Genomic DNA, 113,938 nt, shown 5'->3' with positions numbered 1-113,938 from the left:
CCTGCTCCTGGTCCATACAGGGCGTTGTATATCTCCTCGATCTGCACTATAACTGCTGCTTTTGCGGGTAGTTTGTCGTTGATGCCATGCACAAAATTTCTCATATCCTCATAAACCTGGCCTTCTTTGTGGACTTTTGCGCTTCCCTTGATCTGGAAGGATTTACTGGTTTGGGGATCGTAGCAGAGTATCGAAATCTTTGGATTCTCTTCCAGGTTAGCCGCTGTCTTATTAAAGAAGTTGTCCGCCAACATCAATGTCTCATCATCGAGTATCTTCAAAAGCCCAACAAAGACAACATTCGGCACGCCTGCTTTATTTGCTGTGGCTATTGGAATGGGCTTTTGCTTTTCAAGTGTCTCCCTGACATCTTTCGGCATATTCACCATATTATTTCCTCCGTTCAATGATTAAAAAGAAAACAAATTATAGCCCTGCTCTTTGGACTATAACATCTGCAACCTGTTTAGCACTTTTAAATGGAAAGTCAGTGGCCTCCAAGACTTTTCCAGCATCCCCTGCTGTAAGCTCGACATCTCCTGCCTTGCACTTTGTAGCTGCTCCCTGAGGCATCGCTGCTAAAAGCTCTTCGGGCGTGTTGATTGGAAACTTTGCATTCTTAAGCGCGCCTTCTATCTGGGCATGTATCTCGTCTTTTACATTCATAGTATTTCACCTTCAATACTTTCTGCATGTATATGAATATATACTTTAGCTTCACAAAAATGCACCTGGTGCATTCTAGTGCATCAAAATGACTAAGAATTATAAAATAGAAACCTTTTTATCTATCCGTATCCCAGATCATCTCATGAAAGATGATATGCAAAGCGAGCTTGTTGCGATCCGATCAAAGCTTTCAGAAATGCATGAAGATTTAAAGAGATTTATTGAACGGTCAAATCAGCAACATCTCGAATCCATCCTCAAAGGTTGCAGAAGCGATTTCTCTAATGCTATCATAGGTTATGCGACAAATGAGATTGAGCAAGGACTGGAAAGAAATATGGAGAAAAACTGCCATATGAGGGAGGCCTGTAGATCGTTATTCAGTGACTTATTAAAAAGAAACATAGAACAGATAAGAGATGGCAAAGTATCTGAGGAATCTATTAGCAAGGCCAGATCGAAATTAAAAGGACTAAGAGAGAATGCTCGCTATGACCAATGCGTCAGATGTTTCTCAGAAACCTCAAGAATTCTCGATAAACAGGTAGATCTTATGCATTCTCTTAACATATATAGGGACAAAGGTGAATCGAACGAAATTATTCTCGCACTATCCGAGGAACGAATAGTTGATGAGATGATTGAGCCTTTAAGCAATAAGCAGCGAATACAGATTATGAAAGTTCTTTCATCCGAGACAAAGACTTTTTCAGCACTTTCAAGCCTCACGGGGCTTCGGGGCGGTAACTTGCTCTTCCATTTGCAGAAATTGTTGGATTGTGGTATGATCTTGCAGCGTAATGAAAGAGGGGATTACATGATCACAGAAAAAGGATACAAGGCTTTGAGAGGATTAGCTGAGACGTATATGGGCTTGAATCCCAAAAAACCTTCTGCAGAAATAAATGAGAGTCCAAAAGTAGCGAACGCCTAGAAATCAAACTGCGCGCGGCCACCCCACCCTAAAGGGATGGGGTATGCTTCGGGCCGCGCGCTTCGGTTAGATGGGATCCAGAAACAGTCACATCATAGGTTCATTTGATTTAGCGACCAGAATAATTGTGAATCTGCATCAGATTGCCAGAAAACCCTGTTAATCAACCTTGGGAAAACATGGAAAATGGGCGAGGGTTCACTTCATCCCCAACCTAAAGGATGGGGAATTCGTGACCCTCCGCGCTCCCTATGTATTAAACTTTTTGCATGGTCGTAGAAAAATTTCGCCTAAAAGGGAAGCAGTCAGGATTCCACTCCATGCCGCCCTTTTATGCCTGGTTTATCAAGCGTGACTCCCGCGGCAAGAGAACTCATCATGTCTACCAGGCCGGATTCGTCATGGATAGTAAATGTCGCAGGTCCGGACAAAGCATATTCTTATGAAATGAACCTGTATGAGACAAAGAGAAGAGAAGGACCAGATCAGATCGCGGCCGCCAACCACTTCCTCGATCCTACATGGCATATTGAGATATCCGATGAGGATTCTTTGCGGCGATATACCAACCTATTGAACCTATCCGAAGAGAACAAGGGAAGCATTGATGCGAGCAAGATGATGGAGATTCGGGATGTTCTCATTGAGGACGGCGGAGCCACTTTCCTACATTACACTATGGGTGGCATGAATTTCTCCACCAATCATCAGGTTGTCTTTGTTCCCCAGACCAGAATTCTCTGGATGAAGACTGCAGAACAGCCATGGCAAGAGGTGAACCTGAGCTCTTTGTTCAGCTGAAGTTTCTCTTTGCCGAATTTTTTATTTCGAAATCCTCTTAAATCGTCCGCGCAAAGCATCTCCAAATGAACGAGAGCCAGAGCCCCACTTATCTAATTTACGGCGCAGGAGCCATTGGAAGCGTCCTGGGAGGCTTCCTGCACAAGATCAATAGATCTGTGACCTTTGCCGGTAGAGGATCTCACCTTTTGGCCATCAAAGAGCAGGGCCTGAGGATAACAGGCATCTGGGGCGAGCACCTCGTCCCTCCAGAGGAGATTGATATTCTTTCCGATCCCCTGAATCGAGAAAAGAGATATTCGACCATCCTCCTATCGGTAAAATCCAAGGACACGGAAACGGCCGCACGGGAGGCAGCAGAATTGCTGGCGGAGGATGGTATCATGGTCTCCATCCAGAATGGTCTGGGCAACTGGGAGACCATCGCCAGGCTCGTGGGCGAGAAAAGGACGGTGGGAGCGCGGGTGATCTTCGGAGCAGAGATTCCAGTTCCCGGACTGGCAAAGGTGACTGTGAACGCAGACGACGTCCTCTTAGGCGAGCCCTTCTGCCCGGTGAACCGGGCCCTATTGCAGACCCTGAAGGACGACCTCCGGCTCTCCGGCATCCCGGCAAGGGCGGTCTCAAAAGAGGAGATCTGGTCCGCCCTCTGGGGAAAGGTGCTCTACAACTGCTCTCTCAATCCCCTGGGAGCCATCTTAGAGGTTCCCTATGGCCGGCTGGGAGAGAACGAGGAGACGAGGATGATCATCAGGGGGATCATAGAGGAGATCTTCCTGGTCTGCCAGGCCCTGAAGGTCCCCCTTCCTTACAAAGGAGCAGATGATTACTACCGCTTTCTATTGGAGACCCAGCTCCCGCCCACCCGGGATCATCGTGCCAGCATGCTGCAGGACATCCTGGCCAAGAGAAAGACGGAGATCGAGGCCCTGAACGGGGCAATCTCCCGCTTAGCCCGTGAGAATGAGATCCCAACACCCTACAACGACCTTCTCACCCTGCTCATAAAGTTCAAGGAGAAGAGGGAGAGCCAGGGTCCGGGTCCCCAGGGCTGAAGCTGCAATCAAGCCCCCAGGCAATGCCCAAGAGAGAGACCATGATCCCCAGATACATCCCCCACAGGCCGATGTATTGCCCCAGGGTGTGTCCCCAAAGGATCCCCTCCGGCAGCCAGATGCCGAACAGCCAGCCCAGAAAGCTTTTTCATCTATCCGCGACAATATTTGAGATGAGTTGAGGATATGGAAGGACTGACCGATATTCTGAAGACCATAACCACGGAGATGCAAAAGTCCCTCTCCCCCCGGACGGCGGTTGGCGATCCCATCACGGTAGAGGGAAAGACCATAGTTCCCCTGATGAGCGTGGGGATGGGCTTTGGCGCTGGGTCTGGGACTGGAAAGGAGACAGATCCCGCTGGAGGGGCAGGCGGGGGTGGCCTGGGGATGAAACCCATAGCAGTGGTGATCATCGACCAGCATGGAGTGAGAATAGAGAGGATGAAGGAGAGCCGTGACACTCTGGTGGATCACCTGGCAGAGGCCATTCCCAGGTTTGTGGAGAACATATCCCGCAAAAAGGAGAGCCGGGTGGAGATAGAGGGCTCAAGCCAGGAGAGCTGATCGAAAGCTTTTTTATACTCCAATTCATTCCTTCTGGAGAATGAGCGAGGGAAATATCGAAGCGGAGAAGAAGAGCTCTGCCAGGCAAAAGCCCGATCACAAGAGTAGGCTGGACCTGAGGAGCAAGCTGGACCTGGACGATGTGGATTTAGGCGTCACCTTGCCCTCCACAAACATAAACGAATACATTCGCGTCCTGAAGCTGGCTAGAAAGCCCACCAGAGAAGAGTTCAACATGATCGCCAAGGTATCTATGGCCGGCATAGGGATCATCGGATCCATTGGCTTTGTCATATACGCATTGCTCACAGAACTTCCCAAGATGTTTTGAGAAAGGCTGCTCAGCCGAGGGCAGCCATAAACTAGCTTTGCTTTGTCTCTGTTATCTCTTTATCCATCCTGTTTAGCCCGGGCCTTATTCATGGCCCGGAGGGTGGCTCCAAACTCCGATTCTACTATGCTTGTCACCCCCATGGTCTTGGGATGCAGATCGATCTCCACCATGACATGCTGATGGCCCAGATCGCGCAGGGGCTTGACCTGACGAGGCCCATTGGTTATGGAGAAGATCTCCAGGCCCTGGAGAGCGGATGCGGTCAGGGCATGGGGCACACCGGACACGACGGCAAAGTCGTAGCCACCCTCCTGGGCCCGCTGGGCGATGACGTCCCCTGTAACTGGATACTCATCCAGGCCGCCGATGATGCTGAACTGGACGCCCCTGCCCCGAAGGTCGCCAGCGACATTGACAGCGTCCCTCCTCACCTTGGGCAGGCCCAGCTGATCGTTTAGGTTGGCCAAGGTATCCACCTGCCCTCCAGCAACCTCGGCCACTGCTGCGGTGATGTCCGCAAACATATAGGCGGTCTCCTTCTTGGCATTGAGGATGTTCAGGCCGCGCTTCCCCTGCTGAATCAGCTCCAAAAGCCTTTCTGCTGCCTGATACTTCAGGTCGCCCCTCTCCGGAGCGAGGTACTCTGCGCTGGCCGCTCCCCGGAGCCTCTCCACCTCAGTCGCCTTCTCCAGCAGGGTCTTCTGGCGAACGAACTCCGCCTCATCAATTATCCCCTTATCCCTTGCCGCCTCCAGGGTGATGATCACCCCTTTGGTGTTATCCCTGTAGCCGGCATGAACCTCCACCTCCAGCACCGGTATATCGAGGTCTGCCTCTAAGACTGCCTGATGCAGGTCATCGCCGATGATCATGCTGCTGCAGGTTCCGGATATGGCCATCAGCCGGGGATTAAACAGCTCCACCGCCTTTTTGAGAAGAGCGGTCAGCGGCTTGTGGCCCCCGAAGACGAATCCCGCTTCATCTAAAGCTGTGGTCAGAACTCTCACCCCGTCCTCCTCTAAAAGCCGGGCGTGCTTGAAGCAGCATCCGCTCGGGCCGTGCAATATGACCACATCAGCCCCCAGGTCGCGCAGTGTGTATAAAGCGGCCACAATTGAGCTTGGCCTGGGATGAAGTACATTCAAATTTTGCATTTCGCTTGCCATTATTAATCACCTGAAACACTTAACCGCACTAAGCAGCCTCTTGGGGCGAGTGGATTCTGCCTTCTCGAGCCCCTCCACAAGGTCTTGGGCCGTCTCTGCCCCAAGCTCTCTAGCCAGGGGGCGGAGCCTCTCTCCCACTAAGACCAGATCCTCGATCTCCGAGCGCCTCCTCCTGAGAAGCTCCGCGAGACGTGGTATGTCCAGGCCCTCGCAGACCGTCTGGGCATCCTCTCCCACCACTGCCACCAGATTGGGGCCCCTAGCCTTGTCCATGGCTCTTTCGATATCACTGACCTTGAGCCCGGAGTTGGAGCTATCGAATACCGTCCGCCCGCCCAGTCGCTCGATTTTCATCCGGCCGGAAAAGCCACCGAATCCCTCAAGCGCCCTAATAGTATCCTCCCTCTCCAGCTCCAGGAGCTCGGCAGCCGCTGCCGCCCCGGATATTGCCGTCTGATAGCTGGCGAAATCCAAATCCTCGCCTAAATATAGCCCCAGCCTCTCCTCTCCATAGATCAGCCCATCCGGCAGGGCCCGGACCAGGCCCCCTTTGGCAAAGGAGATATCGGGCGAGATTCTGCAATCCGCATTAGCCGCCAGCCTCGACCCTCGTCGGGCTAAAGAGAGCATCTGCAGCTTGGCGGTGCTTGCCCATTTGGTGCCGCCGGCAATGCGGTAGTCATTGGTGAAGCTGGTTAAAATCCCCAATTGCGCAAGACCCGTGCCGCCCAAAGAGATCTCGCATATCAGGGCCTCTGCTCCTTGGGCCAGCGCCTCCTGGGCCGCCAGGATCACATTGGCAGGGGTGATGCTCAGCCCCTCTTTCAGGAGTTGAGGTCTGCCGCCGGACCAGATCTCCAGGCCGCGAGTGGTATGGGATAAGACCCTCTTTTGGCGGGAGAGGATCATGGCCAATAAAAGCGCTGTGGTGGTCTTGCTGTGCGTTCCTGTGACCTCGATTTTCACCACATCATCATCGATCGAGCCCATGAGCTCGCCCGCTGCCTGATGATGGCTGATGATCCTCTTTCCCAGACCTTTCGCCTGGATCAAATGAGGATTATCTGGCGGAAGGTGTACCGGGGCCACCACCTCATCGAAGGCGTCGAGGCTGGCGGTATGATGGTACACCTCCAGGGGCTCAGCCTGGATGCCGCACTCAACCATCCTTCGGGCGATGACGTTTGCCCCGTGGATGGTATCCAGGACAGCTACTCTAGAGACTCTTCTGCCCGCTTTATCGCCAGTGCTGCTATGCATTCGTCCACGCCCAGGGGCTCGGCGCAGATTACCTCCACCTCATCCCCCCAGATGTTCAAGACGCCTCTGCGCTTCTCCGGGTCCACGCCCAGCTCATGCGGTATATCCTGGCGGGTGTGAACGCCATGGGCTAAGAAGAGAGGCAGAGCGACGATCTTCTTCACACCGGTGCCCTGGAAGCTCTTCAGGCCGGCGGGGATGTCTGGCTGGTTCATATTCAGATAAGCGGTTCTGACCGGTCCGGAGCTATTGTTCTTGCCGATCATCTGCGCGAGGGACTCCACCAGCTCCTTGTTGAAAGGCAGGCTGGATCCATGTCCGAGTACAAGTATGCCTACGTCCTTCATGAGATCACCAGTATTACTTTTGACTGTTCCCGTGTTAAGATTGGGATTGTAGCCGTGAGTACTAAACCCTTTCGAGACAATCGGCCATTAAGAGATGAAAGAGTGGAACTATTCGCCCAGAGTAGTAGCAAAAAAAAGAGCGGCCGATTTTTAAAAAAGAAGGCCAGAGAGGCCAGGAAATCATATCCCTGGCCAGAATATCATGGCTAGCGCGCGTCGACAAGATCGGATCAATGGCGTGAGAAGTATTGTTCAAAGACCCCGGCGATCTCCTCAGGTGTCTCCAGCACATAGACATCCTCGGTGCGGCGAAGCTTATCCACGTTTTCTGCATCCTCTTTTCTGATGCGCAGCTTCATCTCGCTCCCGTCGGGGAGGATTGTAGTTAAGATCCCAGGGGCATAGTCGCAGGGCATGATATAGGTGGGCACAAATGCCTTCTGGGACATGATGGCGGCATTGGAGAGCAGAGAGTCCGCCAATCCCAGGGCGATCTTGGTTACGGTGTTGGAGGTAGTGGGGGCCAGGAGAAGGAACTCATAGCGCCTCACCTGCAGCTGGCCGGCGAGGAAGGGGGAGTTGGAGTTGATCTCCACCCAGACCTTATCGAAGTGCTTCTCCAGGGTATTGAAGAGCTTGTAGTACTTTATCACCTGCTCTCCTGCTTTGGAGACGAAGACCCTTACATCCACCACATCATCATACTGCTTTTGCAGCTCGATCATCTTCTCGACCGTCTCTGTGATGCGGTCGCCGCTGCCCGTAATTCCCCAGGCGATCTTTCTCTTTGCCCCTTTATTTGCCATAGCCATCACCTAAGACTGCTGAACTCTTACCAGAGAGTACACTATCATTTCTCGATCTTTTATTTCTCGATCTTTTTCAACCACTCCATGGTCTCGGCGAACCGGCGGGTGGTCTTCCGCAGGGACCTGAATCCCTCTTCATCCTTTTCTGCCTCCTCCAGGGTGTCATGAGACCAGAAGGTTGCACCGAGGTTAGCGCCGAAGAAGCCCCCGCTCACCGGGATCATGCCATTGAGAATGTAGAAGGTATGGATCTGCTGCACCGCCAGCTCCTGGCCGCCCATGCGGTCGCCCCCTATGGCTATCGCCATGCCCGGCTTGCGCCTCAATGATCGGGGCTCTGCGGCCAGAGTGGCTCGGGTCCTGTCTATCGCGATCTTCATCTGGGCGCTCATGCTGCCGTTGTAGACCGGGGTGGCCAGCACGAAGCCCTCTGCCTCCCGGATCAAGGGGTAGAGCTGGTACATGTCATCCTTGACAATGCACTCCTTATTCTTCAGGCAGTAGTCGCAGTGCCTGCAGGGGCTGATGTTCTTGCCTCGCATGGCAAAAAGCTCAGTCTCATAGCCCTTCTCCTCCAGCATTTTAAGGGCCATGCCCAGGATATGCTCCGTGGCCATATTGCGGGGGCTGCCTGATATGCCGAGAATCATGATATTCTATAAGGAGCTGATGATATTTCAGATTTGCCAGCAGGACTGCACTGGCAGAAGGGACGAGGCAGAAGATCACAGCAGGCCGCGATCCTCCAGGCGCAGCCTGATCATCTCATCCACCTCAGCCAGGCTGGTGGCGAAGACCTCCTGCAGGATCTCCTTTGCCGTCTCTAGCTCCCGTGCTTTCCTATCTAAATCGATTTCAAAGAGGGCCTTGGGCTCCATTCTCGGCCTCCTGTGTCGGGGCCAGATCAATTGTTCGAGAATGCTTGCCATTATCCTCAACCTAGTACGTGTAAGAATAAATATGTTACCGTTGAAAATGATATCTATAAATCTTTTCATTGATTTCTGAAAGTGTGTATAAGATACAAAAGACATCCAATATAATCCCCCCATAAATGGCCTTCGATAATTGCCGGCGATATCCTAAGAGAGACATGCGATACTGGGGAGGGCATGAGGATGAGATGCATGAGACTATGACCAGGGCAGGGGTGAAAAAGGATGGGCGTGCAGGGTGAAAGTGAATGCGACCGCTGCCGTCGGCTGCCGGATGGGGAAAGAGTATTATCAAGGCATGAGGTCAATGTATGATGTCATCTTCGAACAGGGAGATACTCTACAGGATGTGGGCAGCATTATGATCAAGGGCAAGGCATGGATCTTTGGCGACGACGTGGACACGGATGTGATCATCCCGGGAAAGTACCTGCGGACGCGAGACCGCCATCTCTGGGCGGAGCATGTCATGGAGGGCATAGACCCTCAATTTGCATCGCGCGTCGGGAAGGGAGACATAATCGTGGCCGGGGAGAACTTCGGCAGCGGATCGTCCCGCGAGCAGGCGCCCCTGGCACTCAAAGAGGCGGGCGTGGCCGCGGTGGTAGCTCGGTCCTTCGCCCGCATATTCTACCGGAACGCAATCAACGTCGGCCTTCCTCTCATCGAGGCCCAGCCCGTCTGCCAGGAGGGGGACCTGGTGGAGGTGGACCTTCAGGCAGGTACGGTGCGGGTGGAGGACAGAGTCTATCAGGGAACCCGCCTGCCCGACTTTCTGATGGCCATACTGAAGGACGGTGGGCTGGTGGCCCACCGGCGACGAGAGAGAGGCCTGGACTGACTGGCATGATCTTTCCGGACAACTACAAATTCGTGGGCATAAAGGACAGGGAGGAGCGGGGCGGACCCATCTACTTTTCCACCCGGTATCTGATCAGCCGGGACGGCCCCAGCCTCTATGCAGTGAAGAGCATTGGGGAGGGCTTCATGAGAGAGGTCCAGGATCTGGAGCTGATCGCTTCTGGCCAGGAGATCGCCTTCTATCCGGAGAGGGTGGATACCAGGAATAGAACCCTCCTGATCGATCTGGCATATGAGATCTGTCGAGAAGGCAGGGCGAACACAGTGGTCTTCCAGGGCCCGGACGAGCACATCACCTTCGTCAAAGATCCCGACCCCGGCCAGGTCCTGAAGATCGAGGTCATGGACGTCTCCCCACCAGATCCGCCCTGGCTGATCTGCACCCTGCAGGGGCTGGAGGATTGCGGAGTGCTGGGGGACCTGATGGTGAGGTTCGTGCCCAGGATCCTGAACCTGGAGAGGTTCTACTGCCCGTCCGTCTATTATCCCTGCCGGGCAGGAGGGCTGGGAAGGTCTCTGGATTGCGACCCCGTGGTCCACGAGCGGCCGAGGATAGTGGGCTGCGAGGTATCGCGAGAGATCTTTCTGGCCAACAATCCAGGAAAGGAGCACGAATTCATCAACGTCTGTCCCATCCATTGCCGGGAAAGAGAATTTCAGCCCCAGGGGCCATTCATCACTCGCTGCTGCCGGTCGGAGCGAAGGGGGAGGACGGAGAAGTGCGGCCAGCCGGGAATTGTTGTCCACTGGGGTGATGGTGCCTGGGAGATAGCGGAGGCGGTAAGGTGTCTGGTCAAGGATCTAAGAGGGTAGCAGTGATTGCCGGGGACGGCATAGGCCCGGAAGTGGTTGAAAGCGCCCTGGAGGTGCTGCGGGCAGCGGGAGCGTCACTCGATCTAGTCCATTTTGAGATCGGCCTGGGCCGCTGGAAGAGGACGGGGGAAGCGATGGACGAAGATGATCTGGAAGAGATTTCTGGCTGCGACTGCATTCTTTTGGGTGCAATCACCACCCCACCCGATCCCAATTACAGAAGCGTTCTCTTAAGGCTGCGCCGGGCCCTGGACCTTTATGCCAACATCCGGCCCTTCCAGTCCCATGACCTTGATTTCATCATTGTGCGGGAGAATACTGAGGGGCTCTACTCCGGAGTGGAGGAGGTGGGGGTGGAGGAATCGCGTACCCTGAGGGTGATAACCCGTCGCGGTTCGGAGAGGATCGCAGAGGCTGCATGCGACCTGGCGGCGAGACGCCGCCGTCTTACTATCATCCATAAGTCCAATGTGCTGCGAAGCGACCGGCTCTTTTTGCAGACCTGCCGGGAGGTGGCGGAGCGGCGGGGCATTCTTTATGAGGATATGCTGGTGGACGCGGCCGCCTACAACCTGGTGACTAACCCTCAGAGGTTCGATGTCCTGGTCACCACCAACCTCTTCGGAGACATCCTGAGCGACGAGGCGGCAGGGGTGATAGGAAGCCTGGGGCTGTGCGCCAGCGCCAATCTTGGGAAGTCTCGCGCTCTGTTCGAGCCCATTCACGGCAGCGCTCCTGATATCGCCGGAAAGGGGATTGCCAATCCGGTGGGAGCCATTCGCAGCGCTGCCATGATGATGAGGTGGCTGGGCGAGCTGGAGGCGGCAGGCAGGATGGAGGAGGCGGTGAAAAAGGCGCTGTCGGCGGGGGTGAGGACGCCGGATCTGGGCGGCAGATGTTCTACCTCAGAGGTAACTGGAGCAGTGACAGGATATCTGATGGCAGAAGAGAGCTGAAAAGGCGGCCGGCGCAAAATTCAATCTAATCAAAAAAAAGTTCATTCGATCTACTTTCTGCGCCCCGTGCGGCGGGCAAACCAGCGGGACAAGCACCAGGGGAGGCTGTTTTCCAGCCTTTTCCTGATCACTTCCGGGCTGTCTCTTCTCTTCTTTGACTGCCTGCTCATGAAATTCACTCTATGCAATTAGCGATGCCCGATGGTTAATACCTGGTGGTTCAGGGACGAGGCTGAAAAGGAAAGAAGCCCTTGCGCTCCTTTACCGCCATCAGAAGGCAATCCGATCGGAGGCATTCAACAGACATCCTTCTCCAGCGTCCTCACCATCTCCTCCGCCCTCCGTCCCACCTGGACTGGATCGACGGGCACCCGGGCAACGCCGCTCTCTATGGCCGCCCGGGCCACTGCCTCCGCCACCGCGGGAACCACCCTTCTGTCCAGGGGAGAGGGGATGATGCACTCCCGGGTAACGTTCTCCACCAGACTGGCTATAGCCCGAGAGGCAGCCATCTTCATATGTTCGTTGATATCGCTGGCCCGCACATCCAGAGCACCCCGGAATATGCCAGGAAAGCCGAGGACATTGTTCACCTGATTGGGATAGTCGGAGCGGCCGGTGGCCACCACAACCGCTCCCGCCTCCAGTGCCAGCTCGGGCATGATCTCCGGCTCGGGATTGGCCATGGCAAATACCACGGCATCCCCGGCCATGCTGCTCACCATGTCTGGGGTCACTATTCCTGCCACAGAGAGGCCCAAAAAGACGTCCGCCCCACGAATGGCATCGGCCAGAGTGCCGGTGACATTGCGTGGATTGGTGAGAGCTGCGATCTTTTGCTTGGAGGGGTTCAGGTCCGGCCGAGACTTATGAATCACCCCTCTGCTATCGCAGAGTATGACGTCCTTTGCTCCGAAGCTTAAAAGGAACTTGGTGACGGCAACCCCTGCAGCCCCTGCCCCGCTCACTGCCACCTTTAGATCCCGAAAGTCCTTTCCTACCAGGCGGAGGGCGTTGATCAGAGCGGCCAGGGCGACTACTGCCGTTCCATGCTGATCATCATGAAATACCGGGATCTTCAGGGCCTTCTTCAGCCTCTCCTCCACCTCAAAGCAGCGGGGAGCACTGATATCCTCCAGGTTTATCCCTCCGAAGACCGGCTCGATCATGGCCACTGTCCTCACTATATCCTCAGGATCCTTGGAGGCGACAGCTATTGGAAAGGCATCTATCCCGGCGAAGTTCTTGAACAGTATCGCTTTGCCCTCCATCACCGGAATGGAGGCCAGAGCTCCTATATCGCCCAATCCCAGCACGGCAGTCCCGTCCGTTACCACTGCCACCAGATTTCCCTTGGCAGTGTAGCGATAGACGTCATCCGGATTCCTCTCGATCTCGCGACAGGGTGCGGCCACCCCCGGGGTATAAGCCAGGCTCAAATCCCGGCTGGTGGCGCAGGGCACCTTGCTGTGCACGGCAATCTTTCCCCTGACGGCTTCATGAAAGGCTAGAGCTTCTTCTCGAAGGGACATAACATACTCCTGTGGGAGGCATTCAGGGGAGCAACAGATATAAAGCATGGGCCAGAGGGTGTCTAACCTGTGCCGGGGTGGCAGAGCGGACAAATTCCGGGCGGCCGAAGGCCGGCGGAAGTTCAAACGCGGCAGGCTCGAGACCTGTTGTCCCTTCCAGGGACACTTGGGTTCAAAATGACGGGGCGCAAGAGACCCGCCAGGAAAATCCCAACCCCGGCGCTAAAAATATGCAAAGTTTCATATCAGAGTAAGTTGCGACGAAGAGCTGATTATTATGGCTAGATTTCCAGAAGCAGAAAACAGAATCTTGAACCTCAAGATATGCATGCGCTGCAATGCGCGAAACCCAGTAAAAGCTACACGCTGCCGCAAATGCGGCTATGAAGGCCTGCGGATGAAGTCCAAGGAGAACAAGACCGCTTAGATTGAAAATGACTTTTGAGATGGGCAGGGTCGAGCTGCACCTGAGGGATGCTGTAAAAAAGCACGGAGCGGGCCACTTAACCCTTATTGATCCTGATTCCCAAACCCCCCAGGAAGCGGGGAGGATGGCCCAGGCAGCGAGCCAGGGGGGGACGGACGCCATCATGGTAGGTGGCTCGGTGGGGGCCACGGGTGCCCTCCTGCACAATACCGTGGCCGAGATCAAGAAGGTGACCGATCTTCCGGTCATCCTCTTTCCGGCAAGCGTAGCTGGGCTGTGCGAGAACGCCGATGCCGTCTTCTTCATGAGCCTGCTAAACAGCCGCTCTCCCAACTACCTCATTGAGAACCAGGCCATGGGAGCGCCTCTGGTGCTGCGCTACCGCCTGGAGGCCTTGCCGATGGCCTATATCATCATCGAGCCTGGTGGGACGGTGGGCTATGTGGGCGATGCCCGCCTGATACCCAGAAAGAAGCCGGAGCTGGCTTGTGCATACGCTTTGGCGGGAAAATACCTGGGAATGAGGCTGGTCTATCTGGAGGCCGGTTCAGGGGCGGACTCGCCGGTGCCCGCGGGCATGGTGGCACTGACGAAGAAGCTGCTGGGCGATGTGCTGATCATTGTGGGCGGTGGCATAAGAAGCGGCAGAGCAGCCGCAGAGCTGGTGGCCGCCGGAGCCGATCTGATAGTCACGGGCACCGCTGTTGAGAAGAGCCAGGATGTGGCCTCTTTTATCTCTGAGCTGACCTCATCCATTCGCAGGTAGCACTTCGTGTCATCGGATATTCTGAGATTTCTCGATTCATCAAACATCGATGGCTTTCTCTTTGTGGGAGATAGCATAAGCAACTCGGATATGTATTACCTCTCCCATTTTCTTGCTGGGGACAGGTTCGCCATCCTCTTCCAGGAAAAGACTTCGATCCTCGTCTCCTCCATGGAAAAGAGCAGAGCGAAGAAGGAATCCTGTGCAGATGAGGTTCTAAGCACCCGGGACTACCATATCATGGAGAAGCTGAAGAGCTGCGGAAAGCCGGAGCTGGCCTACATAGAGGCCTTGAAGGATTTTTTGAGGGATCACGACGTATTGCGCTTAGGAGTTGCATACAGCTTCCCGATAGGTATATTCCAGCCATTATCCAGGCATTTCGACATCCAGATCCTGGAGAGCCCGGCCAGGCGGGCAAGGTCGAAGAAGAGCCCCCAGGAGATCGATTGCATAACCACTGCCCAGAGGGCCTGCGAGAGGGCGATGCAACGAGCTGTGGAGCTTATCGCCTGCTCTGAGCCTCGAGGAGATACCCTATACCTTCAGGGCCAGCCCCTTACCGCTGAGCAGATTCGATCGGCCATCGATATCTCCCTCCTTCAGGATGGTTGCGAAGCCGCAGACACCATCGTTGCCGGCGGCACCCAGGCAGCCGAACCCCATGCGCGAGGGACGGGTCCCCTGCCCGCCAATTCCCCCATTGTAATCGACATCTATCCCCGGTCCAAGACGCACCGCTACTACGCAGATATGACTCGCACCGTCCTTCGAGGAGAGGCCCCTGGGGAGGTAAAAGAGCTCTACCATGCCGTTCTTGCCGCCCAGGAGGCAGGGATCGGTGCCATTCGAAGCGGCATATCAGGAGAGGAGGTCCATGCCGCTGTCTCCGCTGTCTTCCAGGAGATGGGCTATTCCGAGAGGGATGGCTGTGGCTTCACCCATTCCACCGGGCACGGCGTGGGGCTGGATGTGCATGAGCTGCCCTCCCTGAGCGAAGGAGGGGAGATATTGAAAAGCTCGCAGGTAGTGACCGTAGAGCCGGGCCTATACTATCCGGATATCGGTGGAGTGAGACTGGAGGATCTTCTGGTAGTGAGAGATAAAGGATGCGAGAACCTCACCCGCTGCAGAAAGGATCTCGTCCTCTGAAAAAGAGCTCGACAGAGCATTTATAGCTAGCTTGCCATTTGGTGATAATGATGGACGCAGAAATTCTAGATAATTACCGGAAGGCCGGACGAATTCTGGCCGAAGTGCTGCAGGAGGCAAGGCCGAAGGTGGATGTAGGCGTGCCCCTGCTGGAGGTGGCCGAGTTCGTGGAGGAAGCCATAAGGTCAAAAGGCGGCCTGCCTGCATTTCCCTGCAACATATCTTTGGACCGGAGCGCGGCTCATTATACACCCTCGCCAAAGGACGAGAGCGTATTTGCCGAGAATATGGTGAAGCTGGATGTGGGAGTGCATGTGGACGGCTACATCGCCGATGCTGCCATCACCATAGACCTTGGCGGCCACGAGGATCTGGTCCTCGCCTCCCGGGCAGGTCTGGATGCCGCCCTGGAGCTGGTCGGGCCGGGGGTGAGCACTGCTGATATTGGAGGGGCGATAGAGGAAGCCATTACCGGCTACGGCTACAAACCGGTCTACAACCTGACCGGGCACGGACTCTCTCGCTATATCGCTCATGACCAGCCAGCGGTGCCGAACAAGAGAATGGATAAGGGAGTGATCCTAAAAGAGGGGGATGTCATCGCCATTGAGCCCTTCGCCACCAATGGCTCGGGGAGGATCAGCGAGGCGCCCATCACTGAGATCTATGGATTCGGCGGGTCCCGGCCCCAGAGGCTTCCCGCGGCCAGAGCCCTGATGAAGGAGATCGTGGAGAGCTATAAGACACTACCTTTCGCCAGACGGTGGTTGAAGGCCGAGAGGGCGGAATATGCATTGATGCATCTCGTGCGGAGCGGCGCTGTGCACGGATACCCGGTACTATGGGAGGTTGAGGGGGCGCTGGTCTCCCAGGCAGAGCATACGGTCCTGATTCTGGAAAATGGATGTGAAGTGACAACCAGGATAGGCTAGAGGCTTCTTTTTATCATTTATTCTCCTGTCGAAGGAAAAACAGGGCAGAATTAAGCGAGACTAATCACCCTCACCTGTATCCTCCGATCCGTCCTCATCCTTATAGCTGTCATCGCCTATCATGGCCGCGGAGATGGCATCAATGCCGTCCATCAGCTCAGCAGTCATACAATAAGGCAGCTCGCCGATCTCGGGAAGATTCTCCCCACCGATCACCCTGGCCCCCACCTGGCTGAGCAGATCGAAGGCCTCATCCAGATTCTCCTTCTCCTCTGCCGCTACTGCCCTTGCCACCAGCTCATCGAGGGGGCTCTCCCGATCGAAGCTTCCGGTGATATAGCGCTGGCTGGAGACGAATACAGCAGCAAGCGAGGTCTTGAGTGATTCTATCATCAGATCGGCATCCTCTCCAAGGGATTCGTGCTCCTGGAAGACAATTGAACGGATGGCCTCGATATCGTCCAAAGCCTCTTCAGCGCTTATGATCTCTCTTTCAAAGCGGGCAATGACCTTGAGACAGGCCAAAACCACATCGTCCATGATATAGATGAAGACCGCTCCCGAGTTCTTATCATCGGATTCTGTGAGCTTGAAGTTGCTGTCCTTCACCTTGTTCATCCAGTTAAGCCAACGCTTCTGGGTATAGAATTCTTCCTTCATTGTAGAACTCATCCTTTCTCTATACAATTCAGCGGTATGTATCCGCCAGGGCAACTCTCTCGATAACCAGATCCTCTATCCTGTCCTCTCCCACCGAATCAAGCTCTGCAGAAGAGATATTAAAAACCTCTTTTACCGCATTGTATCGGCAGGAGCAGCCCAGTCCATCCGGCTTTAGAAGTCTAGACAGCTCTATTTCATCTGGCCAGTTGCATTGGCCCTCCAGGCTGGCGAGGACGAGGGCTATGCGCTCGGTCTTATCTGATACACCCATATTTAGGGCCCTCTCAATCTGCCTCTCTCCGGAAGCATATCTCATTATCTCCATGCCAACATCCTTGGCGATGTTTCTTCTCTGAGAGAAGGCGGATAAGGCCTTTTCCGTGGCGAAGAGGATATGCCTATTGCTTACCACTTTATCTGCATCCAAAGCCTGCACAATACAACCGTATCGATGTTGCAGATCCTTTATTGCCGATATGAGATCCTTTCTATCAGGGATGGCCGGCCTTCCGAAGAGGAGGCGGATTTCGTTCATCACTCCGAGATCGGATCTGCTGCTCTAAAAGCTTGCGGTCCTGTAAATCGATTCCCAGCAGAATGGGCTAAACGCTGCCACTTGACTGGATCGAAAACATCAGGCAAGCCCAAGAATAAATCAAGAAATGCTAAAATCTGAGAAAGGGCAGTTTATCTGCCCAATTAGGTGGAAATTTTCGAGCCTTTCAGACCAGGCCGGCACGCTGCAACCTTAGCAAATCTGCCGTATTCAGCTTTTCGCCCTGTCGGAAGTGGGTAAGGATCTCTTCTGCCTCGCGCTTGGCAACCTCTTTGGCGCGATCCTCTTTGATATCCTTATTCTTCTTCTTCAAGCCCATGATCACTTTTTCGAAGTCGCGAACCTCTCGCTGGGTGCGGATGAACTCCTTATGCTGCTCATCTGCAGCCTCCTGGGCCTTTACAAACTCCTTGTGAGCGGCATCTGCTTCCGCACGGGTCTGATCGGCTTCCTTGAAGGTCGCAATCATCTGATCATGGTATTCCTGGGCCAGCTCTGCGTACTTTGTGACGTCATCGTGGTGCTTTGATGCCTCATCCCTCAATGCTTGAGCCTCATCCAGAAGCTTCCTCAGCTCCTCGTTCTTCTCAAGCTGCTCCTTGCGACTCTTAAACTCCGCATGCAGGGAGGCAATCTTATCCACCAGTTGCTTCTCTTTATCTGGGCTCAAGACCTCAGTCTGCTGCCTAAACTCAAGATGATCAATCTCCCGGCGCAAGTCTCTTATCGAACGATCACCAGTGAGGTTGTACTTCTTGCGGATATCGTCTATCCTGGCATAGAGCTGATTGGTCTTCTCGTTGAACTCGTCCCTGTGCTTTTTGGATTCAGCCACATTCTTGTTATTCTCATCCCGCAGCTTCTTGAGCTCTTGGGCCTTGTCGATCAACTCTTTGGTGGCCTTGTTAAGCTCATTTCTTTTGGCGGCCCACTTGCTCGCCTCTGCGTTCAGTTGGCTGCGTCTGTCCTTAAAGGCAAGGGACTCCTGCCTGAGTTTGCCTCTTTTCTCTTCTAGTTCTGCCAGCATCCCCCGTTTGTCCTCCTGTTCCAGCCCACGGCTGGGGTTTGGTCCCGCTCCGGAACCAAAAAACCCGGGAATCCTTCGCCAGGGTGGCGAAGCGCTTTTCTATGGCGCGATACATATGGGTTTTTTATACGCCCAACTCGTTTTTCAAATGGAATTGCCGGGCTAGTGCACAAAGGTGCACTATTCTCATTCCAGATTATCCACTGCTCAGTTGTTTGATGCAAGCGGTATGATCAAAAATGGCCTTTCCATAAGATCAACAGGAGCGAGCATATTAATACCTATCGAGAAACCCTTTACGTATTAACCTTTTGGTTATCTCCGGACAATGGCCAAAAGGATCAATCCCTCAATTGACCACTCCATAGCAGAGAAGGGGTCTACCATGACGCAGTGAAGGGCAAAATCCCGCCTTTGCATGCAAAAGGCAATCAACAGATTGAAATAGGTGATTTGACCAAAAGAAAAGAAGGAATATTAATGGAAATGGCAATATTCGCTTAGATGGAGGGATTGATCTGAAGGCCAGACTAGCAGCGCTGACAGCAATGATTTTGATTGCTTTCACGGGGAATTCATTAGCAGCAACCGATAATGACATTAATGAAGGGTATAAATACACCAACGCTATCCTGCAAAAGAATACCACATTCGACTTCGAGCAGAGCGTGCAGGGTAACGGCTACTTCATGACTTATATTTATGCCAAAGCGGGCAATACCGCAGTCAAAAACTACGCCCACGGCAGTGGCTCATTGAACAGCGAGTCCCTCTTGACATTACAGGATATGGACCGCCTTACCCACGATGCCAACGCAGACTACAATGATTATTATCAGAACTGCATTGAGTTCAAAGAGGATGTCTCCATGGTCTATGCGCCCATGAGGATTGCAGTTGGAACAGGATATTATGCAGCAAATCCCCTGGACTACAGCTCCCTGCTCAAGGAGAAGACCTGGGTAAAGAACTACCGCGCCGGCACCAGCATGCATCATGAGGTCGAGTATGCCCATGCACTGGATAAGGAGTTGAACATAGTCGTCAAAGAGGTCTTCAATAAGACCTACGATCCTGAGATCTTCGGCATTGGCTATACCCAGATGACCATAAATGAGGATATGACCGACGGAAAGGCTCACATTGGTGTCCTGCAGGCCGCCGACAACTATGCCAGCCTGGATGACGGAGACTTTACCGCCGAGAACCTCGCGATCAGGAAAACTGCCTGGAGAAATCCAGCAATTGAGATAGACGAAGACTACTGGGGAACCTATCATATCGAAAAGAACATGACGCTGGAGACTCCCTACCGTCTGGTTCAGAAGAATGAGGACTGGCTGCCCTGCTGCTTCGGCGGCTTTGACAGCATGACTTCTGCCGAAAAGAAGTACATCAAGTCTGCAACCGGTATCTTCGATTGCACCTGCTTTAAGGCACCAACCCAGGCCCAGTTTCAAAGAACCTACTAAGTGAGGGAGAAACACTCCCGCTTTTTTTAATATGCAGTTCGCTACGTGGGAGCCATTCTACAATCAGATATTGCAGGACTTCGGCTTCTCTTCTGCCAGGGATGAAGAGGGAGCGCATCTACTGGCAGAGCTTTTGCAGTATTCCGGAGATTGTCGCCCATCGGCAGAGGAACGGATTCGCGGGAGAAAGGCAGTGATATTTGGCAATGCTCCATCCCTTGACCGCGAGCTTGATGCGCTGCCCCCTATGGATGCTGCCCGCATCGCTGCGGACGGGGCGGCAGCAGTTCTCTTAAGAAGGGGAATTGTGCCGGATGTTGTGGTTTCCGACCTGGACGGCCCCTTTCCTGCAATTCTGGAGGCCTGCCAGAAGAAAGCGATCATCGTCGTTCATGCTCACGGAGACAATCTGGATGCCTTAGCCAGATATGTGCCCCAGCTGGAGAATGTCATCGGCACCTGCCAGTGCCGGCCATCGGGTGGACTGTACAACTTTGGGGGATTCACAGACGGAGATCGGTCCGTATTCCTGGCGGTCGAGCTCGGGGCGTCCTCAATTGAGCTGGTGGGCTTTGACTTTGAGGACCAGAGCGTGACCCCCCGAAAAAGAAAGAAGCTGGCCTGGGCGAAGAGGCTAATAGAGATCGCCCTATCCGAAAAGTGAGCTTGTGTATCAGGAGCGAGCTGATCTTGCCGCTGCTCGGGTTGCCCTTCCAGTCCCCAACAAGGTCTGGCTAGGTCAGCATTTCAAGTATGGAAGATACAGCGCTCTCTGCCACCGCATCCTCATCGAGGCTCGCATCTATGATCACAAAGCGCTCTGGCTCCAGGGATGCCAGCCTGCGAAAGTTCCCGTCCACCTGGCGCAAAAACTCCTGCCGTTCGAACTTCTCTCTCCCCGAACGAGAGCTGATTCTCTGCACTGATAATTGGGGATCCAAAAGGAAGAGGAGAGTCCTGTCCGGGCGCAGGTTCCATGGTCGATAGATCTCTCTGATCCAGACCAGGGGATCGGGAACAATCCCTTTCAGAGTCACCCCCTGATAGGCAGCGGTGGAGTCGGCATACCGATCGCATAAGACAATTGCCCCCGCCTCCAAAGATGGGATTATGGTATCGGCCAGGTGGCGGGCATGGTCTGCCATGAAGAGGAAGAGCTCTTCCATGTGCTCGGCAAATGATAGCTCGCCGGTCGATTCCCTCAATATCTCTGAACGCAGTATCCTCCCAGCAGCGCTGTTGGAGGGCTCAGCGGTGATGAGCAGCGTTCTTTCCGGAACCAGCTCCTTCAGCTTTGCCGCAATATGGCGGATCGCTGTGCTCTTTCCCGAGCCGTCGATCCCCTCCAGTGTGATAAGCAGGCCTTTCACAACTTCAGAAAGGCCATAATGAAGATTAATTTGTCGCCCGATACTAACTCTGGCACGTCATCCGATGGGTATCCGCAGTCAGGCCAGCAACCCTCGCAACGGGCGTCTGTACCGCATTTGGGTTGTCTCATGGTCATAGGTAGACGATAGTCAGTATCCTACCATAAGGACCTATCAACGCGGCCTGTAGTCCCTATCCTGCACCGGCACTCACGGCAGAACATACTCTAAGCTCGTGTCAGCCCTCGAAAGGGACATTACAAGAATTCATCCATGATTAATAAAGTTATCTACATACGATATAATAATCGACTCATATCGGAGCGCTGCCGCCAGTAAGCTTTAAGTTAGTGTTCTACATTAACAATGCTGAGGTGCTTCGTTTGACCGACAAGATCTATGTAATCGGGCACAAGAGTCCTGATACCGATTCTGTAACATCTGCCATAACCTATGCCAATCTGAAGAACGCCCTGGGAATGAAAGAGGCCGTACCTGCCGCCGCAGGAGACATAAATGCCGAGACCAAGTTCCTGCTGGACCACTTCAAGGTTCCTTACCCGGAGAAGCTCACCGATGCTACAGACAAGAAAGTGATACTGGTAGACCACAATGAGATGGCCCAGGCGGTGGACAATCTCAATATGGAGAACATCGTGGAGATCGTGGACCACCACAAGATAGGGGGCCTGGCTACAGGAAAGCCCATATTCTTCCTCAATGAGCCGGTGGGCGCGACTGGCGGCATCATCGCGAACCTCTATGAGATGAACAATGTGCCGATCAGCAAGGAGATGGCTGGCCTGATGATGTCCGCCATCCTCTCAGATACCGTCCTATTCAAGTCGCCCACCTGCACTCCTCGCGACAAGACCGCAGTGGAGAAGCTGGCCAAAATCGCTGGCGTCGATCCGATGAGTTTCGGTATGGAGCTGCTGAAGGCCAAGAGCGATGTCTCATCCAAGTCGGCCAAGGATATTCTCCTGGGAGACTTCAAGAAGTTCGACTTCTCCGGCACAAAGTCCGGCGTTGGTCAGATCGAGGTCATGGATCTGAAGGACCTGGAGCCCAAGAGAGCGGCAATCCTGGAAGAGATGAACAAGATGAAGGACGCTGAAGGTCTGGATATGATCGTTCTGATGCTCACCGATGTCATGAAAGAGGCAAGCGACATTCTCTTCGTAGGAAATGCCCAGGCAGCGGCAGGATTTGAGAAGGCATTCGGCGGCAAGATCCAGAATAACTCCATCTACAAGGAAAAGGTACTCTCCAGGAAAAAGCAGGTTGTCCCGCCCCTGGAAGGCGCCTTCAAGAAATAAATCATCTGGATTTGTGGCCGATGGGCCACCTTTAGTTTTTCTCTTTTTTGCATTCTTTTCCCTTTGCCAGCACACCATCCCGCCTAAATCGCCACCGTCCTGCAACTGATTGCCCACAGTTGAAGTGGTCTAGCGGCTGGGGTGAATGCATAGATCCTTCTGTTTCAAGCGCACCAAAGGCATTGAGAGATGGCGGCGAGCGCAGGGAGGCACCTCATAAAACCCGGTCTCAAGATCACGGGCCCGATTCTCTATTTCGCGAGAGGATGATCTGGTCTTGCAGCGACGGCAGCGGTAGCCCTGGCCCTTGCCCGCGGACTCCATCCTTCTATGGCATTGAGGGCATAAGGGCGCTGCCTGTACCTTTTCGGGAGCAAGATGGAGGATGTTGATCTTCTCCAGGTTCAGCGTTCCATCCCGCACCGAACCGAAGACCTCCAGCTCATCCCCCGGCCGCAGCTCTTTTATGATATTGCGGAAGTTCTTGGTGGGCTCGAAGGCTGCGCACTCAATCCTGCCCCCCCCATTCAGCCCCACTCCCTCATTATGAAGGGTCAAGAATACGTGTCCACCAGCGATCACCCTGGCCGGCCCGGCGACAAAACCGTGCAGCCGGTAGCTCTGGCTGTCCTTTGCCCGGGCTATCTGGCCTTCGAGGATATGGGCATCTGTGCCCTGGTTGGTCTGATAGAGCACATACCTCTCCACCGGCTCAGATCTTATGGTCTCAAATGCTCTTTTAATGGCCACTGGATCCGAGCCTCTTATGCCGAAGAGGACTGGATCAGCAGAATGGGGCGCGAATACCACTCTATGGTTATGATGGTCCACAGTATCCCAGGTCTGGGGATAAGTGAGCCTGTCCGCTTCCCATACGGTGGCGGGATCTATGAACCTGGGCGTGCCCCACTGGCTGCGCTGCCGATAGGCTATCAGCTCATAGGTCCAGTCCGGCAGGTCTGCCCCCACCGCAGCCAGAGCGCCGATCAGACCCCTTCCCTTCTTGAAGCCCCGATACCATATCCCCTCCTCGTCCAGAAGTCGTCTCGCGGAGTCTATGCTGAGAATCTCCGTGACCGCAGAGCGATAGAAGGCCCTCATCCTCTCCGTCACCTCCTCTGCAATCACCAGTCCGGGATTGGTGTTGGAACCAGAGAAGTCGGAAAGCTCGAGAAGCGTCTGGAGAGCGATTCTCTTCACCATATCCGGGCGGCTGCTCTTAAGGCTGAAGGCGAGGGCAGCATTACCCCGGGTCTTATAGCGGGCGCAGGGATTGAGGCGGATGAGCCTGGGCAGGCCCTCGATCTCCCCCCAAGAAACGAGCCTCTCCATGAGCACCGCGGCCAGATAAGTGGTGCACAGGCCTCGTTCAGAATCGGTATCATCTATTCCAATAAACATGGTCAAGCTTAAATAGCGGTCAAACGGACATATATAATGATGGATAAGGAGCTTCTTGCCGCGCATGTGGAGGAGGTTTTGAGAGAGGCAGGATTCTCTACCTCTGACCGCTGCTATCTCCGTCCCAGGAGCTTCGACCTGGCAGCCAGAAGAGATGATCAGTTCCTTTTTTTGAAGATCCTCTCCAATATCGACGGCCTGAATGAGAGGACTGCCCTGGAGATCAGGCGTCTGGCCAAGCACCTATTAGCCAGCCCCATACTGGTCGGAGAGAAGACCCGCGACCAGTACCTGGAGAGGGGAGCGGTCTACTTCCGCTATGGCATTCCCACCCTCAGCCTGTTCACCCTGGCAGACTGCCTGCTGGAAGGGGCCTTGCCCCTGGTCTATGCGGCGCACGGCGGGCTTTATGTGCGCATCGATGGAGACCGGATGAGACAGATCCGGCTGGCACGAGGCATATCTTTGGGGGCCCTGGCCACAGAGCTAGGCGTCTCCCGCAGGACCATTAGCAAGTACGAGGTCGAGGACATGGACACCTCGGTTGATGTGGCTTTGAAGCTGGAGGAGATCTTCAATGAGGAGCTGATCGAGCCGGTAGATCCCTTCCAGACCGAGGCGGTGGCAGAGGTGAAGGGGCCGGTGACGGACAACATCCTGCGACTGCTGTTGGAGATCGGTTTTGAGGTGGTTCCCACCGCCCAGGCGCCATTTAATGCTATAACCAGGGAAGGAAAACTGGTGGTCCTCACGGGCGTGGGCAAGTTCTCCCAGAGCATAATCAAGAAGGCCCGGCTGATGAGCAGCCTCTCCTCCGTCGCCCGCACCAAGTCGGTGGTGATAGTGGACGGTGAGACGAAGCTGGAGTGCATAGAGGAGACCGCCCTCATTGAGAAAAGGGAGCTGGAGGACATCGACGAAACCCGGGATTTTGAGGATCTGGTGGCGGAAAAAAAGAGCAAATAGGCCTTAAATCATCCAAGGCATACATTCATCTATTTCTTAGCCAGAATTGCATTCTGGAGGCATTGTGCTCTCATGAGATCGCTCAAGGACAGAATCAGGGAATCGGGACGGGTATTCGTATTTGGCATTGCTGGGGATAGTGGATCGGGTAAGACCACCATCTCACGGGGCATTAGAAGGATCCTGGGGGAGGATATGGTGGCCACCTTCTCCATGGACGACTACCACTCTTTGGACAGAAGGCAGAGAAAGGAGAGAAACATCACCCCCTTGCACCCCGATGCCAATCAGTTCGACCTTTTGGCTGAGCATCTGGAAGCCCTGCGGAGAAATGAGAGAATAGACAAACCGGTCTACGACCACCGCACCGGAGAGATCTCAGGGACGGTGCCCTTCGGCCCGGCGCCGGTGATAATCGTAGAGGGCCTTCACCCCCTTTACACCGAGCGGCTGAGAAGCCAGATCGACTTCAAGATATTCGTCGATCCCTCCCGGTCGGTGAAAAGGCTGTGGAAGATCAGGAGAGATGTGGGCGAGCGGGGCTATGAGACAGGACAGGTGATGGCAGAGATTCTGCAGCGCGAGCCGGACTACAAGCTCTATGTGGACATCCAGAAGATCTATGCCCAGATTGTGATCAAGATTCAAGACTCCCGTTTTCATCCCTCTCTACTCGATTCCCAGTCCACCCTGGACTGGTACTCGGTGCGGCTGATCATGGAGATAATGGAGCATCCCGTGTCCGAGGTGAGCATGAACATCGATCTCTCCAAGATTCTGCGCCGATCGGAGCATGAGTTTTCCATTGAGTTTCAGAGGGATGACTACTACGGGAAAAGGGTGGGGATCATGACCATGGACGGGGAGATTCATCAATCCATGATCTCTGACCTGGAGAAGAAGCTGGGAGAATCCCTGGGAACGGACGGCATGATCAGCGATCGAAGGGAAGAATACGTCAATGCCATCGGCCTGGCCCAGCTCATCTTAACCTGGAACTGCGTGGAGAAGCTGGACTATCTCCTCCAGGAAGAGGGCTATTAGAGGCTTACTCAGCCTCTTTTCTTAAGCTCCTTTTCTATCTCTTCTCCAGCCCCGGTAAGTCCCCAGATGCCATTCTCCTCTCGGACCAGATCCCGCTCTGCCATCTCCGCCAGTATCTTCTTGACTGACGGGGCAGGGATATGAGTGACCTTGGCCACTTTATCTGACTCCATCTTCCCCTTGGAGCCCAGGATCTGGACAATCCTTTCCCGCTGCTTGTTTCCCATGATGAAACCCATAATTGCATCCATGTCATCTGCCATATTTTGCACCTCTTTTTTGCGTTAGCTTTATTAGCTGTACACCTCAATGTTAAAAGTGGCGGGCAGTCCGGGTGGTTCGGCGTCACCTATAACCCGAAATCGTCGATACGCGGGGGGCGAAGCTGACGGAAGACCTCGGGCGCTGTGCGTTCAGTCCAGCTGCCGACTATGATTCTCCGTCCTGTAGGGATAGCACCGGTCCATGGGTCCTTCTGAGGAATGACCCGTGTACCATAATTGCAGGAACCGGTTCAGGCCCGGAAGGGAGCAGACCCACTGCGGGTAACTGTCGCTTATAGGTGTAAGGGGAGGAGAAAGCATCGGGAAAAACTGGCGCATAAGCCTGGGGGCGACTGCCGGCGTGCTCGCCATTTAACGCTGCCCTGAAAACATTCATATATAGCTCTGCATAATGATTCTATCCGGTTGATATCATTACTGGCAATTCCATGCGCCCTGCGATCTTCTTCGACCTCACCCATACCCTGCTTGAAAAGGTGAACGGTCAGTACTATCTCTACAGCGATGCATTGGAGACCTTGAAGGCGCTGCGTGAGCGCGGCTACCGGCTGGGAGTGATCTCCAACCTGTCTGAAGAGGTAACAGTCGACGAGGTGCACTCCTTTCTGGAGGAATGCAGAATCGCCTCGTTCATTGACCCCCATCTTATAGTCCTCTCCTCTGAGCACCCTGAAAATATCAAAAAGCCGGATAAGCGAATCTTCGACCGGGCACTGGAAAAGAGCGGACTGGTGAAAGCAGAGAATAAGGCCATATTTGTCACCGAGGAGCACGAGCACATCCTTGCCGCTCGAAGCTATGGCTGGAGGGCGATACTGAAGCGGAACTGGGGCGAATGCCAGCCGGAAGATGGTGAATGCGTCTTAAGCCTGACTGGACTGCTCATCCTGTTATGATAAGATAGATTTGGCTCTCCAAAAGCTCGATTGGAACTCAGAGGCCAGAGCTCAGGTCAATTATGTCCAGAAAACGTTATTGATCGATGCTTCAGATCCACCTGAGCACCTTCGCCTCCCTTGGCATTGCCTCCGGGACCTCCTTTGGATAGCCGAAGATCAGCGGGGCCATGAGCTCGTGGTCCTCGGGAATTCCGATCTGGGCCAGAGATTCCGGAACATGGTTCAAGTGATCGGCAAATCCGATGAAGCAGCTTCCCAGCCCCTCCTGGAAGGCGAAGAGAAACATATTCTGCGCAGCGAGGCCGCAGTCTAAGAAATTCACCACCCTCCACAGGGGATTGGGACTCTTTTTAACGCTGATGAAAATAAGAAGAGGAGCGCCATAGAAGATCATATCCCGCTCCGACTTTGATGCTGCCTCGGACTCCTCCAAGAAAGGCATGCTTTTCATCACCAGCTCCCTCGTCTTGCGAGAGAGGCTCTCTATGACCTCCCGGTCCTGGATGACTGTGTGAACCTCCAGGGCTGCTCATTCATCCCAGAGGGGGCCCAGACCGCGGCATCAAGCAATCCGTCTATGACCTCTTTGGGCACGGGCCGGTCCAGATAGCTCCTCACACTTCTTCTGCCTTTAATGCAAAGATCCAGCTCCATGGATGAATAGTTGCCTCTGATCGATATTAAAGGTATCACATAAACACAGGCTGGAAGCCCCGCTCTTCAGGGCGGGGAGGAAAGCCGTAAGTAGCCCACCAAAACATATATATCACTTAGTGACTATAATGCCTACTGATGACTGAGCAGGTGTTAACCGTCCGATGCAAGTTAAGTCCAACAGACTCCCGGGCCGAAGAGATGGAGGATACTCTGAAAGCCTTTGCGGATGCCTGCAATTGGATAAACCAGAATACGCCTGCTAAGCTCAGAAATAAAGTCCGTATTCAGGGCATTGTATACCAAGATGTTCGAGCTAAGTTTGGTCTTTCTGCCAATCTGGCAATCAGGGCTATCAATCGCGTTGCATCTAACCGTAAGACTGCCATGAAGGATCATTCATCAGTTAAGAACTTTGAACCAACCAGTATAGATTATGATACTAGGATCTTTGCTTTCAGAGAGAAAGACGAAGAAATCAGCGTGACTCTTCTTAGATCGAGACAACGAATCAAGTTGGTTCTAGGCGACTATCAGCGAACCAGACTCAAGGATTCTAAACCGACAAGCGCAACGCTTTGTAAGAAAGGATCTGAATACTATATCAACATCCAGGTTAAAAGCGAAGCACCGGAGCAGATACATGTTGATACAGTTCTAGGTGTCGATCTTGGTATAAATGATAGCTGTGACCTCCGAAGGCCAGAAGTTTGGCGGAAAGACTATCAAGCTAATCAAGAATCATTATGCGTCTATGCGTGCTGTTCTTCAACAGAAAGCCGTGAAAGGTACAAGGAGTTCAAGGCGAAGATGCCGAGAGCTTCAGCAACGACTATCAGGCAAAGAAGCACGCTACCAACGGCAGATCAACCACGAAATCAGCAAAGCCATTGTGACCAGAGCCCAGGAGATTCCTGCAAAAATTGCTCTGGAAGACTTAACTGGAATTAGAGAAGGCGTCAACCAGAAAGCAGGAAAAAACCATAGACGAAAAGTCAGTGGTTGGGCCTTCTACCAGCTTAAGGAGTTCCTTAGCTATAAGGCTCTCGCGGCTGGCGTTCCTCTGGTTCTGGTGGACCCCGCATACACCAGCCAGACGTGCCATCAGTGCGGTGAGCATGGAATCAGGAATGGCAAGAGCTTCAAGTGTCATGTGTGTGGTTGGTCTGGCGATGCTGATTTCAATGGTGCTAAGAATATAGCTTTCTTGGGCCGCTATGTAGACCGGCCTGGAGGCTCGGAAGGACTTCCAAGCATCAAGGCAGTCCTTTCAGGGCTACTGAAAGCTCCGGTCTTTAGGCCGGAGTAGTTTACCTGTCGGGAAAAATAGAGCGTGTGGGCAGAAGACCTGAGCTAAATTCGCGTTTTCCTGGGCTGCTCATTCTTGATTCCGCTCTTCGTCTCGCCATAGACCGGAGAATATGCCTTATTCTTCCGGGGCTTGGATGGATCATGTTTGCCCGGGCCTTCGATTGGCATCCCCTTGGCACCCTTCTTCTTGCTCATAGAACGCTTCACCTCCTGCAATCCCATCTCTTCATTGAGCCGCTGCCTCAAATATGAATAAATGCTGTCCTGCAATGCAGTCTCACTCTGAACTCGATGCGGCCATCATTGCCCAATGAAAGGGATTCTGTCAGATAGCATTGACTTCACTCTCATCACATAAATACCAATACGAATCCAGCCGCAGTTCTGCCGCAGGAAAAGCGATGAAGCAATCAGGCAAAATCTTTTTCGATGATGCCCTTCATATCAATAGATCATTGCATACAACGGAGGATCAAAATGAGATCTATATTGGCAATATCTATGGCAATTCTCTTCGCTTCTGCCCTTATAGGCCCCTCTATGGCCCTGAGCGACTACCAGAAAGGGGTCTTAGACGGCCTGAGCGTAGGATGGAAGATGGCCCAGAAATATGACCAGGCACTCCAGGGCAGCCCTGCAGACTTCAATCAGGCCGTCCCTCAGTATAACGCCTGGATAGAAGAGATATTCGGAAAGAACGAATCCCTGATGCTCATGCCCATATCCACCGTCCCTACCAGGCAGACGGACTCCTACTTCAAGAGCCAGATCATCACCCCGGTGCATTCCATAGACGCCAGCTGGAACCAGACAGGAATCTCCCTTCTGCCGGAGCCGGACGCCTATGGGCTGATAAAGGGAGTTCCTGCTGATGCCTACTACTCCTTCGGCCCTGCCCTGGCGGATTTCTGAACGACAGCGGGATCACATTTATATTTACCCACTCCATTCGATACCTGGAAGTTGATGAGGCGCGAAGATGAAGTCGATGCTTTTAGTCCTATCCATGGCCTGTATCGCTGCCCTGGTCGCTGCCGGGCAGGCGGCCTGTTCTGCTGATTCATTCGCCCAGAACACGACTGAGCACTCCTGGGTATTCGTCAACGGCTATATGGAGGAGTCCCGCATCCTTCAGACCCAGCCTGGCTTTGCTGGACAGAAGGTGGTTCTCGGCTCGAGCGGCAGCGGAGTGGTCACCAGAACCCTCGACTCCGTCACTTATAGGGATTCGGAAATGGACGAGACCTCCCTGGTCACCTCAGTGGAATTCGACTACAAGCCCTACCATCCTCCCCTCAATCAAAGCGACCTGAGAAATGCTCTCTGCGCCAAGAACTATGAGGTGGGCTCGGTATTCTCTGAGACCTACCGGATAGAGAAAGACCTGATTAAGGACACCAAGACCTATCAGGATGACAAGATCTCCGTTTATCAGATCAGCTCTGAGATTCAGGGCTCGGCCAGGATCGGCCAGCGGGTGCAGAAGAACGCCCGCACTGTGCCCACCATGATAATGGGAGGAACCTACATGGGCTATGCCCAGATCAGATCGGAAACCGTAGTGGGAAATATGTCCGTCCTCACTCTGCCCTGCCCCTGAATGAGCTGGAGGGTGGGACCCAGCCTGCGCTGCCCCCCGTTTCGCATGAAAAACCCGAAAAATTGATTTAACCGAACCCTCCTATGCTATCGCTCTTCGTAACAACATAACCTGCCCGCACGATGCAGTCAATCATCTCTTGGATCGACATCTCAATAGGAGACGGCGGTATTAAGGGCTTCTGACGCATATTCTTCTTATCTCTGTCTTCAATATACATTTCTTGATTTATGAGAAGATGGTGAAGAATGCACAGGACCTTTCTTGCCAGAGCAACCGCTGCTACTTTAGATCCCTTCTTGGCTTGAATCCTCAGGAAGAATTTCTTCAGCTTGGAATCCTTGGTTCTCGATATGGCATAGGCGACCTGGATCAGCATTCTTCGGATATGCTTGGAGCCTTGTTTGGTTATCCCTCCAAGGATTGTCTTTTCTGCTGACTGATATAAAGAAGGAACAAGGCCACACCATGCGGCAAGCTGCTCTGGCTTTTCGAAATCAGTATAGTTGCCAATTTCCGCCAGAATGGCAGTTGCAGAAACAAAACCTGTCCCAGGTATAGACATTGCAATGGCTAAATCATTCTTACGATATTGAATTCTGGCGCTAATCTCCCCATCCAGCTCATCTATCCTCTCCTGGATGGATTTCATCAAGCTCAGAGAACCCCTAATCAAAATGACCTGAGAGACATCCAGACGACTCTTGATAGACTCTTTAATTTGATCCGCCTTTTTCTTAAGTCGTCCAGATGGAATGCCGTCAATTATATCATCAATCTCTCTTCCTTCTAGAACGCAATTCAAGAGGTACATCCCGGACTTGCCAAATATATCAGAGATAACTGAGGCCAACTTGATGCATGCAGAATCGAGAGATTGGTGTATCTTGTTCTTTTCCTGAGTCATCTGCTTGACGTAACCCTCTCTGGCTCTGGTTAGCCTTCTTAACTCTCGATCATCTTTAGGAAAAATCCTGGAAGGCTCAATCATGCCGTTGAGACAAAGTTCAGCAATCCATTCGGAATCGCTGACATCAGTCTTTCTTCCTGGCGTGTGCTTAATTTTGTAGGAATTCGCCACAATCAAGTCGATCTTTCCCTCAAGAACAGAGTGAACAGGATGCCAATAGATTCCAGTTGATTCTATGGCAACCTGTTCACATCCATTTTCGATAACCCAATCTCTAAATTTTAAGAGATCTTCCAGGGTAACGCTAAAGCGTTGAGTATCCTTCTTCCCGTCTCGGCAAAGGATTGTTGCTATCAGAAATCGTTTGTGCACGTCAATGCCACAAACTTTATTCCTCTGCAGTTCCATGATTGTTCCCGTCCTGATATGGGCGGATAACTTAATCCTCAAAGGGTGCTCATTCGCATTCGCGTTCTACTGACGCATTCTTGCATCCGCGGGATTTGGCTAGTTTCACTAACGAGGTCTACGCCCCTAAACGGCGGACTGCCTTCACCGCCCATATCAAAGCAATTAATGGCTTTGCAATGATATCAGGTTTTCATCCTTCTTGCATGAGCAATGTGCTCATGTGGGTTTCACTTCCTTATCTTCGTCTCTTCCCGGATCTGATCAGATCTTCTGCATGTCAAATGCCCAACGGCTGACATTTGGCGCTACATTTCCGCACCTTCTGCACAGCAACACCTCCAGGCCCAGATCTTCGTAGCTCTTTTTCAGCCCCTCGATCTGCTGGGCCTTCTTGAAGGTATAAAAATGGATGATCCCACCCCGTCTCAGCATCCCTGGCAGGGCATCCACTATCCGGTCCATTCCATAGGGGGCGGGCACAATCGCCCGGTCAAACCTTCTTTTCAGGAGGGCTGCCATAGAGAATGCATCCGCATTTATGACCGCGATCCTCTCCGCCACCCCATTCTCCCGGGCGTTCTCCGCCAGCCAGCTGCAGGCCTCCGGGCTCTTCTCCAGGGCCACCACCCTAGCTCCCCGGGCGGCGGGGGGAATGGCGAAGGGGCCCACCCCGGCAAACAAGACCAGCGCCTCTTCCCCTGCCTTTACCTGGACCGCCACCCTCATCCTCTCGTAACCCAGACGGCTGTTGAAAAAGACCCTTGCCACATCCAGATGATATCGAAAGCCGAACTCCCGATGAACGGTGAAGGAATTTCCCTCGCCTGCCAGAAGCTCCAGGCGGGAGGTTCTCCTCTCCCCCTCCAGGGGGGTGATCTTATTGAAGACCGTACGAACATTCCTGCACTGATCCAAGAGGGCTGAAGCAATCTCATCCTTGTAGCCGTCCAGCTCAGGGTCAAGATAGAGGATAGCGATATCTCCGATCACATGGAAACGGCTGGAAAGACGCGCGAGCCTCTCCTCGGGCACAACTCCCACCAGCCCCTCCTTCAAACGCATCTCATATCACCTCTTAAAAGCAACCCAGGGTGAACTGATCCTGCTGCCGGATCTTTTTGGGCTCGTGGGGGATCTCTAAGAGGTCCATTAGCTGAAAGGCATTTGCTGCCGCCTTGGACCGGGCATGGTTATTGAAGTAGATCCGGACCATTTGCTCACCTATCTCCGCCTCTTTAACTCGTAGGATTGCGAAGGACGGAGCGGGAAGTCCCCATCCTTCAGGGTGGTCTCCCGGACTGCGAGTACGGGGGAGTTGCGACGCAGTCGCAACAGGATGAAAGCGGAGTCCTTTGCCATAATTACTTTCACGCCGCCCTCAACTGATATAAATATTAGGTAAGCATATCTGTATTTGTATGATTATCAGCTACAAATATCCCATCTTCCCGAACAAGATCACTCAATGGAAGTTAGCTGAGAATTTGGATGCTTGTAGATGGCTATATAACCGGATTCTCCAAGACCTGAATGATGCTAAAGAGAAAGGCATCAAGCTCAAGACCTATGATACTCAGAACAAGATCCCATCTCTGAAGCTTGAGAATCCGAAACTGAATCGGGTCTATTCCAAAGTCCTCCAGATGGTGAATTACACTCTTTGGTCTAACATCAAGGGACTAGCAGCATCCAAGAAGAACAGTCGGAAGATTGGTCATATCAGATTCAAGGGATATGGTTGGTATAATACCCTAAATTACAACCAATCAGGCTTCAAAATCGATCAAGATCATGGCGTACTGCATCTATCCAAGATCGGGGACATGCGGATCAAGATCTATCGAAAGATCGAAGGTTGCATCAAAGCAGTCATAGTCAAGAGAGAAGGCGAGAGATGGTTCGCCATAGTCCAGGCTAATCAGGAACCACAGCCGTTATCAGAAACCGAGGAAGCAGTAGGTCTGGATGTCGGTTTGACTTCCTTCGTGGTTGACTCTGTTGGCAATGAGATAGAGAATCCAAGATGTGCCAAGCAATCTGCTGATAAACTGGCAAGACTGCAACGAAGGCTAGCCAGAGCGGTGAGGGGATCGAATAATTATAAGTCCCTCAAGTATAAAATCGCGAAGCTGCATAAGAGAATCAACTGCCAACGAGACGATTTCCTGCATAAGCTATCTCGGGCCTATGTCAATAACTTTGATATCATCTGTGTTGAGGATCTTGATATCAAAGGTCTGAAAGAGAAAGGCCATAATAATGGTATGCATCGCAGCATCCATGATGCATCCTGGTCTAAGTTCGTATTCATGCTTTCGTATAAGGCTCAAAGTGCTGGTCGGAAGTTGATAAAAGTAGATCCCAGGAACACAACTCAAAGGTGTTCTGCTTGTGGAAGCATCGCAGAAAAAGATCTGTCGGTACGAGTACATGAGTGCCCCTATTGCGGATTCTCATGTGATCGAGACTACAATGCTTCCAGGAACATACTAATCACAGGGATGGAACAGCCCGTAGCGCCCATAGAACCAAAACCGCTACATCACATATCCGTGATGCAAGTTTTGGCGATGACGTGGGAAGCCGCGCCCTTCAGGACGCGGTAGTTCACTCCTTGGAATCCAGGATTCGAGCTGCTCGATGGGATAAAGATAGTCATAGCGGTTCAGGCGGAAGTCATCCTCCCTTTTCTCCCTCTCACCCAATCTTCATAAGACCAACCGCTGCAACCGATGAGAATGGTCATAAACCATAGCTTATCTTTCCACCAGCTATATAAGCGCAGTTTTCCAGGATTTGCATGGTCGATAAAGATGAGGTATCTAGCAAATATCCAGGCTTTGGGCAGGGATGCCAATCCATTCTTCCGGTTGATGGGAATAGAGCTGGGCTCTTATGGAGAGGGAGAGGCAGTGCTGTTCATGCCAGTCCGGCCGGATATGCTGAATGGAGTGGGATGGCTGCAGGGAGGCCTTTACTCTGCCTTATGCGATGAGGCCATGGCCCTGGCTCTATTTACCGTCTTGGAAGAGGAGGAGGATATAGCCACCATATCCGAGAGCACCAGCTTCCTGCAGGGGATTAAAAAAGGCTGCATCTCCGCCCAGGCGAAGGTGGTTAAGAAGGGAAGAAGGGTGGCCTTCGTTGAGGGCGGGGTGACGAGCAGAGATGACGGCACACCGCTCTCTTTAACCCAGGCCTCATTTGCCATCATCCCCCGGAGAAGTTCAAGAGGGCGATAAATGAAATTCTAAAGCTTTGCCTGACTGAAACCGGTCAGGCCGGAATCGCCCAGCTGCAGCCTTCTCACAATCTCGCCCGCAGCGCGGGCATCGGGGGCTGTGGCCAGAATCCTCACCCTGCTCAAGGCCGTCCTCTTTCCGCAGGGGCAGGTTCTGGTCTTGGCATCATCCGGAGAGTACAGATGCCGTCCACAGCTGCAGCGAAACACAATGAACATCAAAACAAAAATGAATTCTACTCAGATGGGAGCAGTACGGCATTGATGATGCCATCCTGGCCGGGCCGGTTGGTTATCCTGGCATCCCCGATCTCCGTCTTGATGACAGCGCCTTTGGTGAGAATGTTCCTTCTCATGTAGTGCAGATTTGCCCGATTCTCTTTTGCCGTCTCGATCTTGACCATCTTGCTCATACCGGTTACGGGATCGGCGACTGCAACCATATTGCCCCGCAGCATCCTAACCTTCTCCCTTCCGCCCCGGACCTGGACCTTCTTGATCCTCACCTCGCCGATAGTGGTATCGCTCTGCTCTCTTCCAATCTCGAACTTCCTCTTGCCCCGGGCCAAAATCAACTTTCCGCCCGTGAGCTTCCTTCCTATCTTGCCTTGCCAACGCATAATTTAATTCCTCAGATCGCAAATGATCTTCAGGGCACTGAATTTAAAGGTTGTGGTGAATCCGGCTCGGCAGCGCATGAGGGCCAATCCAGCCTCTGCTGCATTCTATCTGAGCCTCTTTACCATATAAGGCGGGCATAGATCGTACCCCCGCCGGCGATAGTAGCCCCTCGCCCCTATGCCGCTGGTGACCTCTATCAGGGGATACCCCGCCTCCTGGGCCAGCCTCTCCGCCGCCTCCATCAGCCGGGCTCCATAGCCCCGATGCTGCCATCCGTCCTTCCTCTTGCCGATGGGAACCATGGGGCCGTAGACATGCAGCTCTCGCACCCGGGCGGAGGTGCTCAGGCGCAGGCGCAAAAATCCCACCAGGACATCATCCTCGCTCTCAAAGGAGAGGAAGTGCTCTCTCGCTCCGGAGGCGATATAGGATTCGTGCACCAGCCTGGGTTCGGCCTGGACCACCCGTCTCAATCCCGCCTCCCGACAGCGGATGCAGCGGCAGCTGCTGCCCCGATCCTCCAGCCTCTTTTTGGCCAGCTGACGAAGATTGGACTTCTTCACCCCAGCCACGATCAGAGGGGATGGTATATCCCTCTGCACCCGCTGCAGGCGAACATATCGGGGTAGGGTCTCCTTGATTCGTGAGACTAGCTCTGCCGCATCATCATCCCCCAGGGGAGTATACTCACCCCGCAGGTACTGACGGTATAGCTCCGTACCCTCGATGACCAGCGTGGGATAGATCTTCAGGTAGTCAGGACGAAAGCGGCTATCGGAGAAGAGCTCCCTGAATACCGCTAAATCCAGATCCGGGCTGGAGCCGGGAAGGCCGGGCATCATGTGGAATCCCACCTTCAGCCCTGCCTCTCGCAGGTTGGCGCTGGCCTGGGCAGCATCCTCGACCTTATGCCCCCGTTTCATCCTCACCAGCAGGTCCTCATCCAGGCTCTGCACCCCCAGCTCCACCTTGGTCGCCCCCAGCCGCAGCATCTCTTCTATATCCCGGGGGCGGCACCAGTCCGGCCTGGTCTCAAAGGTGGTACCGATGTTTCTGACCAGAGCGGACTCATTCGCCCTGGCCACCGACTCGAAGGGCTGCCAGCCAGAGCTCTCCCGTCCGTCGGGAAAGTCGTTCATGGCCTGAAGACAGCGCTTGACAAACCAGTTCTGATATCCCAGGGGACGGGAGGTGATCGTCCCCCCCATGATGATCAGCTCCGACTTGTCCAGAGGGTGGCCGATCTCATCCAGCTGGGCTAGCCTTGCCGTTACCTGGTCATAAGGATCAAAACCGTGCTGCTCGGCTCGAAGTGCCGCCGGCTCCTTACCAGTGTAGCTTTGAGGCGAGAGGTTTAAGATTCCCCCCGGGCAGGGGACGCAGGTCCCATGAGGGCAGCGAGCAGGAGAGGTCATGGCAGCGATGACCGCCACCCCAGAGAGGGTTCGAGTCGGCTTTCTGATCAGCATCTTCAAAGCCTCTCGTTCCCCAGCCCTTGCCTGGCCCAGGATATCGGCATTGCTGGGCAAGGAGGCCAGGCCCAGTTGAGCAGAGAGCCTCTTCTTGGCCGCTTCAAGAGCTGCCTCATCCCCTATCTCTCCCATGAGGATCGCCTCTGCAATGCTGCGCAGCCCGGCAGCTAGTCTATCCAACTGACCTCCCCAACACGCCTCGTGCGCTCCGGTCGGGCCGGGCTCTCCTCGGGCCAGCCCAGGGAGACTATGGCCACAGGCAGGACATCATCCTCCAGATGGAGGGCTTCGCGGACCATGTCGTCGTCAAATGCCCCATTCCAGCAGGCCCCCAGGCCGGCATCATGAGCGGCCAGGAGAAGGCACATCGTTGCTGCATCTGCATCCTGGATGGCATATAGGCCGCCCCGGCTGCCATAGCGAACGCTGGATGCCTTCACATCAGCGCAGACCGCGATGAGAAGAGGAGCCTCTTCGATATGCTCCTGGCCGTAGGCGGCAGCGGCCAGCAGCCGCCTCATATCCTCATTGCTCACCAGGACATATCTTCTGGCCGAGAGGTTACCCGCAGAAGGTGCAGTCTGGGCGGCATCGATCAGGGATTTGGCCAGATCTTTGGGGATGGGACGGGACTGATACCTTCGGATCGACCTCCTGCTTTTCAGGGCATCAATGAGATTCATCGATTATGAAAGGCAGACCACGATTATAATAATCTTCTCCAATCTTGGCATGGAGTGGATATGATCCAAAATTCAGAGAAGCTCGCATAGAAATAGGGGCTCGGCCTTTCCCAGCTGCCTCAAAGCCAGGCCATCGTCATCGAGAATGATGTAAGTGTCTGGAGTCTTGATGCGAGAGCCTTTTCCTGGAACCCGGGTGAAGCTTCCAGCATTCACCGCCAATGGACCCCCCATCCTCTGGAAGATCCCTGCCCGGTGGGTATCCCCATAGATGAAGCAGTCGATCTCACCCAGATTCCTGTCGCGAATAAATCTCTCTATGGCCTCATACTGCGCCTCCACCGAGGCGATATGGTGATCATGAAAAACCCCGGTGGTGATCCTCTGCAAAAGGCTGGATGCCTTCCAGACCCTCTCCTCAAAGGAGACCATCTCGCCGATGTATGAGGAGCGGTAGATGCTCTCATAAGCATAGGCCATCATCATCTCCAGGTCCGCGGGGAGGAGCTCCTCTCCGTAAAGCCGGCGAATCCTCTCCACCATCTGCATGGTGAAGATATGAATGCCGGCAAGGTGGTGGCCGTGAGTGAAAAGCACCGTCCGGTGGCAGCAGCGGATGCGGTAGGTGGGGTAGAGCATATCGATGTTCAGGCCGTTTATGGTCTGGCGCCAGCGCAAAGAGGGTGAGTATACGGGAAAAAGGTCGCCACGCGCAGTCCTCTCCATGAAGTCCGATTCCTGCTTTTGCACCACCAAATGATGATCGTGATTTCCCACCACATAGTGGATCTTAAGATCCTCCTCGCCCAACCTCTTTAAAAGGGGAACCGACTCTCGCAGGGCATTCTCAGGCCGCACCCTCCAGAAATCGAATATATCTCCCAATAAGATGACCTGGTCGCATCCTCCCCCATAAACCGATATCTCCTTCATCAACCGATCGACCTTAGAAGGATCGCTGAGTGTGGATGAATCAAGGCCAAAGTGCGTATCCGAGATGATCACTGCTGACATAATCTCCCCTTCCCCCTTTCACAAAAATGGTATCACAGTAGTTATTTATAAATATTGTGAGCCAGGAGGGACTGTTTTTGACGATTGACAAGCCAATGGAATTGGTTATAAATTGAAAGGGGCTATCAGATCGGGCGAAAGATGAAATATGTTGCTGGAGAGGAGACCAAGAAATGATTGACATCGCTATTCCCAAGGGCAGCCTGCAAAACCAGACCCTGCAGCTCTTCGAGCAGGCGGGGCTGGAGGTTAAGAGAACTGAGCGGGAGTACAACGCCCGTATAGATGATCCGCGCATAGGCAAGGTGAAGATCCTCCGCCCGCAGGAGATACCAGGATATGTGGCCAAGGGCTACTTCGACCTGGGGATCTCGGGCACAGACTGGATCATGGAGTCCGGGGCCATTGTGACCAAGGTAGCCGATCTGAACTATGGCAAGCAGGGGCCAGGAGCGGTGAAGCTGGTGGTGGCGGTGCTGGAGAGCCTCCAGATAAGCTCAGCCCGAATGATAAAGCCGGGTAGCAGGGTGGCCACAGAATATCCCAATCTGACCAGGGCCTACTTCTCAAACCTCGGAATTCCAGTGGACATCCAGTTCTCCTTTGGCGCCACCGAGGCCAAGGTTCCCGAGCTGACCGACGTGGTGGTGGACCTCACCGAGACCGGCTCTACCCTTAAGAAGAACGGCCTGAAGATCATCGATGTCATGCTGGAGTCGACTTCAGAGCTGGTAGCCAATAAGAAGAGCTTTGCCGATAAGGAGAAACACGATGACATCTCCGCAGTCCAGACACTCCTCCTGGCTGTTATGAGGGCGCGAGGAAAGACCCTCTTGAAGATGAACGTGCCAGAAGCCGCCTTGGATGCCGTCATATCCATGCTTCCCAGCATGAAAAGGCCCACCCTCTCCAAGCTGTACAGCACCGATTACTATGCCATAGAGACGGTGGTGGACCGATCCCAGGTCAACCTGCTCATTCCCCTGCTGAAAAAGTCGGGTGCGGAGGATATTCTGGAGCTGGCCATATCCAAGATCGTTCCCTGAGTCCAACCAGATAAATAAAAAGCAAGCGGGCGCAGAGGGATTCGAACCCCCGATCTACAGCTTAGGAGGCTGCCGCCTTATCCTGACTAGGCCACGCGCCCTTCTTTTGGACTCTCCTGGTTTAACCAACAGATATATCAACCTTTCCGGATCGGCGGCTCGGATTTTGCTCAACAATTCCATTTTAGCGGATGAGAACGCCGCTCAATACTACTACGAACAGACCGAGGAAGAACCATCCAAGGATTCCCTCTGCCATGGCCAGGTGGCGGTAGAAGCCCACGGGATAAGTGTTGACCGGTGCCTGGGAGGTGGTGAACATGGCGATGGAAAAGTAAAGGGCATCGGTGAAAGATACCCTCGCTGTGGGCCTCAGGCGATGGTCTCCAGGAAGCTCCATCCCCTCGATCTCGAACTTGTTCATCCCCTTTCCTGCCCAGAAGATCACCCCGAAGAACAGAATGGTAAAGAGGCACCAAAAGGCGGTATAGCTCACCCGGACCCCATAGCCGCAGGAGAGCCAGGAGATCAGATCCGAGATCTTTCCCCAGCCCCAGGGTGCCTGGTCCTGCCCTATTCTGCGGTACTGATAGTAGCAGTCGTCGGCATCGTCAAACCACTCCAGGCTCTTATAGTTCTTGACCAGGGCCAGATAAGCGGCGCCATTGTAAACCAGCCGATCCTTTATCACCGCCCAGCGAACCTCCAGCTTGGTGAAATCTGAGTTGTTGAGGTTGATCTTCGAGTCTTCCTGAAGGCTCACGTTGTCCAGACGCATGTTATAGAGCCTGGAATCCTCCATGTTCAGGTCATCATCAAACCGGGCATTGACGAAATAAGCCAGGTCGGTGAACTTGACCCCCCCGAAGTAGGCTGTTTTGTTGAAATAGACATTGGTAAAATCTGCCAGCCCCCCGAAGCTGGAGAGGCCAAAGGTGCTCCCCAAGAGGAATCCGGCCTCGCGGAAGACCACACTGCCGACAAATCTGGTGGCGGCGAAGGCCGCATTGCCATGAAACTCAGCATTCAAAAATGATGTGTGGCCGCCGAATTGGGTCTCCAGAAAGCTCACATTGACAAACCTGGCATCTGCAAAAGAGGCCAGCCGCTGGAACTGAGCGAAATCGAAGTCCACATCCCGGGCAAAGCTGCTGTTGAGGAAGATGCCATCTCCAGCAAACTGGCTGTTCCTAAAGCTGGCGTCTTCAGAGAATTGAGCGCTCAGAAATGAGGCCTGCCCGCCGAAATAGGTGTTGCGAAGATCTGCCTGACCCTCGAAGGTGACCCCTGCAAATCCGGCCCCCCCTGCAAATCGGCAACCAAAGAAGTCCACGTTATCCCGAAAGATGCACCCCTGCAGGTCAATTGGCTCATCAAAGCTCGCCGCAGCAAACCTTACCGGCCCCAAGAAGATGCTGTTGGTAATCCTCACGGGCTGCGACAATGATCCCTGCAGCTCTGCCAGCTCTAGTGAGCCGGATATAGTGACATTATCATACCTCACAGGCTCTCCAGATATCAATTGAGAGATGATATCCCCTGATGCTACGACCTCCTTTGTTAGCTTTATATGGTGATCTTCATCTGGCTCTGCGGCGGTTGCAGAGCAAATGAACAGCATCAAAAGGACCAAAGCCCATCGGGATATTTCGACCACTGCGCAATAGTTGAGCCGTCAGGGATTTATGACTTTGTATTGGAGGAATATCATGCAAGACACAATGGCAGAGAAGGCCCTTGCCCGCCAGGGCTATCACCTTGTGGGTTCTGGCGCGGTCAAGCCCTGCCTCTGGTTGAATCGCTCCATGCGGGGTGGCGATCAGTGCTATAAAAACCACTTTTACGGCATAGCCAGTCACCGCTGTGTGCAGATGACGCCAACGCTTGAGTGCAATCACCTCTGCCTGCACTGCTGGAGGCCGATAGATGATCCAATACCGGGAAAGGAACCCATGGAGCCGGCTGAGCTTCTGGAAGGGATACTGCGGGGCCAGCAGAGGTTTATATCCGGCTACGGGGGATCTTCAACCACCGATCCAGTGCGCCTGGAGGAGGCTCGCGAGCCTAAGCATATGGCCATATCCTTGATGGGAGAGCCCACCCTCTACCCCTACCTGAAAGAGTTCATCGATCTGGTCTCAAGGCGGGGCATGACATCATTTCTGGTCAGCAATGCCACCCGTCCCGAGGTTTTGGCGGAGCTGAGACCAACCCAGCTCTACCTCAGCCTCAATGCCCCAGATGAAGAGAGGTATCGCCAGATATGCAATCCCTCAAAGGACCTCTGGCCGAGGATCCTGGAGTCCCTCGAGCTCTTGAAGGAGCACCGATGCCGCAGCGTTATCCGCATGACCCTGGTTCGAGGCCAAAACATGGAAGGGCTCGATGATTATGCCCGGCTGATCGGAGATGCTGAGCCGGATTTCGTCGAGCTGAAGGCCTATATGCACCTTGGCCGCTCCCGGACCCGGCTGGAGAGGACGGCCATGCCCCAGCACTCAGAGATCCTGGCCCTGGCGGATTCCTTGGCCGGGCTCTTGGGCTACCATCCCGAGGCGGATGTGCCCCTGAGCAGAGTGGCTCTTCTCTCCCGCGGAAGGATCTCCAGGTTCATAGAGATGAGGGACCATAAGTAGGCAGGTGATTTTCCCGCGCTGGTGATCGATAGTGGTTCGTCAGATTTTTCACTGTGGACTTGCCAATAACCTGCCTGGCAGCTCTGGCTCTTCCCTTCAGTGGGATAACTATTTTTGCAAGTAGTTTCAATTATGGACCCGAGGTTTAAATCGAATATAGGGTGCATGATCATGGGTCGGCATGGGTGAGTTAATGGATCGCGAAATTAAGATCATACTGGTAGAGGATAATGCCGAGGACATCGCATTTACCAGGCGGGTCTTGAAGCACAATGAGCTAAATGGAAACCTTATCGTCGCCACCAATGGCAAGGAGGCACTAGAAGCCCTGCAGAGCATGAACGGAAGCGATCTGCCCGAGCTCATCCTGCTGGACATAAACCTGCCCGACATCAGCGGCATCGACCTTCTCACCCTTATCAAGAAGGAGCAGAGGCTCAAAGATATACCTGTAGTCATTCTCACCGGCTCGAACGAGGATCAGGATATACAGAAATGCTATGACCTGGGGGCGAGCAGCTATCTGGTCAAGCCCATATCCAATGGTGCCCTGATGCTCGTTGTAGAGAAGCTATTCGATCAGTGACGCAAGAGCTCTGACCACTAGAAGGTTTGCTTTATCGTCCCGTCGCGAGTCCACCGGCGTTTCCATTATCATCGGCAGCTCTCGCAGAGAGGGGTGGCAGACGATTGACCGGAAGCCTTCCAGGCCGATCTGTCCCAGGCCTATGTGCTCATGTCGGTCCAGGTGCGAACCAAGGGTGCCCTGGCAGTCGTTCAGATGTACCAGCTTGAGCCGATTTGAGCTTATGCAGCAATCGAACTCCTCTAAAGTCCTCTCCAGGGCGCGGGGGGTGCGAAGATCGTATCCAGCAGCAAAAAGGTGGCAAGTGTCCAGGCACACCCCAAGGCTGCGGGACTGGCCGGGAAGGGACTCGATGATGGAGGCAATATCCTTAAAGGTGCTTCCCATGCTATTTTTTGTCCCGGCGCCGTTCTCCAGGAGCACCATCACATCGCCCCCGGAATCAGCGATGGCCTTCTTCAAGGCCTCAGCTATCCTCTCCCTTCCATCTTTCTTTTCTGCGCCCAGATTGCTTCCCAGGTGGGTCACCAGATATGGTATGCCCAGAAGTCGGCAGCGCACCAGCTCATCGGTCAGAGCCTGCACCGACCTCGAGTAGACCTCATCTCGAGGGGAGGCGAGGTTAGGAAGGTAGGGCATATGAGATACGACGGGGTGCAGATCATACTCTTTGAGCCAGGAGGAGAAGAGATCTATGGATTGTTGAGCAATGGGCTTGGACCTCCAGCTACGAGGATTGGTGGTGAAGATCTGAAAGGCATCGCAGCCCTTCTCCCGTGCTCTGTCCGACGCCTTTTCCAGGCCGCCGGCAATGGAGACATGCATACCCAGTCGAAGCATAAACCTAGCAGGGATAGAGCAACTGATCAACCTTGCCCAAGGGAAAAATTCATTATAGAAATGGGTAAAAGATAAAAATTGGAACGCAACGCCGATGATGATCGAGCTGTTCTGAGTGGTGATGAGCCCTATGAGTCCTGAGGCGTGCGATTATCTGATCGAGGAACTTCCGCTTTCTAGATCCAGTTCATGCGAGCTTGCGCGCCTCGGCCCAACGGCTGATGTTGTCAATAAGGTTGAACTCCAGGATCTTCTTCGTATCATAAAGCATATCCGACACTTCGTTGATGGAGAATGACTTCTTCTGGCCGTTCCTGTCGATCACCTCGATCTTATCATCCGGGAGGGCCCGTCCCAACTCTCGCATCATGAGTGCCAGGTCAGAGCATCCTTTTTTAAGATACCTTATGGAGTAATCCGATGTGGCTTGCCTGTCGCTGAGGTTTCTATTGACCTCTTTTATGGACCAGCAAATGGTGAGAATATCACTGTACATCTCGGCACCTCCCAGTCAGTTCATATCATAGATATTTAAACGCTGTGGAAAGGACCAGGGAAAAATGTGGGGCTGGTGAGATTCGAACTCACGATCGACGGGTATCTCCGATACTGAAGTTCTTACAGCGATTTCACCGCCGTAACAACCCATTTCAGTGCTCCAACGGATCATCAACGACCTCCCCGTCGAGAGATCTCAGCAGACCCGTTGCTCATCATCAAATATACCGCTGGAGCCCATCGCCCTACCTGGCTAGGCCACAGCCCCGGTTTTAAAGCGGGCCGAGAGGGATTTGAACCCCCGACCTAAAGGTTAAGAGCCTTTCGCTCTGCCTGACTAAGCTACCGGCCCGGACCCCATAATGATGATGCTAGATATATACGTTTCGGATGAAGCAGCGACATGAGGGGCTCTGTGCCAGATCTGCATAATGCTTTTTTCAAGAAAAATCTGCTAAAAGCTTCTGGCAGGGCCATATAAAACGCCAGAAAAATGAGCGGGCAAAAAATCAATGCCCAAAATTCACTCAATAGGTATTGATGTATCTGTCGATCTCCCAGGGATGGACGAATTTATTATACTCCTCCCATTCCAGCATGCCCAATCGCATGACGTTCTCATAGACATGCTCGCCCAGGGCCTCGCGTATCACTTTATCTCCCTCCAGGTGGTCAAGAGCCTCCTTCAGGTTGGAGGGCAGTGTCTGGATTCCCAGGGATTTTCGTTCTGCTGCTGTGAGATGGTACACATTCAAATCCACGGGATCGCCGGGATCAATGCCTCTTTTTATTCCGTCAAGGCCTGCTGCCAGGATGACGGCGAATGTCAGATAGGGATTGCAGCTGGTATCAGGGGATCGGAACTCCAGGCGGGTGGATAGGCCCCGGCCTGAGGGGATGCGAATAAGCGAGGAGCGGTTCGGCCCGGACCAGGTTATATAGACGGGAGCCTCGAACCCGGATACCAGCCGCTTATAGGAGTTGATCAGGGGATTGGCGATGGCGGTAATAGCGCTGGCATGCTCTATCAGGCCGCCCACGAAGAACCTGGCCAGATCGCTGATGTTCAATGGAGTCTCGGGATCATAAAAAGCATTCTCCAGGCCCCGGAATAGGGAGATGTTGACATGCATTCCGCTGCCTGCTGCGCCGTAAACCGGCTTGGGCATGAATGTCGCCCTCAAGCCCTGGCGCATGGCAATGGTCTTGGTGACGTACTTGAATGTGACCACCTTATCGGCATTCTTGATCGCATCGTCATAGACGAAGTCTATCTCATGCTGGCCCCGGGCAACCTCGTGATGAGAGGCCTCGATGGTGAAGCCCATCTTGATCAGAGCCCTGGTTATCTCCCGGCGCACATCCTCTGCCAGGTCCACCGGGCCGAGGTCGAAGTAGCCCCCAAAGTCGTGTGGAGTGGTAGCAGAGCCGCCATTTCCCTTTTCAAATAGGAAAAACTCCAGCTCCGGGCCGACGTTCATCTTGAATCCCATCTCCTTCGCCCGCTCCAGCTGACGGTACAGCACCCGGCGAGGAGCACCCTCGAAAGGCAGTCCATTGGGAAGATGGACATCGCAGATCAATCGAGCCTCATTGACATCGTCCTTGGTGCTCCAGGGCAAGAGGCTGAACGTGGAGAGATCGGGCCGGAGAACCATATCCGACTCCTGAATTCTGGCGAAGCCCTCGATGGATGACCCATCAAAGGAGATGCCGCTCTTCAAAGCCTTTCCCATCTGGGTGGCGGGAATGGCGACATTCTTCACTATTCCCGATATGTCTGTGAACTGCAACCGGAGGAACTCAACGTTCTTCTCCTGAATGATCTTAAGCATCTGCTCTTGGGAATACATTCGGTTATCATCTCCTGCGCGAGGCGCAAGTCATCCTGCAACCTGCAGGAACTTGCGGAGGTAGGGCCAGAGCCGTACCTGGGCATCAATGAAGATACGGGACTATTGCCTCTGCCTCAACCTGGTGTTTTAAATAGCTAACTATAGAGGCAAATATGCTTATTTAGGGTTAAAATCCTCAAATGAATCTGATGTCCGGCAATAGAGTTCTGGTAGTGGATGCGGGAGGCAGAGGAAATGCCATAGCCCATGCCTTTGCCCGGAGTGGGTCGGTGGAGAGGGTCTATGTGGCCCCAGGCAATGCGGGCAGCGAGATGATGGATAAGTGTCGCCTGGCGGCGATCGAGGGTAAAGTGCCCAGGAGCATCAGCGAGCTGCTCGCTTTTGTGAAAAAAGAGAGAATCGATCTCACCTTCGTGGGTCCAGAAGGCTATCTATCCGAGGGAATCGTCGATATATTTCAGGAGGACGGCCAGAGGATCCTGGGGCCGAAGAGAGAGGCAGCAGTGCTCGAGAACAGCAAATGCCAGACCAAGGATCTCCTCAAAAAGCTCCGTGTTCCGGTCCCACCCTGCCAGAACTTCAGCGATCCCCAGGAGGCAAAAGAGTACGTTCAGCAGCGCTGCTCCGAGGAGCCGGGAAGAGGATTGGTGGTCAAGGCGGACGGCCTGGCGGCGGGAAAGGGATCCATCGTCTGCGCTACCCCGGAGGAAGCCGCATCCGCTATCGAGCGCATCATGGTAAGCCCCAGGCTCTTTGGCGAGGCAGGAGATCGGATAGAGATCGAAGATCGGCTGGAGGGCAGAGAGCTGATGTTCTTCGCCCTGAGCGACGGCCACACCGTCCAGGCGATGCAATCAGCACTGGACTACAAGCAGGCCTTCTCTCCGGATGAGAGTGTGGCCATCCGCCTCTTCAACAAGCTGGCAGGTAATCCCAACCAGGACAACAACCCAAACACCGGTGGCATGGGAGGCTTCTCCCCTCACCCCTGGCTGGACGAGGAGCTGACGGAGAGGATAATGAAAAAGATCGCTCTCCCCACGGTGCGCGGCTTCAAAGAGAGCTCCGGCCAGGAGTACAGGGGAGTGATCTACTTCGGCCTGATGATCTCTGAGGATCGGGAGCCAGCAGTCCTCGAGATCAATGTCAGGCTGGGAGACCCAGAGGCAGAGGTGATACTTCCCAGGCTCCAGACGGACTTCTACCAGCTTTCCATGGCAGTGATGGATGGAAGGCTGGATGAGCTTCCTTTGCAATGGTCAGACGACTTCTGCCTGGGCATATGCGCCATATCCGGCCGGGCGATCAAGCCCCTCTCATCAACCGGCCCGGAGAGGCCCGGTTATCCGGGCGAGCACTACACCAATATGCCCATCAATGGCCTGGAGAGGGTGGACCCGGAGGTCATAGTCTATCACAATGGAACCGCCTGGGGCACCGACTCGGCGGGCAACAGGAGGCTGTACACCACCGGCGGCCGGGTCTTCACCCTGGTAGCCCGGGGCAAGAGCCTGGCCGAGGCCAGGGCAAAAGCATATGAGAACATCAAACGGGTCCGGTTCAACGGAATGCGCTACCGAAAGGACATCGGCCTGAGATATATCTGAATGGATCGAGGAGCAAGATCGAGAATGATCATATTTGGCCTGGAAGGAACTGCCTGGAACCTCAGCGCCGCACTGGTGGATGAGTCGGGGGCGATTTATGAGAAGAGCGCTACTTACACCCCGGCCAGGGGAGGAATCCATCCTCGAGAGGCCTCACAGCACCATGCCGAGCACATGAGGGCAGTGGTGGGAGATGTCCTCGCCCAGGCTCGGCAGAGGGGACTGAAGCTGGAGGGGGTGGCCTTCTCCCAGGGACCGGGCCTGGGGCCTTGCCTGCGCACAGTAGCCACTGCCGCCCGGGCCCTCTCATTGCGTTTTGATATTCCTCTGGTGGGGGTTAACCACTGCGTCGCCCATATCGAGGTAGGCAAATGGCAGTCGGGTGCCCGCGATCCCGCGGTGATCTACGTGAGCGGCGCCAACTCCCAGGTCCTGGCCCTGCGCCAGGGAAGATACAGGATATTCGGCGAAACCCTGGATATCAGCGTGGGAAATGCCATCGACAAGTTCGCCCGCTCTGTGGGCCTTGCCCATCCCGGCGGCCCGAAGGTGGAGGAGCTGGCTCGGAAAGCGAAAAATTACATTCCCCTCCCCTATACTGTGAAGGGCATGGACCTCTCCTTCTCCGGCCTGTCCACCGCCGCAACCGAGGCAGCAGGAAAGCATGATCTGGAAGACGTCTGCTATAGCCTGCAGGAGACTGCCTTCGCCATGCTGGTGGAGGTGACGGAGAGGGCCATGGCCCATGCCGAGAAGAGGGAGGCCATGCTGGTGGGAGGAGTGGGAGCGAACGCCCGCCTGGGGGAGATGATGAGAATCATGTGCCACGAGAGGGGAGCGGAGTTCTTCTTACCGCCCCGCTCGTTCATGGGGGACAACGGCAGCATGATCGCCTACACCGGCCTCTTGATGCTCAAGAGCGGCATCTCTACCCCTCTGGACCAATCCCATGTTCGGCCCGGGTACAGGACGGACGAGGTTCTTGTCTCCTGGGCCTGATCATCGGTCCTCTTTCCCCGGTTCCGGCCCCTCTGCCTGCGATCTTGAGCGCCAGTTCTCTTCTTTTGGAGGCTCCATGTCAAGCAGGACGAAGTATCTGCCCTCATGCGGAGGGCGGTCGATCTCCAGATCACCCCGGCCAGTTGTGCCCTCGATGCAGGACGATATGGTGAGATTGATCCTGCCCAGAATGGCGGAATCATTGCCTGCAGAGAGGGAGTTCATGTCAGCCAGGTCGGCCTCAAGGAGGGTGGAGTTGTTCGAGCCGGGAAGGGAACTGAAATTGATGGCCGCATAAAGTCTCCGGTCGAAGATCAGGCTCCCCCGGTGGACCTCGTCTCCCACATTCTCCCGGATGTCGTCTTTGATCTCCTTCAGGCTCTTGTTGGAGGCCACAAGCTTGCGGATCTGCTCAGGCTGCACGGGCAGCAGAACCTCCACCTTCAATCGGAGGGGATGGGACTCATTTCCCCGAATGGCAAACCCGTGGCCGCTGAATAGCAGATCAACCGGGAGACCCATAGGGATATCCGGATTCCGATAAAGCTCCTCGCCGCCTCTTCTCTCCGGGCTCATCTGATCATTGCCGCCGTCAAATCCTTCCATCTGATCGGCCTGAACCGCATTCGCAAGGCCAACAGATATCAGGCCTGCCAGCAGCACCGCCAGTCCCAGATAGAGAATTCCTCTGCCAACTTCATTCATCGAGATTCGCCTGCCAAATAGCTACTGCAACTCAATCAATTTAAAACATCTCCAAGGGGGAGAAAAAAGGGTGAACGGCAGATTGCGACTCTGCCGTGCACCATTTCGGGGCGAATGTTATGTACGCTCAGGCCACAAGACGGCGGTACTGGATCGAGACCCAGTTGATGATTCCTTCTTTGGCCTGCATATCTTTGGCCTCATCTACCAGCTCATTTATGGTCATATTGTTCTGAGCCTCCACCTTTGTCTTCCACTGATCCCGGATCTCATTGAGGGTCATGCTCTCAAGCTCATCGGTCTTCTGATCATACAGATCCAGGATCTGATTGAGGCTCATCTCGCCCAGCTCCTCACTAGTGATGTCATCCATAAGCGATACAGGGGTAAAGCCGCATCCCAAGATGCCAAACCCGCAAAATCCGGCAGGCGAAGCACCCCGGAAGTCCATCCACTCCCCGCCCATGGCATTCATCCTTCCGCAAAAGGGCATTTCCTCTTCTAAAGAGCTGTTAAGAGCGCTCTTTTCCAGCTCCTTTATCTCCCCCAGGGTCATGTTGCCCAGCTCCTCTGAGGTGACATTGAGTGGAGCGGAGATCATCATCCCACGTGCATGCATTCCCATTCCTCGATCCATGGGCATGGACAATGCCCCAGATATGAGCAGACAGGATGCCGCCAGGGCAATCAGAGCCATCCTCCAATTAAGTTCGTTCAACTTCATCTACCACACTACCTCTTTAATTCTTATTGCACTGGATTTCCACTCTCAGCGATCTCCAGGAATGCTGTTTGATTCAGTTCTCCCTGGATCTCCGTTATTGGGAAGAAAGTCATATTCTTCTTCCGCCAAACATCATCTCATGCCGAACGATAGAAATAATAAGAGCAGAACGAACCATCGGAAAAGGAGACAAAATTATGCCTGTGGACCTTAGACAGAAGTGATAAAGAATTAGGAACGTTCCCTTTGGGATAAAAACCACTCAGATAGTTCTATTATGTTTGTCCTGCCCCATTCTTTCTTAGTTACCAGCTTTCTCCTCTCTAGAGAGATTAAAATGCCAGTTAGAGACGATTTAGGGGTTTTTGTCTCATACCTGATCTCAGCCTGGGTCATTCTGCCCCCATGCTCGACCAGGGTTGATATGACCGCCTGCTCTCTATGGGTAAGGGTCTGAATGACCGCCTCCATCTCCCGGCTCAGCTGGATTCTCTGCTTGCCCTCCCATCCCGATCCCGGCTCGTTCGCCGCCGTTTCGGAGGGCTGGTCTAGGTCAACATCAGGCTGCGTGCCGGACCGGCGAGACTCCTCAATATCAGCAACATGCTCATATGTAGCGCCCTCATCGCCAGAAGGTGGACTGGATATGGTGCTGCTACCATTCGCGAAAGCACTGGAAAGAGAGGTGGACGGGCCAGAGATGGGAGGCGGGCTTTCATCCGCAGCATTGGCGGGAGCGTCCACAGGCGCATAGACGACGGATGGACTGACCTCATTTGGGCCTTCTTCAATGGATTGGCCTGGACTGGTTGAGCATTCATCCCCGCTCACAGCACATGTTGAAGAAAGGGCGGGGGACATGGTTGGGTCTGCATTCGCCTGCGTGCCATTTCCCAGAGGAGAGGGGCTAGGGAGCGATTGGAGCCTGCGCCTCCAGAGGATCACCCCCAGAACGGATCCTATGGCAAGAATGAATGCCCCAGCCAGGAGCAAGATGAGACTGATACCGGCGCCGGGATAGCCGGGAGGAAGGCCTGGAGGGATGGCCGGAAGAGAGAAGGGTGCTGATCCCGCAGCCAAGGGTTGCTGATACTGAATGGATATCGAGGGATCCTGCACCTCATAGCCCTGCACATCCGCCACAAGGGAATCATTGAAGGCGGAGAGATGATACTGGAGGCCTAAAGAAGCATTGATCTGGCCCAGGCGCATATCACCGGGCAGATAAAAGGTGATCCTGTAGTCCTCGAATAATCCTTTTGCATCCAAGTTTAAAGTCCAGACCTGGCTTGTCTTTGCGGTCAGGCCGTCGGTGAGGGCATAAAGCCGATGAGTATCGTTCTCATACTGGTACTCTGAAGCGGCGAGAAAATTCAGGCCGGAGATATTATCCGCATAGCCGGTAACCAGGGCCTTTCCCGCTGGGTCCAGATAGACATTGAGTGTGAGGCTATCCTGCGTGGATGCCTCCTCCATTCCAAGAGAGAGGGAGAGGAGAAGAAATAATGAGGATATGCCGAGCAGGAAAATGCTGGCCAGGACAGCGGATTGCCAGCGGCGAGTACGTCTCCTGTCGATCCAATTCATCATAGCGTATACCGTCTTTAGCCTGGATCTATTTAAAATCACTTGGATATCAATGCCCTTTTGGCCGGCAAAGCTCCAGCGCTCTGTTCCGCTTATTGTCTATCTTCACCTGCCGAGGGTCTTTGTCCCATCCTCGCTGTCCTGTGGAGCCCTGCCTTACCCATGTCCTGCTTTTTCCTGACCGATCCGGCAGGCAACAGGCATCCTCCAGCCCTCTCCAAAGCTTTTATCGATCACCTTGAGTCCGAGAGCGGCCTGAACCCTCTTGAATTCAGCGTTCTTGACCAGGGATATGACCCTGTCCACCGTCACTTCGTCCAATCCGGCTCGAAGCAGATCCGCCCGGGATTGGTGCTCATCGATATATCGCTTGAGGATTTCATCCAGCAGGGGATAAGGCGGCAGGCTATCCTGATCGGTCTGGCCGGGCCTGAGCTCTGCCGAGGGAGGCTTCTTAATGATGCTTGGGGGAATGACCGGTTTGCTGGCGGTGGAGTTGAGCCATTCCGCAATCCTGTAGACCATTGTCTTGGGCAGGTCGGAGATGACTGCCAGGCCCCCGGCCATATCGCCATAGATGGTGCAGTAGCCCACGGAGAGCTCTGACCGGTTCCCGGTAGCCAGAAGAATGGAGCCGTACTTATTGGACAGGGCCATGAGGAGTGTGGCGCGGATTCTGGCCTGGATGTTCTCTTCAGTGATGTCCTTCGGCCTTCCAGCGAAATGCTCTGCCAGCTCCAACTCAAAAGAGCCCATGATATCGGTAAGAAGGATGGAGATAGTCTTGATGCCCAGGTTGGCGGCTAAGGCCAGGGCATCGTCGATGCTGCTCTGGCGGGTGTAAGGCGAGGGCAGAAGAACGCCCAGGACGTTATTCGGCCCCAGGGCCTGAACGGCTATGGCTGCCACCAGGGAGGAGTCGATCCCTCCAGAAAGCCCCAGGAGGACGCTGGAAAAGCCGCATTTATGCACATAATCCCTCGTCCCCAGGACCAGGGCCCTCCAGATCTCCGCCTCGAAAGTGAAGTCGTCAGCAGCTATGATCTCTTTTGGCTCATCCAGGTCTGCTACTATGATATCCTCCTCAAATCCCCGTCCTCTGGCAATAAGGCGGCCTGCGGCATCAAAAAAGCAGCTTCTACCGTCGAATATCAGATCATCGTTCCCGCCCACCTGATTGACAGAAAGGATGGGCAAGCAGTGCTTTTTGGCGAGATCTGATAGCCTTGCCTCCCGAAGGAGCTGCTTTCCCGCGGTGAAGGGGGAGGCGGATAGGTTGACTATAGCGTCAGCGCCTTTGGCCCGAAGCTCTGCAATGGGATCGGGCCGATCCTGCCTTTCGTTATCGCTGCTGCCCAAAAGAAGCTCGCCTATCAGTATGCCCAGTGATTGGCCCTCGATCTGCAGAAGCCGAGCCTCCTTGCCCGGCTGGAAGTAGCGGTCCTCGTGGAATAGATCGCAACCAGAGAGCATGCTCTTCTGAAAGGTCTCTGTCACCTTCCCATCCCGGATCAGGGCAGCAGAGTTGAAAAGAGGGCGCTCCCCGGCGGAGGTGTTCGGCTCTGCCTGGCCCACCAGAACCGGAGGGAGGTCTGCCAGCTCTTCGGCCAGCTCGTCCAGAGCCTGCCAGCTCCGCTCTACAAATTCCTCATTGAGAAGTAGATCGCATGGCGGATAGCCCAGAAGGGCAAGCTCGGATGTGACGGCTAAATCGAAATCCGGCGCGCGACGAATGGCCCTGGCGATGAGACCCTTATTTCCGGCCAGGTCTCCTATGGTGGGATTTAGCTGCAGTAAGGCGATTTTCATTCCCCGGAATCTGCCTCCATCTGCGATATCACCCGACCGGACCTTTCGGAGAAGGCCTCCGCTGCGGCATGAAGGGCGGAAACTGCGCCTGCTGGCCCCTCCTCCATATCAGTGCTCACCAGGAGCATGGCATTGACATCCGAGGAGGTCATCCAGGCGATATCCGAGCAGCCTATGCCCTCGCTCATATTGTCCTTGACTGCAGCCAGTAGAGCTTCTATTGCTGCCACAATCCTCTCCGGCTCGATCTGGGCGGGGATGATGATCTGCACCCCGGTCTCCAGATGGATCAGGCCCATGCCCGGGCCGATGCTGGACTTTGCCTCTGTATCGCTCATGAAGGGAGGTATGCGCAACAGGGGTTTATAACGTTGGGGTCAAGGGGTAGAGAAGACCCACCTCCTTCGGGGGGGTGAGATGAATCGTACCCCTTGCATGATTACTTTTTCACGTCTTCATCTAAATCTAGAAGTCTGGCTATGAGCAATTGTCTAGGAAACAGTCTTTCGCCTCTATGAGGTAGGGCACTCCTGGATCTACCAGGAGAAAGACGGTGAACGAAAGACAATCGCTTTGCGTAGCATGATTCCCGCAAGGGAATGGTCTGAGTCAAGTGGAAAGACTTGGCAACAACGGCGTCAAGATCTCCACGCAAGGCAGGCCGCCAGGTAGAGAGAAATCTGTGAAACCTCAGAGCTTCGCTATTGGGGGCTTAGCTCGGCCCGGTCAAGGTGCGATCTGGCCCGTGGCGCGAATTTGAAGGACAGGGATGCGTGCGCGACGGACATCAGAAAGAGCAGGAAATGAATGGCTCCTCGCCATTTTGTATGGGTGAACTTGAATCGGAATTTCTCTGTGTCTCCGTTCCTCTGTAGTTAACCGCTATGTTCTGACCCAACGGCAGAGACACAGAGGAACAGAGGCCATATTCTCTGTCTGAACTCACCCACATAATTCAGCGAAGAACCAAATAGCTCGCAAGATTCGTCCGCAGAAACCCGTGATCCAGCAGTGGAACTGCGGCGGCGCACCCTCGCAGGAAGCTGCGGGGCATCCAAGGCGCTGCCGAATGAAGTTAGAACAGGTTAAGTTGATTCAAACTTATGTTGAATACGTATGCCCATTATCCCCGATGCAAGCTATAATAGCGATCTTCAACGTCTAGCCCTTGCGCTCCTTCTCAGATAGGTAATGGTTTAGCTGGTCGTTCACAACCTCTTTTTGGCTGCACTTCGCATTGAATCCTAGCTTCTCGATCTTCGTAGTGTCCGATAGGAGAATCGGAACCTCTGCTGGCCTGAATCTATTAGGATCAAAGGCTGCTTTTATTCTCTTTGAATCCGCATAAGCCACGATACCACCGTCCTCCAGCGTGAACTCAAGATTTCCGCGAAGCATCATGTCATCGACCTTAGTCTTCTCGAAGCGTATGCCGATCCGGGCGGCTGACAGAAAACGCGCTCCCTAGGCGGGATATATTTTCAAGATCCCCCACCAGGAGGTGAACCCCGCGGGCTATGCCAAGCCTTTTCAGGTTGTTCGGCACAGCGCCCATCTGCCCTTCGTCTTAAAACCCCATAGACTTTTGCCCCTTGATCAATGAGTGTTTTGGCTATATAGGACCCGACGAATCCGCTGATACCAGTTATCAAAATATTTTTATTATTTAAACACATATCCAATCCTCAATAATAATCCACCAGCTTGCTTATCCCTTCTTCCAACGTAAATTGTGCCTCAAACTTCAGGATCTCTCTGCACTTGGACGTATCAGCCAGCGTATGACGCACGTAATTTTTAATCGGGTTTTCCGTATACTTGGGCTTTATGGCAGACTCAAGCTTCTGGTTTAGCATTCTTATTACTTCGTTGAAGCTATATGCCTTCCCAGTTCCTGCGTTGAGAACTCCGTGATAATTTGAGTCCATGGCCAGTTGAAGGGCTCTTACAATGTCTTTGACGTAGGTGAAGTCTCGGGTCTGGGACCCATCTCCGAATATCACTGGGGACCGGCCCTCCTGCATCTCCCACAGGAACTGAGTGACCATGTTGGCGTACTGCTTTTTGGTCCTCTCCTTTGGTCCATATACAGAGAAGAACCTCATGCCCACAGAGTTAACATCGAAGAGTCGCTTGTAGAGCTCTGCTATCCTCTCTATTGCCAGCCGGGCCTCAGTGTAGTAGTCGGTCACCCCAATGACCATATCCTCACGGTGGGGAGGAAGAAGGCCGTTGTAGAGGGATGAGGACGATGCGTAGATAACTCTAGCACCCGTCCTGCGGGCCAACTCAAAGATAGCAGTAGTTCCATTGATCGCTTCACCAACCAAGAAGGGATCTTTCTTATACATGGGGGATGAAGATGGTATTCCCAGATGGTAGATCTCTTCCGGATTCAGGTCCAGGCGGGGAATTTGGTTGCAGCTTGCTTGAACTACCTTCAGGCGACCATCCAAATCATCCAGATTGGTTTTGCTGCCTGTGTGCATGTTGTCTAAGACAACCACCTCTTCTCCCGACGCCAAGAGATCTTCTGTCAGATTAGAACCTATGAAGCCTGCGCCTCCTGTGACTAATATGCTCATCGTAGATTTGCCCCCGGAAACATTACTTTATATTGAAGCAATATTTTATGATTTCATATTTATGCAATTATCTTTGAAGCGCAAGTGAATTACTCCAGGGGGTATTTAAAATTGGTGTTTATACCCACGCAGAAATGTTATGCAGTATTATTAAGTTTTTAGCAGGCTGGTGCTGGATGCTACCGGGGCCCGAAGGAGCTTTTGTATCTTGATGACAGATGGCAAGCTTAACGATTGACTTCCATGGGCTCTCCGCCCCTCAATCTATTCTCGATGTCTGAGAAGAACTCTAAAGCTTTCTTCTCAAATTCCTCCTTGGTGAATTTTTTACTTCTATTATACGCATTTTTTGCCATCTTCTCGCGGAGATAATCGTCGTTGATCAGCTTCAATGTATAAGACTTAAGCTCCTCTTTTGATGTAAACCTAAACCCGCTGATTCCATGCTCGACAATTTCCCTCTGCCCTCCGCCATCGATTACAACCGGCACACAATAATTTTGCATCGCTTCCACTGTAGTCATGCCAAAGTGCTCTATCAGGCGAGGGTCAATTTCATCAAGACCACACGCGTGCCAGAAGATGGATGCGTTGCTATACAATTGTTTAATTTCATAATTATTTAAATTTGTAGCAATTTCGATATTACTAATTCTTTTCGCCTTTTTCCTGACTTTATCATAGTACGGATTTATTTTGGGCGTACCGCCAGCCAGGATCAGTTTCCATTCCTTTTTTATACGTTTATCTTTTTTGCATAGGTCTACGAATGTTTCAATCATTTCCAACTGCTTTTTGCTTCCGCCTGTCTCAAATCTGGCCACAGACAGAATCATTTTATCTTTCTCACCAAGGTCACTTGTATCATTGAACATGTTGACTGGTGGATACAGGCGCAATGTGCAGTCAAGTCCCCATTTTTGCTTTAGCCAATGAGTGGTATAGTTGCTATTTGTAATCACATAGTCATATCTATCTACGTTGAAAAATCTACCCATATCTTTATCTGGAAAGTGACATATAAATGCAGATAGGCTGGATAAAGGTCTCACTTTTGTAAGCATATTTGCGTTTATGAATATATCATAATTAATACTTTCATTTTTTATAACATCGAAAGGATTTTCGTTTTGATGAACTATCATGCATTCATCTATGATGTAGATACCTCTTTCCTCGAAAAAGGGTATTTTTATTATCTTTAGCTTGCATTTGGATAGGTCAATGTCGAACCATTCGCGGTAGTTTTCCAGGCTGATATCTTTATTGACGATGTATGTAATATCATATCTATCTTGAAGTATCTGTGCGAGCTCTGCTACGTATCTCTGGCCCCCCCCTGCAAAATGAAACGCATGGTCATAAATTCCCACCCTAATTTTCCTCAAATCCAATGCAACTTCGAGCTGGGAAAAAAAGTTTATGGCTTTTCGCGCTCCAAAAATCTCGGGTATAACATCAGCTAACTCTTTTAGGGTTCGATTGACAGTTTTTGTGTCGTTATTTTCTGCTACCTTTTTTACCGCCTGAATCAAGGAGTGATATAGACTCTCATGCTCTCTTTTAATATAAAAATGAGACGTCTCGATACTTTCTGCTAATTTTTGTGGAAAATGTTTACCCATAAGGAGCAATCTGTTTCTCGATCGGAGATAGTTCCCCATGGTAGATGACGCAATGCTATGGCATTTGCTATAAACCACGCTATTCGGAGAATAAATTATTTTCCATCCTAAATCTTTGCATCTAATACTATAATCTACGTTCTCCATATACATCAAAAAATCCTCATCAAACCTCCCCACTTCATCCGCGCATTTTCTCTTCAATAAGAAGGACGCGCCAGCAAAATAGTCAAGCTCTCGTATTTCATTATATTTGGCAAAATTCCTGTCTCCAAATCCTATATCGCTAAAATAAAAATCCTCTGCATCCTCCACACCTGCACTCTCAATCATCTCTTCATCTGAAAAAAGCATTTTGCTCTGTACAACCCCAATCTTTTCATCTTGGTCTATTATATCCACGAGCCCTTTCAGCCAGTTATTTTCAACGACGATATCACTATTCAGGATAGCAATGTACTGTCCCTTTGCATTCTTGATGCCAAGGTTTATTGCCTTCGCATAATTTTTTATATTATTCTTTATAACTTTTATCTTTGGATAGTTTGCTTCCAAAAAATTCACAGAATCATCTTTAGATAAATTATCTACGATAATAATCTCACAAGTAAAATCATCTATGTTTGTATTTAATATAGAATTACAAAAATCTTCTATATAATCTTTCCCATTATAATTGACGGCAATTATCGATACAAGCTTTTCCATATCAGATCTCGCCATTTAATTTTTTAAGTATATTCTCTAATTCGGTCTTCACTGCATCCTTATCAGCTCTGATTTCAGCATTTTTCAAGAGAATAAACTTTTTTCCACCATAATTTTTATAATTATATTTGGCTTGCCAGTTTCTCTCATTAAGCGAAGAGGCTTCTTTCCTTGAATTTTCCGAATCAAAACAGCTCCGCGTACCGCGAGGATTAATGAGACTCCTGCAAAAGTCTCTCCATCCCTTATTGAACAGAATCCTTCCACCTTTCTGGGCTAAATCGTACTTTTCTCTCCTCCCTGTGCCAAGTGGTAACACCCTCTCCACAAAGCCAGACTGATATCTAATCAGTAGCTGCCATAAAAGGCTTTGTTGCATGTCAACTATCATGCGTTCCAGTTCATCTGCCCTCTCGTTTGAACTTCTGAGCAGATCCTCTAGCTCACTGATGCGTTTGTCTCTTTCTTTAATGCATCGCCTAAACGTGTCTGCACGAACCGTAAGCGAAGATAATTGCTTGCCATAGCGCGTTCCAGCACCAATCATATCGATTCATTTCCTGAATTAGTGTACCATATTTTTCTTCATACTCGCCTTGCACCATATAATTACTTGTTCTACATTTCTTCCATTGATAAATACCTTTTATATAAACCAGCCGGAGAGGAATGGATAGCTTGCCATAATTGCTGTATATCCTGATTCTGCTCACTCATTCAAAGATAAATGCCTATTGCTTTTAGGCGAGCACGACTTTCGAAACTTCTCCTCTGCCAAGGTGGATACGGTGAAGAGCTGGTTCTCAGACCTTCTGCGGCCTGAGCGGAACCACGGCGCGCCCACGGCGCCTGCGGTGGGCCTCATTCTCATGAATGTGGGATACGAGGGGCTGGTCTAGCAGGTGGATGAGTACTCCCGGGCGCGTGCGACGGCACTTTCAGCTATGGTGCAAGAGAGGATGGCGGGGCGAATGTGGCAAGGACGATGCAGAGGGCGATGGAGAAGTAGCAGCGGAGCGGTCCGGGATGAGGCGTGCCATCTATGCGAATCGATCAATTCAATGAAAGTATATAAGGCCGCCCATCTTGCTGCGCAGCTGCCCCGTCCCCGCTTCACTTCACTCATTTGGTCAACATAAGCAGCAGCGCCCAAGGAGCGTATAGTCTTATGGATGACAGCAATTAAGCCAGCTATCTGTTTCGTTTATGCGCTTAAATATCTCTTGAATCCGTTGATGAGAACTCAAATTCATTATGCCAACATATTCCTGAGTAACTTCAGCATGGTTTGATCCACCGGACCTGCTGCTTAAGCTTAATACTCCAACGTAATTTGCTGCCAGGCTATAATCCATAGTCTTGTTAAATAGACCTCTAACAATAGTTCGATTTTTGGTAATATCCCCTCTGAAAAAGGCATTATCCAGGCCATTTATGAGGCGGGATTCCTTAGCTATTTGCCCAGAAGTTATTTTGCTCTCTATTAGGTCTCCATTATTCGAATACGACTCACGCTCTCGGAATAATACTCCAGAAAATTGTGTGTTATCAAAAGATATAATGTATGTCGGCTTCACCTCATCTATTGTTATATATGTATGGTTACTAATGTTAGCATAATCTATTGTATTATTTATTACATCGCTTGTAAGTGTTATCCAACTTGAAAGGCTTGCAACTCCATAATTTGCGCTGGATACTTGCTTTGCTGCCACCCCTGTTTTTTCCTCCATTGCACGATAGGTTGAGAAACGACCAGTTCCACTAACGCTCGACCGGCTATCAAAAATAATTGGATAAGAATTTCTATTAGCACTCCAATTCAGTCCCAGTCCGGTACTATTGTTATTTACTGGATTAGGTGGTGTAAAATTAGACGCAGGACTTCTATACTGGCTGGGATCTCTGGGCGTTAGAGACGAGTAGCTAATATCATAGGTAGGGGGATTTCCTGTTCCTGTTGAGTTAGTGCCCTGACCATGTACTTCGACGACATCTCCACCTGTTATCACATAACCTATTCCAATAGATGAGAAGATAAAAAGCACGGTGAGGATAACCAGCAAAGATTTCATTGTGGGTTTCATTTGCTGATTTAGGATTTAAACCTTATGGCAGTCGAGGCTCGCATCTAAAGGTCGAGGAGGTATATCCTAATGAATACGGAACATTTGAAGATGCCTATGAAAACGTCTGGCATTTCATTGAGAAGGTTTACAATATGAAGAGACTGCATTCGGCACTGGATTACATGTCTTCAGATTGAAGATGAAAAAATGAATATAAAATAAAAAAATTAGACGCTGATTATATATGCCCCATCAGTCCTACCCCACGCTCTAACCGGATCAGCTACGGATTCCGCCTTGGCTGACTGAGTTATCGTCTCATAAGCTAGTGGATTTGTATTAATGAAGGCTCTTCCGACCTTATTCGAAGCTTTAATAGTACTTGACGAGTCCAATATTGCGTAATGAGTCATGTTCTTTGCCAACATGAACCCGCCTTCACCCGAGAAGCTTGGATCGCCTGAGGTCATGTTTCCTGTGCCTAAGATACCCATAGTGGTGCTGGAAAGGTAGCTCTTATTCTTGCTAGCTTCAGCATAGACATCGAGACTGAAGTTGCCTGTGGCAGCCTTAATGGTGCTCCATGTTTGATAATCCGCATAAAGCAGGATCTTTCCAAAGGTGATAGCATTGGAGTCGTTCTGGTTTACCCTGGCAACTGAAGTCAAGTCGTCTAAAGTTCCGTTCTCCAGGGCCTTTTGGCTGGCTGCTCCTCGAGCAGAAGAACTCCATGTTGAATTCTTTGCAGATACTTCTGCATAGGTGCGAGACGATGAGGAATTCTGTGTGACTGCTGCATAAGCGGCCGGTCCTCCGGAGACATAAAGTCTCGGGTCTCTGCTGCTGCTCGACTGTATCACTGAGGATATATCGGCAGCGTCTCCTTCGCCGTTTGCTTCCACGTATCCTGATATCTCCCCTGCGGCATAGGATGCAGCATTCTCATTCTGTCCCTTGATCTTAGAATCACTAATATCCGAATTCCAGGAACCGCTTTCTGCGACGCCAGTAGAAATGGCCTTGGCATGGCCGCTGTTAACAACAGACAGATATGAGGATATGCGACTTATGCTACTGGATTTTTTCTCATCCAGGATGGTCTGAGTGGACCTAGACTCGGTATGTATGCCGTTTGACATGCCTCCAGTGCTGGCATAGGAGCTGCTGGACAGTCCAACTAATTCAAGGCTGCTTCGTCCCTTTGTCTGACCCCAGATCTCTGCCGTTGTGCCTGATTTTGTGACGCCATAGCTTGAGGATCCATTGGCAATGGCGTTTGCAGTTCCCTTGCCGACAAGATAACCTTCGGTCTTTATATCTGCAGAGCCAAAGAGATCGTAGCTGTCGTTTCCGGCAAGGGTATGGCCTGTAGACATTCCTGTGGCCGTAGCTCCCAAATAGGATGTTACTGAGCCAACGCCCCCACTGTCCAGGGATATGCTGGAGTTGACGGAGCCATCAAATCCCGTGCGGAGGACATATCCACCCAATGGCAAGGAGACACTCATACTGCCATTTCTTTGATCTGAGAAGCTGCCCAGACCGAATACTGAGGAAGTCGAGGTTATGCCTAGGGTGATAGAGGGATCAGAGCCACAGGTGGATACATAGCTATCACCCTGGCTTGAGCCTGCGCCACCACCCACCGCATTCCAGCCACCTGTTATCTCTGTTGCGCCAGAAGCGAATCCTGAAATAATCATCAAACATATAGAAACGTAAAACAAACACTTCATTTCTTTAACCCCCTTAATGCAAAAAAACTCAAAAAGGTAGGTTTTAAAGCCTACCTTATTGCACTGTTTAAGATGGGCCGGTCAGATCGCCAGACCATTGGTAGCTATCCGGATTCCTGCCAGCAACTGGAATCTCCTGGAGATTGGGGACAGCGTTAACTGTCTGAGGCTTCTGCCAGTCTAATGGAGCCGGCCTCTGGAGTATCCAATTGTTGTTAAGCAGAGAAGCGCCAGTGACCCATTCACGAACATCCGTGGGCTGGGCAGTGAGGCTGTAGGTTCCGGAAGAACCAGTGGTGGTAGCGTCCTGGCTTCCAGCGATTATATAGGAGCCAGCATCGTCCCATCCTTCTCCTGTGAAGCCAGGTCCATTAGTTGTGAAGCCATTCAGGAAGCCTGTAGGGGAGAAGGATCCAGCAGGATAGGCGAGTACGTTACCTATGGCCACCTGCTGGGGTTGTGTTCCCACGCCTGTAAAGTGCGCCTTAGCGGCGAGCTTGGCAGTTGATCCCTGGAAGATCGGACCTGTAAAGGTAGTTGTTGCGCTCTTTGCGTGAGCACCCGAACTCATGCCTATGTTGCTTAGAGTTGCCACAGTATTAAACCCACTCTGGGTTTCTGCACTCTTGGCATTGAGTGAGGCACCATTGGTTAGGGGTAGATTGGCGTCAGTGGTTGCTGCACTTCCTAGCCAGGTAGCGCTAATTGCCCTATTAGCGTCCGCGGTGCTACCAGTGGTCCTTATAACCCTTGCGCTGGTATCTGCGAAAGTAAATGCATCTCTCTCATAGGGATTTGTAAGGATTTGGTTTACAGATTGGCCCTTAGAGGCCACTGCAAGCATTTGTGACCATGTTTGTAGACCATCCGGACTCCTTGCAGCAAGGACTGGTCCTAGTACTAAGGGGTCACCAAAGACACGATCTCCGGCCCTCATTGCAGTAGCTTGTGCAACTGTCTTGCCCGTTACCGAGGTAATAGAATTGCCTGTTCCTGGAGCGGTAGGTGAAGCCCAATTGCGAGATGAGTCCCAAGCCTCTGAGGATGCAGTTCCATCGGATCTGGCAAGGACTGCTGTTTCACCATTAGTGGTTGGTCTAGTTGCCCTCGCACTGGATCGAATATCGCTCAGGGAGTAGCTGCGTGTATTTGGAAGGTCAGATGCGGCAGCCATTGCATAAGTGTTTGCTGTAGCATATCCAGCGGCCAAGCCAGGGGCCCGTGCAGCGACCGGTCCTCCCAGCGCATTCGCTATCTCAACGCTCGTTGTCCCTGTTACCGTTCCGCTGATTGCACCAGGAACTCTTGTGGAGCCTGATGACATGGTAATCCTCTAGGCACTGAAGCCTGCAACTGCATAGGGTTGAGGCTCTTCATTACCTGTATATCCTGCAGCTGTAGCCCCTGTTGAAACACTGCCTGCTGCATTGGTCTGTGCTGTTGAGGTTATCTGAGCGTTGCCATAGAGATCCCTATCCCAAGCGTTAACAGCAAACAACGCATTACGGCTGCCAGCCCAGGCGTCGATTAGAGTCTGCGCAGTCGTTGGAATCGTGCCTGCAGTTGTGGCGTGTATTTCAGAATGAGACTGTCCATTCGCGGAAGCGGACATTATGATAGTGTCTCCTGTATTCAGAACTTCGCTGGCCGAGGCAGGTGCTAAATTGCCTGTCCATTCGGCTGCGGCATCACCTGTAAATCCTGCAGGTAAAGAGGCACCCGTGAAGACCCAGGAACGACAATACTTGGTGTAAGGAGCTGGACCACTTGGATCAACTACGATATTGTTATTCGCAATAGTCATCAATCTGGGCCAGCCAACACCAGCAGTCATTTTTGGTGTATTATATATCAGAGCACCAGCCCAGTTATTTAGGGTACCAGTATCGCCTGCGGCGACCGCTGGATTAGAAGTCGGAACTTCAACGTTGGCACCACCATATGTTATCGTACCAAACGCGGAAGGCGCTGTTGCTATCAGCATCATAGCACATAACAATAGCGCCACTTTATATCGAGTATTCATATATGCTTCCTCCTATTACGTCTTTTGAACACTATGCTGTACCCATTTCAGTCGATACGATATAAACATTTCGGCATTGATGCTATCGTGTAGAGTCCCGAAATTATTTCGCCTATCATCTAAGCTTGGACGCATAGTCCAAGATATGAAATTGAACAAGACGAAGGTTCGCTATATTCTTCGTCAAAACCGCAAAAGGGTGCCCACAAAAGAGATTGCGCGGGATGTCAAGGTCTCACAAAGGAGAGTCCAGCAGATCATTAAAGAATACAAGGAGACCGGGCAAGAACCTGTATTAGGCGAAAAAGTTGGTCGCCCCCGCAAACCCTTCACTGAGAAAGAGACAGAGGTCATCAGAGCAGCCCATGCTCGCTACCGCTTTGGAGCGCGCATGCTGGAGACTGTGATCCGGAAACAATTTAAGATTTGCATATCACATAATCGCATACACATGTACCTGAAGGCAGCAGGTCTGGCCCAGGAAGATCTGAAGAAACAGAAGCGCCGGAAGTGGGTTCGTTATGAACGAAAGCACAGCATGTCAGCGGGGCATATTGACTGGCATGAATGGGATGGGACTGGTGTCAAGGTTTGTGTAATTCTGGATGATGCATCCAGGATGGTGCTGGCCGGAGGGGAGTTTACCGAGATCAATACAGAGAACAGCATTCTGATAATCGATCAACTGGTAGACAAATTCTGGTGGCTCTGTCCCTTGAGGGAGCTGATACTCGATCATGGCAGCGAGTTTGGAGCCCACAGAATCCACGACGACGGAAGCTGGAACAGCGAATTCAAAGATCACCTCAAAAAATATGGTATCAAGCCTATATTAGCCAGAGTGAAGCATCCTCAGACAAACGGGAAGCTAGAACGGTTTTTCGGAGAATACGTCAAGCACAGGCCTGCGTTTCATTCATTCGACGAGTTTATCACTTGGTATAACGATAGACCTCATGGAAGCTTGAATTTCCAAAGCTTGGAGACTCCAGAAAGGGCTTTCAGGCGAAAAATGCCATTGGAAGCTTATTTCGCAATTGGCCATAGACTGTTTGGGTTGTGAAATTATATGAATAATTCAAATACTATAAAACTAGGTCGGGCGCGAAATAATTTCAGGACTACACAGCATTGATGCTATCGTATAGAGTCCCAAAGCTTGGCATTTATATACCCCGCGAATCCTTTTTAATCTAGCTTGTTGCATTAAAATCGCTCTCCATTCTAAATGTTCTTTGAAATCAATGACAGATATCCCATTAAGCATGTAACAGCCAAACGCATTAGCCTTTATCTTATCTGTATTTTGGTAGATAGTAGGTTTGCCAAAAGACCAAAGACGTTGAGTATTCGCCGTTGTTTGTGGCGACGATTCAACTATAAAACAGATGATCACTTCTTCATCCACTAATTTCTTTGACCTTCGATAGTCGTGAGGAAACGGTTTAGCGCATCTCATTCCCATATTTTTTAAAAATTATTCTAATTTGTTTGCTTGTATAAAATTTCATCAAAACAATTCATGCACTTGCTCTGATACTTTTCTTATTATATCCTCATCGTTATCTCTGATACCTAATTCAATGAGTTTTTCTGATACATCTTCAATGATAATTTCATTCCCATTCAAGATATTTCTGATAAACATATAGTATTCTCTAGCGATCTTCTCAGGATCGTGCTCTTTGATAACGTAACTTTTCGCATTCGCTCCCAAAGCTCCACGCAGATGGATGTCGTAAGAGAGTAGCTTCATGCATTCCAATAGTATCTCTTCCTCATAGGAATCGACATCCACTTTAAGGCAGCAGCTATCGGGTATCTCTGAGAACCACCCGACATTAGAGACAATGACAGGCTTTCCAGCTGCCATGATTCGCAGGACGCTGCCACTCGTCTCGCCAGCAGTAGGGTATCTTAGATTAACGCAGAAATCGGATACTGCTAAATAGTCCATAATTCTATTAAACGGAGCATACCCAGTCATCTTAACTGATTTTCCTATCCCCAAGTCAGTTATCAGCCCATCGATACCCATTAGATCCTCCCCCACCAAGAGAAGAATTGAATTGGGATAGTCTCTCAAGAATCTCTTGAACGCACTCAATAAGATTGGATATCGCTTATGCGCGTTTATGAAGCCAAAGCTTGTTATAACTTGTTCCTTCTTATCTATACCCAGTTTTACCTTAAGATCCTCTGTATCAACTCTATCGATAATTTTTATCTCTTCCGCTATTCGGAGGGGATGGTTGATCTTTGAAGTGAATACTCCAGAATTACACTCCAATGTTTTTTTTAATCCAAAATTGCTATGACAAACTATCCCTAAACTATTATTTACAATTCTTTTTATTAAAGGGTACTCGAATTCAGGATATACTCCCGTCTCCACAGCTTTCTTCGCAACCTCTAGACCTTCTGGGCCGTGACAATATTCAAACTCTTTTAGATAATTCTGTCGATCGCCTTTTGAAAGAGAATTGCACCACAAAAATCCATGCAAATAGATGTCGTGAAGAACTGTTATTCCTGGATATTTTAACAAAGACTCGTATATAAACTTATGATATTCGCTATTTCCCATATGATAAAGCGCGATATCATATTTGCCCTTCATCTCATCATATTCAGTATATGGGTGAATATTGAAATTGCTTATGAGATCTTGGTTTGTTGGCTTAATTCTCTCATCAATAAAAACATCTATATCCGCGTATCTTGATAAATACGGAAGCGTTTCTCTCTCAGAATAATCGGCTATTCCTGTCCTCTGAGGACTTACGGGAGTAAAATATGCTATTCTCATGATTTCATCGGCCCAATTAGTTTATCGATCACATTATCCCAGGAGAGGTTCATATCTTTGATCTTGCGGTATCCTTTTTCGCCCATTTGCTTGTATGTATTGTCTTGATATAGCTTGTCTATGCTTGCTGCAATCTCTTCAGGTGCAGGCTCGGCTATATATCCATTAACACCGTCCTCCACGAATTCAAGTGGACCAGCTGAATCATTGCATGTAATTACGGGTTTTTTTGAGAGAAAGCTTTCAAGAGTAACATAGCCCATATCTTCCTCGAAAGGTACATAGGCAACGCACATGCATTTTGAATAATTTTCCAGAAGTTCATTGTCTGAAACATAACCCAAGAACTCGACTTTATCTGCAACCTTGTATTTTTTTGCTAAACTCCTGTAAGATTCTAATTGGGAGCCGCTTCCCGCAATTTTGAGCTTAATATTGCTCTGTAAATATTTCATACTCGAAATAATTAAGTCTTGACGCTTAATAGATTCCAGCCTGCTTGGATAAAAGATAAAGTCCTCATATGAATCGCAAAAGTATCTTCCCATAAGGGGTGGGGGATGATATAATGCTTCCCCCTTTATTTTGTTAAATTTCCAAAGCCGGTTTGATACATTCTGAGAATTTGTATATATTTTTTTTGATTCACTTAAGCAGATCCTGTCCATGGTATATATTTTTTGTTTAACTATATCACCTATTTTTCCATATGGCATAAAATCGTCGAATGAAGTATTGGCAAGTTCATATGCGGTTCTCGATTGATGGAGTAGCCATATAACCTTGTTTGGATGTTTTATAATATATGATGGAAATTTTGTTGCTATGACTCCATCAATTTTCTTGCCATTACTCTCGGTCAGGTCAAGTAGTCGCCATGCGAGACAATGGTTTATTATTTCTTGCGGCGGATACCATTTATATGGTATTTTTATATACTCAACTTCATGTTCCCTCTTAATCAGCTCTCGATAAATGCTATCACAATGAAGCTCAGCACCGCCCCTCACAAACGGTACCTGTACCGCGCATAAAGCTAACCTCATCCTTTGCCTCACTCATTAATTGCTACAATGTGGTTCATTTTTTTCCAATTGCTGCATAATCTCGTGGTCCAAAAATCATATTGTTCAGCATATCTGTATTTCTATTGATTATATCGGCCAAGCTTCTTTCCTTTTCTGCCAATTCATCGGCGTCAATATATCGAAGCCTTCCGTCCTCTACAGCTGGTTCGTAGAACTGCGCAACAGTTTCTCTAAAACCCGCGGCACTCATCAGAAATTTGAGCGTTTCGGGGTGAACAGGCCTCTTATGGCTCATATCCATGTAAAAGTCGGCCAATGACAATAAAGATAGGGGATTGACCGTTTCCATAATTATGTATGCTCCAAACAACATTTTTATGTAGCATAGATCAATCATCTTTATCAGATAGTCGGGATCGAGATGTTCTACAACCTGATCAATGAATATGCCATCAAGGCTTTTATCCTCCAATTGATTCAGGTAACTAACAGCATCCAGCTTTTCCACGTTAAGGTCCCGCGATCTACAGTACCTCACCATATCTTCATCGATATCTATGCCATGCCCGCTTATTCCATTATCCTTAAGCAGCTCAAGGAATTCGCCTCTACCGCATCCTATATCAAGCACATTCTTGCAGCCTTCAAAATATTTGACAAATTTTAATTGCTTTGCTTTAGTATCATTCCTACTGCCCCTAAACCTGTCCTCAAAGATGAAGTAGTTTAATCCCGTCACCTGACTCGAAAGCATTTCATCCGATCTCTTTTCTTTGCTCTTAGCGATTTTTTCCTCTAGAATCCCGGCCAGCCAAGCTCTATTTTCGATATCTTTATTCATTGCCAATATAACACTTCGGACCTGCTCGCCGATGTCCGAATAGACCTTGGACTGGGACTGAGCTATCCTATCATTGACTTGATCTGAGATTGCTGACTGGAACTGGGCTATCCTATCATTGACTTGATCTGAGATCGATGACTGGGACTGGGCTATCCTATCATTGACTTGATCTGAGATTGCTGACTGGAACTGGGCTATCCTATCATTGACTTGATCTGAGATTGCTGACTGGGACTGGGCTATCCTATCATTGACTTGATCTGAGATTGCTGACTGGGACTGGGCTATCCTATCATCAACTCTTCCTAGCCTTTCCGAGATTCCATTTAAGATCCTCACAATGCATGAGTTGAATTCTCTCTGTTTCCAGAGTGACGGATCAATGTAGCGCTGGACCTCGCCGTGAACCAGCTCTCTTCCTTTGATTAAGGGCTTCCCCAAAATCCGTCTATGCGAGCTTATAAAATAGTTATTATTTTGAATATTCCAGTTCGAGTTGATATATTCCCATTCTTTGCGGTTTTCTGTTTCATGTAGCGCATCCCCTTTTGTCTCGCTGTCTGATGTATCCTCTGTTTTGGTTGAGGCATTGACTGCTTGTCGTATTTTAATGCTCTCTTTTATTTTGCGCATCACATCATCAACGTTTGTGCCTTTATCACCGACATCGGATTTGCCCACTCATACACCTCTGAACCATGCTGCCAATGCAAAGTACATCGAGCATTTAGCAAGCACAAACTATTTCCAGCTATTTTAAACTTGCCAATACATCTGCTCTATGGGGCCTTAAACTATTTTGCGCCCATTCAAATTATGCAATTTGAATTATTCATAAAATTTTTATAATTAAACAATTTGTGGCTAATCCGATAGTACCTAAACCTAAATTCTGACCTTATTATATAATAACTGAATTGGCCTCGACAGGAACTCCTATCCCCATCTTTATGAATATCGTTCTCTGTTTTTTTTGATACCTCCATCCGCCTCCATCTTCCACTCACTTTGAAAGCTCGAAGCTTCAACAGTTCCATGAGGATATCTTCAATGGATTTCTCGTCCAGCAGCTCCGCCTCCATGGCTCTGCGAAGCAACATCGCCCTGATGATCAGCGATATGAAGAAGATGAACAGCAATCCCGGAAAATGTGGATAGGATTAATCCTATCCACCATACCTCAGATCATCGGTCTTGGCTACGGCCACATTCTTATATGCTCAGAGATGTTTACTCCCCCTCGACTCTTATGAGCCAGTTTATTGGAAGCGTCTGGTTATTTCCTAATGTCAAATCAGATGAATAAAGCTGGCCTGTTTGCTTATCGAAGATATAGGAGTTGCCTGTCGCGTTCTGAAGCTCTGCAGCAAGACCGAGGGATTGATAGCCGTAGAAGCAAACAAAGAAATCTCCACTCACGAGTATGTCGGGCACTTCTATAACTGCCATTCTGACCCCTTGGTCATAGGTGAAGTAAGGCAGCTGAGTATCTGCAAAATGATATAGCAGCCTCAAATTGGCATCCCGGATCTCAATAGCGAAAGGTAAGGGATTCGGCAACTGTTTGTTACTCTCGTTCCAACCATCGGTGGCCATTATCAATATGCCCTCAAGCTTCCAGGCTGATTTTGGTGCGGTGAACTTTACTGTCTGCGCTGACCCATAGGTAGGTGAAACAGATAAGGTGATATTCATATTAGAGATATTTGTCCCACTGTCTTGCTTCAATACTTGGACCTGCGTAGCGGTAGAGTTCGCTTGTTGGTTTGTGGCTGGAGTATTGAGAATGGATTCGGATTGTTTAAGCTGATTTAGCCCCAATGAGGTCCCAGATTGCGAATTTGCAGCAAAGCCGCTGAAATTGAGAGTTGCACAACATAGTAGCACTATCAATAAGATTATTTTCCTCAATTTATCACCCAATAGAGATTGAAGCTCATTTATATATAGGTAGCGAAAGGCGATTTAGTTCAACCAGCTTGAGGGCATAGCAGATAACAGAGAACCGCGGTCAACTAGGGAGGCCAGCGCACTGACCCTGACCTCCCCATTTTTAGGCCCTGCATCGATCATCATCTTCATGAGCTTCATCCTTGAGATCAGATGGTAGTGGGTAGTGTCTCCATCTTGATGTAAAATAGTAGTAAATATGAAGATCAGTTCTCTCATAGGAATGTGGAATAATTATGAGAATGTTACCTCTTGAATCGCTAAGCTCAAACATCGACTATCCGTGTTTTTTAGCTCTGGTTTATCGCAAGGCCTCTCACAACCTTCGCGCACATGCAGGCGCAATTCATTGGCGCCTGCTGATAAATTTATAGCCTCACAGACGTTGATGAAACTAGTAGGTACTTCATACTTCGCAATTAGCGCCTCTCCAAAGCGGACCTCCAGATTCCTTTGACTATAGAAGCTTAATACTTTAAAACAAAATTTTGTGCTGCGATTTTGTTCAGAATATATATGCAATGATGCGTCAGGACCTATCCATCGAGTCGGTGTGCTATTCCAGAGTTCGAGATCATGCCAATCGCCAATAAATGCAATAGATGGCTCATTAATAACATCTTCTTTTTCAGGCAATTTAAAGTTTTCGAGCTCTTCTGGTAGGTAATTAGCATATAGGAAAGCGGGTCTTTTTCGTCTAGCTTCTTTTGTATTTTTCGCACGAATAAAAATTTGCTTGCCAAGAGAATGTTCCTTTTCCCCTAATAAGGGTTCTAATTGTTTAATAATTGGATCTTCCCAGGCAGAGACATTAGTCGTATCAATTGCAGAGATGCTGTCTATTGAGAATCCGCAGTATTCTAGCAAAGTCATTAATTCATGAACATTATATTCTCTATTATGTCGTCCATAAGGGCCATATCCAGAATAATGATCATATATATTCGAACCAGAAATCATGCGTATAATATTTTCTATTCTATTCGCGTTTGGAGTTGTTAATATAAGAACTCCATTTGGCTTAAGTACTCTTTTCATCTCCATCAAAGCATATATCGGGTCCATTTGCATATGCTCTATCAATTCGCAGAACAGAACAACGTCAAATTCAGAATCACTAAAAGGATACATATCGCTTTCTACATTAAATTGATAAAATTCCGTTTTTATATACTCTTTCATATGATTTCTTGGATTTTCAAAGGATATCTCTAAGGGGCATACTCTTTCGGCATTTTCCCGGTAAATACCTGCATATCGCTGGCCGAAATAATTTGCCAATACAAGTTCAAGGTCAGTAAATTGCTTTAGTAGCATTGTTATAAAATAGGGAGCAGATCCCAACTCAAGACATTTGCCTTTCAAGCCCTTTATCAGCCCATAAGTAAATACAATTCTATTAAAATGGTCTTCGCAATATCTCTGAACGACTTCGGGAGAAGGCTCACCTACTGCACATACCGATCTCAAGAACGAAAAAAGTGCACTTTCCGATATACCATCCGGCAACGGCAAGCACTGACCATTGGGGAACTCATCAATATGCGCTAAACATGCCTCTTCTTGTTGAAAATTGTTGGCCTTGGATGATCTCGCAATCATGGATACGTCCTCCGAGCAAAATTGCTGCCCTTTTAAATTAATGCTAGCCTTAATCCTATAGATATAATTTGCGAGGCTCATAACCTGTAATTCTTTCCTAATCATCTCTATAGCGCCCGACTAATATTATAATCCACATCTTTTATAGTAAGATTCTGAACTGCCAAGCTCAGGCATCTTGAATCAGGATTGCTCAGCTCCGGCTTATCGATCGGCCTCTCGCAGCCCTCGGGCACGTGCAGGCGTACGATATTCACCCCTTTCGTGAGATGTATGGGCACGCTCAAGTTAATAAAACTCGTGGGCACTGCAATCTGCGTTGTAGGCACGCCGCCTGAGTAGACTTCCAGAGTTCTAGAGCGATAGAAGCCCGCAGCAAGCATGTTCAGTTTGACAGTTATGTTGTCGGGAGAGGACAAAGAGATGATAGAATCTGACTGCATCCAGCGAGTCGGGGTGCCAGACCAATCCTCTATGCTATACCAGCCATTATCTGGAAAAGAGAGCTTTACAGATGATCCAGATAGAACGTTTTCTATTACTATTTTATCATAAATCATCAATTCCGATTCACCTGATGGGAATTTAAATATCCTATTTTCAAAATTAATATAACCTATTTTTGACTTTCTAATCTGCTCAGAATCTGCCTTTTTGATAGGATTACCTGTGAGCCGTTCTATCAAGCTTAGACCATCATAATCTGTTAAAGCCTTTCTCGGGACACCATTATAGCTTAAAATTATAGGCAAATCATCTATAAAATCAATCTCCATTCCAAGAGCACGTTCAGCAAATACATCATACGGCGGATTATAAAGACATGGTGTATTGATTAGAACCTCTTTTGATAAGAAGTTGAATTTAACACTATTTCCATTGTCATAATTATACAATAAAGGTCCTATGATAAGTAGCGTAATCAATAACGATATAAATAAGTATATATTTATTTTTTTTGCAGAAAACTTTGGTATTTCATAGATACATATTAAAACAATTATTGGCAACATCAAAACAGAGTATCGATGAATATACATCATTCCGCAATTCCAATTTACTTGAGTACTACATATTGTTGCCATCAATATCAATACTGACCATAATGAGGGGATAACCAGTTTTTTTCCAGCGATAGAAGCCATAAGCACATATATCGCCAGGAACATAAGGGGTGGAATATATGCTATCATTCCAAAATTCAGGTCGAAGAATAGACTAAAGATCTTATCCAAAGAAATGTAGCTGATATCTGCAATTCCATGGGAGACGATTAGAGATATAGTGTGGTAATTTAGGTAGTAGAATAAAAAAGGAATGACAGAGATTAAAGCGCATATCAAAAGATTAAAGAGCTCTCGAAGATGCAAGTCAGCTGCTCTCCATCCGAATATTATTATAAATATTGTAAAGACTGATATAGCTGGATTTTGTAACGATGATAACGAAGAAGCTAAAACTGCTAGTCGATAATCCCCTTTTAAATAGAAGGCGACAGCTACGACAATAAATGAATAAGAGAAGACCTCGGTGTGAGGCCACCATATATAAAATACAATAGGATTGAATGCCGAAAATAGAAATAACCACATTTTCTGAGAGCTGGTCAAATTAGTTATGAGCAAGAGAATAAAAAGGCTAAATATGAGCAATAACGAATTGGTTATCTGAAATGACTTGAGTTCATTAAAATTAAAATAATGTAGAAATGCAAAAACTGGTAGATTTAACAGGGAATATGCTCCGAAGTGGTAAGAGTACCAGGCTCCTCCTAACGATTTATAGTAACCAAAATAGGTTAAATCTTTACCGAAATTGATCCCATTTTGATTCTCAATTTGCTCTCTTAGTGCAATATCCTCCTCGCGTAGGTCAGGGGTTAAGTGATGAAAAAAGGAAGCGGTCATTCCTAAATATTCATGCCCATCACCCGTTATAATAGGACTAACAAAAAATATTGAAGTAAATAATAGTGACATTGAGTACACAGCAAATATAATTACAAGTGTTTTGTCAATATTAATTTTAGGGCTAGATGTCCAATTCATGCCTTATCTCCATAGAGCAACAAAGCATTAGCCAAAATAATCAATAAAATACTAAACAATTTATAGCTTGATAATTCCTCATGTAAGAATATATGGGATAATAAGAAAATTAAAGGATAACTCAAGCTTAGTAACAAATATGAGAATCCCAATTCCATTTTTGATAAAGTAAATATCCACAATGCTGTCGAAATTATATAAATTATTAAGGCTATTATCAAATATCTGTTAAAAATAAATCCTATCATGTCATGGACGTTCTCGATTCTTAAATCCTTTGAACTAAGTTTGAACAAGAGCTGGCCAATTGAGATCAAGATAACTGTAACAAGGGCATATATGACATATCTACTCATCAAGATAACCCCGAATGCTTCGTCCCAATTTTAAGATTTTCGTTCCCGCGTGATTGATAACCATTGACCTATGCCCATAAATGGTCACATTTTTTTTCATTATCGCTTCTCGGATATTCTCTTGTCCGGTAATAATTCCGCCGTTCCCAACCTCGTTTAAAAAGTGCGCATCCGAACCAGCCGTAATCGCAAGATCATATTCTTTTCCGAAATTATATGCTAAATCGTTGTATGTTTTAAAGAGACATCGAGCATTGAAGCCTTCAATGCAATCGACGAGCTCTACATCATTACTCGTTAAACGGACTGCATGATGCCTTAATTTGTCAAAAGGATGAGGTATGGCCGAAATGCCGCCAGCCCGTCTTATTTCAGTTAGAACCTGCACAAAAGATCCCGGCTCAATCTCCCTATTTATGAAGTAGGCCAGAACTTCGCCCCTGTCCGTGGAGATCTCCTCACCAATTATGACGGAAAAATCCATATGTTCGTCTCTGACTATGTCGAAGACCTCAAGAGCGCCATCAATGGTATTATGATCAGTAACCGCCAGGCCATCCAGCTCCTTCTTTTTGGCATGCTCTACGAGCCGCTCCGGTTTCATCCAACCACATCTCTTGGAGTGAAACCGTCATGCCTGGCCAGGCACCCATGAGGCATGAAAATGTGGGTTTAGGTTTATATCCAGGAATGATCATCAGCCTAAATTATGAGACAGGTAATCAAAGGCGAAGCGTTTCTGGAGGATTCATAAGTCCCCGTGAGTGAAACTGCCTTGAGCAACAGTTAGTACCCATGAATGTCGCCATACAGGCACGCGTATCAAATTTAAAGAAATAACATGTTGCTCTGCCCATCTCAAGGAGATTTAGCATGGAGCCGGTTCTGGATAGTTGCGCTGGAATGGATGTTCACGAGAAGAAAGTAGACGTATGCATTGCTCATGGCCCTCTTGAGAAATCTCCGAAGTTCGAGATCAGGACCTTCTCAACCATGACCTCAGATCTCGAAGACCTGAAATCCTGGCTGAAGAAATATAATGTCACAACAATCGGCATGGAAAGCACCGGCGTCTATTGGAAACCGATCTTCAATATAATGGAAGGAGAGTTCACAATAGTTCTTGCCAATGCTCAGCGCCTCAAGGCCATTCCTCGAAAGAAAACCGACATCATGGATTGCAAGAGAATCGCCAAATTGCTGAGATATGGACTGCTTCCCAACAGCTTCATTCCGCCAAGAGAAATCAGAGAGTTGCGTGATCTCAATCGCACTCGAAGAAAGCTGGTTGGAATGATGACCTCAGAGAAGAATCGACTGACAAAAGTGTTAGAATCATCGAATATCAAGCTCAGCTCGGTTGTATCCAAGATCTCTGGCGTTTCATCAATGGCTATGATTCGATCTCTTCTGGAAAAGGATAGGCTTTCCAAAGAGGAAATCTCTCAGTTGGCTAAAGGCTCACTCAAGAAGAAAGTTGATCTGCTGGAGAAAGCCCTTGATGGAAAATTAACTGATCATCACAGGTTCCTCCTAAAAATGCATATGGAGAATCTCGATCATCTTGCCAGGCAAATCGCAAAAATCGATGAACAGATCGAGAGAAAAATGATCCCTTTTCAAAAGGAGTCTAACCTGATCCAATCGATTCCAGGAATCAGTAAGGTCAGCGCATCTGCCATCCTGGCAGAAATCGGGACAGACATGTCTCAGTTCCCTGACGAAGCACATCTTTCTTCTTGGGCGGGAGTTTGTCCAGGCAATAATGAAAGTGCTGGCAAGAAAAAGAGCGGAAAAACCCAAAAAGGAAATTCTTTTTTGAAAGGAACGTTGGCTGAGGCCGCATGGGCTGCCTCAAAGGTCAAACGCTCCACCTATAACGCTTTCTATCAAAATATTGTCAGACGGAGAGGCAAGAAAAGAGCTCTTGTGGCTCTAGCGCATCGCATGCTCATGGACATCTACCGTGTTCTCAAAACTGGAGCACCTTATCAAGATACAGGCGCCGAGGAAGCTAATGAACGAGCGACGAAGAGAAAAGAACGGTCGATGATCAGATTACTTGAAAAGGCAGGATACGAGGTCGTAAGGACATGCACCTCAGAAATAGCGGCTGCATAGGTATGCGTAAGGCCCATTTTCATATCAAACGTGTGAACGTGCATATCGAACTTCATGCTCTCACCTCGTAAAGGACAACGATTGCAGAAACAGTCCAGAGAACAAGATTTGCCAGAGAGGCCGAGTCCTTTAAGATGAGCTCTGCCTCACCGCCGAAGTTCTTCAGATAGACGAGCTGCACAAACCTGAATACACCATAAAAGGCAAACGGGAGTGTGATCATCATATTTGTATCTACATAAAATGAATAAAGAGCATAGGCCATGAGAAGCATTGACACGGATATATTCAGAAGACCTTCTACCATTTTCTCCGTGTACTGGGATAAGCAATCTCTGGAGCTGCTGGCGGTCAATAGCTCGTTTTGCCTCTTTCCAAAGGCCAAAACAAACGACATAAGAAATACGCAAAGAATAAGCCAGGGGGAAATATACACATTGATAACCAGGCTTCCGGCGACAGCTCTCAGGACAAAACCGACTGCAACTACTATCACATCGATTAGAGCAAAATATTTGAGGTAAAAAGTATATAATAAATTTATAAATACATATAATAGCTCAATATAACATAACGGCCTGTTTACAAAGAATGAGATTAATAAGGATATAGATAATAGCAAGATGGATACTAATAGGGCCGTTCGAGATGAGAGAGTTCCAAATGCGATCGGCCTGAACCGCTTCTTGGGATGGAGACGATCTCTATCAACATCTTTTATGTCATTTATAATATATATCGAACCGGAAATTAAACAGAACATTATGAAAGCAAAGATAACGCGTGGCCACATTTCCCAGTTAAATAGATTATATGAAAAGGTTATGCCTATAAAGATAACCATGTTTTTGTACCACTGAAATGGCCGCATCGACTGCATTAGTTCCTTTAGCAAGGCATCACCGGTGGGAGGCGCCTTTGCGCTTATATAATAAAAACTCATCGGTGGCATATGTGAGTTCCTGAAAAGCGCCAACAAGGATCCAATGGATATTCACCAAGGAAATGGACCCTTCCACCAGATTTGGACAATGATTTTGAGTAACCTTCCCCTCCATGAACAAATTATCGTTAAAGTTAAAGTGCTCAAGTCATGTGTAGTAAACATGAATGCCGCTCTAATGATCAAAATTTTTTAGCCATATTCGCTCAACCGCCACTCCCAGCTCTCTCTCATCCCCCTCCCCGAAATCCCGGGGCACTAAGGTCTCGTCGACCTCCAGGTCCAACCTTATGGTGCCCTCGCCATTCTCCATGGGAACTTTCAGGATTCCGGCCCAATCAGGCTTAAGCTTATAGGCCTTGGGCGGATTTCCATTCACAGAAATAGTTAGACTGGGTCCAACACGAGAGCCTGTGGCCTTTATGCAGAGGCAGACCTGGCCGGGCTGTCCTTTCAGATAGGCAATAGCTTTCTTGCCTGTCCATCTTATGACCGGCGGCCAGCGCTCCAAGCCATACCATCCGGGTCCCAGGACATCCCAGTCGCTTTCGCCCATAACGATCTCATGGCCGAGCAGATCCTCAGAGGGAGCAGAAGTCGCCGGGAAATAGTCATAAACCGGGACGCAATGAGTCTGAATTCCCCTGTCTCTGTCCAGCAGCCTGCCGAGCAGAGAATGCCTATTTCCATCCATGGATTTGCGAGCCGTATCCATAAGCTCCTGCACATCTTCCGGCCCAAGGCTCTCAGTCTTCAGGACATACCTGTTCAGATCGTACTCCTCAAAGTCCGCCAGCAGATAGCCTCCCCTTTTTGCCGCCTCGTAAAATTCGCAGCCGGGATATGGCGTTGCCACAGCAAATCCATAATAGTCCGGGTCAAGCTTCCTGGCAAATCTTATGGTATCTTTGATCGTCTCCCTGCTCTCACCAAGATTGCCGATCATGAAGGAGGCATAGGTCTTGATGCCTGCCTTCTTTGTGATCTGGAAGGCCCTTTCCAGCTCCCTTAGCGTGATCCCCTTCTTAATGGAGTCCAAAACCCTCTGATTGCCGCTCTCAACGCCGTAAAAGATCATCCAGAAGCCGGCGTCCTTTGCCATCTTCAGTATGTCGGGATCAACCATCTTCTCATTTGCCCTGAAGGGGCCCTTGAACTTCACCTTCTTATTCAGGCCAAGCTCTACAAGGCCGGAACATAAAGACTCAAACCACCCTCGATTGACGTTCAATGTATCGTCCTGGAAGAATATCTCCTTGACCCTGAAGGTATCTCTCAGCCACTCTACCTCGGCCAGGACCGAGTCCACCTTTCGAAGTCGCAGGGACCTCTCCCATATTCCCTTACTGCAAAAGGTGCACTGGAACGGGCACCCTCTGGAAGCCATGATATGCAGGCTGGGCCGGGCGCCCACTGGATAGGCGCCGTGATACCTGCCGATGGGTGCCACCAATTCCAGGGCGGGATGGGGAAGAGAATCGATGTCCACCAGACACCTGGGCTCAGTGGTCAAGATCTCCTCTCCCTGGCGGTAGCAGATGCCCTCAACATCCGCAAGGTCGCGCCCATCTTCGAAGGCCTTTAGAATCTCAAGAGTGGTTGCCTCACCCTCCCCATATACAACCGCATCCAGGGAGGGACACCTCTCAAGCACCTCGCCCCTTAGAGCTGATGGATGCGGTCCGCCCGCGATCACCGGCGCATCATAAGCCCTCTTCAATTGCTCGACTGTCTCATAGGCAGCCCTTGACTGCAGCGTATTCATCGTCAGGCCTATGAGATCGGGTGCATAATCCCTGGCCGTTTTGGAGACAGTGGCCAGGCTTAAATTCTCGACATCCGCATCTACAACCTTAACCTCATGACCCTCTCTCTTCAGCGTTGAGGCGATATAAAGCAGCCCCAATGGTGGCAGGATTGTCATCATGGAGCCCAGGTATCTTGTATTCGGATTTATGAGCAACACTTTAGCCATATTTCACCGCCCTATTCTCAATCATTTGAGCATGAATCGCTTCCAATCCTATGCTCTATCTGCCGCTTCGTGATCTTCTTAGCATTGACGATTTATATATGTCTCAAGAATTGCTCCGGTATCATCGAATCCAACCTGCTCGCCCCTGGAGAGAAGCAATGTCCTGTCGCAGAAACGTCTCACTGCATCCATGCCATGGGAGACGAAAAGGACCGTGACTCCTTCATTCCTGTAGCGCTTGAATACATCGAAGCACTTCTGCTGGAACTCCATATCGCCTACGGCTAAAACCTCATCCACCAGCAATACATCCGGATCGGTCTGTATTGCTGTGGAGAATGCCAGGCGGACCTGCATTCCCGAAGAGAGATTCTTGAGCTTTGTGTCCTGAAACTTCTCAAGGCCTGCGAACTCGATCACATCATCGATCCTCTCTCTGATCTCCTTGCGGGATATGCCCATAATTGTGCCGTAAACGATGATATTCTCTCTGGCGGTCAGGTCTGGATGAAAACCGACACCCAGCTCCAGGAAGGGCGTCATCTTGCCATCTACCTTTACCCTTCCTTTCGTTGGCCTGATGATATTGGCGATTATCTTGAGCATGGTGCTCTTTCCCGAGCCGTTGTCGCCAATTATGCCGATGAACTCGCCGTCATTCACCTCGAAGTTGATATCCTTCAGCGCGAAGAATGTCTCGTAACGATTGGGTCTCACCAATTCCGCAAGATTCTCAAAGATCGTCGTCCTTTTCTCATGAGGGATTCGGAAGGTCTTCCAGAGGTGCTCCACTCTTACGCTCATTCAGATCACCTCAGCAAACCTTGGCTCCAGTCGGTCGAAGATAAAGTAGCCCAGCAGGAGAATGGCCACAGCAGATATGGCCAGGTATAGGAGGCTCAACGGCTCTGGGGGTGTCCTGTAAAGGATGCTATCACGCATCATAATGATGATCAAGGCCATGGGGTTGAGCATCACTATCCAACGCACATTTTCCGGGAATATGGTTATGGGGTATAATATCGGCGTGGCGAAGAACCCGATCTGCATGATGACCTTCCAGATGAATTGCACGTCTCTGAAGTAGACATTGAGCGCGGACAGGGACATGGATAATCCTAGTACTACAAAAAATTCGAGCATGGATAATATGGGGAAGTATCCTATGGTCCATCCTGGCATAGCTCGGAAGGCGAACATGAATATTACGAATACTATGAACTCGAGCATCGTCATCATCAGGGCCATGATGCATGTGGATATGACCAAGATATCCCTGGGAAAGTAGACCTTCTGCACCATGCTCGGCTTTCCTACAATGCTCCAAATGCTCAAAGATGTACCTCGATCCAGGAAGTTCCAGAGGACTATGCCAAGGAGCAGAAAGAGCTGATAGTTCTCCACCTGTATGCGCATGAGGTTTGTGAAGACCTCGAAAAGCACAAACAACATAAGTAGCGGCTCCAGGAGCGACCAGAAGAATCCCAGGGCTGAGCCTTTGTAACGCAGCTTGAGGTCGCTCCAGGCCAGCCTGAGGATGAGCTCTCTATAGCTCCACAGCAATTGAAGATGACTTGGTGTCGGCAATATACTACTCCTATGCTTACTTCATTTTATCGAACTATTATCCTTGCTTATTATCATATTCGGGGATGAATCTGTGAATTCTCTTGAGGAATATTGAGACATCGAATTCATTTGCTCGCTTCATGCATTTGGCTTTATACCTATCCGGGTTCGCTCTTAGGCTCGCACAGACCGCCTCCACTGTCCCGGCCAGCTCATCGCGGTTCGCCTCCACCAGCAATCCCGTCTCTCCATTCACAACCGTTTCGGTAAATCCGCCCTCATCCACAGCCATAACCGGTTTGCCGCGGGCCATAGCCTCAAGGGGCGTCATGCCGAAGTCCTCATACACGGCGGTACATATTAATCCTTTGCACCTGCTATACAGGTCTACCAGCTTCTCTTCCGAGACCGTCTCAAGCATCTTTACATTTTCAGGCATATCCTTTACAAGTTCATGATAGTGCCGGGCAGCATGGTCTCCGGGTGAGTACCCTCCAACTACGACCAGTCTCCGGGCAGAACTTCAAAGGCAGCTGAATGCTTGGGTTTGCAGGTCAAGCGCAGAACGATCCAAGATACCACGTTTATCGAGGCAGATCAGGGATCTTCAAAAGAACCACGTGGTGATGAGGCTAAGACACGTCGCAGCAGAGATGGAAGATGGGCAAAGAAAGGTGATGAAACTCATTTCGGTTACAAGCTTCAGTCAGAGAGTCTTTGACCAAAGGAATCTATTCGCAGCCGCAGTATCGGAAGTGCCAGTTATTGGCCCATACCAGGTCCTTGGGAGTGCCCACATCGATATGCACTCCGTCTATTTTTTTATAAATAACATTCTTCCCCAACTCTATGAGCACCTTGATCGAGTCAGTGAGCTGGTATTCCCCGTTATAACCTGGTTTTGTCCTCCTGATGGCATCAAAGAGGTCAGGCTCAAAGACATAGATGCCAATGGATCCAAGTGAGCTGGGGGCCTTTTCTGGCATTGGCTTCTCGATTATATCCTTTATCCTGTCACCCTGGACGGTTATGATCCCATGCCTGGTCACATCCTCTACATCAGCCACCCCAAGAGTAGCATCTGCCCTCTTGGCAATATGGTATGAGATCAAGTCTCCCAGGAACGACTTGGGATGAAAGAAGTTGTCACCGAGAACCACTGCAAAACTGCCGTCTATGACGTGCTCCCCGGATAGCACCGCATTGGCCAGACCAAGTGGCTCATCCTGGACGACATAGGTGAGATTCACTCCGAACCGCCTTCCTGAGCCCAGGTAATCTGAGATGCCGTGCTTATGGGGGCTGACAACAACCACGATCTCCTCTATCCCCGCCAGCTTCATGGCCTCGACCACATGCTCTATCACTGCCTTTTCCCCCACGGGCAAGAGCTCTTTCGGTATAGCATGGGTGAAGGGGCCGAGCCTGGTCCCCATTCCAGCGGCCGGTATCAGCCCTTGTGTTACCAGCATATTCCCTCTTTATCCTGGCAGGACAGAATCCTTCTTCCCTCGATGATCACCCTGTTTTTCATCAGATCAAACTCCTCATCCAGAAGGCCGAACTCCGGCCACTCGGTCATCAACAGGCATGCATCTGCATCTCTCAGGGCATCTGTTGCCCTTGAGCAGTACTCGATATCATGGATCATTTTTTTCATGTTATCATTTGCCCGGGGGTCGTAGGCAGCGATCCTTGCTCCCATTTCCCTAAGACTCAATATTACGGGGATCGATCTGGATTGGCGAACATCATCAGTATCATTCTTGAAGGCCAGGCCGAGGACTGCGATCCTCTTGCCCTCAAGGCTGCCGATCTTCTTTTGCAGCAGTTCCAGCATCCGCGCAGGCTGCCTTTCATTGACATTTTGGACGGATCTGAGAATCAACGGCTCTTCGTTCATGCCTTCGGCCAGGTGTATGAGGGCGGAGAGGTCCTTGGGAAAGCAGCTTCCCCCAAAGCCAGCGCCGGCGTCGAGGAAGTGGGGGGATATTCTGTGATCCATGCCGACGCCCTCCATCACCTCATAAACGTCGATGCCCAGCCTCTTGCAGAGATTCCCTATCTCATTGGCAAAGGATATTTTGGTGGCCAGAAAGGCATTGGACGCGTACTTTATCATCTCCGCAGATTTGATTCCTGTGCGGACGATTGGCGCCTCAATTCCTCGATATGCGGATTCCGCCCAGTCTCCCGCTCTACTGTCATTGCTGCCTATGACGATCCGGTCCGGATGCATGAAATCCTCTACCGCCCGCCCCTCTCTGAGAAACTCCGGGTTCATGCAAAAGCCGATTTCATCCCCTGCCCTTTGGGAGTGTTCCAGGACGGTGGGGACCACAAGGCCCTCGGTGGTCCCGGGGGGGACGGTGCTCTTCACGACCACCACATGATATGAGTCCATATCTATCAGGGACCGGCCCAAAGACTGGCAGGCGGACTGGATCATAGAGAGGTCCGGATGGCCATTGTCCCCCTCAGGCGTGCCCACGCAGATGAAGAAGATCTCGGTGTCCGGAATGGCATCATAAGCTGTGGACACATGAAGGCTTTTTTCCAGGTGCTTTGACAGGAGCGCTTCCAGGCCCTTTTCGTATATCTGCGGACTGCCCCGGCTGATTGAACTGGCCCGATCAATATCTATCTCTATCAGGCCGACTGTGTGGCCCAGCTGGGCAAAGCAGACCGCAGAGACGAGGCCCACATAGCCGCCGCCGATCACAGAGATCTTCATTGTGGAGAGAGATCATTTTTGCAGTATTTTAATCTTCTTGGATTGTGGCGGATGGGTTGCTTGTGCATGAAGCTTCGGCTCTCTGTATATGAAATGCATCCCTAATCGTGGCGTCATCTCTTTTTTTAGGCATAGGATAGATCTAACTTGCAGGGCAGCAGCCACATGAGTAAAAAAAAAGGTCCTTTGCCGCATTGACATACTTTCTCCCCGCTCAATCGATATAAGTATCCGTCCTAAGTGTCTGCATGATGATCCGCAATAGGTAACCCTTGTTTCCCAACAGGCCTGCTCCGCAGATGCTGGCTGAACGGCGGGACGCTTGCAGATGATTCTTAAAAAATTTGTTTTAAAAAATTCTAGGTATTGCCGTTCATCAGTGTGTTTGACTTTAGTGGAAAGGCTTATCTATATAAAGATACTTTAAAACTGTTTAATAATGTGAGGTGCAAGAAGTCATGCATACATGCTGGTCCAATTATGTGTTCGCAATCCTTTTTGGCGCAATTCTTATAGTATCGATGATGTCTGGGTCGGCAGAAGTTCCCATCATCAACTCCTCGCCAGATCATTCAGATTCGCTCTCTGGTGGGAATTTCAGCATATCCACTAGCACCGAACTAGATAGCAGCCCTCATAGCAGTAACCAATCGATCGACTCGGCCATGCTCAAGCTGCCCTTGAGCTTTATAGAAAATCGTGGTCAGTCCCCCGAAGATGTGAGGTTCATGGTCAGGATAGAGGGCCCAACGGTGTTCTTCACTCCTTCAGAGGTCGTATTCAGTTTGTCCCAGGGCAACAACTCCTCTGCAGTCCATATGGCCTTTGAGAACTCCAATCCGGGACAGATAATAGGGGAGGAGCAGCTCCCTGGCCGGGCCAACTTCTTCATAGGTAATGACTCAACCCAATGGATTTCCGATATCCCCACCTATGGGGCAATAAGGTATAAAGAGGTCTATCCAGGAGTGGATCTGATCTTCAAGGGTAGGGAAGGATACCTGAAGCATGAATTGGACTTGGATCCCGGTGCAGATTTGTCTGGGATAATTCTGACCTATAGCGGCCAGGATAACCTCAGCCTGGCAGAGGATGGATCTCTGCTGATAAGAACCTCTGCGGGCAACCTGACCGATTCTGTGCCTATATGCTACCAGGAGATCAATGGTAGCAGGGAGATGGTTGAAGGACGGTACCGCCTGGTTGGAGACAATGGAGTTGGATTTGAGATCGTAGACTACGATCGAAAATATCCTTTGGTGATCGATCCGACATTGGCCTACTCCACATATCTAGGGGGAAGCGGCGATGATTCTGGCTTGAGCCTGGCACTTGATAGCAGTGGCAATGCATATGTCACAGGGTATACTGCTTCCACCAACTTCCCGACAAAAAATCCATTGCAGGCATCCAATGCTGCATCTAGCGATGTTTTTATTGCCAAGATCAATTCCGCCGGGTCCGCACTGTCTTATTCCACCTACCTGGGAGGAGGAGGTTATGATTATGCCAAAGGCATCGCTGTTGATAGCGGCGGCAACGCCTATGTAACAGGGTATACTGCCTCCACCAACTTCCCGACAAAAAATCCATTGCAGGCATCCAATGCTGGTTCGAATGATGCTTTTATTGCCAAGATCAATTCCGCCGGGTCGGCACTATCTTATTCCACCTACCTGGGAGGGAGCGGCGAGGACAATGGAGAAAGCATAGCTATAGACGGGAGCGGCAACGCTTATGTCACCGGGTATACAGGCTCCGCCAGCTTCCCGACAAAAAATCCCATCCAGGCATCGAAGGCCGGATCGTGGGACGCTTTTGTCACCAAGATCAATTCGGCTGGATCGGCGCTGGTCTACTCTACATACCTCGGAGGAAGCAGCTCTGAATATGGCCTTGGCATCGCCTTAGACGGAAGCAGCAATGCCTATATCACCGGGCCTACATATTCAACCAATTTCCCGACAAGAAATCCATTGCAGGCATCGAATGGCGGCGAGATGGACGCATTTGTATCCAAGATCAATTCCGCAGGATCGGCATTGACTTATTCCACCTACCTTGGTGGAAGCTTCAATGACTTTGCTGAAGGCATCGCTGTGGATAGGAGAGGCAACGCCTATATAACGGGGTATACCATCTCAGATGACTTCCCAACCCAAAATCCGATACAGGCATTGAAGAAGGGTTCTTTTGACGCCTTTGTCGCCAAGATCAACTCCGCAGGATCGGCATTGGACTATTCCACATTTCTTGGAGGCAGCGGCGATTGTTTTGCTCATGGCATCGCTGTGGACAGCAGGGGCAACGCTTTTGTCACCGGTGATACCTCTTCCGCCGACTTCCCAACAAAGAGCCCATTACAGGCATCGAATAGTGGCTCATATGATATTTTCGTCGCCATGATAAATGCTGCCGGATCGGCTTTGTCTTTTTCCACTTACCTGGGAGGAGTCAACTATGATTATGCCAAAGGAATCGCTATAGATAATTTTGGAAAAACCTATCTCACAGGGTATACAGAATCAAACAATTTTCCAACCCGAAATCCATTGCAGCCAGCCAATGGCGGATACAAAGACGCTTTTGTGGCAGTTATAGACTGCTCTGACCTCCCCAACAATCCTCCAAATACTCCTTCTGTTCCTCTCGGCGAGAATAGCGGCTTTGTCGAGGTTGGTTACATTTATTTCACCTTTGCATCTGATCCGGATGGAGATCAAGTGAAATACACCTTCGATTGGGGGGACGGAAGCACCACAACCACCGATCTTGTTGATTCAGGGGCAACTGCAAGCATGTCTCATAGCTGGATCAATGCTGGAGTCTATCAGATAAAGGCCATGGCCACGGACAGTAAAGGCGCCACCTCGGGATGGTCTGAAGCTGCAACCATTAAAATTATTGAACGAGAAGAATGGACCCTGTACTATCCCGACTTCACAGATACTGTCTATCCCAATAGCTGGAGATCCTGGCTGATGCTTCAGAATCCTGCTGACGAGGCAGTAACCATGCATCTAGAGCTGCGCGACAGGACAGGAGAATTGCGATATGCGGGCAGTCAGACCATTCCTGCTAACAGCGTGGCTGCCATCCGGCCACGAGACCTAGCAGGCTTGGACTTTGCAGGGTCCGCGGTGGTGACATCGGATCGGCCCATCGCCGGAAGTTGCCAGATCAACAGGAACAGCAACGAGATGTGCATGAGCTATAATCCCTTGGACCGTGCAAGTACCACATTGCACTATCCGGACTTCACAGATACTGATGATCTTGAAAGCTGGCGGTCCTGGTTGGTGCTGCAGAACCCCGGCCCGAGCCAGGCCAACCTGAACCTGGAGATCAGATCGAGATCAGGAGAGCTGTTGTACTCGGGCGGTGCCATCATCCCTGCTCATGGGGTAAGTGCCATAAGGCCCCGGAATCTTGCCGGTTTCAATTGCGCGGGATCGGCGGTCGTTTCCTCAGACCAGCCAATCGCAGGCACCTGCCAGATAACCAGGAACAACAATCTGATGTGCATGAGCTATACGGCAGCAGACCAAGGTTCAACTGCCCTCTACTACCCCGATTTCACTGATACCACCAATCCCGAAGGCTGGCGGTCCTGGCTGGTTCTGCAGAATCCCGGCGCATCACAGGCCAGTATAAACCTTGAGATCAGATCAAGAGCGGGCGATCTGCTCTACTCCGGAGCCCAGAGCATACCGGCCCAGAGTGTGAGTGCCATTCGCCCCAGGAACCTGGTGGGCTCGGACCTGGCCGGGTCAGCAGTAGTGACCTCGAATCAGCCGATAGTCGGCACCTGCCAGATCAACCGAAACAATAACCTGATGTGCATGAGCTTCAACGCTCTCCTCCAGGGCTCGACGACACTCTTCTATCCTGACTTCACAGATACTGCCAATCCCGATAGCTGGCGCTCCTGGCTTCTCTTGCAGAATCCGGCGGACTATGCTGCCAATGCAGCTTTAGAGATCAAGTCCCGAGAAGGGGGGCTGCTGTACTCCGGAATACAGGTCATTCCAGCTCACGGAGTGAGCGCCATCCGGCCACGAAGCCTGGTGGGCGCAGATTGCTCCGGGTCGGTGGTCGTGGCATCAGACCAGCCGCTTGCTGGCGTCTGCCAGATCAACCGCAACAATAACCTAATGTGCATGAGCTACTCGGCAGCTGACTGAGGCGCATTCGATTGCAGGGGGACTGATCTCAGTTTACGATCATTCCTCCTGTCTTTCCTTTCTTGTCCCTTCTTGAAGAGTCCCTTCTCGAAAGTTATTTATATAAAGATAATTCTAATGTTATTGGTTAGACGAGGAGTCTGCATTATCCAGAAATCCTGGCTGATTTTGCCGAACCACCCGATCGCCTGCACCAATATGGGATTAAAGATCGGCTCCGGGAAATGGATTCTCTATAGAGTCGGAGCTCTCCTGTCAGATGGAGCTGACAGCATCCTTCTTTGCATTGTCTGATCGATCGGCAGAGGACATCGGATGCATCGGATCATACCATCTGTGCATCAGACAAAAACCTGGATTAGCAGCATAATATGCAGGGAACGCTCGCAAAATCGCGGGCAATAGAGAGTCTAATGGGGAGGGATGGGTATGAAATGGATATATTCAACTAAAATTCATTTGATTTTATTTTGCCTGGCCATAACATCAGGCACAGGCATGGCAGCAAGCACATGGAGCGCAAACCAGAATGGGAATATACTGGAGATCGCTTATGGCAGCGGTACAAACTTTAATCAATATGCGACATTGCACCTGGACAGCAGCTACTTCCGGATGAACTGGGCCCCTGACTCCGGTTGTGGAACTGCAGTAATTCTGTCGCCCTCTTTTTGGACGTCCGATGGATATAAGCAAGGTGCAGGCATTTCCTATAACCAAATACAAGATGGGGAAGACCTCTTGATCCATTTCGAAGGCGAGAACTATGGTCTGGGATTCGAGGGTACGGTCCGAATTCATCCTCCCACCAGGGATCAGATCATTGCAGATGTCAACGTATCGACCAGTGGGGATGTTGCGAATCTAGTGCATCGTGAAGGTGAAACCTTCAAGCCCATGATGCTCGCCTCTATGCACATCTCAGAGAATGGATGGGATGACCAGCGGGCTTATGCTGGATCGAAGTCCTTCTCCATTCCACGTAATGGATGGATTAATGATTCACCAATACAGGCGAGCAGCTTTGGACTTCTGAGAGGCTCCAGCGCCTGGAAGGCAAATGCGTCCACTGTGGACATAATACTGAAAGGTCCAATGAAGATAGCTGGATGGAACGAGCTAGACCAGAATCCCAATAATGATACCATAGGGTTCTGGGCTGCTTCTGATACAGTTATGTCCTCCTGGAGCTATACCATTGTATCCAGGCTTCATGGCTGCTATACTGGCGCGTATCTGGGCTGCGGATCTGAGGACTCCAGCTGCCAGAGCATGGAAAGCTTCAACCTGGCGACTGGCAAGGACCATGCCATGTTCTTGAAGTACGTGGATATTGCAGATTCCCGAAACACTGGCATTTGGGACTGGGCCCAGGACGTCAAAGCGAATGGAGCAATCCCCGTCTTCATGTACGATCCCTACGGCGGTTTGGGCTCTATAGATACAGCAAAGATGGAGTATTTTGCCACCAAGTGCAAAGAGCTGGATACAGAGGTGTTCATTATCTTCGGCCATGAGATGAACGGGAATTGGTATGCATGGGGCCAAAAACCTGCCGAGTACATAGCCAAGTTCAAAACGGTGGCAGAGATATTTCATAGAATCGCTCCCAGGGCAGAGATGTGCTGGATTCCAAACCAGAACTGGGGCTATCCCTGGGGGGGTACGGATCATGGAGATGGCTATACTGAATACTATCCATCCGGATCCGGAACCTATGGGGAATATGTGGACTGGGTGGGCCTCGTCTTTTACGACAAGGATTATGACGAGACCGGTCATGTCTCACCTGGATTCTTCCTGTCCAATATCAGAAATGGCCAGGATGGCGTGGACTTCTATCAGGCATTTTCAATAGGCAAAAATAAGCCCATGCTCATAGGCGAGACAGGTGCCTTTGATCCCAACATGGATCCCACCGCACCGGGGGCAAGAGATGCCCTGAGCGATGCTGAGCAGGACAGCTATAAAAATGAGTGGATCTCATATGTATATGACGCTGCCGAGCTGGAGGCCGAGCTCCCCAGGTTAAAGGGCATTATGTACTTCAATGTGCTGAAGACTGAGCCCAAGGTAGAGACCCAGATCCACCAGGGAGGATCTGCGTTTTTAAATGTGCTGGCCGACTACAGGATACCCGATGACCCCAATGTCTACAGACAAAAGATATCTGATCCCTACTTCCTGAGCACTTCGCCGGTCCTATACTACCCGGACTTCACCGACACCACCAGATCGGATAGCTGGCGATCCTTTTTAGTTCTGCAGAATCCCAGTGGATCTGATGCCAAGGTCCACCTGGAGATAAGGTCGAGGGGTGGTACGATATTGTACTCCGGAAAGCAGACCATTCCCCCTTCCGGCTCCATTGCGATCAGTCCCAGAAACCTTGTGGGTGCTGATTGCAGCGGCTCGGTGAGAGCTGCATCAGACCAGCTCATCCAGGGGACGTGTCAGATCAACAGGAACAACAATGAGATGTCCATGGAGTACAACGCCCTGGATAGCGGCGCTACAACCCTATATTACCCGGACTTCACCGACACGACCAATGCAGAAGGCTGGCGCTCATGGCTGGTCGTTCAGAATCCAACGTCCCTGGCGGCAAACATGCAACTGGAGATAAGGTCAAGGGAGGGAAGTGTTCTCTTCTCAGGGTCTCAGGCCATCCCGGCTCACGGTGTTGCTGCCATCAGGCCCAGGAACATAGTGGGATCGGACTGTGCCGGCTCGGCCACGATAACCTCAGACCAGCCGATCGCTGGCACCTGCCAGATAACCAGGAACAGCAATAAAATGTGCATGAGCTACACCGCCTCGGATAGAGGATCAAATGAGCTTTACTATCCAGACTTCACAGATACTGCCAATCCAAGCAGCTGGCGATCCTGGCTGGTCATTCAAAACCCATCTGCTTCTCCTGCCAATCTGAATCTGGAGATCTGGTCACGGGAGGGCAATTTACTCTATTCTGGCAACCAGATCATTCCTGCTCATGGTGTTGGGGCAATAAGACCGAGGAGTGTAACAGGCGCGGACTGCGCGGGATCCGTGGTGGTGACATCTGACCAGCCCATAATTGGCACCTGCCAGATTACCAGGAACAGCAATGAGATGTGCATGAGCTACAATGCCATGGACCAGGTCTCAACAACGCTGTCTTATCCGGACTTCACCGACACCGCCAACCCAGACGGCTGGCGGTCCTGGCTGGTCTTGCAGAATCCTACTGCCGCTGATGCCAATATAGAACTGGAAATAAGATCTAGGGAAGGCGATCTCTTGTACAGGGGAGATCAGATAATCCCTGCCCACGGGGTCAATGCTATCCGGCCGAGGGGCCTTGTGGGATCTGATTGCTCGGGCTCGGTTACGATAACGTCGGATCAGCCCATTGTAGGAACCTGCCAGATCACCAGGAACAACAACCTGATGTGCATGAGCTATACGGCAGCGAGCTTGGCATGAATTGGGGCATATGGGGGGTCAGTTCCGGGCAGAACTTGATCCCCATATTTTTGATAAATGTGTGTTTGATACATCGGGTGCGCGGAGGGTCATGAATTCCCCCTACCTTTAAGATGAGGTGGCCGCGCGCAGTTTGATTTTAATTATGCTCTTTCGATTGAAGATGTCCTATAAAATTGATAAGAAAACCCCCAATTGATAAGAGCGCTATGGAGTCAATGGTTCTTAATAGTTAAAGGTGAATTCTAAGAACAGCGTTGTGGAGTGAACCCCTCCGAGTGGACAAAAAGTTAAGCAATGCCGACTCATGGAGGGAAGTGCATGAAGAAGACCAGGCGGCGTTACGACCGGGACTTCAAGATATCAGTATTAGCCGAACTTGAGGCAGGCAAGCCACTTGCTCAGATCGCCCGCGAATATGGCATCCATCCGAGTCTTCCTTGCCGATGGAAGGCAGAGCTGGCTGAAAATCCCGAAAAAGCATTCATGGGTAACGGAAACAAGTACAAAGATCAGGCGAAGATTGCAGAATTGGAGAGACTTCTGGGCCAGGCTCATGCTGAAATTGACCTTTTAAAAAAAGCCTTCGCCATGACCCAGAAGAAGGTCCGCGAGGAGAGACGAAAGCCGATGTTGAGGGACGACATATGATCATTCAGGAAGCTCAATCAGATGGCCTTCTGTTGCCAATATCTCACTCCTGCTTGGCGCTGGATGTGAGTCGCAGCGGTTACTACGAGTGGTTGAAGCGGTCCGAAAAGTTCACTGCGGAGAATAGCGAATCTTCGGATCTGGTTAACCAGATTCAAGAGATAGCTTTGGAGTTTCCTTATTACGGGTACAGGAGAATTACAGCAGAACTTCAAAATCGCGGCTATGCGGTCAACCATAAGCGCGTGCTGAGGCTCATGCGCCAGGAGAAGTTGCTTTGCTATAAGAAGAAGTTCAAGCCGGTAACAACCGATTCCACTCATGGTCTGCCGGTCTATCCTAACCTTCTAAAAGGCAGGGAAATCACGGGACTGAACCAGGCATGGGCTTCTGATATCACTTATGTCCAGCTGCAGCACGAGCATATCTTTCTCGCGGTTATCCTGGATCTCTACAGCAGAAAGTGCATCGGGTGGGAGCTGAGCAGGAGCATAAGAAGCGATCTGGCCATGAGTGCTCTGGCAAAGGCATTGAAGAACCGTTCCAAGGAATCCCTTGAGGGTCTTATTCATCATTCTGATCAAGGCGTTCAGTATGCGTCCAAGGATTATGTAGACTGTCTTAAGGCGCATGACATCCAGATCAGCATGTCGAGAAAAGGAAATCCTTATGACAATGCTTTTGCTGAGAGTTTTATAAAAACACTGAAGGTCGAGGAGGTATATCTCAATGAATATGAGACATTTGAAGATGCATTCAGGAACATATGCAACTTTATTGAAAATGTGTACAACCATAAGAGGCTGCATTCAGCTCTCAATTACAGATCTCCGGTTCAGTTCGAAGTGGAGGTTGCCTTAAATACCATTGCTTAACTATTTGTCCATTATCAGGGGTGCAGTCCAATACCATTGCTTAACTATTTGTCCATTATCAGGGGTGCAGTCCATTGTTTGCACATGGATAAGAAAAATCAAGCCCTGATTGCCGCAGCTACAGTCACGGCAGTATTGCTCTATCTGCTCCTGTCTCAGATAGATCCGCACGATATAATCAGCACACTCAAAGGCATCGATGCTTCATATCTGGCAGGCGGCTTTATTCTATACTTGCTATGCAATATATTCAGAGCGCTGAGGTTTCATATCTTATTGGACCAGGAGATTAAGCTCTTCCCTCTCTTTAACTTGGTGTGTATCTACAATATGATGAACAATCTAGCGCCGATGAGAACAGGAGAGCTGTCTTACATCTATATGCTCAAGAAGCTGCATAATAAGAATGCCATCACCGGAGCCTCCACCCTCATCTTATCCCGCATCTTCGACTTCATTGCCATCGGCACCCTCTTCCTGGCCTCGGCATGGATGATAGGCGATCGGCTGGGGGGGATGAAAAGCATCCTAATCCCCATATCCCTCTTTATGATCTTTTGCTTGATTCTGTTATTGATGCTCTTTTATGGAGGAGAATGGCTCTCAATTTCATTCTCCTGCGCCCTGGATAGGATGGGATTGGCCAGAAATGCCACTGCTATATATCTGATATCTAATCTGAAAGAGATGGTTCAATCCATGCAGAAATTAAGAAATGCAAAAATTGCACTTCTTATATTGGCTTCCTCGTTTATCATCTGGGCAGCCAATTTTTTTGTTGTTTTTCTGGTAATAAGGGGGATGCACTTTGACATTCCAATGCCGATAATTGTTATGGGCTCGACCTTCACTGTGCTCTCTACCCTCCTGCCAATATACGGAATCGCAGGACTAGGAACGAGCCAGGGCTTATGGACCCTGGTCTTCTTGCCCCTGGGAATTCCCCTCGACCAGGCGATCATATCGGCTTTTGGCTACTATATCGTACAAATGGCGTATTACCTGGTGCTGGGATTTTATGGATTGGCGATGATAAAGCTGACTGACCAGGAAGGTTGAGCTATCTACCAGCTGATGTCATTGAGTCGTATAGGTGCCGAGCCTGATATTAGCCATTTCTCTGATCAGGTGAATGGCTAGGTTTTCTCACCACTGCTATTAGCGTGAGGCCCAGCGGGGGATGAATCCGGTTCTCAACCAGGCCGAACCAGCGATCTAAAAGAGCATTCAGGGACCTATTCAGGTATGATTGGGAATATCTGTTCTTCTCATAGACCTCCCTACGAAGGATCTTCTCGAATATGGCCACCATTAACAGGCCAAGGCTGTTCCAGTACCTGATTGCGCATATAGAAAAACCCATTGATTTGATCAACTGCAAGAGAACCTCTCTGTCGTATCTCCGGTAGTGGCCTATGCGCTCATCCCTCTTTCCATATAGGGCGCTCAATGCCGGCACGGCGCATATCATGATCCCGCCGGATCTGAGAGCCTGATAGATATTTGCCAGGGCAAGGCGGTCATCTCCAACATGTTCCAGCACATCCAGGCAGACGACAGCATCAAAAGCATCTCTATACAGCAGCTCCTGAATATCCCTCTGGACGGCATTCAGCTCGAATCCTGCCTCCTGAGCTTTGCGATTGGCAAAGTTCACCAGCTCCTTTGAGACATCTGCAGCAGAGACATGATATCCCTCTCGGATGAGATCCAGAGCTAAATGCCCGGTACCACATCCTAGATCAAGGATCTTTATGCTAGACTTCTCTCCTTTCAGGGAGCGGTCGAGATGCTCTTTCACTAAAAGACGCAGATTCTTCCAGCGGAAATCTCTTGCTTCAAATTCGTCGACCATAATGAGATGATCTACCAGAGATCCATCTGCTAAGTGAGGCATGCTTTGGGCACCCGCCATATTTACTGCCTTTCGCCTTCTGGATAATAAATCCTGTTGGATCTCTGGTTGAGACCCTGATCAGGTCAAGTGTAGGCACTCATTGCTATGGCTTGTCTATTTTGCTATCCCCATTTTGACTACTTTTATATACGTGGAGGAGTTCTGAAACTCCAATGAGGGGATGATGTCCTGTGCCTCTTAATGAATACGGAACATTTGAAGATGCCTATGAATACATTTGGCATTTCATTGAGAAGGTTTACAGCAAGAAGAGACTGCATTCGGCACTGGATTACATGTCTCCGGATCAGTTCGAATTGGAGGTTGTTTTAAATACCGTTGCTTAACTTCCTGTCTACTATCAGGGGTTCACTCCAATGGTGGGCTTAACTGGTGACACATGAAGCTGGCAGATAAGTTCGGCCTGCACTGTTGCCGCCGTTGGTTTATGACTCACTTCAGGCGAGCCGGAATGCCTTGCGATTTTATCCTGGAGCGTCGGGCGATAGTGGCGGGGCAGCGATCGGCGTTTATATGAGGATCGATAGAGAAGTTGCTGGGTAGAGGTCACATGGCACATGTAGCCGCGGTTGGTGGTCTAAATGAGCGATTATTTTGTTCCACAAAAAAGCATAAGAGAATACTTGGCAGAAAATAGCCTGCTCGGTGTCCATCACTTAATCCGCTATAAATGGGCTGTAGCCGTCCTAAAAGACATGCAGCCAAAGACTTTAATAGACATCGCCTGTGGCGCAGGCTATGGCAGCAAAATGATTGCCCAGGCGTTGCCCGACTCTCAAATCATAGGTGCTGATTATGATCTCAACGCGATTAACTATGCCAGGAGTGCTTATCAGGCCCCGAATTTGCGCTTCATCCTGGGAGACCTCATGAAATGGGATCTGGGAGACTATGATTGCATCATCTCTTTTGACACACTGGAACACATACCTCATAGAGAAATCACTTTGGAGAACATTGTGAACCATTGCGGTTTCATGCTATTTTCTACTCCGTGCGGCGCTCCCAAGATCAATTTCTCTCCTGATTGGTCTGCGCATAAAATAGAGTACAATGCGGACAGCCTATATAGGTTCTTAAGCAGGTACTTTAAAAGAGTTATCCATCCAGAATTAGATAGTTTTCCACATAAAAGTATCTTTGAGGGTATTCCTTACCTGTTGAAGATGAATCCCCTCCTCTGCTTAGACCCTAGCTGTAGCTGTGGTTATAGTCCTTCGTAGAATATGGAGGCATTAACGTCCTCAGACCAAAGACAAGATAGAGGCTCTTCGCTGTTCCCGATGAAAAACAAAAAATCGTGATTCGGAGGGCCTATTCACTAGGAATCGGTGTATCTCTTTTAGATGAACGACCATCCTCTTCGTACATTTTTTGATTAATCCAAGGCACCCCTTAAATTACATATAATTACTTTCAGGATGGGCGTGTTAGATATCCTTTTCCGACTATCCTTAAATACGTAGAGACGCTTTCTGATCTTGGTAGGAGAATGGGCAACTCTATTGTAGTAACAGGCGGGGCGGGCTTTATCGGCTCATACCTAGTAGAACGATTCATTAATGATGGGCATGATGTCCTGTGCCTGGACAATTTCGATAATTATTATGATCCTGCGATAAAGCGAGACAATGTGACTCGATTTAAGAACAAGGAGAATTTCACCCTCCTGAAAGGAGATATCCTGGATCGTGATATGGTGCATAAGGCGCTCAATGGTGCGGATTGCGTCTTCCATCTGGCGGCTCAAGCTGGAGTTAGGGCATCGGTGAAAGATCCGATCAAAGTGCATGAGATCAACACTATGGGAACATTGAATATCCTCCAGGCAGCTCTTGATTGCGGCGTTAAGAGGCTTGTATATGCTTCATCCTCCTCCATTTATGGAAAGGTTAAGTACCTCCCCTTTGATGAGTCTCATCCCAGGGTGCCGGTCTCCCCATATGGCCTCTCGAAGCTGATGGCCGAGGAATACTGCCGGATATTCAGTGAGATTTACGGCCTGGAGACGGTATCCTTGAGATACTTCACCGTCTATGGGCCGAGGATGAGGCCTGATCTGGCAATAAGCATCTTCGCCAACAGGGCGCTGCAGGACCTGCCCCTGGAGATCTTCGGGCCAGGGGAGAAGACTAGGGATTTTACCTATATCGATGATGTAGTCTGTGCCAATGCTCTGGCAATGAAATGCAATAGGGGCGTCTTCAATATCGGCAGCGGGCACAGAATTAGCGTCAAAGAGCTGGCAGAGCTCATAATCCAGCTTACAGGGAGCCGCTCGAAGATTGTCTTCCGCGAGGATGCCAGGGGTGATGCCCAGCATACCTGGGCCAATACTGATAGGGCTAAGGTGAAATTGGGATGGTCCTCCAAGGTGGGCATCGAGGAAGGCCTCAAGAGATATATAAAATGGCTCACAACGAGGAATTCTCCGGGAGCAAAAGGTTGAAAGGCGTGCCCATGATTTCAATTGTTATTCCATTATATAATGAAGAAGAGAATATCCAGGAGCTTTACAGGAGGCTTATCGATGTCCTGGATTCCATGAGAGAGAGCTATGAAGTGCTTTTCATCGATGATGGATCTACGGATGGATCTTATGCCAGGCTCCTGGAAATTAAAAAAAATAATGAAAGCATCAAAATAGTGAAATTCCGGCGGAACTTCGGGCAGACGGCGGCGATTCATGCTGGCTTTGATTATGCGCAGGGTGAGATTATAGCGACTCTTGATGCTGATCTGCAGAATGATCCTCAGGACATCCCAGATATGGTAAAGAAGCTGAACGATTTAGATCTGGATGTGGTTTGTGGCTGGCGTTATCAGAGGCAGGATAAGTTTCACAAGAAGATCCTGTCGCGATTTGCCAATGGCCTGAGAAGAAATCTGACCGGCGAGTCCATTCACGACTCGGGTTGCACATTGCGCGTATACCGGAAGGAGAGCGTCAGGGATCTGGACCTTTATGGAGAGATGCATCGCTACATTCCCGCTCTTCTCACCTGGCGGGGATTCAAGGTGGATGAGCATAAGGTGGTTCATCATGAGAGGTATCGCGGCCAGACCAAGTACAATTGGAGGCGGCTGACCAGAGGATTTTTTGATCTGGTAGTGGTGGCATTCTGGCAGAGATATTCATTCAGGCCGGTGCATATATTCGGAATTTTGGGGGGGATCCTGGCAGCGGTTGGTGGCATTGTTGTCACTTATCTTGTCGCCGAGAAGATGATCTTTGGGGCACAGCTGGCAGACAGGCCGCTATTCATCTCCTCCATACTGATGGCCATAATGGGGGTGCAGTTCATAACCACAGGAATCCTGGCGGACATAATGGTCAAGATATACTATGGCCAGAATGGGAGGAAAAACTATCTGGTGGAGAGAGTAGTTTAGGCGAAACTGTGTTGTGGCCTTTTGAGAATGATATCGGGCAAATGCTGGGAATGGATTTAGATTGGGAAGAGCTTAATTAGATAAAGTCCCTATTGCTTGCTGGTTTTATATATGTAGCAATAATCAATTCCATTCAGTTCGATAGCCATTTCTGGTTCCTTCGTCTTATAATAGTCCCAAGCAGCCATACTCCAGTTTCTTTGTAACGCAGAAATATAGAATACTATGTAGTCTACGCCGCCAATGAAATCGACACTCTCATTTAATGAGGTAGTCTTACCGATGAAGTATTGATCAAAACCATAATAATCGACCGCAACGGTAAGGTTCTGTGCGTCTGGCTTTTGATTTAGATAATTCGCTGCCAAGTCATTACCTTCTCCCCATCCCATCAAAATCATATTTGGCGCATTGCTCGGCCCCCCAAATATAACTGGATTGGTGTAAGACAAGAAATATGGAGATATTGGTATGATTAGTACCAAATGAACAAGAATTATGCCGCTCATCAGCAAATAGAATACAGATTTCTTATTTATATGTACTCTAAAAAAACAATACATTCCGATAGCCACTATAATATCGACAACCGGAAAAACAGGCAATATATATCTTGGAAAGGCCTTTAAGCTTAAGATCATTTGCGCAGCGAAAAGTATAATGTATAGGCAGAGTACAATCAAATTTTTATTAACATAATCTAAGCCATTTTTAAATAATTTTTTTATGAACATAACCAGAAATATTGGCAGGAACAGAAGAGTGATTGGAGTTTCCATCATTAAGAATGAAACCGGATAGAATAGAGGTCCATGACTGCCGTCATCAATTCTTCCCAAAAAAAAACCGCTGCCATGAGGGTTCTTGACTACGATATCCAATCCACTTTGCTGATCGAATGCCATTTTCATTAGTGTATCGATTGGACTGACCCACATGGCTGGCCAAAACAGAAAGAAAGTCATTGCTGCAAGTATGATAATGAATATTACATAATTAAATGACTTTGCCATAGTGTCATTTGATAAAAAGAAGACAACAAATGGCATAAACGCCAGAAGGAAGATTGCCGGCATCTTCGTCAGAATCGCAAGGCCTAAAAAGATTCCAGTCATTATCAAAAATTCTTTTCTTGGCTTTTTAAGAAATGACATCAGAGACAATAGACACAGAAGCATAAATGTGGTGAGCATAGCATCTAAATGGATCAGCCTTGAATGGGCTAATAAAAATGGGTCTAAAGAGATCAATGTGGCAGATAGGAGCGCGATCTTTGTATTAAATAATACTCGAATAAAATAAAATATCAATATGATTGATAAAGATGTTACCATAACTGTGGGTGCCCTGGCAAATGATAGCTTTTCAGGAAAGCCAGAGCCATCAAAGATTTTAATAGAGATGCCAGAAAGCCACATCGTAACCACTCCAGGATGTGGGACTTTGTAGGTCTGATCCCACTGATGCGATAATATTGCTTCAATGAAACTCGGCGCCCTATCGATCCACAATATCTCATCTGTAGTGAGGCCAGTTCCAAGATCCATTGTCCTAAATGATAGGCAGAGGAGAAATATCGCACACACAGCAAGCCAGACTTTATCCATCTAATCTTCTCCAAGTATCCTTGGCGAGAGCCCTGGATGCACACATTTTTTATTCAATTCCTGGGTTTTAAAGTTATTGTTTGATTTGATGGACTGTGCCTTCCAGGCACATTTGATTTAGCGAATAAAATTTAATTTTGTCTACCGATCATTGTTGCCATTTTACCCTTAGAAGGAATAATTCGAAGAATTGTCTTTAGAGCGAATGCACATGGGAAAGATATATTAGCATCTATGCAGAGTCTTCGATAAGGTTAAGCGAATGAAAATAGGAAATCGCATGATTGTAGAATTCTATAATCTCTCAGAGGGAAAAGATGCAAAGCATGGCTTATTAGTTGTTCCTCAAGCTGGCCAAGAAATAATAATGGTAATTCTGGTTATGATGAATTTTTGGTTAAATCTAGGGGTGATTTGGTTAGCATGTCTGTATGGAAAGCCATTTCTCTATTTCAAAATATAAATACATCGTTTCATAGGCATATCTGGCATTTAAAGCTATAAAAGGCTGATATAGATGCAAGAGATTAATAGATCTGCTCAGAAGATGGACGAATCTGAATCCGCCTATATCCATCTACTATCGCACCTAATCGAAGGCCAGAGAGTTCTGATCCTGGGATGCAAAGAAAATTGTAGTTTGTGTTTAGAAAGCGCAAAAATAGGATTTGATGTCGTTGGAACCTATGCAAATGGTGCAGGTGTACCCTTTTATGATGGATCTACAATCGGATCAAATATATCTAATAAAATTCAATTTCTGATTGCAGGGGGCACAAATTTATCATTTCGCGACAGCTCATTTGATAGCGCCATCATTGCAGAGGCGTTGCATACTGCAATTGACCTAAAGAAAATTCTCGAGGAAGCTGTTAGAGTCATTAAAAATGGCGGTAGAATAATTGTTTTAGCTGAAAATTGGGATCGTATCTCAAGCGGAGAAAATGCTAAATCCATCTCTAAAGAAGTAATTAATGCTGAGCTCATGCAGTATACCAGGAAGGTAACATGGCATGATTTGCCATCTGAAAAATGGCATGTTTGCAGTATCTTTGTCCACAAGCATGATAAAAAAAGAAAGAAAAAAAATAAAATAGATATTATCATGCCCACGTTCAATGGCAGAGGATCGATTCGAAGGGCAATAGAGAGCGTGATATATCAAACATACCAAAATTGGAATCTGATTGTGGTTAACGATGGTGGCGAAGATATCAAGGATATAATCGATGAATTTAGCGATAGCAGAATTAAATATATATGCAGTGATCATAAAGGGAAATCGCACTCTTTAAATGTAGGTATTAATCGCTCTTCGGGAGATTTCATCGGCTATCTGGATGATGATGATATTCTTTATCCTATGCATCTGGAGGTTCTTATAAATGCAGCCATAGATCAGGGGTGCGACTTTATTTATAATGACTGGTACGAGGTATGTATAGATGAATTTGGCAGAGAAATAAATAGATATTTTGAATTTAGAAATGATGTGTCGCCATCAATGCTCATATTAAAAAATTATATAAATCATAAATGTATTCTTCATAGGAGATGCCTTCTTAATAAGGTCGGCTTATACGATGAGGATCTAGATATACTCATAGATTGGGATATGATAAGAAGACTCACCTTTGCCAGCCAGCCTTGTCATATCTGGAGTGTAACGAGCGAGCGTATACAATATTATACGGGAGATGTCATTGAAAATAGGATCTCCTCTTTGCGGACCAAAGATCCTGATAAATTTAAAAAGTCTCTAGAGATAATTATCAAGAAGACTTGTGAATTGCATGCAGATGAAATGGAACTCAATGAGAGCATTTCTGATGCTATGTTGTCATTTTCTTACTACCATCAGTTTAGAATTGACCAGATATTACATGAGCACGAAATATCGCAAAATAAAGAAAAATCTGAGCTGATCAGTCAACTCCAGTCGCTAAATAAAGAAAAATCTGAGCTGATCAGTCAACTCCATTTGGCAAGATATCGTGCTCATGTATTGGATATTGAGATCGCGGAAATTAAGAGGAGCATTTCATGGATAATTACCAATAGATTTAATAACAGTGTCATAGAACGAGCCTTGCCTCATGAAAGCAAGCGCCGGAGATGGTATGATCTTGGGTTAAAGGCGATGAGGATTCTTGCAAATGATGGATTCAGCACTCTACTGCAGGAGTATCGATCAAGAAATGCATACTATTGTTCCATAGCTCATAAAGAGTCTGAAAACCCAGAAAATACCTTTCGTGAGACTGTTATGGATGATTTCTTAATTCAATTGCACTCCTTTCACAGAAACTGGGGGATAGCTCTTGAAGTGAAGAGACATTATGAGAAGAATGTGGATATCGTCATCTGCATACATAATGCATTAGATGATGTAAAATCATGCTTGATGTCAGTAATAAAATATTCTCCACATATTTATACACTGATTTTGGTTGATGATGGAAGCGATGAAACCACTAAATCGTTCTTGCAGGATTTCGCATTGCATCACGATGCTTTCTTGTTAAGAAATGATGTTGCTAGAGGATATACTTTTGCGGCAAATCAAGGTTTGAGAAACTCAACTGGCAAATATGTGATCCTGCTAAATAGCGATACTATCGTTTCTGCCGATTGGCTGGATAGAATGCTAGAATGCGCCGAATCAGATGAACGAATTGGAATCGTCGGCCCATTGTCGAATACCGCTTCATGGCAGTCAGTCCCGAAAATAGAATCGTGCGGCGATTGGGCATCCAATGATTTGCCTGAAAATATATCTATCCATATGATGGCTGATCTTATTGGGAAGTATTCATGTCGTTGCTATCCCAAAATACCATTCCTCAATGGATTTTGTCTTTTAATTAAAAGAGAATTAATAAATCAAATAGGATATTTTGATGAGGATAGTTTCGGGGCAGGCTATGGTGAGGAGAATGATTACTGTATTCAGGCAAGAAAAACGCAATGGCATTTAGCTGTTGCCGATGATGTTTACATTTATCATAAGCAATCCCGCAGCTATTCTGATGATAGAAGAAAGAAATTGTGTGACCGGGCAGGCAAAATATTAATCGACAAACATGGCATCCAGGAAGTCTCTAAGGGTGTCTCCGAATGTAAGGGTAATAGAGCAATGGCCGGTATTAGAGCCCGAGCGGATGTTCTATGGCATCGGCACGGGTTATTGGAGGAAGGGAAAAAGCTCTTCAAGGGCAAAAGTCTGCTGATAATTCTTCCAATAATGGAGCCGACAGGAGGTGCTTATGTCATCATCCAAGAAGCATATGCTTTGATTGAAATGGGTGTGAGGGTAAGCCTGTTTAATTTAACAGAACATGGAGTTAAATTCCAGCAGAGTTTTCCCGATTTGAGGATTCCTGTCATTTATGGGAGCATTAATGAGGTCCCTTTAATTGCCGCGGACTTTGATGCGGTTATAGCTACTATAAACAATTCCGTATATTGGATTGCATCGCTTAATAGCAGCGACATTACCCTGGCATATTACATTCAGGACTTTGAACCAGATTTTTACCCAAAGGGGTCTCGAGAATACAATCTGGCGTGGGAATCTTACATGAAGATACCAAGAATAAAGAATGTGACAAAAACAAGCTGGAATAAAAATAAGGTTATGTCGAATATGGGAATTGACTGTCAGATTATAGGGCCGAGCGTTGATATAGATCTATTCAGACCAAGAGAAAGATTGCACAAATCAAATGATATATTTATTGGAGCAATGATTAGGCCATCGACTCCACGCAGAAATCCTCGCTTTACCTTGGAAATTCTTGAGGAAATCAAAAAACTATATGGAGATAAAATAAATATCATTACCTTTGGATGCTCTAATGATGACTTCTTATCATTGAACCCCTGTAGAGATATTCCAATTAATCATATGGGGGTGCTAAAACGAGAATGGATGCCGCATTTATTCAATGAAATCGATATCTTCGTGGACTTTTCAACATATCAGGCAATGGGATTGACTGCATTAGAAGCAATGGCATGTGGCTCTGCGGTAATAGTTCCGAGAAATGGGGGTTGCCAGGATTTCGTAAAGGATGGAATAAATGGATTTTTGATCGATACGACAGATAGGCGATCATGCACTGATGCTCTTGAGAAATTAATAAATGATGAGAAATTAAGGAAAAAGATGTGCTCTCAATCCATCATCGATGTCTGTCGATTTCCTGCCGAATTAGCGGCGCTGAATATGCTTAAAGCTATTTTTATTTAGTGATATCTAATCAAAAAGAGAGGTCACATTAACGTGCCTATTATTCGAGTGAATGAAAATGGCGTCAACTATTTATTTTGTATATATTCATAGAAAAATGTGAATTGAGCATCAACCGCACGAGCACAGCAATACCAAGAATGGTCGAGATGAATACAGGCAACCTGGCAAGCTTTATGATTATATCAATAACTGGATGTACCCTCTCAAGGCCGATGGTCATGCTCATGGGACAAGGTGTTAGATGGCATTAAAGGACATAGGAGCGGGAAAAATAATAGCCAGGTGCCATGAATACTTGGTCGACCTGCTTTTCGCACCGGGCACAGGGCGAAGGGGCATATACGAGTTGGCCGCAAGGTCCAGTCATATCATCGCCGAAGACGGTATGCAAAGCTTTGTGGAAAGGTCCCAAATATATATGCGCAGAAAATTATCTCAAAAAAAGAATCCGCCCAAAGAGCCGTCTGGAAAAGAACTGGAGGATATGCGCATCCAATGTGCGAGCTTTGAGTACCGGCCCAAGATCAGCATAATAGTTCCAGTATTAAACACCAGAGAAGAATGGCTTAGAAGTTCCATCGAATCTGTTTTACATCAGATATATGATAACTGGGAGCTTTGTATTGCGGATGATGGATCAGATCAACCGCATATAAAAGAGACTCTAAATTGCTATCAGCAAAAGGACGCCCGGATCAAGGTCAAGTATCTGAATGAGAACCAGGGCGTCTCTGGAGCTTCAAACGAGGCCCTCGCTATGGCCAGCGGGGAATTTATCGGATTTCTGGATCATGATGATCAGCTCCTTCCAAATGCCTTATATGAGGTTGTTCTGATGCTGAACCGAAATGCCAGCGCCGATTTTATATATAGCGATGAGATCCTTATTTCCAAGCGGGGAAAGCCAGTATTTGCTTATTTCAGGCCAGATTTCTCTCTAGATTATATGCTATCTCATTGCTATATCGTTCATTTTGTTGTCATAAGGGCGAGCATTTTGAAAAAGATCGGTGGATTCAGAGCCGAGTTTAAAGTATCCCAGGACTACGATTTATTTTTAAGGGTCCTCTCCCAGACCAGAAATGTCCTGCACATACCCAAAATCCTGTACAGATGGCGTCAGTACGAATCGAGCACCGGGCATCTGCTCAAGGAAAGAGTGATGGAGTCCAGCAGAAGAGCTCTCCAGGACTTCGCAGACAGAGAGGGAATCAAGGGAGTGGTCTGGGGCACAAAGAACTTTAATTTTTTCAGGCTGAAGAGAGATATCCTCGATCGCCCCAAGATCAGCATCATAATTCCGACCAAAGATCGCATTGACCTTTTGAAGAGGTGCATTGAAAGCATCCAAAACAGATCGTCTTATGATAATTATGAAATTATAATAGTAGATAACATGAGCCAGGAGGAGGAAACCGCCGCATATCTGGATGGTCTAGGGAAATCATATAGGATTATAAAGTTCAATGAGAAATTTAATTACTCTAAGTTGAATAATTATGCCGCTGAATTTGCCCGTGGAGAGCATCTGCTCTTTTTGAATAACGATATAGAAGTATTAAACTCCGATTGGCTGGAAGCGATGCTTGAACAATCGCAGAGAGACGAGATCGGTTGTGTGGGGGCCAAGCTGCTTTATCCAGATAGAAAAATACAGCATGTGGGAGTGGTTGTCGGCTGGGGTGGACGGGCAGAGCATATATATAAGTGGTTGCATTCAAATGACATTGGCTATATGGGCCATTTTGTATCCATCAGAAATTATAGTGCAGTCACCGCAGCCTGCATGATGCTTCGAAAATCGATTTTTAATGAGGTAGGCGGATTTGACGAAAGGTTTGAGATTGGCTTTGGAGACGTCGATCTTTGCCTCCGGGTGAGGGAGTTGGGATACGAAAACCTATTTACTCCCTATGCAGAACTGCTCCATTACGAATCTGCTACCAGGGGACGATCGTTTTCATTCGATCCTCACCCCAATGACACAAAGCGCTTCATAGAAAGATGGCAAGAATATATAAAAGGGGGTGATCCCTACTACAATCCCAATCTTCCCCTCGACAGCTACGACATCCTGCCATTTGTATCTTGGCGATAACTGATCTTGATATAGATTAGCCTGCAGAGCAGCACGATATCCAATCATCCTCCTCTTCATACCGCGGGAAGTCCGACTTCATATGGATGCTCCTGGAGATATTGTAATCTCCGTAGTACCTCTCCTCTCCCTCGCTGGCCATAGGATAGATCGATTTCTTCAACCCGGCATTGGGGCTAAAGAAGCCATATTTGAAGTCGGCGATGCCAGTGGAGGACGTCGTAATGCTATAATATGTCTCCTTTGTGGGCATGAACTGGGCGGAGAGAACGGTATCATCGGGAGAAAGAGAAATGCCCTGCACAGTGGCATTCATCCTGGTGAGCAGCATATCTATACCTGAATCCTTGGAGAGCTCACTATTATAAAGCAGGCTGGACCCGGCATAATCAAGATTGTTCCCTGCATACTCCCGGCTGTTGATTCCCAGGCCGGAGTACCTCAGGGATTTGCTGGATCGGAGAATGGCCGGCCATTCCTCGACAAATTCGCCCATAAAGGTGCCGTTTTCAATTGAAAGGACGAATTCGCTGGAATTTGCAGAGTCCGCTCGAAGGAGAATCAGCCCTTCTGAGGCATAATCGCCCTTTCGGGCAGAGGTCCTGGCACGCAAGCGAAGATCATTTACATCCACCTCCTCATAGCTGGAATGATAGGGCTCAAGTGAGCGCCCGCGGTACTCAACCGGGGATATGCTTCCCTGGACGTACTGCGAGTAATCGAATTTTATGCTATCGCTCTGCCGGGCAATGGACCAGTCGGTGTTATTGGTTCCCACGGTGGTGGTTATCCTCTCGGCATTAGCGGATAGGATCAAGGCCGATAAGAGCAATGAGGCGATTACAATACAGACGCGATCCGTCTCAATCTTATTAAAAATCAAAAAGGGACCTCTGCGATTCTCTTTCTCCCCCGGCTTTCTTCGAAGCTAAAAGCCGGATCTCTCCGTATTTTCCTCCTCCGCCGGGCAGAACCTCCACTCCGCCGTTGCGGAAGGCCTCAATGGCCCTGATCACCTTCGGCTCGACTTTTGCCGCCTCCAGCTCCCCGAGATGCTCGTTCAGCAATACCTCAATCTCAGTCTTATCCTCTGTCATGGCCGCGTACAGCCTCTGCACCCCCACCGTCATCGGGCTCTTGTAGCCCAGGGCGAGGGCGATGATCTCTGCCAGAGGAATGAGGTGCAAGTAAGGGGGCCGATGAGAGGGATGCTGGGGCCCTTCGTAGTCGGCCAATAGATCGATTCGGTCAGCCACCCCCAGCTTGATCAGCCCCTGGCAATGGGAGCAGCGTCCCATGAGATCATTCATCTCTTTTGCGCTGAAGTGATGAAAGCAGCGGGTGCAGGCCGTGCGGTTATACTTTCCCTCTCCCGGGAAAAAACCGGCATTGAGCGTCGGTCCTCTTCCCTTCTCCCTGCAGATGGCCAAAGCTATCTCCCGGTAGCTGCACTCCTCCACCTCCATCTGATTGAACTCTCTGGCCAGCTTATTGGTGCGAGGTGAATGGGCATCGGAGTTGGAGAGAAAGGTCTTGTCCGAGAGCTCCGCAATCCTGTCCGCATAATCGCTGTCCGCGCTCAGTCCAAGCTCAATGAATCGAATCCGGTCCGCCTTCTCCTGGTAGCATTCAGATAGGGACCGATGGTAAGCATACATCCCCGTCCATGGGGTGAAGGCATGAGCGGGCCCAATGAGGCCCTCCGCTTCAAACACCAGGTCGGCGATCTGGGCCCCGCTCATATGCAACCGCGGCCTGCCATCCTGATGCAGGTTGCCCGAATGGGGTGAAAATCCCTCCGCCAGCTCCTCCGCTTTGCCGGTGTCCGGCAGGAGAATGAGATGATGGACCCTCTTCGAATCCTCCACCTCCACGCTCAGGAGAAAGAGAGTATCCCCCTGCCTCCTCAGCCCATCATCCTCCGGCAGCTTTTTGATGGATTCGAGCCACAGAGGGTGCAGGCAGTCTCCAGTGCCCACTATCTTCACCCCTTTATGCGCCGCCCCCTTTGCGATCTGCCCCAGCTCCATGTCGCCGGATACAGCCATCGAATAGCGGGAATGAATGTGCAGATCGAGATTGACTAGCATCTTCCCAACTCCTGATGAAGATCTTCTCGGAGAGGGATAAACCCTTTATGCTCATGGCTCCATTACCGGATGAGAAAATGGAGAGCAACAGAGAGATCCTGGAGAGCTACCGCCGGGGAGAGATTTCCCTGGAGGAGGCCCTAAAGCAGATTCGGGTCAGGGATTATCGCACCGTGGGCGAGGTGGCAAAGCTGGATATCTGCCGATCAAATCGCATTGGCATACCGGAGGCGATCCTCGCCGAGGGAAAGGACAAGTCCGATCTTCTGGCCATATCCCTTGCCCATCTGGAGGAGACGGGGAGCGTGATCATAACCCGTGTGTCCTCCGAGCAGCTGGTGGTATTGAGATCGGCCAAGCTTCCCCCTAAGAGCGTCTTTGAGCACAATCCTCGCGCCAGGACGGTGGTCATCCGCTCTGCTGATCGGCCGGCGCAAGCGGGCAGGGTGGCCATCCTGGCGGCAGGAACTGCAGACATCCCCGTGGCTGAGGAGGCGAGGGTGGTAGCGGAGGAGATGGGCTGCCAGGTGCTCAGAGAGTATGATGTGGGGGTGGCAGGCATCCACCGCCTCTTTCCGTGTCTAGAGAGGATGGCGGATGCGGATGCATTTGTCGTGGCGGCAGGTCGAGAGGGCACCCTTCCCGCGGTGGTAGCGGGACTGGTGAACGCTCCGGTCATCGGCCTTCCCGTCTCCACTGGATACGGAATTGGCGGTGGGGGAAAGGCTGCCCTCTATTCGATGCTCCAGTCCTGCTCCGTCCTGACGGTGGTAAATGTGGATGCGGGATTTGTGGCGGGAGCATATGCCGCCAAGATCGCCAGACAAAAAGCTCATAAAGAGAAACAGTCTTAAATTATTTCTAGGAAGGTATTTATACCATAAAAAGGCTCGTTTGCCTTGAGCGGGTATACTCATCTTTTTTACTAACCCCCACTCCCCTACCCGCTCTAGCTATTACCGCCGCTACTGCAAAGTTCATGAATCCATGCGTCTTATCCAGGCTTTTGGAATCGGCTAATAGTGTATTTAAAAATAAGTATAATATAGTTAGAAACATGGCACTCTGGGGAGATCCAGGGCGGAGTCTGCCTTGCAGGGATGCTCCGCCTTGGTGCTGAATGGACGCACGGAATAGCAGACTATTCCTTCATACGCTATTCCATTACACTTTACTTTATGCAAATTAATTTTACTTAAGGCTTTTGGTCCCGACAAAATCGCGATCTATTGGCAAAGAGCGCCCGTTGCTGCCTGAGGAGAGATCGACTGAATTTATCTCTTCTCCGGACTGCTGAGAATAGGCCTCTATCCTCTTTTGAACCTGGCCCATCATTCCCTGAGAGGTCAAGACCAGGCAGCTCTTGCCTGCAAGCGCCTTGAGGATGCATTTGTCTATCACCCCGTAGGTGAAGTCCACCCGGATTTTGGCCTCTTCTGCCATCAGCTTGGCCCTGGTCCCCATGGCTCCGGTATAATCTGCATCCACTTTCCCTACCAGCTCATCTGCATTCTCTAAAAGAAGCTCATCGGCATCGCAGACGTAGATCGTGCCCCTCTTCGCCCCCTGGACAGCACACCTCCTCTCGCCCCCCTCCAGAGAGTCGCATAGCTCAAGAATGCTCTTTGGAGGCTTCTTGCCCTCTGCCAGCCCTCTGTTCACAAGCTCCTGATATAGATCCACCACCATTGGGGGCTTCAGCCTGGCATCACGGACCAGCTCCAAATCGCCGAACACCTCCTCAGCCGAGCCCCGGCGGAGCAATCCACCGTCCTTCATCAGCACCACCTCATCCGCCCAGCGATAGGCCAGGTCCACATCGTGGGTGGAGATGATCAATGTCTTTCCCCCCAGGTTAAGCTCATCGAGCATCTCCATGATCTCCTCTGATGTGGCGGGATCGAGGTTTGAGGTGGGCTCGTCCAGGATCATCACCTCCGGCTCCATGGCCAGAATTCCCGCAATGGCCGCCCTCTTCTTCTCCCCGCCGCTCAGATGATGGGGAGGGCGGCGCTCGTATCCGGATAGGCCGACATACTGCAGGGCATAGCCCACATACCTTTTCACCTTCTCAGGAGGGAACCTCAAGTTCACCGGCCCGAAGGCCACATCCTGGTAGACGGTTGGGGCAAAGAGCTGATCATCGGAGTTCTGGAAGACCATTCCCACCCTTTGCCTTACCTTTCGCAATGATCGGGAGTCATAATCCAGCCTCTCATTCCGGAATAGAACCTCACCTGCATCCGGCCTTAAGATCCCATTGAACATCAGCATCAGGGTGGACTTTCCCGCTCCATTGGGGCCCACCAGGGCAATCTTTCTGCCCTCCCCTATTGTGAGGCTGACATTGCTAAGGGCCCGCGTGCCGTCGGCATAGGCGTATTCTATCCCCCTGGTCTCCAGGATCGTGGCCATTCTCACCCTCCCATCCTTAGAATCCCTTCTTCTCCAGTCATAAGGCTGATCGCCAGGGCCAAGGCCAAAAAGGCCGCAGTGGCTGCTATCTCTAATGCTCCCGCTCCTTTTCTCTCTTCCATGAGATCGAGCCGGCCGTCGTAGCAGCGGGCGTCCATGGCCACGATCAGCCTCTCTCCCTGCTCCCAGGATCTGAGGAATAGAACGCTGGCAAGCATGGAGAAGGAGTTGAGGGAACTCCTGGTGCCCAGGTCCCCCAGTCGCATCACCTGGGCGCTGTGTATCATCGCTGCCTGATCGAGAAAGACAAATATGTATCGGTAGATCATCATAGAGAGCTCTATCACCGATTCGGGAATCCGAAGCGACTTGAGGACGGCGAAAATCTCGATCATGGGGGTGGTGAGGGCGATGAAGAACAATGAGCACATGCCGCCGAAGGTCCGGGCGATGAGGAGCAGGGCCAAAGCTGCCCCATCCACTCGGATCCCTATCTCCAGGCCGAAGAGCTGCATGGAATAGAGCATCTCTCCAGAGCCATGCATCAGGGCCACCACCGTTGAGCTGAGCAGAGCAAAGGAGAGGGGGAGAAGGAGGAGCCGGGAGTAGATGCGAATGGGGATTTTAGCCAGGATCAGGATGATAAGGCTCATGCTCGCGGCGACGAATACGGGCGCGGGTGGCGTGACCGAGGAGACGCAGATTATGATCGCTCCCAGGCCAAGGAATAGCTTAAGATGGGCGCTGGTCTCTCTCAGGGCATTGCACTGGGCCCAGTCATCCAGGAGATCATGCATCAGATCTTGCTTCCCAGTCCCCGTCTCTCTGCTCGCCTTTCTTTCTCATCAAACCTCTGTAGTATCCCAGGAAATAGCCGATGACCAGGCTCCCTATGGCCGCCTGGAGGGCAAAGAGAAGGCTCTCGATCTCGCCGCTCGGCGGCTCCCATAGGGGACTTGACCAGGGCTCATAAGTCCCTCCGGTCAATTCATCGATGACCTTCTCCGATTGATCGTCCGCCCCTGCCCACTCGTGCTCTCCGCTGGTGCTCTGGTAGACGAAGATGGCAGTAAAAAGGGCAACAACCACCAGGACGATTATCTCCAGCTTCATGTAGCAGCCTCCCGGAGCAATTTGATGGCGGAGGCACTGGCCACGTTGAGCTTCACCAGGATGTCGCCCCTGAGCCGGACAAGATATTTGAACATCAGCGCAGTCACCGCTCCCTCCACTACGGCTAATGGAACCTGGGTGATGGCGAATATGGCCATGAAAGCCTGGAAGGAGGCCACAACCCCACCCGAGGCGGCGGGAAAAGCCAGGGCGAGCTGCATTGAGGTCACCACATATGTGGTCCAGTCGGCTAGCATGGCCGCCAGGAAGACAGAGAGGTACATATTAAGCCCAGACCTCTTGGCAAGAACGAAGACCAGATATCCGATCAGAGGACCAGCGATGCCCATGGAGAAGATGTTGGCCCCAAGAGTAGTCAAGCCGCCATGAGCGAGGAATAGGGCCTGATAGATCAGCACGATTGCCGAAAGGACTGCGGTTATCCATGGTCCAAAGAGGATCGCTCCCATGCCCGTCCCCGTGGGGTGTGAGCAGCTCCCAGTGACTGAGGGCATCTTAAGGGATGAGAGAACGAAGACGAAGGCCCCAGATACAGCGAGCAGGGGCAATATCTCCCGGTTTTCCTTGACCATCTTGTTCATCTTATAAACGCCCCAGGCCACCACCGGCAAAGAGATAATGAGCCAGATCTCCCACCAGGGATGGGGAAGAAAGCCTTCCATTATATGCATCACAACACCCGTGTGCAGCAGGGATATTCTAGCATATAAACTTTCTTTGCGTTATGACCAGATTAATTTAATAAATTGAGAAATGCTCTTAAATAATCCGCTCTATAAAAGGAGATCATTGACCCAGATATTCACTGTCACCAACCTCAATGAGAGAATTCGAGAGCGTCTGGAGAACGATCCCCGCCTGCATGATCTCTGGGCGCAAGGAGAGGTATCCAACTTCGTCCATCACCGCTCCGGCCATATGTACTTCACCCTGAAGGACCGGGATTCCCAGATCTCCTGCGTCCTCTTCAAAGGGAACATTGGCCAGGTGGAGAC

General features: G+C 49.9%; 109 protein-coding genes, 4 tRNA genes, 1 other RNA gene and 6 pseudogenes (2 of these 120 cut by a window edge). 48 read left to right on the top strand and 72 right to left on the bottom strand.

The features are described from left to right. On the bottom strand, window positions 1–389 hold the 5' portion of the coding sequence (locus MCON_RS08320) for a pyridoxamine 5'-phosphate oxidase family protein (protein ID WP_013719554.1). 16 nt of this gene lie to the left of the window's left edge; only the first 389 of its 405 coding nucleotides appear in the window; its start codon is at window positions 387–389; its stop codon lies off the left edge, out of view. A gap of 37 nt (window positions 390–426) precedes the next feature. Next, the gene (locus MCON_RS08315; RefSeq protein WP_013719553.1) at window positions 427–666 is read right to left on the bottom strand and encodes an MTH865 family protein; all 240 of its coding nucleotides are present in this window, start codon (window positions 664–666) and stop codon (window positions 427–429) included. Window positions 667–811: 145 nt separating this feature from the next. On the opposite strand from MCON_RS08315, the gene MCON_RS08310 reads away from it, so the two are divergent. The 5 genes from MCON_RS08310 to MCON_RS17130 all read left to right on the top strand — a co-directional run bounded on the left by MCON_RS08310 (window position 812) and on the right by MCON_RS17130 (window position 4,357). Further along, window positions 812–1,603: a winged helix-turn-helix domain-containing protein gene (locus tag MCON_RS08310; RefSeq protein ID WP_013719552.1), complete on the top strand. Its 792-nt coding sequence runs from the start codon at window positions 812–814 to the stop codon at window positions 1,601–1,603. 378 nt (window positions 1,604–1,981) lie between these two features. Then, a complete protein-coding gene (locus MCON_RS08305; RefSeq protein WP_013719551.1) occupies window positions 1,982–2,404 on the top strand; it encodes a C45 family peptidase in 423 nt (140 codons plus the stop codon). 65 nt (window positions 2,405–2,469) lie between these two features. Further along, window positions 2,470–3,459 (top strand): ketopantoate reductase family protein, encoded by a 990-nt coding sequence (locus tag MCON_RS08300; protein WP_013719550.1) that lies wholly within the window; start codon window positions 2,470–2,472, stop codon window positions 3,457–3,459. A 186-nt stretch (window positions 3,460–3,645) separates the two neighbouring features. Continuing rightward, entirely contained in the window at window positions 3,646–4,026 is a 381-nt protein-coding gene (locus tag MCON_RS08295) for a GerW family sporulation protein (RefSeq protein ID WP_013719549.1), read from the top strand. A gap of 142 nt (window positions 4,027–4,168) precedes the next feature. Next, complete coding sequence (locus MCON_RS17130; protein WP_013719548.1) at window positions 4,169–4,357, top strand: protein translocase SEC61 complex subunit gamma; 189 nt, start codon at window positions 4,169–4,171, stop codon at window positions 4,355–4,357. Window positions 4,358–4,416: 59 nt separating this feature from the next. Here the strand turns inward: MCON_RS17130 and cfbD are convergent, their stop codons facing one another. The 6 genes from cfbD to MCON_RS16175 all read right to left on the bottom strand — a co-directional run bounded on the left by cfbD (window position 4,417) and on the right by MCON_RS16175 (window position 8,871). Beyond that, window positions 4,417–5,526, bottom strand: a complete 1,110-nt coding sequence (gene cfbD, locus MCON_RS08285; RefSeq protein ID WP_013719547.1) for a Ni-sirohydrochlorin a,c-diamide reductive cyclase catalytic subunit — start codon at window positions 5,524–5,526, stop codon at window positions 4,417–4,419. Between the two features lie 6 nt (window positions 5,527–5,532). Then, window positions 5,533–6,786 (bottom strand): coenzyme F430 synthase, encoded by a 1,254-nt coding sequence (gene cfbE, locus MCON_RS08280; protein WP_048132184.1) that lies wholly within the window; start codon window positions 6,784–6,786, stop codon window positions 5,533–5,535. Next, the gene (gene cfbA, locus MCON_RS08275; RefSeq protein ID WP_013719545.1) at window positions 6,738–7,133 is read right to left on the bottom strand and encodes a sirohydrochlorin nickelochelatase; all 396 of its coding nucleotides are present in this window, start codon (window positions 7,131–7,133) and stop codon (window positions 6,738–6,740) included. Before cfbA ends, cfbE begins: the two co-directional genes overlap by 49 nt. A 230-nt stretch (window positions 7,134–7,363) precedes the next feature. Beyond that, on the bottom strand, window positions 7,364–7,945 hold the full coding sequence (afpA, locus tag MCON_RS08270) for an archaeoflavoprotein AfpA (RefSeq protein ID WP_013719544.1): 582 nt from the start codon (window positions 7,943–7,945) through the stop codon (window positions 7,364–7,366). Between the two features lie 53 nt (window positions 7,946–7,998). Continuing rightward, entirely contained in the window at window positions 7,999–8,592 is a 594-nt protein-coding gene (locus tag MCON_RS08265; protein WP_013719543.1) for a flavodoxin family protein, read from the bottom strand. Between the two features lie 75 nt (window positions 8,593–8,667). Continuing rightward, window positions 8,668–8,871, bottom strand: a complete 204-nt coding sequence (locus tag MCON_RS16175) for a hypothetical protein (RefSeq protein ID WP_157863740.1) — start codon at window positions 8,869–8,871, stop codon at window positions 8,668–8,670. Between the two features lie 125 nt (window positions 8,872–8,996). Between MCON_RS16175 and MCON_RS16905 the strand changes: the two genes are divergently transcribed. From MCON_RS16905 to MCON_RS08250, 4 genes are all read left to right on the top strand, one after another. After that, window positions 8,997–9,119 (top strand): hypothetical protein, encoded by a 123-nt coding sequence (locus MCON_RS16905; RefSeq protein ID WP_269798788.1) that lies wholly within the window; start codon window positions 8,997–8,999, stop codon window positions 9,117–9,119. A 119-nt stretch (window positions 9,120–9,238) separates the two neighbouring features. Then, window positions 9,239–9,718, top strand: coding sequence for a 3-isopropylmalate dehydratase small subunit (locus MCON_RS08260; RefSeq protein WP_013719542.1), 480 nt, complete (start codon window positions 9,239–9,241; stop codon window positions 9,716–9,718). Between the two features lie 5 nt (window positions 9,719–9,723). Next, entirely contained in the window at window positions 9,724–10,551 is an 828-nt protein-coding gene (locus tag MCON_RS08255; RefSeq protein ID WP_013719541.1) for a DUF7714 family protein, read from the top strand. Then, window positions 10,524–11,507, top strand: a complete 984-nt coding sequence (locus MCON_RS08250) for an isocitrate/isopropylmalate dehydrogenase family protein (protein ID WP_048132180.1) — start codon at window positions 10,524–10,526, stop codon at window positions 11,505–11,507. The genes MCON_RS08255 and MCON_RS08250 overlap by 28 nt, the downstream gene beginning before the upstream one ends. Before the next feature lie 296 nt (window positions 11,508–11,803). Here the strand turns inward: MCON_RS08250 and MCON_RS08245 are convergent, their stop codons facing one another. Continuing rightward, window positions 11,804–13,039 carry an NAD(P)-dependent malic enzyme gene (locus MCON_RS08245; RefSeq protein WP_013719539.1) on the bottom strand — a complete coding sequence of 412 codons (1,236 nt, stop codon included), beginning with the start codon at window positions 13,037–13,039 and terminating at the stop codon, window positions 11,804–11,806. A 71-nt stretch (window positions 13,040–13,110) separates the two neighbouring features. Between MCON_RS08245 and MCON_RS16170 the strand changes: the two genes are divergently transcribed. The 5 genes from MCON_RS16170 (at window position 13,111) to map (ending at window position 16,316) form a co-directional block, all read left to right on the top strand. Then, window positions 13,111–13,261, top strand: a tRNA-Ser gene (locus tag MCON_RS16170). 55 nt (window positions 13,262–13,316) lie between these two features. Then, a complete protein-coding gene (locus tag MCON_RS08240; protein ID WP_013719538.1) occupies window positions 13,317–13,466 on the top strand; it encodes a 50S ribosomal protein L40e in 150 nt (49 codons plus the stop codon). A gap of 7 nt (window positions 13,467–13,473) precedes the next feature. Next, a complete protein-coding gene (locus MCON_RS08235) occupies window positions 13,474–14,232 on the top strand; it encodes a phosphoglycerol geranylgeranyltransferase (protein WP_013719537.1) in 759 nt (252 codons plus the stop codon). Window positions 14,233–14,238: 6 nt separating this feature from the next. Beyond that, on the top strand, window positions 14,239–15,384 hold the full coding sequence (locus tag MCON_RS08230) for a M24 family metallopeptidase (RefSeq protein ID WP_013719536.1): 1,146 nt from the start codon (window positions 14,239–14,241) through the stop codon (window positions 15,382–15,384). Window positions 15,385–15,434: 50 nt separating this feature from the next. After that, window positions 15,435–16,316: a type II methionyl aminopeptidase gene (map, locus tag MCON_RS08225; protein ID WP_013719535.1), complete on the top strand. Its 882-nt coding sequence runs from the start codon at window positions 15,435–15,437 to the stop codon at window positions 16,314–16,316. Between the two features lie 60 nt (window positions 16,317–16,376). Here map and MCON_RS08220 read toward each other — a convergent pair whose 3' ends face one another. The 3 genes from MCON_RS08220 to MCON_RS08210 all read right to left on the bottom strand — a co-directional run bounded on the left by MCON_RS08220 (window position 16,377) and on the right by MCON_RS08210 (window position 18,562). Next, entirely contained in the window at window positions 16,377–16,976 is a 600-nt protein-coding gene (locus tag MCON_RS08220; RefSeq protein WP_013719534.1) for a DUF2150 family protein, read from the bottom strand. A 28-nt stretch (window positions 16,977–17,004) separates the two neighbouring features. Then, window positions 17,005–17,514: a KEOPS complex subunit Cgi121 gene (gene cgi121 / locus MCON_RS08215; protein WP_048132176.1), complete on the bottom strand. Its 510-nt coding sequence runs from the start codon at window positions 17,512–17,514 to the stop codon at window positions 17,005–17,007. A 187-nt stretch (window positions 17,515–17,701) separates the two neighbouring features. Further along, window positions 17,702–18,562 (bottom strand): coiled-coil protein, encoded by an 861-nt coding sequence (locus MCON_RS08210; protein ID WP_013719532.1) that lies wholly within the window; start codon window positions 18,560–18,562, stop codon window positions 17,702–17,704. Between the two features lie 548 nt (window positions 18,563–19,110). Between MCON_RS08210 and MCON_RS08205 the strand changes: the two genes are divergently transcribed. Further along, complete coding sequence (locus MCON_RS08205; protein WP_013719531.1) at window positions 19,111–20,034, top strand: hypothetical protein; 924 nt, start codon at window positions 19,111–19,113, stop codon at window positions 20,032–20,034. 31 nt (window positions 20,035–20,065) lie between these two features. After that, a complete protein-coding gene (locus tag MCON_RS08200; protein ID WP_013719530.1) occupies window positions 20,066–20,698 on the top strand; it encodes a 6-hydroxymethylpterin diphosphokinase MptE-like protein in 633 nt (210 codons plus the stop codon). 70 nt (window positions 20,699–20,768) lie between these two features. On the opposite strand, the gene tmk is transcribed toward MCON_RS08200, so the two are convergent. Continuing rightward, complete coding sequence (gene tmk, locus MCON_RS08195) at window positions 20,769–21,404, bottom strand: dTMP kinase (protein WP_013719529.1); 636 nt, start codon at window positions 21,402–21,404, stop codon at window positions 20,769–20,771. A 383-nt stretch (window positions 21,405–21,787) separates the two neighbouring features. On the opposite strand from tmk, the gene MCON_RS08190 reads away from it, so the two are divergent. Further along, on the top strand, window positions 21,788–22,723 hold the full coding sequence (locus MCON_RS08190; RefSeq protein WP_013719528.1) for a manganese-dependent inorganic pyrophosphatase: 936 nt from the start codon (window positions 21,788–21,790) through the stop codon (window positions 22,721–22,723). A gap of 129 nt (window positions 22,724–22,852) precedes the next feature. Here MCON_RS08190 and MCON_RS08185 read toward each other — a convergent pair whose 3' ends face one another. After that, window positions 22,853–24,124 (bottom strand): tRNA(Ile)(2)-agmatinylcytidine synthase, encoded by a 1,272-nt coding sequence (locus MCON_RS08185; RefSeq protein WP_013719527.1) that lies wholly within the window; start codon window positions 24,122–24,124, stop codon window positions 22,853–22,855. A 39-nt stretch (window positions 24,125–24,163) separates the two neighbouring features. Between MCON_RS08185 and MCON_RS08180 the strand changes: the two genes are divergently transcribed. Together MCON_RS08180 and MCON_RS08175 are read left to right on the top strand one after the other, a co-directional pair. Beyond that, window positions 24,164–25,090: a transcriptional regulator gene (locus tag MCON_RS08180; protein ID WP_048132174.1), complete on the top strand. Its 927-nt coding sequence runs from the start codon at window positions 24,164–24,166 to the stop codon at window positions 25,088–25,090. 72 nt (window positions 25,091–25,162) lie between these two features. After that, the gene (locus MCON_RS08175) at window positions 25,163–26,134 is read left to right on the top strand and encodes a phosphoribulokinase (RefSeq protein WP_013719525.1); all 972 of its coding nucleotides are present in this window, start codon (window positions 25,163–25,165) and stop codon (window positions 26,132–26,134) included. A gap of 8 nt (window positions 26,135–26,142) precedes the next feature. Here MCON_RS08175 and MCON_RS08170 read toward each other — a convergent pair whose 3' ends face one another. Further along, a complete protein-coding gene (locus MCON_RS08170) occupies window positions 26,143–26,397 on the bottom strand; it encodes a transcriptional regulator (protein WP_013719524.1) in 255 nt (84 codons plus the stop codon). 56 nt (window positions 26,398–26,453) lie between these two features. On the opposite strand from MCON_RS08170, the gene ffs reads away from it, so the two are divergent. Both ffs and MCON_RS08165 read left to right on the top strand, forming a co-directional pair. After that, window positions 26,454–26,768, top strand: an RNA gene (gene ffs / locus MCON_RS15630) — signal recognition particle sRNA. Between the two features lie 78 nt (window positions 26,769–26,846). Then, a complete protein-coding gene (locus MCON_RS08165) occupies window positions 26,847–27,314 on the top strand; it encodes an HAD family hydrolase (protein WP_013719523.1) in 468 nt (155 codons plus the stop codon). Between the two features lie 91 nt (window positions 27,315–27,405). Here MCON_RS08165 and MCON_RS16900 read toward each other — a convergent pair whose 3' ends face one another. Then, complete coding sequence (locus MCON_RS16900; protein WP_052297549.1) at window positions 27,406–27,768, bottom strand: nitroreductase family protein; 363 nt, start codon at window positions 27,766–27,768, stop codon at window positions 27,406–27,408. Between the two features lie 32 nt (window positions 27,769–27,800). Continuing rightward, on the bottom strand, window positions 27,801–27,971 hold the full coding sequence (locus MCON_RS16895) for a nitroreductase family protein (RefSeq protein ID WP_083804695.1): 171 nt from the start codon (window positions 27,969–27,971) through the stop codon (window positions 27,801–27,803). Between the two features lie 138 nt (window positions 27,972–28,109). On the opposite strand from MCON_RS16895, the pseudogene MCON_RS17125 reads away from it, so the two are divergent. Next, window positions 28,110–29,280, top strand: a pseudogene (locus tag MCON_RS17125) (RNA-guided endonuclease InsQ/TnpB family protein). Window positions 29,281–29,324: 44 nt separating this feature from the next. Here MCON_RS17125 and MCON_RS08150 read toward each other — a convergent pair. Next, complete coding sequence (locus tag MCON_RS08150) at window positions 29,325–29,477, bottom strand: hypothetical protein (RefSeq protein WP_157863739.1); 153 nt, start codon at window positions 29,475–29,477, stop codon at window positions 29,325–29,327. A gap of 282 nt (window positions 29,478–29,759) precedes the next feature. Here MCON_RS08150 and MCON_RS08145 point away from each other — a divergent pair, with 282 nt between their 5' ends. Continuing rightward, a complete protein-coding gene (locus MCON_RS08145) occupies window positions 29,760–30,194 on the top strand; it encodes a hypothetical protein (protein WP_013719520.1) in 435 nt (144 codons plus the stop codon). Between the two features lie 67 nt (window positions 30,195–30,261). Then, on the top strand, window positions 30,262–30,882 hold the full coding sequence (locus tag MCON_RS08140; RefSeq protein WP_013719519.1) for a hypothetical protein: 621 nt from the start codon (window positions 30,262–30,264) through the stop codon (window positions 30,880–30,882). A gap of 67 nt (window positions 30,883–30,949) precedes the next feature. Here MCON_RS08140 and MCON_RS08135 read toward each other — a convergent pair whose 3' ends face one another. The 4 genes from MCON_RS08135 to MCON_RS16160 all read right to left on the bottom strand — a co-directional run bounded on the left by MCON_RS08135 (window position 30,950) and on the right by MCON_RS16160 (window position 33,574). Then, a complete protein-coding gene (locus MCON_RS08135; RefSeq protein ID WP_013719518.1) occupies window positions 30,950–32,200 on the bottom strand; it encodes an IS110 family RNA-guided transposase in 1,251 nt (416 codons plus the stop codon). Window positions 32,201–32,464: 264 nt separating this feature from the next. After that, on the bottom strand, window positions 32,465–33,265 hold the full coding sequence (locus tag MCON_RS08130; RefSeq protein ID WP_013719517.1) for a class I SAM-dependent methyltransferase: 801 nt from the start codon (window positions 33,263–33,265) through the stop codon (window positions 32,465–32,467). 13 nt (window positions 33,266–33,278) lie between these two features. Beyond that, window positions 33,279–33,416: a hypothetical protein gene (locus tag MCON_RS16165; RefSeq protein WP_157863738.1), complete on the bottom strand. Its 138-nt coding sequence runs from the start codon at window positions 33,414–33,416 to the stop codon at window positions 33,279–33,281. 8 nt (window positions 33,417–33,424) lie between these two features. Continuing rightward, complete coding sequence (locus tag MCON_RS16160) at window positions 33,425–33,574, bottom strand: hypothetical protein (RefSeq protein WP_157863737.1); 150 nt, start codon at window positions 33,572–33,574, stop codon at window positions 33,425–33,427. Between the two features lie 47 nt (window positions 33,575–33,621). On the opposite strand from MCON_RS16160, the gene MCON_RS08125 reads away from it, so the two are divergent. After that, window positions 33,622–34,809 (top strand): RNA-guided endonuclease InsQ/TnpB family protein, encoded by a 1,188-nt coding sequence (locus MCON_RS08125; RefSeq protein WP_013719516.1) that lies wholly within the window; start codon window positions 33,622–33,624, stop codon window positions 34,807–34,809. A gap of 207 nt (window positions 34,810–35,016) precedes the next feature. Next, window positions 35,017–35,445, top strand: coding sequence for a PaaI family thioesterase (locus tag MCON_RS08120; RefSeq protein WP_013719515.1), 429 nt, complete (start codon window positions 35,017–35,019; stop codon window positions 35,443–35,445). Window positions 35,446–35,453: 8 nt separating this feature from the next. Here the strand turns inward: MCON_RS08120 and MCON_RS08115 are convergent, their stop codons facing one another. The 5 genes from MCON_RS08115 to MCON_RS08095 all read right to left on the bottom strand — a co-directional run bounded on the left by MCON_RS08115 (window position 35,454) and on the right by MCON_RS08095 (window position 39,234). Continuing rightward, window positions 35,454–35,663: a DUF1922 domain-containing protein gene (locus tag MCON_RS08115; protein WP_048132172.1), complete on the bottom strand. Its 210-nt coding sequence runs from the start codon at window positions 35,661–35,663 to the stop codon at window positions 35,454–35,456. 17 nt (window positions 35,664–35,680) lie between these two features. Next, window positions 35,681–36,064, bottom strand: coding sequence for a 30S ribosomal protein S8e (locus MCON_RS08110; protein WP_013719513.1), 384 nt, complete (start codon window positions 36,062–36,064; stop codon window positions 35,681–35,683). Window positions 36,065–36,169: 105 nt separating this feature from the next. Then, complete coding sequence (locus tag MCON_RS08105; protein ID WP_013719512.1) at window positions 36,170–37,717, bottom strand: tRNA uridine(34) 5-carboxymethylaminomethyl modification radical SAM/GNAT enzyme Elp3; 1,548 nt, start codon at window positions 37,715–37,717, stop codon at window positions 36,170–36,172. Further along, window positions 37,705–38,220, bottom strand: coding sequence for a nitroreductase family protein (locus MCON_RS08100; RefSeq protein ID WP_013719511.1), 516 nt, complete (start codon window positions 38,218–38,220; stop codon window positions 37,705–37,707). Before MCON_RS08100 ends, MCON_RS08105 begins: the two co-directional genes overlap by 13 nt. Before the next feature lie 72 nt (window positions 38,221–38,292). After that, complete coding sequence (locus tag MCON_RS08095; protein WP_048132170.1) at window positions 38,293–39,234, bottom strand: metallophosphoesterase; 942 nt, start codon at window positions 39,232–39,234, stop codon at window positions 38,293–38,295. A 173-nt stretch (window positions 39,235–39,407) separates the two neighbouring features. Here MCON_RS08095 and hisG point away from each other — a divergent pair, with 173 nt between their 5' ends. Next, window positions 39,408–40,280: an ATP phosphoribosyltransferase gene (gene hisG / locus MCON_RS08090; protein ID WP_013719509.1), complete on the top strand. Its 873-nt coding sequence runs from the start codon at window positions 39,408–39,410 to the stop codon at window positions 40,278–40,280. A 26-nt stretch (window positions 40,281–40,306) separates the two neighbouring features. On the opposite strand, the gene MCON_RS08085 is transcribed toward hisG, so the two are convergent. Together MCON_RS08085 and MCON_RS08080 are read right to left on the bottom strand one after the other, a co-directional pair. Beyond that, window positions 40,307–40,381, bottom strand: a tRNA-Arg gene (locus tag MCON_RS08085). An 83-nt stretch (window positions 40,382–40,464) separates the two neighbouring features. Continuing rightward, entirely contained in the window at window positions 40,465–41,937 is a 1,473-nt protein-coding gene (locus MCON_RS08080) for a pentapeptide repeat-containing protein (protein WP_157863736.1), read from the bottom strand. A gap of 52 nt (window positions 41,938–41,989) precedes the next feature. Here MCON_RS08080 and twy1 point away from each other — a divergent pair, with 52 nt between their 5' ends. Both twy1 and MCON_RS08070 read left to right on the top strand, forming a co-directional pair. After that, window positions 41,990–42,916 carry a 4-demethylwyosine synthase TYW1 gene (gene twy1, locus MCON_RS08075; RefSeq protein WP_013719507.1) on the top strand — a complete coding sequence of 309 codons (927 nt, stop codon included), beginning with the start codon at window positions 41,990–41,992 and terminating at the stop codon, window positions 42,914–42,916. Between the two features lie 193 nt (window positions 42,917–43,109). Then, the gene (locus MCON_RS08070) at window positions 43,110–43,502 is read left to right on the top strand and encodes a response regulator (RefSeq protein ID WP_013719506.1); all 393 of its coding nucleotides are present in this window, start codon (window positions 43,110–43,112) and stop codon (window positions 43,500–43,502) included. Here the strand turns inward: MCON_RS08070 and MCON_RS08065 are convergent. The 5 genes from MCON_RS08065 to glnA form a co-directional block, all read right to left on the bottom strand. Continuing rightward, a complete protein-coding gene (locus tag MCON_RS08065; protein WP_013719505.1) occupies window positions 43,488–44,342 on the bottom strand; it encodes a deoxyribonuclease IV in 855 nt (284 codons plus the stop codon). The genes MCON_RS08070 and MCON_RS08065 overlap by 15 nt on opposite strands. A gap of 187 nt (window positions 44,343–44,529) precedes the next feature. After that, entirely contained in the window at window positions 44,530–44,838 is a 309-nt protein-coding gene (locus MCON_RS08060; RefSeq protein WP_013719504.1) for a hypothetical protein, read from the bottom strand. Window positions 44,839–44,905: 67 nt separating this feature from the next. After that, a tRNA-Trp gene (locus tag MCON_RS16155) sits at window positions 44,906–45,108 on the bottom strand. Window positions 45,109–45,118: 10 nt separating this feature from the next. After that, window positions 45,119–45,192 (bottom strand) — tRNA-Lys (locus MCON_RS08055). Between the two features lie 175 nt (window positions 45,193–45,367). Then, on the bottom strand, window positions 45,368–46,693 hold the full coding sequence (glnA, locus tag MCON_RS08050; protein ID WP_013719503.1) for a type I glutamate--ammonia ligase: 1,326 nt from the start codon (window positions 46,691–46,693) through the stop codon (window positions 45,368–45,370). A gap of 182 nt (window positions 46,694–46,875) precedes the next feature. Here glnA and purD point away from each other — a divergent pair, with 182 nt between their 5' ends. Both purD and MCON_RS08040 read left to right on the top strand, forming a co-directional pair. Beyond that, on the top strand, window positions 46,876–48,303 hold the full coding sequence (gene purD, locus MCON_RS08045) for a phosphoribosylamine--glycine ligase (RefSeq protein WP_013719502.1): 1,428 nt from the start codon (window positions 46,876–46,878) through the stop codon (window positions 48,301–48,303). Next, window positions 48,304–49,302 (top strand): bifunctional N(6)-L-threonylcarbamoyladenine synthase/serine/threonine protein kinase, encoded by a 999-nt coding sequence (locus MCON_RS08040; protein ID WP_013719501.1) that lies wholly within the window; start codon window positions 48,304–48,306, stop codon window positions 49,300–49,302. Here MCON_RS08040 and MCON_RS08035 read toward each other — a convergent pair whose 3' ends face one another. From MCON_RS08035 to MCON_RS07995, 10 genes are all read right to left on the bottom strand, one after another. Continuing rightward, window positions 49,303–50,007 carry a hypothetical protein gene (locus MCON_RS08035; protein ID WP_013719500.1) on the bottom strand — a complete coding sequence of 235 codons (705 nt, stop codon included), beginning with the start codon at window positions 50,005–50,007 and terminating at the stop codon, window positions 49,303–49,305. It lies immediately after the preceding gene. 127 nt (window positions 50,008–50,134) lie between these two features. Further along, window positions 50,135–50,731 (bottom strand): hypothetical protein, encoded by a 597-nt coding sequence (locus tag MCON_RS08030; RefSeq protein ID WP_013719499.1) that lies wholly within the window; start codon window positions 50,729–50,731, stop codon window positions 50,135–50,137. Window positions 50,732–50,962: 231 nt separating this feature from the next. Beyond that, window positions 50,963–52,321 (bottom strand): DUF7343 domain-containing protein, encoded by a 1,359-nt coding sequence (locus tag MCON_RS08025; RefSeq protein ID WP_048132165.1) that lies wholly within the window; start codon window positions 52,319–52,321, stop codon window positions 50,963–50,965. Between the two features lie 153 nt (window positions 52,322–52,474). After that, window positions 52,475–54,127 (bottom strand): NAD+ synthase, encoded by a 1,653-nt coding sequence (locus MCON_RS08020; RefSeq protein WP_013719497.1) that lies wholly within the window; start codon window positions 54,125–54,127, stop codon window positions 52,475–52,477. Then, window positions 54,124–54,465: a hypothetical protein gene (locus MCON_RS08015; RefSeq protein WP_013719496.1), complete on the bottom strand. Its 342-nt coding sequence runs from the start codon at window positions 54,463–54,465 to the stop codon at window positions 54,124–54,126. Before MCON_RS08015 ends, MCON_RS08020 begins: the two co-directional genes overlap by 4 nt. 823 nt (window positions 54,466–55,288) lie before the next feature. Further along, window positions 55,289–55,528: a hypothetical protein gene (locus tag MCON_RS08010; RefSeq protein ID WP_048132163.1), complete on the bottom strand. Its 240-nt coding sequence runs from the start codon at window positions 55,526–55,528 to the stop codon at window positions 55,289–55,291. 80 nt (window positions 55,529–55,608) lie between these two features. Next, window positions 55,609–55,803, bottom strand: coding sequence for a GDP-mannose 4,6-dehydratase (locus MCON_RS17120; RefSeq protein WP_083804694.1), 195 nt, complete (start codon window positions 55,801–55,803; stop codon window positions 55,609–55,611). Between the two features lie 9 nt (window positions 55,804–55,812). Continuing rightward, entirely contained in the window at window positions 55,813–56,712 is a 900-nt protein-coding gene (locus MCON_RS08005) for an NAD-dependent epimerase/dehydratase family protein (protein WP_013719493.1), read from the bottom strand. Between the two features lie 227 nt (window positions 56,713–56,939). Continuing rightward, a complete protein-coding gene (locus MCON_RS08000; protein WP_013719492.1) occupies window positions 56,940–59,045 on the bottom strand; it encodes a glycosyltransferase in 2,106 nt (701 codons plus the stop codon). A 1-nt stretch (window position 59,046) separates the two neighbouring features. Continuing rightward, a complete protein-coding gene (locus MCON_RS07995; protein WP_013719491.1) occupies window positions 59,047–59,592 on the bottom strand; it encodes a hypothetical protein in 546 nt (181 codons plus the stop codon). Between the two features lie 187 nt (window positions 59,593–59,779). Between MCON_RS07995 and MCON_RS16150 the strand changes: the two genes are divergently transcribed. Continuing rightward, a complete protein-coding gene (locus MCON_RS16150) occupies window positions 59,780–59,944 on the top strand; it encodes a tRNA pseudouridine synthase TruA family protein (RefSeq protein ID WP_013719490.1) in 165 nt (54 codons plus the stop codon). Between the two features lie 267 nt (window positions 59,945–60,211). Here the strand turns inward: MCON_RS16150 and MCON_RS16145 are convergent, their stop codons facing one another. After that, entirely contained in the window at window positions 60,212–61,120 is a 909-nt protein-coding gene (locus MCON_RS16145; protein WP_013719489.1) for a hypothetical protein, read from the bottom strand. A gap of 56 nt (window positions 61,121–61,176) precedes the next feature. On the opposite strand from MCON_RS16145, the pseudogene MCON_RS16140 reads away from it, so the two are divergent. Next, window positions 61,177–61,311 (top strand): annotated as a pseudogene (locus MCON_RS16140) (IS3 family transposase); the annotation flags it as partial. 30 nt (window positions 61,312–61,341) lie between these two features. Here MCON_RS16140 and MCON_RS07985 read toward each other — a convergent pair. The 3 genes from MCON_RS07985 to MCON_RS07975 form a co-directional block, all read right to left on the bottom strand. Beyond that, window positions 61,342–62,817: a hypothetical protein gene (locus tag MCON_RS07985; RefSeq protein WP_013719487.1), complete on the bottom strand. Its 1,476-nt coding sequence runs from the start codon at window positions 62,815–62,817 to the stop codon at window positions 61,342–61,344. A gap of 100 nt (window positions 62,818–62,917) precedes the next feature. Next, window positions 62,918–63,445, bottom strand: a complete 528-nt coding sequence (locus MCON_RS16135; RefSeq protein ID WP_157863732.1) for a hypothetical protein — start codon at window positions 63,443–63,445, stop codon at window positions 62,918–62,920. 738 nt (window positions 63,446–64,183) lie between these two features. Then, window positions 64,184–64,837 (bottom strand): hypothetical protein, encoded by a 654-nt coding sequence (locus tag MCON_RS07975; protein ID WP_157863731.1) that lies wholly within the window; start codon window positions 64,835–64,837, stop codon window positions 64,184–64,186. A 184-nt stretch (window positions 64,838–65,021) separates the two neighbouring features. Here MCON_RS07975 and MCON_RS07970 point away from each other — a divergent pair, with 184 nt between their 5' ends. Continuing rightward, window positions 65,022–65,939 (top strand): IS481 family transposase, encoded by a 918-nt coding sequence (locus MCON_RS07970; RefSeq protein ID WP_013719485.1) that lies wholly within the window; start codon window positions 65,022–65,024, stop codon window positions 65,937–65,939. Window positions 65,940–65,969: 30 nt separating this feature from the next. Here the strand turns inward: MCON_RS07970 and MCON_RS16890 are convergent, their stop codons facing one another. The 9 genes and pseudogenes from MCON_RS16890 to MCON_RS16880 all read right to left on the bottom strand — a co-directional run. Then, on the bottom strand, window positions 65,970–66,284 hold the full coding sequence (locus MCON_RS16890; protein WP_157863730.1) for a hypothetical protein: 315 nt from the start codon (window positions 66,282–66,284) through the stop codon (window positions 65,970–65,972). 102 nt (window positions 66,285–66,386) lie between these two features. Beyond that, window positions 66,387–67,685 carry a glycosyltransferase family 4 protein gene (locus MCON_RS07965; RefSeq protein WP_013719484.1) on the bottom strand — a complete coding sequence of 433 codons (1,299 nt, stop codon included), beginning with the start codon at window positions 67,683–67,685 and terminating at the stop codon, window positions 66,387–66,389. Next, window positions 67,682–68,731 (bottom strand): glycosyltransferase family 4 protein, encoded by a 1,050-nt coding sequence (locus tag MCON_RS07960; protein WP_048132154.1) that lies wholly within the window; start codon window positions 68,729–68,731, stop codon window positions 67,682–67,684. Before MCON_RS07960 ends, MCON_RS07965 begins: the two co-directional genes overlap by 4 nt. Window positions 68,732–68,765: 34 nt before the next feature. Next, complete coding sequence (locus MCON_RS15220) at window positions 68,766–70,238, bottom strand: class I SAM-dependent methyltransferase (RefSeq protein WP_013719482.1); 1,473 nt, start codon at window positions 70,236–70,238, stop codon at window positions 68,766–68,768. A 549-nt stretch (window positions 70,239–70,787) separates the two neighbouring features. Beyond that, entirely contained in the window at window positions 70,788–71,252 is a 465-nt protein-coding gene (locus tag MCON_RS07950) for a hypothetical protein (protein ID WP_157863729.1), read from the bottom strand. Between the two features lie 489 nt (window positions 71,253–71,741). Continuing rightward, a complete protein-coding gene (locus MCON_RS15215; protein WP_157863728.1) occupies window positions 71,742–73,109 on the bottom strand; it encodes a class I SAM-dependent methyltransferase in 1,368 nt (455 codons plus the stop codon). Between the two features lie 107 nt (window positions 73,110–73,216). Further along, window positions 73,217–75,157, bottom strand: a complete 1,941-nt coding sequence (locus MCON_RS07935; RefSeq protein ID WP_013719478.1) for a membrane protein — start codon at window positions 75,155–75,157, stop codon at window positions 73,217–73,219. Window positions 75,158–75,505: 348 nt separating this feature from the next. Then, window positions 75,506–75,901 carry a PHP domain-containing protein gene (locus tag MCON_RS16885; protein WP_332829097.1) on the bottom strand — a complete coding sequence of 132 codons (396 nt, stop codon included), beginning with the start codon at window positions 75,899–75,901 and terminating at the stop codon, window positions 75,506–75,508. A gap of 57 nt (window positions 75,902–75,958) precedes the next feature. Next, window positions 75,959–76,129, bottom strand: a pseudogene (locus MCON_RS16880) (PHP domain-containing protein); the annotation flags it as partial. Between the two features lie 257 nt (window positions 76,130–76,386). Here MCON_RS16880 and MCON_RS07920 point away from each other — a divergent pair. After that, on the top strand, window positions 76,387–77,634 hold the full coding sequence (locus MCON_RS07920) for an IS110 family RNA-guided transposase (protein WP_013719476.1): 1,248 nt from the start codon (window positions 76,387–76,389) through the stop codon (window positions 77,632–77,634). 52 nt (window positions 77,635–77,686) lie between these two features. On the opposite strand, the gene MCON_RS07915 is transcribed toward MCON_RS07920, so the two are convergent. The 5 genes from MCON_RS07915 to MCON_RS07895 all read right to left on the bottom strand — a co-directional run bounded on the left by MCON_RS07915 (window position 77,687) and on the right by MCON_RS07895 (window position 82,629). Then, window positions 77,687–78,478 (bottom strand): UbiA prenyltransferase family protein, encoded by a 792-nt coding sequence (locus tag MCON_RS07915; protein WP_269798871.1) that lies wholly within the window; start codon window positions 78,476–78,478, stop codon window positions 77,687–77,689. A 274-nt stretch (window positions 78,479–78,752) separates the two neighbouring features. After that, the gene (locus MCON_RS07910) at window positions 78,753–80,552 is read right to left on the bottom strand and encodes a B12-binding domain-containing radical SAM protein (RefSeq protein ID WP_048132146.1); all 1,800 of its coding nucleotides are present in this window, start codon (window positions 80,550–80,552) and stop codon (window positions 78,753–78,755) included. 78 nt (window positions 80,553–80,630) lie between these two features. Then, window positions 80,631–81,356, bottom strand: coding sequence for an ABC transporter ATP-binding protein (locus tag MCON_RS07905; RefSeq protein WP_013719473.1), 726 nt, complete (start codon window positions 81,354–81,356; stop codon window positions 80,631–80,633). Continuing rightward, window positions 81,357–82,115, bottom strand: a complete 759-nt coding sequence (locus MCON_RS07900) for an ABC transporter permease (protein ID WP_013719472.1) — start codon at window positions 82,113–82,115, stop codon at window positions 81,357–81,359. Between the two features lie 61 nt (window positions 82,116–82,176). After that, window positions 82,177–82,629, bottom strand: coding sequence for a glycosyltransferase (locus MCON_RS07895; RefSeq protein ID WP_083804692.1), 453 nt, complete (start codon window positions 82,627–82,629; stop codon window positions 82,177–82,179). A 10-nt stretch (window positions 82,630–82,639) separates the two neighbouring features. On the opposite strand from MCON_RS07895, the pseudogene MCON_RS16665 reads away from it, so the two are divergent. After that, window positions 82,640–82,833 (top strand): annotated as a pseudogene (locus tag MCON_RS16665) (IS5/IS1182 family transposase); the annotation flags it as partial. A gap of 19 nt (window positions 82,834–82,852) precedes the next feature. Here the strand turns inward: MCON_RS16665 and MCON_RS07890 are convergent. Continuing rightward, window positions 82,853–83,593 carry a sugar phosphate nucleotidyltransferase gene (locus MCON_RS07890; protein ID WP_048132145.1) on the bottom strand — a complete coding sequence of 247 codons (741 nt, stop codon included), beginning with the start codon at window positions 83,591–83,593 and terminating at the stop codon, window positions 82,853–82,855. Beyond that, window positions 83,584–84,855: a UDP-glucose dehydrogenase family protein gene (locus tag MCON_RS07885; RefSeq protein ID WP_013719468.1), complete on the bottom strand. Its 1,272-nt coding sequence runs from the start codon at window positions 84,853–84,855 to the stop codon at window positions 83,584–83,586. Before MCON_RS07885 ends, MCON_RS07890 begins: the two co-directional genes overlap by 10 nt. A 521-nt stretch (window positions 84,856–85,376) precedes the next feature. On the opposite strand from MCON_RS07885, the gene MCON_RS15205 reads away from it, so the two are divergent. The 4 genes and pseudogenes from MCON_RS15205 to MCON_RS07855 all read left to right on the top strand — a co-directional run bounded on the left by MCON_RS15205 (window position 85,377) and on the right by MCON_RS07855 (window position 95,092). Further along, window positions 85,377–89,039 (top strand): SBBP repeat-containing protein, encoded by a 3,663-nt coding sequence (locus MCON_RS15205; RefSeq protein WP_162145014.1) that lies wholly within the window; start codon window positions 85,377–85,379, stop codon window positions 89,037–89,039. Between the two features lie 498 nt (window positions 89,040–89,537). Next, complete coding sequence (locus MCON_RS07870) at window positions 89,538–92,507, top strand: glycosyl hydrolase (protein ID WP_157863727.1); 2,970 nt, start codon at window positions 89,538–89,540, stop codon at window positions 92,505–92,507. Between the two features lie 321 nt (window positions 92,508–92,828). Then, window positions 92,829–94,033: pseudogene (locus MCON_RS07860) on the top strand (IS3 family transposase). 84 nt (window positions 94,034–94,117) lie between these two features. Further along, window positions 94,118–95,092, top strand: a complete 975-nt coding sequence (locus MCON_RS07855) for a lysylphosphatidylglycerol synthase transmembrane domain-containing protein (protein WP_013719465.1) — start codon at window positions 94,118–94,120, stop codon at window positions 95,090–95,092. Between the two features lie 49 nt (window positions 95,093–95,141). Here MCON_RS07855 and MCON_RS15200 read toward each other — a convergent pair whose 3' ends face one another. Next, window positions 95,142–95,948 carry a class I SAM-dependent methyltransferase gene (locus MCON_RS15200; RefSeq protein ID WP_052297546.1) on the bottom strand — a complete coding sequence of 269 codons (807 nt, stop codon included), beginning with the start codon at window positions 95,946–95,948 and terminating at the stop codon, window positions 95,142–95,144. Between the two features lie 173 nt (window positions 95,949–96,121). Between MCON_RS15200 and MCON_RS16660 the strand changes: the two are divergent. From MCON_RS16660 to MCON_RS07835, 4 genes and pseudogenes are all read left to right on the top strand, one after another. Further along, window positions 96,122–96,277, top strand: a pseudogene (locus MCON_RS16660) (IS3-like element ISMco1 family transposase); the annotation flags it as partial. Window positions 96,278–96,532: 255 nt separating this feature from the next. Next, on the top strand, window positions 96,533–97,174 hold the full coding sequence (locus MCON_RS07845) for a class I SAM-dependent methyltransferase (RefSeq protein WP_013719462.1): 642 nt from the start codon (window positions 96,533–96,535) through the stop codon (window positions 97,172–97,174). A 269-nt stretch (window positions 97,175–97,443) separates the two neighbouring features. Beyond that, window positions 97,444–98,400 carry an SDR family oxidoreductase gene (locus tag MCON_RS07840; protein ID WP_013719461.1) on the top strand — a complete coding sequence of 319 codons (957 nt, stop codon included), beginning with the start codon at window positions 97,444–97,446 and terminating at the stop codon, window positions 98,398–98,400. Window positions 98,401–98,411: 11 nt separating this feature from the next. Then, complete coding sequence (locus tag MCON_RS07835) at window positions 98,412–99,344, top strand: glycosyltransferase family 2 protein (RefSeq protein ID WP_013719460.1); 933 nt, start codon at window positions 98,412–98,414, stop codon at window positions 99,342–99,344. 89 nt (window positions 99,345–99,433) lie between these two features. Here the strand turns inward: MCON_RS07835 and MCON_RS07830 are convergent, their stop codons facing one another. After that, entirely contained in the window at window positions 99,434–100,951 is a 1,518-nt protein-coding gene (locus MCON_RS07830; RefSeq protein WP_013719459.1) for an ArnT family glycosyltransferase, read from the bottom strand. Between the two features lie 517 nt (window positions 100,952–101,468). Between MCON_RS07830 and MCON_RS15195 the strand changes: the two genes are divergently transcribed. Together MCON_RS15195 and MCON_RS07815 are read left to right on the top strand one after the other, a co-directional pair. Beyond that, window positions 101,469–105,203 carry a glycosyltransferase gene (locus tag MCON_RS15195; RefSeq protein ID WP_052297545.1) on the top strand — a complete coding sequence of 1,245 codons (3,735 nt, stop codon included), beginning with the start codon at window positions 101,469–101,471 and terminating at the stop codon, window positions 105,201–105,203. 244 nt (window positions 105,204–105,447) lie between these two features. Further along, on the top strand, window positions 105,448–107,304 hold the full coding sequence (locus MCON_RS07815; RefSeq protein WP_013719457.1) for a glycosyltransferase family 2 protein: 1,857 nt from the start codon (window positions 105,448–105,450) through the stop codon (window positions 107,302–107,304). A 16-nt stretch (window positions 107,305–107,320) separates the two neighbouring features. Here MCON_RS07815 and MCON_RS07810 read toward each other — a convergent pair whose 3' ends face one another. Both MCON_RS07810 and MCON_RS07805 read right to left on the bottom strand, forming a co-directional pair. Next, the gene (locus MCON_RS07810; protein WP_013719456.1) at window positions 107,321–108,187 is read right to left on the bottom strand and encodes a hypothetical protein; all 867 of its coding nucleotides are present in this window, start codon (window positions 108,185–108,187) and stop codon (window positions 107,321–107,323) included. After that, a complete protein-coding gene (locus MCON_RS07805) occupies window positions 108,177–109,394 on the bottom strand; it encodes an endonuclease Q family protein (RefSeq protein WP_013719455.1) in 1,218 nt (405 codons plus the stop codon). Before MCON_RS07805 ends, MCON_RS07810 begins: the two co-directional genes overlap by 11 nt. Before the next feature lie 14 nt (window positions 109,395–109,408). Between MCON_RS07805 and larB the strand changes: the two genes are divergently transcribed. Beyond that, window positions 109,409–110,248: a nickel pincer cofactor biosynthesis protein LarB gene (gene larB / locus MCON_RS07800; RefSeq protein ID WP_013719454.1), complete on the top strand. Its 840-nt coding sequence runs from the start codon at window positions 109,409–109,411 to the stop codon at window positions 110,246–110,248. A gap of 337 nt (window positions 110,249–110,585) precedes the next feature. Here larB and MCON_RS07795 read toward each other — a convergent pair whose 3' ends face one another. From MCON_RS07795 to MCON_RS07780, 4 genes are read right to left on the bottom strand one after another with little or no spacing between them, the layout of a single operon-like run. Next, complete coding sequence (locus tag MCON_RS07795; protein WP_013719453.1) at window positions 110,586–111,809, bottom strand: energy-coupling factor ABC transporter ATP-binding protein; 1,224 nt, start codon at window positions 111,807–111,809, stop codon at window positions 110,586–110,588. A gap of 2 nt (window positions 111,810–111,811) precedes the next feature. Further along, window positions 111,812–112,606, bottom strand: coding sequence for a cobalt ECF transporter T component CbiQ (cbiQ, locus tag MCON_RS07790; RefSeq protein ID WP_013719452.1), 795 nt, complete (start codon window positions 112,604–112,606; stop codon window positions 111,812–111,814). Beyond that, entirely contained in the window at window positions 112,599–112,922 is a 324-nt protein-coding gene (locus MCON_RS07785) for an energy-coupling factor ABC transporter substrate-binding protein (RefSeq protein ID WP_013719451.1), read from the bottom strand. Before MCON_RS07785 ends, cbiQ begins: the two co-directional genes overlap by 8 nt. Next, complete coding sequence (locus tag MCON_RS07780; RefSeq protein WP_048132137.1) at window positions 112,919–113,614, bottom strand: energy-coupling factor ABC transporter permease; 696 nt, start codon at window positions 113,612–113,614, stop codon at window positions 112,919–112,921. The genes MCON_RS07785 and MCON_RS07780 overlap by 4 nt, the downstream gene beginning before the upstream one ends. 118 nt (window positions 113,615–113,732) lie before the next feature. Here MCON_RS07780 and xseA point away from each other — a divergent pair, with 118 nt between their 5' ends. After that, window positions 113,733–113,938, top strand: the 5' end (the start) of a protein-coding gene (gene xseA / locus MCON_RS07775; protein WP_013719449.1) for an exodeoxyribonuclease VII large subunit. 1,000 nt of this gene lie beyond the right edge of the window; the window shows 206 of its 1,206 coding nt (coding positions 1–206); it begins with the start codon at window positions 113,733–113,735; the stop codon falls past the right edge of the window.

It is taken from the genome of Methanothrix soehngenii GP6, from assembly GCF_000204415.1.
Classification (GTDB): Archaea; Halobacteriota; Methanosarcinia; order Methanotrichales; family Methanotrichaceae; genus Methanothrix; species Methanothrix soehngenii.
This window is presented reverse-complemented; position numbering and strand designations above follow the sequence as displayed.

What these genes read in the sequence shown, in the direction of transcription:
- afpA (WP_013719544.1), bottom strand. Translation starts at nt 7,945, where the DNA reads ATGGCTATGGCAAATAAAGGGGCAAAGAGAAAGATCGCCTGGGGAATT.
- MCON_RS07965 (WP_013719484.1), bottom strand. Translation starts at nt 67,685, where the DNA reads ATGAGAATAGCATATTTTACTCCCGTAAGTCCTCAGAGGACAGGAATA.
- MCON_RS16900 (WP_052297549.1), bottom strand. Translation starts at nt 27,768, where the DNA reads ATGAAAAGCATGCCTTTCTTGGAGGAGTCCGAGGCAGCATCAAAGTCG.
- MCON_RS16165 (WP_157863738.1), bottom strand. Translation starts at nt 33,416, where the DNA reads ATGGTCCGGATCTACTTCAATAACCATGCCCGGTCCAAGGCGGCAGCA.
- MCON_RS08095 (WP_048132170.1), bottom strand. Translation starts at nt 39,234, where the DNA reads ATGTCAGCAGTGATCATCTCGGATACGCACTTTGGCCTTGATTCATCC.
- MCON_RS08070 (WP_013719506.1), top strand. Translation starts at nt 43,110, where the DNA reads ATGGATCGCGAAATTAAGATCATACTGGTAGAGGATAATGCCGAGGAC.
- MCON_RS07920 (WP_013719476.1), top strand. Translation starts at nt 76,387, where the DNA reads ATGGAGCCGGTTCTGGATAGTTGCGCTGGAATGGATGTTCACGAGAAG.
- MCON_RS08015 (WP_013719496.1), bottom strand. Translation starts at nt 54,465, where the DNA reads ATGAGCGATACAGAGGCAAAGTCCAGCATCGGCCCGGGCATGGGCCTG.
- MCON_RS16905 (WP_269798788.1), top strand. Translation starts at nt 8,997, where the DNA reads ATGGCCTTCGATAATTGCCGGCGATATCCTAAGAGAGACATGCGATAC.
- MCON_RS08130 (WP_013719517.1), bottom strand. Translation starts at nt 33,265, where the DNA reads ATGCGTTTGAAGGAGGGGCTGGTGGGAGTTGTGCCCGAGGAGAGGCTC.
- MCON_RS15205 (WP_162145014.1), top strand. Translation starts at nt 85,377, where the DNA reads ATGATGTCTGGGTCGGCAGAAGTTCCCATCATCAACTCCTCGCCAGAT.
- MCON_RS07780 (WP_048132137.1), bottom strand. Translation starts at nt 113,614, where the DNA reads ATGCATATAATGGAAGGCTTTCTTCCCCATCCCTGGTGGGAGATCTGG.
- MCON_RS08125 (WP_013719516.1), top strand. Translation starts at nt 33,622, where the DNA reads ATGATTATCAGCTACAAATATCCCATCTTCCCGAACAAGATCACTCAA.
- MCON_RS08210 (WP_013719532.1), bottom strand. Translation starts at nt 18,562, where the DNA reads ATGCTGGCAGAACTAGAAGAGAAAAGAGGCAAACTCAGGCAGGAGTCC.
- purD (WP_013719502.1), top strand. Translation starts at nt 46,876, where the DNA reads ATGAATCTGATGTCCGGCAATAGAGTTCTGGTAGTGGATGCGGGAGGC.
- MCON_RS08115 (WP_048132172.1), bottom strand. Translation starts at nt 35,663, where the DNA reads ATGTTCATTGTGTTTCGCTGCAGCTGTGGACGGCATCTGTACTCTCCG.
- MCON_RS07890 (WP_048132145.1), bottom strand. Translation starts at nt 83,593, where the DNA reads ATGCTGGTAACACAAGGGCTGATACCGGCCGCTGGAATGGGGACCAGG.
- MCON_RS15195 (WP_052297545.1), top strand. Translation starts at nt 101,469, where the DNA reads ATGCAAGAGATTAATAGATCTGCTCAGAAGATGGACGAATCTGAATCC.
- MCON_RS07835 (WP_013719460.1), top strand. Translation starts at nt 98,412, where the DNA reads ATGATTTCAATTGTTATTCCATTATATAATGAAGAAGAGAATATCCAG.
- MCON_RS08240 (WP_013719538.1), top strand. Translation starts at nt 13,317, where the DNA reads ATGGCTAGATTTCCAGAAGCAGAAAACAGAATCTTGAACCTCAAGATA.
- MCON_RS08315 (WP_013719553.1), bottom strand. Translation starts at nt 666, where the DNA reads ATGAATGTAAAAGACGAGATACATGCCCAGATAGAAGGCGCGCTTAAG.
- MCON_RS08140 (WP_013719519.1), top strand. Translation starts at nt 30,262, where the DNA reads ATGAAGTCGATGCTTTTAGTCCTATCCATGGCCTGTATCGCTGCCCTG.
- MCON_RS17120 (WP_083804694.1), bottom strand. Translation starts at nt 55,803, where the DNA reads ATGTGTTTAAATAATAAAAATATTTTGATAACTGGTATCAGCGGATTC.
- MCON_RS08180 (WP_048132174.1), top strand. Translation starts at nt 24,164, where the DNA reads ATGGATAAGGAGCTTCTTGCCGCGCATGTGGAGGAGGTTTTGAGAGAG.
- MCON_RS08255 (WP_013719541.1), top strand. Translation starts at nt 9,724, where the DNA reads ATGATCTTTCCGGACAACTACAAATTCGTGGGCATAAAGGACAGGGAG.
- MCON_RS07960 (WP_048132154.1), bottom strand. Translation starts at nt 68,731, where the DNA reads ATGAGGTTAGCTTTATGCGCGGTACAGGTACCGTTTGTGAGGGGCGGT.
- MCON_RS08145 (WP_013719520.1), top strand. Translation starts at nt 29,760, where the DNA reads ATGAGATCTATATTGGCAATATCTATGGCAATTCTCTTCGCTTCTGCC.
- MCON_RS08310 (WP_013719552.1), top strand. Translation starts at nt 812, where the DNA reads ATGAAAGATGATATGCAAAGCGAGCTTGTTGCGATCCGATCAAAGCTT.
- MCON_RS07915 (WP_269798871.1), bottom strand. Translation starts at nt 78,478, where the DNA reads ATGGTTATCTTTATAGGCATAACCTTTTCATATAATCTATTTAACTGG.
- cbiQ (WP_013719452.1), bottom strand. Translation starts at nt 112,606, where the DNA reads ATGCATGATCTCCTGGATGACTGGGCCCAGTGCAATGCCCTGAGAGAG.
- MCON_RS08300 (WP_013719550.1), top strand. Translation starts at nt 2,470, where the DNA reads ATGAACGAGAGCCAGAGCCCCACTTATCTAATTTACGGCGCAGGAGCC.
- MCON_RS08065 (WP_013719505.1), bottom strand. Translation starts at nt 44,342, where the DNA reads ATGCTTCGACTGGGTATGCATGTCTCCATTGCCGGCGGCCTGGAAAAG.
- MCON_RS07830 (WP_013719459.1), bottom strand. Translation starts at nt 100,951, where the DNA reads ATGGATAAAGTCTGGCTTGCTGTGTGTGCGATATTTCTCCTCTGCCTA.
- hisG (WP_013719509.1), top strand. Translation starts at nt 39,408, where the DNA reads ATGATTGACATCGCTATTCCCAAGGGCAGCCTGCAAAACCAGACCCTG.
- cgi121 (WP_048132176.1), bottom strand. Translation starts at nt 17,514, where the DNA reads ATGAACGAAATCCGCCTCCTCTTCGGAAGGCCGGCCATCCCTGATAGA.
- MCON_RS08010 (WP_048132163.1), bottom strand. Translation starts at nt 55,528, where the DNA reads ATGATGCTTCGCGGAAATCTTGAGTTCACGCTGGAGGACGGTGGTATC.
- MCON_RS08120 (WP_013719515.1), top strand. Translation starts at nt 35,017, where the DNA reads ATGAGGTATCTAGCAAATATCCAGGCTTTGGGCAGGGATGCCAATCCA.
- map (WP_013719535.1), top strand. Translation starts at nt 15,435, where the DNA reads ATGGACGCAGAAATTCTAGATAATTACCGGAAGGCCGGACGAATTCTG.
- MCON_RS07970 (WP_013719485.1), top strand. Translation starts at nt 65,022, where the DNA reads ATGAAATTGAACAAGACGAAGGTTCGCTATATTCTTCGTCAAAACCGC.
- cfbA (WP_013719545.1), bottom strand. Translation starts at nt 7,133, where the DNA reads ATGAAGGACGTAGGCATACTTGTACTCGGACATGGATCCAGCCTGCCT.
- cfbD (WP_013719547.1), bottom strand. Translation starts at nt 5,526, where the DNA reads ATGGCAAGCGAAATGCAAAATTTGAATGTACTTCATCCCAGGCCAAGC.
- MCON_RS08235 (WP_013719537.1), top strand. Translation starts at nt 13,474, where the DNA reads ATGACTTTTGAGATGGGCAGGGTCGAGCTGCACCTGAGGGATGCTGTA.
- MCON_RS08165 (WP_013719523.1), top strand. Translation starts at nt 26,847, where the DNA reads ATGCGCCCTGCGATCTTCTTCGACCTCACCCATACCCTGCTTGAAAAG.
- MCON_RS08205 (WP_013719531.1), top strand. Translation starts at nt 19,111, where the DNA reads ATGATTTTGATTGCTTTCACGGGGAATTCATTAGCAGCAACCGATAAT.
- MCON_RS08020 (WP_013719497.1), bottom strand. Translation starts at nt 54,127, where the DNA reads ATGAAAATCGCCTTACTGCAGCTAAATCCCACCATAGGAGACCTGGCC.
- MCON_RS08005 (WP_013719493.1), bottom strand. Translation starts at nt 56,712, where the DNA reads ATGAGCATATTAGTCACAGGAGGCGCAGGCTTCATAGGTTCTAATCTG.
- MCON_RS07935 (WP_013719478.1), bottom strand. Translation starts at nt 75,157, where the DNA reads ATGAATTGGACATCTAGCCCTAAAATTAATATTGACAAAACACTTGTA.
- MCON_RS08185 (WP_013719527.1), bottom strand. Translation starts at nt 24,124, where the DNA reads ATGTTTATTGGAATAGATGATACCGATTCTGAACGAGGCCTGTGCACC.
- MCON_RS16175 (WP_157863740.1), bottom strand. Translation starts at nt 8,871, where the DNA reads ATGGCAAGCATTCTCGAACAATTGATCTGGCCCCGACACAGGAGGCCG.
- MCON_RS07815 (WP_013719457.1), top strand. Translation starts at nt 105,448, where the DNA reads ATGGCATTAAAGGACATAGGAGCGGGAAAAATAATAGCCAGGTGCCAT.
- MCON_RS07805 (WP_013719455.1), bottom strand. Translation starts at nt 109,394, where the DNA reads ATGCTAGTCAATCTCGATCTGCACATTCATTCCCGCTATTCGATGGCT.
- MCON_RS08150 (WP_157863739.1), bottom strand. Translation starts at nt 29,477, where the DNA reads ATGAGCAAGAAGAAGGGTGCCAAGGGGATGCCAATCGAAGGCCCGGGC.
- MCON_RS08260 (WP_013719542.1), top strand. Translation starts at nt 9,239, where the DNA reads ATGATCAAGGGCAAGGCATGGATCTTTGGCGACGACGTGGACACGGAT.
- MCON_RS08295 (WP_013719549.1), top strand. Translation starts at nt 3,646, where the DNA reads ATGGAAGGACTGACCGATATTCTGAAGACCATAACCACGGAGATGCAA.
- MCON_RS08175 (WP_013719525.1), top strand. Translation starts at nt 25,163, where the DNA reads ATGAGATCGCTCAAGGACAGAATCAGGGAATCGGGACGGGTATTCGTA.
- MCON_RS08305 (WP_013719551.1), top strand. Translation starts at nt 1,982, where the DNA reads ATGTCTACCAGGCCGGATTCGTCATGGATAGTAAATGTCGCAGGTCCG.
- MCON_RS08000 (WP_013719492.1), bottom strand. Translation starts at nt 59,045, where the DNA reads ATGGAAAAGCTTGTATCGATAATTGCCGTCAATTATAATGGGAAAGAT.
- larB (WP_013719454.1), top strand. Translation starts at nt 109,409, where the DNA reads ATGAAGATCTTCTCGGAGAGGGATAAACCCTTTATGCTCATGGCTCCA.
- MCON_RS08060 (WP_013719504.1), bottom strand. Translation starts at nt 44,838, where the DNA reads ATGTACAGTGATATTCTCACCATTTGCTGGTCCATAAAAGAGGTCAAT.
- MCON_RS08025 (WP_048132165.1), bottom strand. Translation starts at nt 52,321, where the DNA reads ATGATGAATTGGATCGACAGGAGACGTACTCGCCGCTGGCAATCCGCT.
- twy1 (WP_013719507.1), top strand. Translation starts at nt 41,990, where the DNA reads ATGCAAGACACAATGGCAGAGAAGGCCCTTGCCCGCCAGGGCTATCAC.
- MCON_RS07785 (WP_013719451.1), bottom strand. Translation starts at nt 112,922, where the DNA reads ATGAAGCTGGAGATAATCGTCCTGGTGGTTGTTGCCCTTTTTACTGCC.
- MCON_RS08245 (WP_013719539.1), bottom strand. Translation starts at nt 13,039, where the DNA reads ATGTCCCTTCGAGAAGAAGCTCTAGCCTTTCATGAAGCCGTCAGGGGA.
- MCON_RS07995 (WP_013719491.1), bottom strand. Translation starts at nt 59,592, where the DNA reads ATGATTGGTGCTGGAACGCGCTATGGCAAGCAATTATCTTCGCTTACG.
- MCON_RS07950 (WP_157863729.1), bottom strand. Translation starts at nt 71,252, where the DNA reads ATGAATATCACCTTATCTGTTTCACCTACCTATGGGTCAGCGCAGACA.
- MCON_RS07975 (WP_157863731.1), bottom strand. Translation starts at nt 64,837, where the DNA reads ATGATGCTGATAGCAACAGCGCCTTCCGCGTTTGGTACGATAACATAT.
- MCON_RS07985 (WP_013719487.1), bottom strand. Translation starts at nt 62,817, where the DNA reads ATGATTATTTCAGGATTCGCTTCTGGCGCAACAGAGATAACAGGTGGC.
- MCON_RS07910 (WP_048132146.1), bottom strand. Translation starts at nt 80,552, where the DNA reads ATGGCTAAAGTGTTGCTCATAAATCCGAATACAAGATACCTGGGCTCC.
- MCON_RS07885 (WP_013719468.1), bottom strand. Translation starts at nt 84,855, where the DNA reads ATGAAGATCTCTGTGATCGGCGGCGGCTATGTGGGCCTCGTCTCTGCG.
- MCON_RS15200 (WP_052297546.1), bottom strand. Translation starts at nt 95,948, where the DNA reads ATGGCGGGTGCCCAAAGCATGCCTCACTTAGCAGATGGATCTCTGGTA.
- MCON_RS08220 (WP_013719534.1), bottom strand. Translation starts at nt 16,976, where the DNA reads ATGAAGGAAGAATTCTATACCCAGAAGCGTTGGCTTAACTGGATGAAC.
- MCON_RS08200 (WP_013719530.1), top strand. Translation starts at nt 20,066, where the DNA reads ATGCAGTTCGCTACGTGGGAGCCATTCTACAATCAGATATTGCAGGAC.
- MCON_RS15215 (WP_157863728.1), bottom strand. Translation starts at nt 73,109, where the DNA reads ATGATTGCGAGATCATCCAAGGCCAACAATTTTCAACAAGAAGAGGCA.
- MCON_RS16895 (WP_083804695.1), bottom strand. Translation starts at nt 27,971, where the DNA reads ATGGAGCTGGATCTTTGCATTAAAGGCAGAAGAAGTGTGAGGAGCTAT.
- MCON_RS08035 (WP_013719500.1), bottom strand. Translation starts at nt 50,007, where the DNA reads ATGAATGAAGTTGGCAGAGGAATTCTCTATCTGGGACTGGCGGTGCTG.
- MCON_RS08135 (WP_013719518.1), bottom strand. Translation starts at nt 32,200, where the DNA reads ATGGAACTGCAGAGGAATAAAGTTTGTGGCATTGACGTGCACAAACGA.
- MCON_RS07840 (WP_013719461.1), top strand. Translation starts at nt 97,444, where the DNA reads ATGGGCAACTCTATTGTAGTAACAGGCGGGGCGGGCTTTATCGGCTCA.
- MCON_RS08265 (WP_013719543.1), bottom strand. Translation starts at nt 8,592, where the DNA reads ATGATTCTCGGCATATCAGGCAGCCCCCGCAATATGGCCACGGAGCAT.
- glnA (WP_013719503.1), bottom strand. Translation starts at nt 46,693, where the DNA reads ATGTATTCCCAAGAGCAGATGCTTAAGATCATTCAGGAGAAGAACGTT.
- MCON_RS16145 (WP_013719489.1), bottom strand. Translation starts at nt 61,120, where the DNA reads ATGAAATCTTTGCTGGTTATCCTCACCGTGCTTTTTATCTTCTCATCT.
- MCON_RS08110 (WP_013719513.1), bottom strand. Translation starts at nt 36,064, where the DNA reads ATGCGTTGGCAAGGCAAGATAGGAAGGAAGCTCACGGGCGGAAAGTTG.
- MCON_RS07795 (WP_013719453.1), bottom strand. Translation starts at nt 111,809, where the DNA reads ATGGCCACGATCCTGGAGACCAGGGGGATAGAATACGCCTATGCCGAC.
- MCON_RS08040 (WP_013719501.1), top strand. Translation starts at nt 48,304, where the DNA reads ATGGATCGAGGAGCAAGATCGAGAATGATCATATTTGGCCTGGAAGGA.
- MCON_RS07905 (WP_013719473.1), bottom strand. Translation starts at nt 81,356, where the DNA reads ATGAGCGTAAGAGTGGAGCACCTCTGGAAGACCTTCCGAATCCCTCAT.
- MCON_RS07845 (WP_013719462.1), top strand. Translation starts at nt 96,533, where the DNA reads ATGAGCGATTATTTTGTTCCACAAAAAAGCATAAGAGAATACTTGGCA.
- MCON_RS08030 (WP_013719499.1), bottom strand. Translation starts at nt 50,731, where the DNA reads ATGAAGTTGAACGAACTTAATTGGAGGATGGCTCTGATTGCCCTGGCG.
- cfbE (WP_048132184.1), bottom strand. Translation starts at nt 6,786, where the DNA reads ATGCATAGCAGCACTGGCGATAAAGCGGGCAGAAGAGTCTCTAGAGTA.
- MCON_RS08170 (WP_013719524.1), bottom strand. Translation starts at nt 26,397, where the DNA reads ATGGCAGATGACATGGATGCAATTATGGGTTTCATCATGGGAAACAAG.
- MCON_RS07870 (WP_157863727.1), top strand. Translation starts at nt 89,538, where the DNA reads ATGGCAGCAAGCACATGGAGCGCAAACCAGAATGGGAATATACTGGAG.
- MCON_RS07855 (WP_013719465.1), top strand. Translation starts at nt 94,118, where the DNA reads ATGGATAAGAAAAATCAAGCCCTGATTGCCGCAGCTACAGTCACGGCA.
- MCON_RS08100 (WP_013719511.1), bottom strand. Translation starts at nt 38,220, where the DNA reads ATGAATCTCATTGATGCCCTGAAAAGCAGGAGGTCGATCCGAAGGTAT.